A 115,343-nucleotide genomic window follows, 5' to 3' on the forward strand; every position below is an offset into this window, starting at 1 on the left:
GCCGAGCGGTACCAGGCGGCGCTCATCCACAACGGCGGCGAGGGCGACAAGGCAGCGCTCGCCGAGCTGGACATGTTCCGCAAAGACGTCGGATCGTTTGTGCGGCTCTACGACTTCATGTCGCAGATCATCGACTACGGGGATCCCGAGCTGGAGAAGAAGCAGATCTACCTGCGCGCACTCGAGGCCGTCATCCGGCCAGACAACTACACCGCGCCGATCGACCTGTCTGGTGTGGTGCTCCAACAGGTGAAGCAGATCGATCGCGGCCGGGCCGACATCGGCTTCGGTACGCGAGTGGGACTCAAAGGCATCACCGCGGCCGGGTCCGGTGAGTCGCGAGACCCGACGATGGTCGCCTTTCAGGTTGTCCTCGACCGGCTAAACGACCTGTTCGGATCGGAGGACTTCACCGAGGGGCAGAAAGTGTCGTTCATCGAATCGCTGCTGCGAACGCTGCTCGACGATGATTCCCTCATCCAACAAGCGCGGGTCAATACCCCCAAGCAGTTCACCGAGTCTCCCGACTTCGACGACGCCGTCACCGGAGCGGTCGCCGACAACCAAGGCGCACATCAGAAGATGAGTGACTACCTTTTTCACCAACTCACCGGGCCGGGCGCACCTGATATCCGACATCGTCAAGTGGTTCTATCAGGTCGTCTTGGAAGAGGCCGCACCCACATAGCGTCGAACTCAAGATGAGGAGCCTTCTGGAGACCTGGGGTCGGATCAGGGCGGGAGCGGCGTAGTTCCCGTCTCGCGATTGACATAAGGGACAGGGACCACGTCGTCGTGCCTGCAGAGTCGACAACCCGGAAAGAGCCCGCGCGACGGATCGTGGACTTAACCAGGCTATAGCGACAACTTTCGTAGTGGATGAGCTGAAACTGCATCCTGCGCCCGCCGCCAAGCTGGCCGGAACTGCGCACTCAGCTCAGCAGCTTGTCGGATACGCCCTGAGATCGTCCCCTCATGGGGTGGCCGAGGGCACTACTATGCCCTCGGCTCCCGTCCACGGGGCCGATCTCAGGGTGCATCAGCGCAGAACCAGCCGGTTTGCGGCCGCGATCAGCGCGCCGAGCGCGGACTCTTCGCCGGTGGGACCGTTGCCCATCGACCAACTACGTCGTTCATCGCGCTCACAGAGCAGGAATGTCGCGATCCCGCCCGCGTGCGGGTACTGGTGCAAGCTGATGATCTCGACGCCCGAACCCAGCCGGTAGAGCATGTCCGACAACGCGGCGATCGAGCCTGTCGCGGTCGCCGTCAGCGAGGCGATCGTGTTGCCGGAGGCGATGGTGGCCTGGCACTCGAGCAGATCGTGGCGCGTCGGCGATGCGGTCCAGGCGCCCAGCCGGATCGGGCCGGTGGCCGGAGCATAGGTCTCGGTGAAGATGGACCAACTCATGCCGGTGGCCTCGGCGCGAAGCGCGGGCGGAAGCGGGGTGCGAAAGTGCGAGGCACAGGAATCGAAACAGGTATCAGGTGAGGTCACGGTATTCATGAGAGCGGTCTTCCGATGAGATGAGGATGACCAGCAGATCGCACGACGGCCCGCAGCGGGGGGCCGGTCGGATCAGACCCCGCTACGGGTGCGTACTACGAGAATTCGCTTCATGATCGCTCCACCATAGACCTCAGGATTTCGGTGACGCAAGCAGCTTCCGCCGCAGTCGCTCTGCCGCCGCGCGTGGATTTTCGGCCGCAGTTATGGCCCTGACCACCACGATCCTGCTCGCGCCTGCCGCCACGACGTCGGGGAGCCGGGCCTCGTCGACGCCACCGATCGCGAACCACGGCCGCTCGGTGACAAGCGCCGCGGTGTCGCGGACGAGGTCGAGTCCCGGTGCGGGCCGGCCGGGTTTGGTCGGTGTCGGCCAGCACGGTCCGGTGCAGAAATAGTCGACCCCCGGCGCTGTTGCGGCGGCGGTGGCCTCGGAGGTCGCATGGGTGGAGAGTCCGACGAGGATGTCGTCACCGACGATCGTGCGGGCGAGGTCCACCGGTAGATCGTCCTGACCCAGATGCAGCACATCGGCGCCGGTGAGCGCGGCGATGTCGGCACGGTCGTTGACCGACAGCAGGGCGCCGTGCCGCGAAGCGACCTCCGCAAGCGCTCCGAGCAGGTCGATCTCCTGCGCGGCCTCGAGTGGCCCGAACTCGCGTTCGCCCGCCGAGCCCTTGTCCCGGAGCTGGATGATGTCGACGCCACCGGCGAGGGCTTGATCGGCGAACGCAATCAGATCCCCGCGTTCTCGGCGAGCGTCGGTGCAGAGGTAGAGCCGGGCTTCGGCCAAGCGGGCGCTGCGGGTGGAACGGGCGATGGGAGTCACGAGGTCAAAATGTACCGGCGTACCCTCGAAGCCAGTACACACACGGGTGCTCGAGGGAGACGTCGGGCTGAGATCGGGACGCGAACCGTCCACGAGACCGTTACACCTGATCCGGGTAATGCCGGCGAAGGAAGGAGGTGGGATGAAAACCCTCGGGATCGTCGGCGGAGCCGTCATCGGTTTGTCCTGCGCACTTTACGCTGCCGAGAATGGTTGGCAAGTAACGGTTTACGAACCCGATGAAACTTCCGCGGCGTCGCGTGTCGCGGCGGGCATGCTGGGTATCGCAGGGGAGAGTCGCACCGGAGAAGACGCCTATCTCGCGTTCGCCGAGCAGGCGATGTCCCGGTGGCCCGCATTTCTCGAGCGGTTCGGCGACGACCGCATCGTGGCCGCCTCGTCGAGCCTGATGGTCGGCGTGGACAGCGCCGATGTGGGTGAGCTCACGATGGTGGCCGACTGGCTCCGTGGCCGCGGTCATCCGGTGGAGCCATTGACCGGCAAAGACATTCGTGCGCTGGAGCCCACGGTCTCCGCCCGGATCCGTAGCGGCTTCTGTGCCTCCGGCGAGCTCGCGGTGGACAATCGACGGCTACTGCAGGTGCTCTCGGATCGGGCTTCGGCAGCAGGTGTGCGGACCGTCCGGTCACACGTTGCCGACCTCGCCGACGTTCCGGGAGACCAGGTCTTGCTGGCCGCGGGCGTGGGCTCTGCGACGTTGTGGCCGGACCTGGGTGTTTATCCGTCCAAGGGCGAGATCTTGCGGTTGGGCTGGTCGGTGGGAGCGCTGCCGCCACCCAAACATGTTGTTCGCGGGCGCATCAACGGACGAGCCGTCTACGTCGTGCCGCGCCACGATGGAGTCGTGGTGGGGGCCACGCAGTACGACGGCGGCGACGATCGGTTGCCCGGCGCGGGCGGGGTCGCGGATCTGCTGAGCGACGCCATCGAACTCATGCCGCCTCTGCGGGAGTACCGGTTGCTTTCGGCGGAGGCCGGTCTGCGCCCGGCCACACCGGACGGGATGCCGCTGATAGGTCGTCTCGATGATCGCACCGTGGTGGCCACCGGGCACGGCCGCAACGGCATCCTGATGAGCGCTGTCACCGCGGAACTGATCACAGAGGTGCTGGCGGGCAGGGCCATTGACAATTCGTCGATCGATGCAGGGAGAAGACGGTCATGAACGTGATGGTGAACGGCGAACTCACCGTGATTTCAGAGGGCGCGACGGTGCGGTCGCTGCTGGGGCAGCTCGACCTTCCCGACACCGGTATCGCGATCGCTGTCGACGAGACGGTGCGCCCGCAGTCGACGTGGGATTCGGAGCTCGGCCCGTGTGAACGCATCGAGATCCTCACGGCGGTGCAGGGTGGTTGACGCAGCGGAGCGGAGCAGAGTCGATGTGGGTGATCCGCTTGTCATCGGGGACCGAACGTTGTCGTCGCGGTTGATCACCGGCACCGGCGGAGCGGCGAATCTGGCTGTTCTGGAGGAGGCCTTGATCGCCTCGGGCACAGAACTGACGACGGTGGCGATGCGCCGCGTCGACTCGGATGGCCGCACCGGGGTCCTCGACTTGTTGCGGCGCTTGAACATCGATGTCCTGCCCAACACGGCCGGGTGCCGATCGGCGGCTGAAGCGGTTCTCACGGCGCAGCTGGCGCGCGAGGCACTCGGAACGAACTGGGTCAAGGTCGAGGTCATCGGCGACGAGAGGACCCTGTTGCCCGACGGGGTGGAATTGGTGGACGCCACCACCCGGCTGGTGGACGACGGATTCGTGGTGCTGCCCTACTCGAACGACGACCCGATCCTGGCGCGCCGGCTCGAGGACGCGGGCGCCGCGGCCGTCATGCCGCTGGGGTCGCCGATCGGCACCGGTCTGGGCATCATCAACACCCACAACATCGAGATGATCGTCGCAGGTGCCGGTGTGCCGGTGATTCTGGACGCCGGTATCGGCACTGCCAGCGACGCCGCACTCGCGATGGAACTCGGCTGTTCGGGGGTCCTGTTGGCCTCGGCGGTGACGAGGGCCGCAGATCCGCCACGGATGGCTGCGGCGATGAGGTCTGCGGTGATCGCGGGCCGTCTCGCGTACGGAGCGGGGCGGATACCCAAACGGTTCTGGGCGCAGGCGTCCTCTCCCGACCTCGAAACCTGAGTGACCCCGCGCAAGATCAACCGCAAGGATGAGGCGTGGGTGCGCTGTGCTCTGGCACACTGACCTCCATGATCAGTGTTCAGGGATTAACAAAGGTCTATGGAAAGAATCAGGTGGTCAGCAATCTGACCTTCGATGTGAAACCCGGTGTGGTCACCGGTTTCCTCGGGCCCAACGGAGCCGGGAAATCGACGACGATGCGCATGATTCTCGGACTGGACCGGCCCACCTCGGGTGTGGCGACCATCAACGGCGCCACGTACCAGAAGTTGAAGAACCCGTTGACGCAGGTCGGCGCGTTGCTCGACGCCAAGTGGGTCCACCCGAATCGCAGCGCCCGAAGTCATCTGCGCTGGATGGCCGCAGCGAACGGTATCCCGGCGCATCGCGTCGACCAGGTGCTGAGCGATGTCGGGCTCACCGAGGTGGCGGGCAAAAAGGCGGGCGGGTTCTCGCTCGGTATGTCGCAGCGGCTCGGGATCGCCGGTGCCTTGCTGGGGGATCCCGGTGTCCTGCTGTTCGACGAGCCGGTCAACGGTCTCGATCCCGAAGGCATCGTCTGGATCCGAAAGTTCATGCGCGCGTTGGCCGATCAGGGCCGGACGGTCTTGGTCTCGAGCCACCTGCTGACCGAGATGTCGCTCACCGCAGAGCATTTGATCGTCATCGGGCGTGGTCAGCTCATCGCGAACTCGTCTGTCAAGGATTTCACCAGTAACGCACAGGTCACGGTGCGAGTGCGGAGCCCACGGCTCGGTGAGCTGCAGTCCGCGCTGGCATCGGCAGGCTTGCGGTCGGTACCCCTGCCCGACGACGGCGCGGGGCCTGCGCTGAGCCTGGAGGACGTCACCACCGATCAGGTCGGTGACATCGCGGCCGCCAACGGTATCGGTCTGCACGAACTGTCAGGCAAGACCGCCTCCCTCGAAGAAGTGTTCATGTCGATGACCGCGGGTGCGGTCGAGTACCACGGCGACTCCTCGATGGCGTACAGCGCGCAGCAGCAAGCCCCATACGGGGGCCCACCCCCGCAGGGACAATACGGTGGTCCACCGCCGAGTCAGTCGCCGCAACAGCCGAACCAGTTCGGGGGAGGACAAGCCTGATGTTGACCAATACCATTGCAGCCGAACGAATCAAGCTGATCACCACCAGGTCGCCCTACTGGTGTGTCGGCATCGTCGTCCTGCTGGGGATCGGGCTCGCCCTCATCTTCGGGCTGGTGACGAAGGACGAGAGCACGAGCGGCGACACCAACGTCTCCGACTACGTGATCGGTGTCACCGGATTCGGCATCACCGTCCTGATGATCATGGCCGTGCTCGCGGTGACCAGTGAGTTCAGGTTCGGCACCATCAGAACCACCTTTCAAGCTGTGCCACAGCGTTACAACGTCCTACTCGCCAAAGCCATTGTCTACGGCGGCCTGTCAGCGGCGATCACGTTTGTGTTGACGCTGATCGCACTGCCGATGGGCAAGGCGCTGTCAGGTAGCGACGTCGACCTGCTCGGCTCCCACGCCGTGCGGCTCTACTGGGGTGTCCCGGTCTACGCCTTCTTCGCGGTGCTGATCGGGCTCGGGCTCGGCGCACTCATCAGGCAGACGGCAGGTGCGATCGTGATCCTGCTGGTGTGGAGCCTGGTGTTGGAGAACGTCCTGTCGGCCATCCCGAAGGTCAGCGATGTCGCCGGACCGCTGATGCCCTTCCTCAACGCCAATCACTTCATCGATGGCCGCGAGTACGGATTCGACTGGTGGTGGAACGAATACGGATCGCTGCTGTACTTCGTGGTGATCTCAGCGCTCATCTTCGGTGCCGCCGTCTTCGTCACCGATCGCCGCGACGCCTGATCTGTCCTACAGAAAACCACCCGTTCCGGGCTCACCCAGCAACTGCTACACCTGGGTGTTCTCGGAGCGGGTGGTCTTGTGTTCAGACCTCGAGCCGCCACAACGGGTTGACCGGGCCATGTCCTGCCCCGAGTGGGTAGGCCACAGACAATGATCTGGTGACCCAGGCCTTCGCGAACCGGACTGCATCGGGTACCGAGTAGTCGTGTGCCAACGCGCATGTGATGGCCGCGGCCAACGTGTCTCCCGCGCCGTGATCGTGCCCGGTGTCGATGCGGGGAGCGCTCAATTCGGTGAAATCGGTGCCGTCGAACAGCAGATCGGGACTACTGGTGCTATTTCGCAGATGCCCGCCCTTGACCAGGGCCCACTGCGTCCCGAGTGCGTGTAGTTCGCGGGCAGCGGCCTCCTGGGTCGCCCGGTCGATCACCTCGATCCCGGTGATCAGCCGGACCTCGTCGAGGTTCGGGGTGATGATCGTGGCGATGGGGATGAGGCGCGTCCTCAGGGAGTCCATGGCCTCGTCCGCCAGTAACTGATCGCCGTGCATCGATGCGCAGACCGGGTCGACGACCAGCGGGATCGTGCGGCCACCCCCGAGGCCGACCTCCGCTGCGGTGTCCACCACTGCATCGATGATCGCCCCGGATGCCAGCATCCCGGTCTTCGCTGCACCGATCCCGATGTCGGTGATGACGCTACGCATCTGCGCGGCCACCACCTCGGGTGGGATCGGATGGAAGCCGCTGACGCCCAGCGTGTTCTGTACGGTCACCGCCGCGACCGCGACCGTGGCGTGTACCCCGCAGAGCGCCATGGTCCGCAAGTCGGCGTTGATCCCGGCGCCGCCACCGGAGTCGGTCCCGGCGATGGTCATCACCCGCACCGGGGTCTGACCCAGGGGCACGCGTGGCAGCAACGGCACAGGCACCTCCGTGCGTCCGGCTCCGGCTTCGTCGCTCATGTCGCGGCGGCTGTATCGATTTCGGCAAGTGGCAGATACACCGTTGCTCCCTTGTCCTTGAACTCCTTCGACTTGGCCGCCATATCAGCGGCCAGCTTGCGGTCGATGTCGTCCTGGGTGACGAGGTTGTGCTCGCGTGCGTACTCACGGACATCAGCAGAGATCCGCATCGAACAGAACTTGGGTCCACACATCGAGCAGAAATGCGCCGTCTTCGCGGGCTCGGCGGGCATGGTCTCGTCGTGGTATTCCACCGCGGTGTCCGGATCGAGCGCCAGGTTGAACTGGTCGTTCCAGCGAAACTCGAAGCGCGCCCTCGACAGAGCGTCGTCGCGTTCCTGTGCCCTGGGATGCGCTTTGGCGAGATCAGCGGCATGCGCTGCGATCTTGTAGGTGATCACACCGACCTTGACGTCGTCGCGATTGGGCAGACCCAGGTGCTCCTTCGGCGTCACGTAACAGAGCATCGCGGTCCCGGCCTGGGCGATCATCGCTGCCCCGATCGCGGAGGTGATGTGGTCGTAGGCCGGCGCGATGTCGGTGGCCAGCGGCCCGAGTGTGTAGAAGGGCGCCTCTTCGCACAGCTCCTCTTCGAGCCGTACGTTCTCGACGATCTTGTGCATCGGGACGTGCCCCGGACCTTCGATCATCACCTGCACCCCAAAGGCTTTGGCCCGTTTCGTCAGCTCGCCGAGCGTGCGTAGTTCGGCGAATTGCGCTGCGTCGTTCGCGTCGGCGATGGAGCCAGGGCGCAGGCCGTCGCCGAGCGAGAAGGTGATGTCGTAGCGGGCGAAGATCTCGCACAGCTCGTCGAAGTGCGTGTAGAGAAACGACTCCTCGTGGTGTGCCAGACACCATGCTGCCATGATCGAACCGCCGCGGGAGACGATGCCGGTGACGCGGTTCGCGGCGAGCGGTACGTATCGCAGCAGCACCCCGGCATGCACGGTCATGTAGTCGACGCCCTGATCGGCCTGCTCGATCACGGTGTCGCGGTACATGTCCCAGGTGAGCTTCACCGGGTCGCCGCCGCACTTCTCGAGCGCCTGGTAGATCGGGACCGTGCCCACGGGCACCGGCGAGTTGCGCATGATCCATTCACGGGTTGCGTGGATGTCCTTGCCGGTGGACAGGTCCATGATGGTGTCGGCGCCCCATCGCGTCGCCCAGACCATCTTCTCGACCTCTTCGGCGATCGACGACGATACTGCCGAGTTGCCGATGTTGGCGTTGACCTTCACCGTGAACGCCTTGCCGATGATCATCGGCTCGGACTCCGGGTGGTGGTGGTTGACGGGGATGACCGCGCGGCCCGCCGCCACCTCCGACCGTACGAATTCGGGGGTCATCTGCTCGCGTGCGGCGATGTACCGCATCTCGTCCGTGATCAAACCTGCTTTGGCCCAGGTCAATTGAGTGCTGGCGCCGTCGATCGGGGCGAGGCGGTTCCAGTTGTCGCGGGTGCGCGGCAGGCCTGCTTCGAGGTCGAGATATGGGTCTGCGTCGGTGTACGGCCCGGACGTGTCGTAGAGGTCGAGGTGCTCACCGTTCGACAGGTGGACCCGGCGTCCCGGCACCCGCAGGTGGTCGATCTGCTGGTAGGTCTTCGAACTGCCCCGGATCGGTCCCGTGGTGATCGGGGTCGTCTCGGGTGTTGAAACGGGTCGAGCTCCGCTCCGCTTCGTCTCCGGCATTGAAACGGGTCGAGCTCCGCTCCGCTTCGTCTCCGGGGTAGTGGTGGGGACAGAATTCGATGCGTCGGCCATTGCTTCTCCCTACGCCGGCATTACCCGGTCAGGTTCATGCGGTCGACGGCCGCCTGCCGTCATCTCAGCCCTCGGTTCGCGAGAGCCCCCGTGCGTGTGTGGTTACCGAACGCAGCCTACGCCAGCGTCAGGTGAGTTGTGCCACGAGTGTGCGTTTGTCGATTTTTCCGACCGCGGTGACCGGTAGCGAACGCACCACCCGCAGCTGGTCGGGTTGCTTGAATGTCGCGAGCCCGCGGTCGGCCAGAAAGGCCCTGACCGCGGGTAGATCGGGTGCCGGGCCGTCGGTGACGATGGCCGCGCAGATCTTCTCCCCGAGGCCGGGATCGGGCAGCCCGACGACGGCGGCCTGCCGAATGTCCGGGTGGGCCAGCAGGTTTTCCTCGACATCGTCGGCGGCGACGTTCTCGCCGCCACGGACGATGGTGTCCTTGATGCGGCCGGTGACCATCAGGTGCCCGGAAGGCAACCGCCGCACCCGGTCCCCGCTGCGGTAATAACCGTCGCCGGTGAACGAGCGCGCGTTGTGCTCGTCGGCGCGGTAGTAGCCGCGAATCGTGTACGGGCCGCGGACCAGCAGCTCGCCTTCGGATCCGTCGGCCACGTCGACGCCGTTGTCGTCGACGATCCGCACATCGTCGAGATCGCTCATCGGCCTGCCCTGGGTGCGGGTGACGATCTCGTTGTCGTCGTCGGCCCGCGTGTAGCAGATGAGCCCTTCTGCCATGCCGAACACCTGCTGCACAGCGCCGCCGAACACGGCGTTGGCGGCGATCGCGTCCGGTTCGGCCAGCTTGGCCCCGCCGACCTGGAGTAGACGTAGTGACGAGATGTCCGCGGGCTCCCATTCGGTGGCAGCGGTCCAGACCTGGGCCAGCGCCGGCACGAGTGCGACGACGGTGACGTGATGCTTCTCGATGAGGTCGAACGTGTTGTCGGGAGACGGGTTGTCGGTGAAGACGGTGTGCCCACCCACCGACAGGACACCCAGCAGTCCCGGGCAGGCGAGAGGGAAGTTGTGGGCGGCGGGGAGGGCGACGAGGTAGGTGTCGCGTGAGGTCAACGCCGCGATCTCGGCGCTGCGCTGTGCGTTGAACCGGTAGTCGTTGTGGGTGCGGGCGATGAGTTTGGGTAGACCGGTGGTGCCACCGGAGACGAGAAACAGCGCGGGCGCATCGGGGTCGGGTGCGGGCACGTCCCGCAGAGACTCGGGGTCACCATCGGGCATCGGGGAGAACTCGGCGGGGTCACCCGTCACGAAGATGCTCTGCACCGCGGGCGCCCGGGTGACCAGGTCGCGCGCGAGGCCGCGGTAGTCGAAATCCTTGCTCGCGTCGTGGCAGATGTATCCGACCGCGCCGGCTGTGTGAGCGAGGTGGGCGATCTCGTTGATCCGGTGCGCCGGCAGAGTCATCACCGGGGCCATGCCGCCGCGGAGCAACCCGAACAGGTTGACCGCGAACTCCACCGAGTTCTGGTTCTGCAGGATGACGCGGTCACCTGGACGGAGTCCGGCGTCGAGGAATCCCGCGGCGCGGGCCTGCGCGGCCGCGACGAACTCTCGATACGTGAGGGTTCGGTCGGCATCGGAGACTGCATCCGCCAGTGGGCGAGCATCGGCCTGGTCCCACAGCACCCGCCACAACGGCAGGTCCAGCCACAGACCGAGGTCGCGGTAGCGGGCGGCGGCGGGACCGGGGTGATCGGCGAAACCGCTGGTGAGATCGCCGAAAGCGATGACGTCAGGCATGTGTTGATTCCTCGCTGGGGGCCTGCGGGGGTGTCCGGGACCGAGTGCGGCACCGGACCGGCGTTGCTTCATCACAATGACTTGGCGCCCCGCTTTGCTTAGGCTAACCTTCAAGCTGAACTTAGCCAAGCCTAAGTGTTGCATGGTCGCGTGATGCGGTGAGCAGAGGATGTCATGAGCAAAGCATGTGCCGCAGGAGTGCCGCGATGACGGCGATCGTCGACACAGAGAAGGGCGACCACACCCGTTCCGGCAGCGTCGGCACCGTGAACGCGGCGGAGGTCTGCGCTGCGTGGGCCGCAGCGGGCATCACGTCCGACCATGTGGTCTATGAGCGCGAGAACCGATGGGTCTTCGCCGGGGGCCACCGCGCCGAGCTCAGACTCACCACCGAGACGATCACCACCGTCGCCGGCGTTGGAGAGACCGTCGGTGAATGGACCGGGTCACCCGCGGCTGCGATCTCGAAGGCGTTGTCGGAGTTGCCGTTCCCGCATTGGCGGGTCTATGGCTGGGTGGGCTTCGATTTCTGTGCTCCGGGGCTGGGCGCCGGCCATCATCTCGCTGCGGACAGTGTCCTCGCCCACCTCATCGTGCCGGAGTTCGAGGCCTGGATCGACAGCGACGGAATACGCATCGAGGGTGCGGACGCGGCCACCGAGGCACGCCTGCGCGAGATCGCAGCGGACACCGATCGCACCGATCCTGTTGTGCCGCGCCCTCTCCCGGTCCACGACGACACCTCTGACTACCGCGCGCGGGTGGCGACCGCGGTCGCCGAGATCCACCGCGGCGTGTACGAGAAAGTGATCATCTCGCGTGCGGTAGAGGTCCCGTTCGACGTCGACGTCGCGGCCACCTACGCCGAAGGTCGCCGGAACAACAACCCGGCGAGGTCGTTCCTGTTGCGACTCGGTGGCCTCGAGGCCGCCGGGTTCAGCCCGGAGCTCGTCGGCGCCGTCGATGCTGCCGGGACCTTGGTCACCGAACCGCTGGCGGGTACCCGTGCGTTCGGCCGATCGGAGGAGATGGACCGCTCGGCACGTGCCGAGCTGATCTCCGACGCCAAAGAGATCGTCGAACACGCCGTGTCGGTGCGTACCTCGTTCGCAGAGGTCCAGTCCGTGGCCGTCCCCGGCACCACCGCGGTCACCGAATTCATGGTCGTTCGCGAACGCGGAAGCGTTCAGCACCTGGCTTCGACCGTCGAAGGCACCCTGGCTCCGCAGTTCGGACCCTGGGATGGACTCGAGGTGCTGTTCCCGGCGGTCACGGCTTCCGGTATCCCGAAAGCTGCTGCGGTCGATGCGATCTACCGCCTCGAGGCCACCCGCCGTGGGCTCTACTCGGGGGCGGTGCTGACCGCATCGTCGGAAGGCGAGCTCGAGGCCACCTTGGCCCTGCGCACCGTCTTCCGCGAGGACGGACGTTCGTGGATTCGGGCAGGGGCAGGGATCGTGGGGCAGTCGTCGCCGGACCGCGAGTTCGAAGAGACCTGCGAGAAACTCGGCAGTGTCGCGCCGTATCTCGTCGAGCTTGACAGTGACCCGAGAACTTCGAGATGAGGTGAACTGTGTCGGCAGTCGTCATTGACGAACTGGTCAAGGAATACGGGGAGATCCGTGCGCTCGACCAGGTGAGTTTTGCGGTTCCGGAAGGTGCCGTGCTCGGATTGCTGGGTCCGAACGGCAGTGGCAAGACCACCGCGCTGTCGATTCTGGCGACGCTCCAGCGACCGACGGGTGGCCGCGCGAGCGTCGGCGGATTCGACGTGGTCGGCGATCCCGCCCGGGTGCGGGAACTGATCTCGCTGACCGGGCAATACGCGTCACTGGACGAATCACTCACGGCCAGAGAGAACCTCACGATGTTCGGCCGGCTGACCGGGTTGAGCAGGCGTGGCGTCCGCGCGCGGATCGGCGAGGTGGCCCGCGACTTCGGTCTCGAGGAGTTCATCGATCGCCGGATCGGCACCCTCTCCGGAGGCATGCGGCGCCGGGTCGACATCGCCTGTGCCCTGGTGACCAGACCGCAGGTGCTGTTCCTGGACGAACCGACCACCGGGCTCGATCCCCGCAGCAGGCAGTCGGTCTGGGAGACGGTCTCCACCTTGCGTACCCAGGGCATCACGGTGCTGCTCACCACCCAGTATCTCGAGGAGGCCGACCGGCTCGCCGATCAGATCGTCATGCTCGATCACGGGCACGTCGTGGCCGAGGGCACCTCCGAAACCCTGAAAGCCCGCGCGGGCGGCGCCATCTGCGAGATCAATGTGCAGGAGCCGACCGATCTGAATCGCGCGCGAACGGCACTCGCGGGGTTCGTGCTGATCGAGAACGGCGACAGTACCGCCGCCACGCCGCACCCACGGCTGGGGGTGGCAGCACCGGATGGGATGGCCACCGTCGCCCACGTCATAGCTCGCCTCCAGGACCACTCGATCGAGGTGTTCGACATCGGCCTGCGTCGGCCCTCGCTCGACGAGGTGTTCTTCCGGCTGACCGGAATCGACCCCCAGCCCGTCGACAGCGCCACCGGCGACATCGGGTCGGCGGTGCCGTGAGCCTCGCCGCCCAGATCGACCGCGCGCAGGCGAGCGAAGAAGCGGTACGCACGAGCGTTCGCTTCGGGCCTGCGCTGCAGGTCCTTTCGGTTCGTTCGATCGGTTCGGCCTGGCGCGACGGTGATCTGATCTCCGGGGCACTCACCCCGGTCATCTTCTTCGTGTGCTTCTATGTTCCGCTGCACGGACAGTTCGATCGGGCCGGCATCGACTACGCGCAGTACCTGACGCCCGTGATCCTGCTGCAGACAGGGCTGTTCACCGCGATCATGGCTGCGCAGAACGCGGGCATCGACGCCGCAGCCGGGGTGCGCGATCGGCTCACGTCGTTGCCCATCTCTCGATCTGCACCCACCCTTGCCCGGATGTCGGTGGTGATCGTCATGTCGCTGATCTCGACGTCCGGCGGCCTCATCATCGGTTCTGTCTTCGGCTTCCGTTTCGATACGACGCCCTACGAGATCGCGGCGTTTGTGCTCCTGGTCATGGTCTTCGCCCTGGCGTTGAGCCTGCTCACCGACGCGCTCGGATCGGTGATCACCAACGCCGAGAGCGTCGGACAGGCCCTGATGATCCCGCAGCTGATCCTGGTGATGCTCTCCACCGGCATCGTGCCGGCGGCGGCCTTCCCGGAGTGGGTGCAACCGGTGGTCCGCAACTCGCCGGTCTCTCAGTTCGCCGACGCGCTGCGGGCACTGTCCACCGGATCGGACTTCGATGCCACCGCTCCGATCCTCTGGGCGATCGGCCTGCTGGTCGCCGGAGGCGCGGCCGCGGGCGTGGTCGGGCGCCGGGCGGCGGGTCGATGAGTCAGGCGCAGGCGGGCTCAGCCGCCGCCACCGCATCATCGGTCAGCCGGAGTCGTGTCGGTCTCGGCACCCAGAGCACGGTGCATGCGGTCGCGTTGCTGCGAGCCTGGTCTCGTGATCCCGCGGTCGTGGTGCAGGCCATCGTCTTCCCCGCATTCCTGCTCGTCATGTTCCAGCTCGTCCTCGGTGAGACAGTCACGGCGATGGGCGGCGGTGACAGCGTGTACGGCAACGTCGGGCTCGTCGCCCTTGTCGGCACGATGTTCGGCACCATCTCGACCGGCCTGAGTCTGACCGCCGAGCGCGAGAGCGGTCTGCTCGCGCGGCTGTGGACGTTGCCGGTGCCGCGGATCGGTTTCATCACCGGACGGCTGCTGGCGGAAACCGTCCGTACCGGGATCGGCACCATCGTGCTGTTCGTGGTGGCCATCCCCATGGGATTCCGGTTCGAACAGGGAATCGCCTACGGGGTGGAGGCCATCGGCGTCGCGATGCTGTGTTCGCTCGGCTGGGCCGTGCTGGTGATCGCACTCGCCACGATCTCCTCGGGCAAGCAGATCGTCACCCACCTCGGCGCGCTGTTCCTGTTGATGCTCTTCTTCAACAGCGGATTCGTTCCGGTCACCGAATATCCGGGTTGGCTGCAACCGATCGTCCGATACCAGCCGATGAGTCCGGCCATCGACACCATGTCCGGCCTCACCGAGGGCGGCGCCATCGCGGCGCCCCTGGCGTTGACGCTGTTGTGGGTCGCCGGTATGACCGCCGTGTTCGGGGGACTGGCAGTCAGGGGCTATCGCAGTGCCGCGGAGAACAGCTGAAATGAGGGATACCGTCGTGAGTGGACACCAGGCATCGGATGTACTGGGACTGAATCAGATTCGTGAGCAGGTCGCCGCGCAGCTCGACGTCGCGGTCGACGACGTCGAGGTGAACGCCGACCTGATCGGGCTGGGCCTGGACTCGATCCGAATGATGAAGATCGCCGGCTCCTGGCGCAAACGGGGCCATGACGTGAACTTCGCCCAGTTGGCCGCGGCTCCCACCGTCGCGGCCTGGGCCGAACTGATCGGGGTGGCAGCAGAGCCCACCGCCGCGGACATCGTTGCGCCCGTGGTCGATTCGGCACCGACCGAGGCTTTCGGGCTGGCACCGATGCAGCACGCCTACTGGATCGGGCGGTCGGACGGCCAGGATCTGGGTGGGGTCGCGGCCCATCTCTACGTGGAATTCGAGGGCTCTGGCGTCGATCCCGAGTTGCTGCGCGCAGCGGTCGGTGGTCTGACGGCGGCGCACCCGATGCTGCGTGCGCAGATCTTGCCCGATGGCACCCAGCGGATCCTGCCGGCTCCGGGACGTGAGGTGTTCTCCGTCGTCGACCTGCGCGATCTCTCCGGCGATGAGCTCGACCAGCGGCTCCGTTCGATCCGGGACACGAAATCACGTCAGGTACTGCCCATCTCGGACGGTCAGGTCGTCGACATCACGCTGTCGCTGCTGCCGCAGGACCGGACCCGGCTGCACGTGGACGTCGACATGATCGCAGGCGATGCGATGAGTTATCGCACGATGCTCGCCGACCTCGCCGCGATGTACCACGGAGCCCGGATCCCGGCGGTCGACTTCACCTACCGCGACTACCTGGCGTGGCGCAGTGCCAACCCTGACCCAGCTCGTGATCGCGACCGGGACTGGTGGGCCGAGCGCCTACCGGAACTACCTGCTGCACCGGCACTTCCGCTGGTGCCGCAGGCGCAGCGTACGGACGAAGAACACGTCGTCCGCCATCACCACTGGATCGACGCAGAGGCCAAGGCAGCGCTCGCAGCCGCCGCCCGAGAACGCGGTGTGACGATGGCGATGGCGCTTGCCTCCGTGTTCGCGGAGTCGATCGCCCGTTGGTCCAGCGCCCCGCGGTTCCTGTTGAACCTGCCACTGTTCCATCGCGAGCCGGCGCACCCCGATGTCGACCGCCTCGTCGGCGACTTCACCACGTCGGTGCTGCTCGACGTCGATGCCTCCGTCCCGACCACGATCGTCGATCGTGCGCGACAGATCCAGAAGACCATGCACGCCAACGGTTCCCATGCGTCGTACAGCGGCTTGGAGGTGCTCCGTGATCTCGGTAGGTTGCGGGGTGAACAGGTCCTCGCGCCGGTCGTCTACACCAGCGCCATCAATCTCGGGGAGCTCTTCGCCGGCGAGGTCATCTCCACCTTCGGCGAACCCGAGTGGATCGTGTCCCAGGGCCCCCAGGTGCTGCTCGACGCGCAGGTCACCGAACTGCGCGGCGGCTTGTTGCTGAACTGGGACGTCCGGGAGTCAGCCTTCTACCCCGGTGTGATCGACGCGATGTTCGCGCAATACCGAGGCGCGGTCGACCGGTTGACCATGTCGGGTGCCGCGTGGGAGGCCGACACCACCGGACACCTGCCGCTCGACCAGCGGGCGGTACGGGACAGCGTCAACGCCACCGACTTCCCGACCAGCGACGATGTTCTGCACGAAGGCTTCTTCCGGTGGGCGCAGGCAACCCCGGACGCGCCTGCGATCCGTTTCGGTGCCGACGGGCTGTTGACCTATCGCGAGGTGTGCGCACGAGCCCTGGCGGTGGCGGGGGCGTTGCACGACGCAGGGGTACGGCAGGGACAGGCCGTCGCCGTCCAGCTACCCAAAGGTCCCGACCAGATCATCGCGACCCTCGGGATCCTGGCCGCCGGCGCCACGTACGTCCCGGTCGGACACGACCAGCCTGCCGCCCGGCGCGCGCACATTCTCACCGCCGGTGACGTCGTGGCCTGGCTCGGTGTGGACGCGACGTCGGGGCAGCAACCGGAGGCGATGGTGTCGCTGTCGTATACGGATGCCGCCGATCTTCGGAATCCGCTCGCGCAGGCGGTGATCCCGGACCCGGAGGCGCCGGCCTACGTCCTGTTCACCTCCGGTTCCACCGGGGTCCCGAAAGGCGTGCAGGTACCGCATCGCGCGGTGATGAACACCATCGAGGACCTGCATCATCGTTTCGGGGTCACGGCCGCCGACAGTGCACTGCTCGTGTCGAACCTCGAGTTCGACCTGTCGATCTACGACATCTTCGGGCTGTGGGGTGTCGGAGGCGCGGTGGTCACCCTCACCGATACCGAACGTGCCAACCCGGACACCTGGGTCGACTTGATCGATCGGTACGCGATCACCCTGCTCGCCTGCGTCCCGAGCCTGCTCGACATGTTGCTCAACGCGACCCCGGCAGGCAGTACCGCCCTGACGTCGGTGCGAGCGGTGTTCCTCGGTGGGGACTGGGTGGGGGTGGACCTGCCCAGGCGTATGGCCGCCCTCTCCCCGGGCGTCCGGGTCGCCGGACTCGGTGGCACAACCGAAACCGCCATCCACGCCACGATCTGTGAAACCGTCGATCCGCCCGCCCACTGGGCGGCCGTGCCCTACGGGGTGCCGCTGCACAACATCCAGTGCAGGGTCGTCGACGCGGCGGGCAACGATTGTCCGGACTGGGTCGCCGGGGAACTGTGGATCGGTGGCGCCGGTGTCGCCCTCGGCTACCGGAACGATCCCGAACGGACGGCCGACCGGTTCGTCCGGAAATCCGGACAGAACTGGTATCGCACTGGCGATCTGGCCAGGTACTGGCCAGACGGTTGCCTCGAGTTCCTCGGCCGCGCAGACCATCAGGTCAAGATCCGCGGGTACCGCGTCGAACTCGGTGAGGTCGAGGGTGCCCTGCGGCTGTTGCCAGGGGTGCATCGCGCGGTCGCGTCGGTGATCACGTCGGCCGCACCGAAACTGGTCGCCGCGGTCTCGCCCGAGCCGGGTGTCGAACTCGATCACGACGAGATTCTCGAAGGTCTGCGGGAGTTGCTGCCCGGCTACATGATCCCCGGGCAGGTGCTGATCATCGAGGTCTTCCCGATCACGAGCAACGGCAAACTCGACCGGCGTGCGGTCCAGACACTGCTCGAGTCCGGTGAGGACGAGAACGCCTTCGAAGCGCCCCGAACGGCTCTCGAACGGGCGCTCGCGCAGATCGTCGGCGAGCTGCTGGACGTCGATGTGGTGGGACGAGCCGACGACTTCTTCTCTCTCGGCGGCGATTCGGTACTGGCGACCACCTTGATCGCCCGCATCCGGGAGTGGCTGGACGCGCCGAGGGCCGGGGTCGCCGACGTGTTCTCCGGACGGACCATCGCCGCGATCGCCGATCGCCTGATGGTGTCGGACAACTCGGGGGATCGACTCGAACGGGTCGCGGAGATGTACCTCGATGTCCTCACGCTCGATGATGATGACCTCTCGCAATTGGTTCCGGAGTAGATGATGACCGAAGACTCGACGACCCGGAACGCGGTGGAAACGCTGCTCGTTGTCGGTGCCGGCCCCAAAGCGCTGGCAGTCGCGGCGAAGGCCGCGGTGATGCGGGGCCTGGGCCTGCCGGCACCACGGGTCATCGCCGTCGATTCCCATGCGGTCGGCGGCAACTGGGAGGCGGGCGGTGGTTGGACGGATGGGCGGCACCGCCTCGGCACCAGTCCCGAGAAAGACATCGGGTTTCCCTACCGCTCCAATATCGCGCCCGGCCACAATCACGAGATCAACGCCGCCATGATGGCGTACAGCTGGTCGTCTTTCCTGGTGGACCGAGGTACCTACGCGGAGTGGATCGACCGCGGCAGACCCAACCCTCCTCACCACAACTGGGCGAAGTATCTCCAGTGGGTCGCCCAGAAGATCGACCTCGAATTGGTGGTGGGCACGGTGACGTCCGTGTCCTCGGACGGTGCGGGTTGGACCGTGCAGGTGTCATCGGCGGATGGCACGTCACGCACCCTGCAGGCCGACGGACTGATGATGTCGGGCCCCGGCCGCAGTGACCGGGCACTGGCCTCCCACCCGAAGGTCCTGAGCATCGCCGAGTTCTGGAACCTGGCCGGACGCAGAGAGATCCCGCCGTCATCGCGGGCTGCGGTCATCGGCGGCGGCGAGACGGCAGGGTCTGCACTCGACGAGCTCATCCGTCATGACGCGATGACGATCTCCGTGATCTCGCCGACGGCGACGATCTACACCCGTGGCGAGAGCTTCTTCGAGAACGCTCTGTTCAGCGATCCGTCGAAGTGGGCCGCGCTGAGCACCGTCGAACGCCGCGACGTCATCCGGCGAACGGATCGCGGGGTGTTCTCCGTCCGGGTCCAGGAGACCCTGATCGGCGACGCCCGGGTGCATCATCTGCAGGGCCGGGTTGTTCGGGTGGCTGACCAGAACGGGTCGGTCGCCCTGACCCTGCACAACGAACTGCGTGCCGCACAGGCACACACCTTCGACCTCGTGGTCGACGCGACGGGTGGTCAGCCCCTGTGGTTCATGGAACTGTTCGACTCGGCCACAACAGATCTGCTCGAATTGGCGATCGGCTGGCCGCTGGACTCCGAACGTCTCGAGCTGTCGATCGGCTACGACTTGGCGGTGACCGGTCTGGAACCCAAGCTGTATCTGCCCAACCTCGCCGGGTTCGCCCAAGGGCCCGGATTCCCGAACCTGAGCTGCCTCGGCGAACTCTCCAACCGCGTGTTGCGGTCGGACGACGCAAAAGCCAAGGACGCCAGGCGTTCACAGGCCCGATCGGGGCGCCGGTGAACGACAGTGGCCTCGTGTCAGGAACGCCTCATGGTGTGCAGCGCGATACGACGGCCGGGCCGTACGTCGAACTCCCCGAGTTCTGTGTAACCCCGCTTCTGCAGGGCCCGCCGCATCCGGGTGTTGCGGTGGTCGGGGTCGACGATGATGGTGTCGCAGCGGCCGTCGGCCGCGAAGATGGCGTCGGCGAGCTGCGCCATCCAGGCCGAGATGACGCCACGATCGAGGAATTCTGTTGGCCCGGTGGCGATGTGAAATCCCATGTCGCACGGAGCGGCGTCGTACACCCCGGCGTTCTCGTCTCGGGCGGCACGGTACAGCTCCACGTAGGCGACCTCGGTGAACCCGGTGGAACTGTCGGCAGTCAGGTCTCCTGCGGCCGCCGTCGCGTCGAACCCGTCGAGCTGCGAGACGTCGACACCGAGGATGCACGGTCGCGAGTAATCTCCCGCCAACCGGGCCGCGGAGTCGGCACGCCACTCCTCGCGCGTCCACGGCTGCTCCCACGATTCGACCAGGTGCGGCAACGACATCCACGTCGCGATGGTGTCGGGATCCGCGCTGTCCGGATCGACCAGCCGCAGGGAATACGGAGTGGTGAACGTCGGGACCACCGGGGGGCCTGCCGCCAGGACGTCGTCACCGACATCGACGATTTCACGTTTGAGGACGTGCGATGTCATGTCGGGGGTGCTCCGTTCACGTGCCAGCGGTCAATGAAGGAAAGCCTACGTCAAGGCCTCGCGGCCTCCGCACTACCGCCGAATATGAGGAGCACCACCCAATGTCACGTGATCTCGGATGGATCAGGCAATTCCACAAACCGGTCTCGGCCGACAATCCGCCGCTGCTGATCTTCCCGCATGCGGGAAGCGGCGCGTCGACCTACCGGGCGTTCTCCAAGCAGCTCAGCGCGATCTTCGACGTGGCGGTGATCCAATATCCCGGTCGCCAGGACCGCGTCCGCGAGACACCGGCGCAGACCCTGCCTGAACTAGCCCGCGGGGCGTTCGACGAGTTCGTGTCGTCCCGCTGGAACCGGCAGGTCCCGATCACGGTCTTCGGCCACAGCATGGGTGCGATCGTCGCGTTCGAGTTCGTCCGGCTCGCCGAGGCCACCGGTATCGAGGTCCGGCTGCTCGGGGTCTCGGCTGCGGTGGCGCCGTCGCAGGTCGAGAATCTTCCCCCACACCCCCGGGAAGACCAGGAGTTGCTCGCCCATCTCTCGGCGCTGAACGGCACCGGCGGTGACGTGCTGGCCAGTGCCGATCTGATGAGGATGGCGCTGCCGGTGATGAAGATGGACTACCGTGCGTTCGATGCGTACTCCTGCGCGGCCGACGTCACCGTTGCCGCCGAGATCCAGGCGCTGGGCGGGGCCGAGGATCCCTTCATCAAACCCCGCGAACTGTACGGCTGGTCCACGCACACCACGGGGGAGAGCGGGGTGAGCGTCTTCGACGGCGGCCATTTCTATCTGGACGACAACCGCGATCCGATCGCCGAACTCCTGGCGCCCCAGCCGTCGGTGTCCCAGACCTCTATGTACCGATAGGAAGCGCGACATGACCGATGACAGAAGCGATCCCATCGTCATCTCCGGGATGGCCGTTGAGGCGCCCGGTGGTATCGACGACCTCGGGTCGTTCTGGGATGCCCTGCGCGGCGGGCACGAGCTGATCGGTGCGTTTCCGCGCAACCGGGACTGGGACATCGAAGAGGTGCTGGCCCTCGATCGCATCGACGGCTGGGCGCCTGTCGCCGATGCCGGGGGATTCCTGGCCGCCGCAACCGAATTCGATCCGCTGTTCTTCGGTATCAGCCCGCGGGAGGCGGTGGCCATGGATCCGCAGCAGCGGGTGGCGCTGCGGGTCGCCTGGCGTGCCCTCGAGCACGCGGGCATCAACCCCGGTGCACTCGACGGTGAAGAGGTCGGGTGCTACATGGGGGTCTCGATCAGCGAGTACGGCCCGCGCGCCGCAGCGGTCAACGAGTTCAGCGGACACCGCATCGCCGGCACCGCGCTCGGCGCCGCGAGCGGCCGGATCTCACACAGCCTCGGCCTCATCGGCCCCTCCGTCAGCGTGGACACCGCGTGTGCGTCGTCGCTCACGGCCCTGCACCTGGCCGCGGGCGCGGTCCGCGGTGATGAATGCGATTGGGCGATGGCCGGCGGCGTCTGCGTGATGGGTTCCCCGGCAGCCTTTTACGAGTTCTCCAAGAACAACGGGCTCGCCGCCGACGGGCACTGCCGTTCCTACGCCGCGAATGCCACCGGCACGCTGTGGGGCGAAGGCGCCGGTGTCGTCATCGTCGAGCGAGAATCCCGCGCTCGGGCCATGGGGCACCGGGTGTACGGCAGGGTCGAGGCGACCCGCATCAACCACAACGGCAAAGGCATGCCCATCGTGGTGCCCAGTGCCTCCGCGCAAGAGAAGCTGATCCGAAAGACGTTGCTGGCAGCACATATCGACCCCGCCGAGGTCGGTCTGATCGAAGGACACGGGACCGGCACCCCGCTCGGTGATCCGATGGAACTGACCGCCCTGCAGAACACCTACGGCAAGTCCGGCGCGTCCGAGGTGAAGCTCGGATCGGTCAAGTCGAACGCCGGGCACGCCCAGGCGGCATCCGGCATGTTGGGCCTGATCAAGGTGCTGCTGTGCGGCGACCACGGTCAGACGGCACCGAGTCTGTTCGCCGAAGATCCCACGGACAAGGTCGACTGGGACGCTTCGGCCCTGCGTCTGGCCGATGGTCTCGATCACTGGGAACCCACCAACGGCGTTCGATACGGTGCCATCTCTTCCTTCGGGGTGTCCGGCACCAATGCCCACGCGATCATCGGAATGCCTGTGCCGGTTGACGTCGGTCCACAGAATCCGGCCCATCATGCGAACACTGCCGTGGAGGTTTCACATGCCTAGCTATCAGTTGCCCGACGGCCGCGTCCCGGTGATCGTGTCCTCTGATTCGGCGGAGCTGCTGCGGACCGAGGCCGCGGCCCTGGCCGACTACCTGCACAGGCACCCGGAGGTGACGGTCGGGGACGTGGCCTCGATGCTGATGCGCACCAGGGTTGTCCGGCGACACCGGGCGATGGTCCTGGCCACCGACACCGCGCAGCTGACCGAAGCACTCGAAGCCCTGGCCGAGGATGTGGACCACGCGGACGTGATCGTCGGACGAGGCGCAGCGACCAAGCGCACCACCGGATTCATCTTCCCGGGCCAGGGCAGCCAGCGACCGGGTATGGGCAGGCTGTTCTACGATCTCTCGCCGGTGTTCCGCGAGTCCGTGCACAACAGCAATGCGCTCTTCCTGGAGCTGTACGACATCTCTCCACTGGACTATCTGCTCGGAGAGGAATCCGACGAGCGGGAGGACATCCGGATCGTCCAGCCGGCGTTGCTGATGCAGATGGTCGCGCTCGCGGAGATGTGGCGATCAGCAGGAGTCGAACCGGCGAGCACGGTCGGGCACAGCCAGGGCGAGATCGCCGCGGCGTACATCTCCGGGGCGATGTCGTTGGCAGACGCCATCCACGTCGTGACCAGCCGGGCGAACCTGGTTGTCGAGTTCTCGCCGACCGGCTATTCGATGGCAGTCGTCGCCATCGACCGCGACGAATGCGAGGCGATGCTCGCGGCGAATTCGGGGTGGGCTGAACTCTCCGTCGTGAATTCTCCCCATATCCTGTGTATCTCGGGTGACCGCGGCACGGTCATCGAGATGGTCGAAGCCCTGACAGCGGAGGGCAAGTTCGCCAAGGAGATCCGAGTCGATTATCCCGCACACACATCGATAGTGGCGAAGTTCCGCACGAAGCTCGGCGAGACGATCGGTGACAAGCTCGAGAACCAGGTGTTCCTCGAGACGGACATCGGTTGTCTCGGTGGCACGCTCGGGAAGCAGGTCGTGACCGATTACCTGCTCTCGGACTACTGGTTCTGGAATCTGCGCAATCCGGTCCGATTCGATCTCGCGGTCGGGGCTGCCATCACCGGTGGCGCGGACACCTTCATCGAGGTCGCCGAACACCCGACCCTGATGCTGGCCATCGGCGAGAACATCAGCGTCACCGCACCTGATGCGACGATTCCGGTCATCGGCACCTCGCGCCGTAGCTCAGTCGACCTCTCCGAGTTCACGAAGAACCTCGCCACGGTCGCCGTCAATGACACCGGATACCGCTGGGAAGCACTGGCTGTCGCTGATGACGGGGCGGCGCCGCCGATGCCCCTGCGGGATTTTCCGGCGGTGCAGATGAAGGCGACGTCGCTGTGGGCCTCTCACCTCGCTCCCGGCGAGAAGCCCCGTGGTGCGGCGATGCCGTCCGCGGGTGCGCCTGAGTACCCGCGTCGGGTCGTCGAGACCTGGACGCGACTGCAGCGACGCAAGCTGGGTCCACCGCGATCGTTGCTCATCGTCGAACACGGCAGTGGAAGTGACGATTTCGCTGCGGAGCTGGTGGCCACGGCCGCCGACCACGGCGCAACCGCCACCGTGTACGAGCCGGGTGTTGTCGAGGGAACGTTCGATTCGGTGGTTGTCGTGCTACCGGCGCTGCCGAGCGTCGACCTGACGACCGCGGTGGCCGGACTGGCACAGCTCTTCGGAGACCCGCAGTGGCTGCCCGACGTCGCGAGAAGTGCTGCCGAGTGCTGGCTGGTCACGGTCAATGGCGAGTCCGTCCTGCCCGACGACGAGCTCCCGCAGCTGTTCGGCGCAGGCGCAGCGGCGGGGTTCCGCTGTCTTTCCGCCGAATTCCCGACCACGGTGTTCCGGCACCTGGATCTTCCGGCGGACGCGCCCGCGGGAACAGTTGTCGGTGCGCTGCACACGGCAGGTGAATCGGACCTCGCGCTGCGTGGGGGCAAGATCTACGCCAAACGACTGGTCTACGCGGAACCCGATGCCTCCGGCGCTGACTCACTTTCCGCGAGTGAGGATCTGAATCACGTCGTGATCGTCGGCGGCACCGGTAAACTCGGACTCGAATTCTGCGAGTATTACGCACGCGCCGGTGCCGAGCGGATCACGCTACTGAGCCGCACCGGCGCCGCCGCGGACATCGAACCGCGACTGCGGGCGATCCGGGCGCTCGGAGATGCCGAGATCGTCGTCGCCTCCTGCGACGTCGGTGAAGAGTCGTCCGTGCTCCAGTTCGCTGCCGCGCACGAGAACGTACCGGCGGGGGTGCTCGTCCATGCCGCTGTCAACTACGTCGATGCAGGACTGGACGACATCACACCGGAGATGGTCACCGAGGCCGCCTCCTCGAAGGTGCTGGGCGTGGCCAACGTGCTGCGATCGTTCCCGCTCACTCCTGACTGCCGGGTGCTGCTGTGTTCGTCGATCGCGGCGTCACTGGGCGGTCGGGGACAAATCCTGTACGCGGTCACCAATCGACTTCTCGATGTCCTGGCCCGCACGCTGCGGGTCCAGGGGATCGACGCCTACGCGCTGCAGTGGGGACTGTGGAGTGTGCAAGGACCGCTCGATCAGGCGGCCGTCGACAGGGTCGAGGGCGCGGGCGTCGTCCCGATGAGGCCGGCAGATGCGCTTGCGGTCGCCTTCGAGGGGGGGCAGCGTGACTCGATCATCGCCGCGGCGGATTGGGCGCAGTTGCATGCCCTGGTATCTGTGTTCGGGCATGGGTCGTTGATCGAGGGGCTCGTCCCGGAACCGCCGGCGGTGATAACCCCGACCCCGGTCGTCGCAACCGCTCCAAGTGCTCCGGCCACCGAATTGCCCGCACTCTCGTTCTCGGAACTCGTTGTCGCCGAACTGAACCGGGTGATGGCCATCGACGGAGGCGACATCGACCGGTCGACGCCGCTGGTGGCGCTCGGACTCGACTCGCTGCAGGCCCTCGACTTCCGGAAACGGGTCAAGGCAGAACTGAACCGGGACCTTCCGATCGAGGCGATCCTCGGTGGGGCGTCGTTGGACGATGTCGTGGCGTTGATGGACGAACAGTCCCGGAGCCGGGTCGGCTGACTGTGCGCCAGTACACCTCAGCGCTGGTAAGGACAGGCTTACCATTACGGTGCCCATCGTGGTTGAATAGGCCGATCCACAGTTGCGGACCAGACATTGAATAGAAGGCAGATGCAGTGACCGGGAAACCAAGTTCAGGTGTCAACATGCCGACGGTGTTCGTCGCCGCAGGCGTGTCGGCGATCATCTCGGCACTGATCGTCTCGATCGGGGTGGTCGGAGTCCTGTTCGCCGTCGACTCCGACAACTCCAGCGCCAACGCCGCGCAACCGACCGTCGTCAATCTCGGTTCCGCCGCCAACCCGCAGGGGACTGCGCCGGTCGCCGGCAACGCACAGGCCACCGGGCCCGCGGCCCCGGCGCCCGCGCCGACGACCCAGGCTCCCGCAGCCGCTCCGGCTCCCGCCGTGGGTGGCGGAACAACGGGAGGCGGCGGCTATGCGGCCCCGCAGCCGCAGGCCCCGGCAGCTACCCAGGCCCCGGCAGCGGAAACGGAACCACAGGTCGAGGCACCTGCCGCACTGTCGACGGACGAACTGAACAGCAAGCTCAAGACGGTCCTGAACGGGTCCAGCGCACAGAAGGCGGATGAGCTCGAAGGTGGCGCCAAGGCCGCCCCCGTCGCCGAAGGTATCGGTGGCACCCTGCGCACGTTCGAACCTGTGGGACTCAAATGGTGGATCGCCGGACCAGTGAACGTCAGCGGCAACACCCTCACCGCCAACCTCGTACTCCGGTCACCGGGATTCAACGACGCGACGATGGGTCTCACCTGGGTCTGGAAAGACGGCAAGTGGAAGCTGTCGAACACCAGCGCCTGCGAGATCGCAGCCTACGCGCAGGTCCCCTGCTCCCTGTAACTCCCGGGAGATGGTTGATCTCGTTGTGGCGGCCCGGCTCTGCCCACACCAGCTGAAAGACAAGTAGAGGCCGTCAGATGCCAGAAGATGTGATCGCGCGACGAAAAGAACTGCTACGCCGGAGGTTGCGTGAACGCGGACTGAGCGCAGAGGTGACCGCGCCGGTACCGGTCCGGGTGCCGGGCGAACGCTCGCCGCTGGCACCCGGCCAACAGCGGCTGTGGTTCGTCCAAAACCGCGACCCCGCCGACACCACACTCAATGTCTGTGTGGCATACCGACTCACGGGTGCGCTGGACCCGGACAGGCTGCGTTCGGCGGTGGGTGCGGTCGTCGACCGACACGAGATCCTGCGCACCTCCTACGGTGTCGACGACTCGGGAACTCCGTATCAGGTCGCTGCGGCGCACGTGGATGTGCCGTGGAGCGAGCACGACCTGTCTGAGCTCCCCGAGCAGGGCCGGGCCCGCCGCCTCGAGGTGCTCGCACGACGACAGTTCTCCCGCTCATTCGACCTGAGCTCCGACGCGCTCCTTCGAATCAGCCTGGTGCGCACGGATGTCGACGAGTGGGCGTTCATCTTCGTGGTGCACCACATCTGCTGGGACGACGACTCCTGGGAGGTGTTCTTCGGTGAGGTGAACGCCGCCTACAACGCCGGATCCGCACCCCAGGCCCCGACGGCACAGTTCGTGGACGTCGAGGTACTCGGGCCGCGCCCAGGCGTCGAAGACCCGACGGGCATCGAATACTGGCGCTCGAAGTTGCGGCCGCCGCCGGAGTGGCTCGAACTCCCGGCCGAGAATGCAGGTCCCGCAGCGAAGACCGCGGGACACGGCAGGCACGACATCCCGTCCGAGGTGATCGATGCCGTCACCCGCCACGCGAGGGAGCAGTCGAGCACGCCGTTCGCGGTGCTGCTGGCGGCGTTCAGCGCCTTGATCAATCGCTACACCGGTAGCGACGACTTCCTCGTCGCCGTACCCGTCGTGGATCGCCCTGCGTCGGCGCAGTCGCTGATCGGCTACTTCGGCAACAGTCTGCTGTTGCGGCCGAGTGTGGATCCCGACGGTACCTTCGCGGATCTGGTCGCCGCCACCCGTGACGAGGCGCTCGGCGGATTCGCGCACCAGCACATCGGGGTCGATCGCGTGGTCCGGGAGATCAACCCCGACCGTGTCAGCGGCAGCGATGGGCTCGAACAGATTGTGCGACTGAGCTTCTCCACCCGAAAGAGTGCGGTCGGTTTCGCGCTGGACCACGTGCGTGCCGAGCAACTGGAGCTGGTCAGTGCGGTGACCCAGCTGCCCCTGGGTCTGACCGTGGTGCTCGGCGACGACGGAGCGCATGTGGAGGCGGAATACTTCGCCGATGTACTCGATGGACGGATAGTCGACCGCATGCTCGCCGGTTACGTGGATCTGCTCCGCGGCGCCCTGGCCGAGCCGGACCGGCGGCTCGGTGAGCTGGACATTCTCGGCGACGAACGGGCCGAGGTGATCACCCGATCGCTGGGCGAGCAGGTCCCCGCGGCCGCGACGACGTTGCCCGCGATGTTCGAGGCCCGCGTCGCCGCGCATCCGGACCACCCTGCAGTCACCGACGACCACGTCGTGCTGACCTATCGGGACCTCAACTCTCGAGCAAACCTGCTGGCGCACTGGTTGATCGGTACGCACAGCATCGGTCCCGAGGACATCGTCGCCCTTGAGGTCGCGGCCTCGGTGGAGTTCGTCGTCGCGGCGACAGCGGTCTTGAAGGCAGGTGCGGCATACCTGCCGATCGATAAGTCCTACCCGGGTGACCGCATCGCCTTCATGATCGAGGACGCGGATCCGAAACTCGTACTGGGCGCAGCCGAACTCGCAGCAGCAGAGCGCGCTGCGGGCGGACTCTCGGTTGCCGATCCCGTGGACGCGGACAGGGTGACGCCCCTGTTGCCGGAGGCGCTTGCGTACGTCATCTACACGTCGGGCTCGACCGGTAAGCCGAAGGGTGTCTCGGTGCCGCACGTGGCCATCGCGGACCACCTGTCGGGTTTTCACGCTCAGTTCGGGATGACCGCGGACGACCGGCTCGTGCAGACCTCGTCGGTGAGTTTCGATGCGTCGTTGTTCGAGGTCTTCTGCACCCTGACCCTCGGCGCCACCCTTGTTGTTCCCAAACCCGATGCCCTCCAAGATATTCCGTACATGGCAGATCTGCTGGTGCGTCAGCGGGTGACGGTCATGCACATGGTCCCGTCGATGCTGAGCATGTTCCTGCTACTGCCGGGTGTGAACGAATGGACCACGCTGCGGCAGATCCCGGTCGGCGGAGAGGCGTTGCCCGGTGAGGTGGCGGACAAGTTCGGGACGGTGTTCGACGCGCAACTGCGGAACAACTACGGTCCGACCGAAGCCGTGGTGGCCGCGACGCATTACCCGGTTGATGGCCCGCAGGGTGTGCGGGTGGTCCCCATCGGGGTGCCGAACCGCAATGTGTCGGTCTACCTGTTCGATCGAACACTGCAACTCGTCCCGGCCGGAGTCGTCGGCGAGATCTACATCGGCGGGGACCAGCTTGCCCGCAGCTATCACGGCCGTCCGGCGCTGACGGCGGAACGGTTTGTCGCCGATCCGATGCGATCCGGTGGCAGGCTGTATCGCACGGGAGATCTGGCCCGGCGCAACGTAGATGGCGATATCGAGTTCGTCGGCCGAGCAGACGAGCAGGTGAAGATCCGCGGATTCCGGATCGAACTCGGTGAGGTCGAGGCCGCGCTATCGACCCACCCGGCAGTCGCCCGCGCACTCGTGATCGTGACCGAGGATCCCAATCTGGGACCCGCGCTGGCCGGCTACCTCGTCGGTGAGCGTGGCGCGATGGTGGACATCGATTCGGTGCGCGAACACGCAACCGCGGTCCTGCCGGACTACATGGTGCCCAGCGCATTCGCCGTGATCGACGAGGTTCCGCTGACCGCGCACGGCAAACTCGACAGGGACGCGCTTCCGGACCCGGCCGGCGCAGCGCCGCGAGTCTTCCGCGCGCCGGCGACGGCCACCGAGATCCGCGTGGCGGCGCTGTTCACGCAGCTGTTCGGCCGGGATTCCATCGGTGCCGACGATTCGTTCTTCGAACTCGGTGGGCACTCCCTGCTCGCCGCCCGCCTGGTGACGCAGATCCGTACCGAGTTCGGGGTGGACATCGACGTACGCGCACCCTTCGACACCCCCACGGTCGCCGGTCTGGCCTCGTGGCTCGTCGCGCAGGTGCGCGAGGAGTTCGGTATCGACCTCGATGCCGACGACGACTTCGACGACTACGAACCAATCGGTGGAGCTACGACACCGCAACGACCGCCGTTGGTGAAGCGGGATCGTCCCGAACGCGTTCCCCTGTCGTACTCGCAGCTCGCGATGTGGTTCGCGCGGCGTTTCGAGGGTGCGAGTGCTGTGGGGAACATCCCCATGGCGGTGCGGATCGACGGTCCGGTGGACGCCGCTGCGCTCACGGCCGCCATGGGCGATGTGGTGGCGCGCCACGAGGCCCTACGCACCACGTTTCCCGAACACGAGGGCATTCCGTATCAACTGATCGGTCCGATCGACTCTGTGCCGCTACCGATCACGGTGCTCGGCGGTGAGTCGATCGCCGAATCGGAGATATTGCTGACCGCGCAACTCGAGGCGATCGCGCAGTACAACTTCGCAGTCGAATCCGAGCCATTGGTGCGACCCCACCTCTTTGTGCTCGGTGACGACGCCCACGTACTGTCGATCCTGGTGCATCACATGGTCATCGACCACTGGTCGTTCGGTGTGCTGTTGGCCGACCTCGGTGCCGCCTACCGGCATCGCCTGGCGAACGAGACGGGCCCGGACTGGGCGCACCACCCGATCGAGTACGCCGACTACGCATTGTGGCAGCGTGACCTGTTCGATGGCGATGGAGCGTCGGTCGAGGTGGGTGCGGCCCAGATCGATTATTGGCGAACCACCTTGGCAGGTGCACCCGACGAGATCACCGTGGCAGCAGATCACCCACGGCCGGCGGTACTCGGTAAAACGGGTGAGGTGGTGTCGTTCTCGGTGCCGGCGGAACTGCGTACCCGCCTGCGCGAGATGGCCGACACGATCGGCGTCAGCGAGTTCATGGTGCTGCAATCGGCAGTCGCGACCCTACTGCACAAGCTCGGTGGTGGCGACGACATCGCGATCGGTACGCCCATCGCCGGCCGGACCGACGAGGTGACCACAGATCTCGTGGGACTCTTCGCGAACATGGTCGTGTTGCGCAATATCCTCGATGGTGAGCTCTCGCTCCGTGAGGTCCTGCTGCGGGGGCGTGATGTCGCACTCGGTGCCTACAGTAATCAGGACGTACCCATCGAGCGCCTGGTCGAAGCACTCAACCCGCGGCGTTCCCGTTCCCGCAATCCGCTGTTCCAGGTCATGATGCATTTCCGGGACGAATACAGCGCCCCGGACAGCCAGGCGTTCAACGCTTCCGGCGACACCACGCTCACCCTGCTGCCGGTGGAGTTCGAGACGTCGTTCCTGGATCTGAACATCATCTTCGCCTCACGTTCGGACGGTGGCCTGGGCGCACGGCTGGTCGCCGCCGGCGATCTGTACACCCGTGAAGGTGCGGAACTGATCGCTGACCGGCTCATGCGTGTGCTGGCTGCATTCGCCGACGACGTCGATCAGCAGGTGCGGCGCGTGGACGTGCAGTCGCCGGCCGAACGGGAGCGGGTGCTCGGCACCTTCAGTCGCGGCGCAGACGTGACCCCCGGCGCTCTTGCTGCGCGGTTGAGTGCTGCGGGACGGCAGAATCCTGATTCGGTTGCCGTGGTGCGTGGTTCGCAGTCCTTGACCTATGGGGAACTGCGGTCCGGCGATGCTGCCGGATTCGCCGACGTCCGAGAGGCGTTCACGCGCGCGGCCGGAGGCGACGGCCCCGACTCGGCCGGTGGGCCGGATGCAGTCGACGGGCCGGATGCAGTCGACAGGTTTGTGGGCGTGCGCCTGCTCGCGACGCCGCCGGCATCGCCGGCGGGCACCGCCGAACTGCTCGCGGGACTTGCCGGGTCGGCAACAGTGGTCCTGGCAACCGACGCGGAGCGCGATGATCCGGCTGCGCTGGCACATCTCATCGCCCGGCATTCGGTCGAGCGAGTGGTCGCGGAGCCGAAGGTGCTGGCACTCCTTGCTCATTCCGGCACCTCCGTGACGCCGTCGGTCCGCAGCTGGGTTGCGTCATCGCCGGGCGGCCCGGCTTCCCTGGCCGAGGTGCTGTCGGCATTGTCTGAGGGATCGACCAGTCATTACTACTATGCACCTGCAGATTTCGGGCTGGTTGCCGTGGTGGGGCAGTTGGGCGGAACGCGGTCGGGACGTCCGGCGCCAGGGGCGGCGGTGTTGATCCTCGATCAGTCGCTGGCGCCGGCACCGGTCGGTGTGTTCGGTGACGTGTACCTGGCGGGTACGCAGACCGCCGTCGGTGAGTGGGTGTCGAATCCTTATTCACCTGGTTCGCGGCTGTTGCGTAGCGGTGATCGAGCCAAGTGGGACCACAACGGTGGCCTGATATTCGAGATCACCGCAGCAGACGCCGCGGTCGCCGGTGTCGGAGGCGGCGGGGAAGCTCCGCAGACCGCCACGGAGAAGGCGATTTCCGACCTGTTGGGGGAACTTCTCGAGATCGACGACGTGGGCCGCGATGACAACTTCTTCGCGCTCGGCGGTGACAGCGTGATCTCGATCCAGATGGCGGGGCGTGCGGCGGCCGACGGCCTGCCACTGACCCCGCAGATGATCTTCGATCATCATTCGATCGCCGAACTCGCGGCTGCCGTCGACGATGCGCTCGCCAACCCGCCGCTCGAGGTGGAGGCCGCCGTGGAGACGGTGACCCTCACCCATGCGCCGATGAGCGCGTCAGGACTCAGCGATGACGCACTGGCCGCTCTCACGGCCAACTGGAAACCCGGATCATGACCCGAGGCGTGGTCGATCGGTCGGCGCCGCCTGCCATCGAAGATGTGCTCGCGCTCAGCCCTTTGCAGGAGGGGCTGTTCTCGTTGTCAAAGATCGCCGGCGACGATCTGGATCTCTACTCCATGCAGTTCATCGTGGAGATCGGCGGCCCGGTGGATGTGACGTTGCTACGCCGCAGCGTCGAGGCGATCTTCGAACGGCATCCGAACTTGCGGGTGTCGTTCTACGACCGCGACATCCCGACTCCCGTGCAGATCGTGCCGAGTTGGGTGGACGTCCCGTGGTCCGAGCGTGACGCCGACCCCGCCGAGTTCGATGCGATCGCCGAGTCGGAGCGGCGCAAGAACTTCGACTTGTCGTCGGGACCTGCGTTGCGGGTGGTCCTGGTCAATCTCGGTGACCAGCGCGGCAGCCGCAGCCACGAGGTGCCGGGACACGGGGGTCGCCGTAGATTGCTGATCACGGCGCACCACATCTTGATGGATGGCTGGGCCGTCGCGATCTTTTTCCAAGAGTTGCTCGCGGTGTACGAGGCGGGCGGGGAGTCGACCTCGTTGCCCGCGCCGCGGCCGTACCGCGACTACATCGGCTGGCTCGCTGCTCAGGATTCGGTGGCGGCGACCGACGCGTGGGCGACGTACCTCGCGCGGTTGAGTGCCCCTCTGATGCTCGCCGAGGGGGCGGTGACACCGGCCGATGCGGTACCGAGACGTACTCATGTACAGCTGGATTCGGCTGACACCACTCGGCTGATCACCTGGGCGCGCACCAACGGGATCACCATCAACACCGCGGTCCAGTTCGCCTGGGCGGTGGTGCTTGGCCGTCTCACAGATCGCCGCGATGTGGTCTTCGGGACCACGATCTCGGGTCGCCCGGATACGTTGCCCGGTGCCGATACGATGATCGGGTTGTTCATCAACACCGTGCCTTCGGTCGTCGATATAGACCCGGCCGGAACTGTTCTCGAACTGTGTAAAGGATTGCAACGCGAGTCGGCGACAATGCGTGAGCTCGGCTTCCTCAGCCTGTCTGCAGTGCAGCGGGCCGGCGGTCGGGGGAGTTTGTTCGACACCCTGTTCGTGTTCGAGAACGCCCCGATCGGCGCGGTGACCGAACCCATCAGCACCGGCGACGGCACCCGATTCCTGCCGGTGGCGATGGAAAGCCTCGCCCACTACCCACTCACGATTGCCGCGTACCTGCTCGGTGGCAATCTCGTGGTGATGACCGAAGCCATCGACGGCGCGTTGCCCCACCTGCCACCGGCCGAGATTGCGGAACGAATCCTGCTGGTGCTCCGGCAACTACCGGACGCAGCGAACTCAGGTCCCGAGCACCTGGAGGTCCGCCTGGCCGACGAGGTCATGGGCGACGAACCGTCGGCGTCGGCACCGGACGCCGTACCCAGCGGCACCATCGCGGACATCTTCGCCCGGCAGGTGGCCGCGACACCCGACGCGCCCGCGTTGACCAGCACACTCCGTGACTACACCTATGCAGAGCTGCACGACGACGTCATGCGTCTGGCCAATGAGATGGTCTGCCGCGGTGTCGGTCCCGAGTCGGTGGTGGCGGTGGCCCTCGACAGGTCTGCCGATTCGATCGTCACGATCTTCGCGGCGTTGTCCGCCGGTGCCCCCTACGTCCCGATCGATCTGTCGCTCCCGCCAGCCCGAATCAATTCGATTCTGCAACAATCGAATCCGAGGATCGTCGTCACCGTCACCCGACACATCGAGGTGCTCGAGGCGGCCGGCGCGGGCCACACGCAGCGCCTGGTCCTGGACGACCCGGCGACGTCTGCGGCTCTCGGTGTCCAGTCGACGTCACGTCCGGCCATCGGTGCGACGCCTGACCTGGCCGCCTATCTCATCTTCACATCGGGCTCGACCGGTGAGCCGAAGGGTGTCATCGGTACGAACGGTGCGGTCGCAAGCTATTTCGCAGACCACCGCGATCACGTGTACGCGCCGGCCACGGCCCGACTCGGTCGCAAACTACGCATCGCCCATGCCTGGTCGCTGAGTTTCGACGCGTCGTGGCAGCCGATGATCGGATTGCTCGACGGGCACAGTGTGCACCTGTTCGACGGATCGCAGATGCGTGATGCGGAGCAACTCGTGTCGGGTCTCATCGCCCACCGGATCGACATGATCGACACGTCGCCGTCGATGTTCGGCCAACTCGCTGCCGCGGGCATCCTGGGCAGGCCGGAGACGGAGCCGGAGGCGGAGCTCGACCAGGCACACGAGGCGGAATCCGACGGATCGAGTGCCCCGCAGTTGTCGGTGCTGGCGCTCGGTGGGGAAGCGATCAGTCAGGCTCTGTGGCACCAGTTACAGGCATTCGAGGATGTCGACGTCTACAACTGCTACGGCCCGACCGAGACCACCGTCGAGGCGCTGGTCGCCCCGATAGCCGGCTCAGATGTCCCGACGGTCGGTACTCCGGCCGATCGGATGACCGCCCATGTCCTGGATTCCAGGTTGCGCCCGGTACCGCGCGGCGTCGTCGGCGAGCTGTACCTTGCCGGGGCTCAGGTCACCAGAGGCTATGTGGGACAACCGGGTGTTACCGCGGGGCGCTTCGTTGCCGATCCCAACGCGCGCGGTGGCCGAATGTACCGGACGGGCGACCTGGTCCGCCGTCTCCCAGATGGAAACCTCACGTTCCTGGGACGTGCCGACAGTCAGGTGAAGATCCGCGGTTTCCGGATCGAGATCGGCGAGATCGAAACGGCGATGCGTCACTTGCCCGGTGTCGAGACCGCCGCGGTCGTGGTGTTGCGGCGTCCGACGGGTGCGACCCTGGTCGGATTCGTGGTCGGGGTGAGCGTGCCCGCTGCGCAGGCACGCTCGGCCCTCGCCGAAAGACTGCCGACCCATATGCTGCCCGCGCGTGTGCTGACCGTGCCGGCGTTGCCGATGACCTCCAACGGCAAACTGGACGAGGCGGCGCTGATGGAACTGGCGCGGGAGGCCCTGGCCGGTTCGACGGGAGCAGAAGCGCAACCGACCACGGACACAGAGCGTCTGCTGTGCACGGTGTTCGGTGAGCTGGTGGACGGTCCGGCTCCTGGCGTCGACGAAGACTTCTTCGACCTCGGTATGGACAGCATCGTGGCGATGTCCCTGGTGAATCTGTTGCGACGGCAGGACGTTCAGGTGAGTCCGCGCCTCGTGCTGGCGAATCCGTCGGTACGGACCCTGGCGGCGGCGATCGACAACGGCGTGCTCGTGGGACCTGACGACGAAGGCGAACACGGCGGTCCGGGTCAGGTCGTCGCGCTGCCGGTTGTCCGCTGGATGTATGACTTCGGCCGGTTCCGGCGGTTCACTCAGACCACCCTCATCGCCCTGCCGAAGGGATTGTCCGGCGCCGAACTCGAAGCGGCGCTGCAGGCGATCCTGGATTCTCATGACATGCTGCGATCGCAGTTGCAGCCCAACGGGACTGGGTATCAGCTGGTCACCAGGACTGTCGGGTCGGTGCGTGCCTCGGATATCCTGACCACGGTGTCGGTCGGTGATGACCTCGCGGCCGGCGTGCACCGTGCGGCGCCGACCGCCATGGACCGCATCGATCCGGTGGCCGGGACCATGGTCGCCGCGGTGCGTCTGATCCGAGATGCCGATGACGAGGGTGATGTCCTCCTACTCGCGATCCACCACCTCGCCACCGACGCGGTGTCGTGGCATGTGCTGTTCGGAGACCTGGCCGAATGCGGTCGGCAGTTGACTTCCGGGATCCTTCCCACCCTGGGGTCGGAGTTCACGTCGTACCGGCGGTTCTCGCACCTGCTGGCCGAACGTAGCGGCACAGCGGAAGTGCTCGAGCAGCGTCCCTATTGGGCCGGTCAGGTTGCCGGGCCGGATCCGACCATCGGTGCGCGAGCGGTGAATCCGGACAGTGACACCTGGACCTCGCTGCGCACCACAGCCGCGCACACGTCCGTCGACCAGACCGCGGCCGTTCTCGCGAAGCTCAGCGGAGCGATCGGTATGAGGGAGTTCTTGCTCACCGCGCTCACGCTGACGATCAACACCTGGCGCACCGTCAACGGCCAGGACAAGTCGGCCGGTGCCTTCATCGCCCTGGAAGGCCATGGGCGCGAGGACGAGACCGTCGGTGCGGGGGTCGACACGTCGCAGACCGTGGGTTGGTTCACCAGCGTGTTCCCGCTTCGCCTCGGCGCGGGCGCCGACGCAGTGGACCTCGACGCCGCAGCCGGACAGCCGGAATCCGTCCGCGCGCTGATCGATTCGGTGGCAGAGCACATCGCGGGCATCCCCAACCGGGGGCTCGACTACGGTCTGCTGCGGCACTTCGAGCGGGCACCCGAACTGGTCGCGTCCACCGACCCGCAGGTGGAGTTCAACTATCTCGGTCGGTTCGACCTCAGCACCGCTGGGGCCTCCGACACACCCGAGCCATGGTCACCCATCACCGATCTCGACCTCAACGGCCGGCTCCCGACAGCGCCAGAGCCCGACCTTCCGCTGCGTTATGCGCTGGACGTGGTCTCGGTGGTGCGCGGCACACCCCAGGGACCGCAACTGGTCACGAGCTGGCGGTGGAGTGACCAACTCATGGTCGAGGCGGACGCCGACCGGTTGGCCGACATCTGGCAGCACGCGGTGTCCGCAGTGGCCGCAGCGCTCTAGTTCTTCGCTGAAACCGGAGGAGCTGGTTCTTCCTCCGGCTTCGGCTACTTCCTCCGTCCGCAACGGGAGGACCTGCTTGAAGTCGGAGGGGATGTCACGTCCTCCGACGTCGGGATCGGTCATACTCGTCTCATGATCTACGGCGTCCTGGCCGCACTTTTCGCCTGCATCGCGTACGGCACCTCGTCGGTGTTGCAGGCCTACGGTGCCCGCAAGTCCAAAGACGACGCCCTCTCGCGCGGCGAGACCGCGGGCCTGGAAACCGCGACGGGTGGGCCGACGATGCGAGCGACGATCGCTGCGGTCCTCACCACGGCCTTCATCGCCGGAACCTGCCTCGACGTCGTCGGGTTCGCGGGCAACGCGGTGGGCTCGCGCTTGGCGCCGCTGTTCCTGTCGCAGACCATCGTCAGCGCATACCTGGTGGTCACCGCGATCCTCGGGATCTTCGTCCTCGGAATCAAGTTGCTGCCCCGCGACTGGATCGCGATCGGTGCGGTGGTCGCGGCCCTGTGCGCGATCGGGCTGTCAGCCGATCAGGACGGCCATGGACACGACGGCACCTGGTTCCACTGGGGGGTGCTCATCGCAGCGGTCGTGCTGTTCGCGATCTCGTCGGCACTCGTCCGGTGGCTCGGATCCCGCGCCGCCATCGCTGCCGGGCTGTGTGCCGGTGCGATGTTCGGCGTGGTCGCGGTGTCGGTGCGCATCCTGCACGGCATCTCCGACTTCGACATCGCCGAAATCCTCAGCGACCCGGCTGCATACGCCATCGCCCTCGCCGGGATCGGTGGGTATTACCTCAATACGGTTGCACTGCAACTCGGTTCGGTGAACTCGGCAACGGCTGCGGTGGTGGTGGGTGAGACGGTCATCCCGTCGGTCATCGGGATCATCTGGCTCGGCGACGATGCGCTACCGGGCCGGACCTGGCTGGCTGTGCTCGGTTTCGTGGTCGCGGTGGCCGGTGCGATGGTCATCGCCTGGTCGGGAGCCGCCCAGGCGGCCAACGAGGCGGAGGCCGGTGCGGATGCGAGGATATGATCTCCCGGTGAAGGTCGGTCAGCGTTTCGGGGTGCCGAGTACGAGGCTGCCCAGCGCGCATTCGGTCAGCTCGTCGACGCCGGCCAGTTCGGCGAAAGCCGCGGTGTCGCAGTAGCCCTGGGCGACGGTACCCAGCCCCATGTCGGTGGCGACCAGCGACATCGTCTGGGTGAGCACCCCGACGTGCTTGAGCATCACCGCATAGGGGATCTGCTCGTAGGTCCACATGATTCGACCGACGCGGGCTGCGAAGACGAAGAGGATCTGCGGTAGTTGACCGCCCGAGAGGGTGAGCGACGACGGGGTCAGCAACCGGTCGATCGCGGGGTTGTCGATGCCGGTGACCGGACGCAGGACGTGGTCGAACGAGTCGTAGTGGTACATGCCCGTAGGCAGTCCCTGGCATTCGCGCACAACGGGATACACCTCGAGTTCGTACAATCCCCCGCCGGATGGATACGGCCGGGACGGAAACTCCTCGGCGCCGATCACCCGCAGCTCTCGGTTGCGGTGGGTGCGATAGAGGAACTCGCCGAGCTGATCGAGGGTCGGGGTCGACTCGGTGTCGAAGTCGCGGCACGATGCGCGATCCTCGATGGCGCTGGTGAGGGCATCCCCGGTGACGCGGAGTTCGTCGAGGTCGACGTCCTTCAGTGCGACCGCCGGTCCCGGGTATTCCGGCTTGCGCGCAGGGAGTGGTGGATACGAACCCGCCGCCCACTTGGTCGGCCCGAATCGTCCCCAATCCTTGGCGCGCACACCGAAGGTGCTCTTGCGGTGAAACCACAATTCGTGGGCGCCCCAGCTACGGGTGGCGAACTCGGACTCTTCGGCGTCGTCCTGCGCGGTGAAACCCGCCCACGTCAGGTCTCGGGCGAGTTCGGCCACAACCTGGGGTGCCGGCGGATCGACCCCGGGTAGCCCGGTGAGTACCGCCAGCATGCCCGCGTCGTGGATCTCGATGTCGCACCAGGACAACGGATGTTCGGCCACGCACCGACCGTCGACTCGATGGATCACCGCGAACTTCGAGAGCTGTCCGACCACTGTGCTGTCGGGCGATACCGGAGGCCGGGGCGGGGGACTGTCGAAGGGCCGCAGCGTGTACAGATCGGTGCCGGCCCAACGCATCGTGACCGTGAGCAGACCTCGACCGACCAGGTCGTCGAGGATCCCGGTCACCGCAGGGTCAGCCCCTGCGCCCGGAAGTTCACTCAGGGCCGGCCGACCCCGGCCCAGAGCCTTGAGTGTCTGCATCTGCGCCGGTGTCAGTCCGGTCATTCGCTGCTTCGCGGGCAACAGCACCGCAACGCCTCCGGGTGCGGTCATCGCGGACGCCCCCGCACGGAAGGCGTAGGCGAGCTCGCGGCCGGTCACCGGTGCAGCCGTCACTGCGCGGCGTTCTCGAATGCGGGGGTCATCTTCTCCAGTACGAACGGAAGCGACAGCGGGGACGGCTGATTGATGGCACTGACCTCGGCGACGCTGAGCTCGGCAACGGCATTCTTCTTCACTGAGGTGAGATTCGAATAACCGGGCAAAGTCTTCATCTTCTCGTTGAGCGCCGGTGAGTTGGCGGCGAGGATCATCATGTCCGACTGCAGTTCCGGGACGTTCTCGGTGGAGATCGGGAACCGCGGTTGTCCGTCGCGTTCGAAGATCTTCTGAAGCTCTGGGGCCATGGTCATGCCCATCGAGGTGAACACCTCTGCCGCGCCGTCGGCGGGATCACCGAAGACCTGAATCTGATCGTTGGTGAGTATCCAGGCCAGTGCGAAGCTCTTGCCCTGCAATCCCGGATTGGCTTTCTTGATCCCGTCGATCTTGCTGTTGACGCCATCGATGATCTGCTGCGCCTTTTCGGGCTCCCGGAGCACGGTGCCCATGAAGACGACCATCTCTTCCCAAGGATCCACCTGCTTGCCGGTGATGGAAGGGATCGTCGGGGCCAGCTTGCTCAGCTTGGCGAATGTCTCTGTCTGGTCGCCGAAATCGGTCGAGACGATGAGGTCGGGATCCACGGCCGCGACCTGGCTGGCCACGTCGCGCGAGGGATCGATGGCCTCGGAGGATTCGAGCCGGTCTCCGACCCAGGGCGTCGGGGCCTTGGTCAGCAGTTCGACGTTGTCGAGGTACGCGACGGGGGTGACGCCGAAAGCCAGTGCCACATCGGTCCATTGGGTACCGATGGTGACGATGTTCTCGGGGACGCCGTTGATCGTGACCTGGCCCATCGGAGTGTTCACCTGGATGGGTGCCCCGTTGTCGGAGTCTTCGTCCGGTGAACTGCAGGCCGTGACAACGAGAGTCAGGGCCGCGAAGAGGGCGAGCACTACGGTCAGGCGGTTCGAACGGGCTTGCATGGAACCATCTCTCTTGATCATTTCCAGTAGGCCTGGGACTTGACCGATGTCTTGGGCAGTTTGCTCTTGAGCGACTTCGTGATGTCTCTGGTGGTGTAGAACTCGCAGGCCACCCATCCGAACGCACCCGGGGCAAGCGACAACTGCGCGGCAGTGTCGCGGAGGGCTTGTCCTTTGGTGCCGCGCTCGACCCACTCCACGGTGGTCGCGGGCGTCGTTTTGAGAGGAAGGTTCTTGTCCGACTCGTGCTGCCACTCGAGCCACACCCGGGCAGGGACATCTCCGATCGCGTCGAGCAGGGAGTTGATCGCGGGCACGGCGGCCGGATCGCCGAAGATCACGTATTCCGACGGAGTCGGGTCGGGGATCGCGAACTTCGAGCCCATGACGGTGGCGCCGATGGTCTCGCCGACCTCGGCGGCCACGGCCCAATTCGCGGCAGGCCCGTCGTGAATCGCGAACTCGATGTCGAAGGTGTCGGCGGCCTCATCGGGGTCGACCAGGGTGTATCCGCGCTGCTGTTGCTTGTCGCCGTTCGGTATCCACAACCGGATCCACTGGGTCGGGTGGCGGTCGTGGTGACCGAGCAGACCGCCGGCCTTGAAACTGATCCGGACATAACTGTCCGTGACCTGCTGCTTGCCGGTCACGGTCAGTTCGTAGTCGTCTGCGCCGAGTGCTCTGAGTACCAGCCCTTGTAATCCCCTGCTCATGACGGTGAGCTTAGCCTAAGCTCTACGTCTCGAGAATCTTCCGAGGGCGTCGAGTTAGGGTGCACTCACTCCGGGCGGCGAAGCGTGCTCTAATTGCCCGATGCAGCAGTCGGACGAAGACGACGTCACCCAGGAGATCGGGCCCTGGGAATCGGGCGAACCGCAGGAGGAGGACCCGGCGTCCGCGGGCATCAACTCCGCGACGGTGCTGGTCGCTGTGGGCGTATCGGCGATCATCGCCGCCCTCATCGTCACCATCGGGCTCGTCGTGATCCTCTGGTTGCACACCAACTGACCTCCGGACTTTGCCGGGCCCTCCTGTTGCAACCGGTGGATGTGGCAGGTCCTCCGGACTTTGTCAGGCCCTCCCGTTGCAGCCGGAGGATGTGGTCACAGTCGGAGGATGTCGCAGGTCCTCCGGACTTTGTCAGGCCCTCCTGTTGCAACCGGAGGATGTGGCCACAGTCGGAGGATGTGGCAGATCCTCCGGTTGTGGGAGGGACCGACCTTGCGCTGTCTGACGTCGCCGCTGAAGTCGGAAAAGGTCACCGATCACCACTCGTAGGAGCTCGCCGGCTTGCGTGGGCAATACCGGGGCCGTAATTTAGTTGTAGCCGCACAACTAACTACCAATGCCCGGGGGCGCATCCATGACGGCAGAAGTGACCACAGGCCGGATGAGCAGCGACCACCCCGGCTACAAGTGGGTGGCACTGACCAACACCACGCTCGGGATGCTGCTGGTGACGGTCAACAGTTCGATCGTCATCATCTCTCTGCCGGCAATCTTTCGTGGGATCGGTCTGAACCCACTCGAACCCGCCAACGTCAGCTACCTGCTCTGGTTGCTGATGGGGTTCCTGCTCGCGTCGGCGGTGCTGGTCGTCACCTTCGGCCGCCTCGGCGACATGTACGGCCGCGTCAAGATCTACAACCTCGGGTTCGTCGTCTTCAGCGTCTGTGCGGTCCTGCTGTCCATCGATCCCTTCGTCGGCGACCTCGGTGCCATCTGGCTCATCGCCTTCCGGGTGATCCAGGGCGTTGGCGGTGCCATGTTGATGGCGACCTCGGCGGCCATCGTCACCGATGCATTTCCCTCGCGGCAGCGGGGAATGGCGTTGGGAATCAACATGGTTGCTGCTGTGGCCGGATCGTTCATCGGGCTGATCGTCGGTGGGCTGCTCTCGGAATGGCACTGGCGCGCGGTGTTCTGGGTGAGCGTTCCGCTCGGCATCGCCGGAACGCTGTGGAGCATCCGGTCGCTACGTGAGGTGGGTAGCCGCAACGCGGGAAAACTGGACTGGCCGGGCACGATCCTCTTCGGAATCGGACTGACCGTGCTGCTGACCGCCATCACTTACGGCATACAGCCGTACGGAGACAAGGCAACCGGATGGACCAGTCCGTGGATACTCGGTGGTGTCGCTGCCGGAGTACTCCTGCTCGTCGCCTTCTGTGTGGTCGAGACGAGGGTCGCCGACCCGATCTTCGACGTCAAGCTGTTCAAGGTCCCAGCCTTTGGCCTCGGCAACCTCGCGGGTTTCATGAACGCGATCGGCCGCGGCGGACTGCAGTTCATGTTGATCATCTGGCTGCAGGGCATCTGGCTCCCGCTGCGCGGCTACGACTTCGAGTCGACACCTCTGTGGTCGGCGATTTTCCTACTGCCGTTGACGGTCGGCTTTCTGGTGAGCGGCCCGGTGGCCGGCTGGCTGTCCGACCGTTACGGCGCCCGGTGGTTCTCCACGGGTGGATCACTGATCGTGGCGGCGACGTTCATTGCGCTGCTGCTCATTCCGGTCGACTTCGACTACTGGCTGTTTGCACTGCTCATCTTCCTCAACGGCGTCGGGTCCGGGCTGTTCGCGTCACCGAACACCGCGGTGATCATGTCGAGTGTCCCGGCCCGGCAGCGTGGGGCCGCATCGGGAGTGCGAGCGACCTTCATGAACTCGGGCAACGCGTTGTCGATCGGTGTCTTCTTCTCGCTGATGGTGGTCGGCCTCGCCCAGCATCTGCCGTCGGCGTTGCGCGACGGGCTGATGACTCACGGCGTCTCGGCGGCAGCCGCGGGACAGACCGCAGATCTGCCACCCGTCGGGAGTCTGTTCGCGGCGTTCCTCGGATACAACCCGATCGAAGAATTGCTCGCCGACAGCGGGGAATTGTCCAGGCCTGCGGTCGACGCCGACACCCTCACCGGCCAGAGCTTCTTCCCGCACCTGATCTCCGAGCCCTTCCATGACGGCTTGGTCGTGGTGTTCGTCGCAGCGGCAGTGATGATGGTGATCGCGGCGGTGGCCTCGGCCGTGGCGCCGGTAACCTATGTGGACGACGACGTGGCGCGGACCGATGACGATGGCTCCGTCGCCGCCGCGCAACTGACGGGAGAACGGTGATGGATCTGCAGGGAGCATCGGCAGCTTCGGTGTACCGCGACCTGGCGCGGGTTGTCCGATCGCTGCGGTCGCGGACCGGTCAGAACTCCCAGCCGCTCAGCTCACTGTCGGCGCTGTGGGTTCTGATCGACACCGGCCGGCCGATCCGGTTGTCAGAACTCGCGGAGCGGGAAAACGTGACGGTGCCGACGATGTCGCGCATCGTGTCAGGACTCGAACGGGACGGACTCGTCCAGCGGACCGCGGACCCCGACGACGGCCGGGCCAGCCTCCTGGCGGTGACGGAGGCGGGTGCCGACCTGATCAAGGGCAGCAGATCCCGCCGGGTGCAAGCCCTGGAGACGGCGCTCGAGGGTCTCGACGAGGCCGAACGTGAAGTGCTGGGACGCACCCTGCGCAAGGTGGCCGACGAACTGGCCGAGCGCCCCGAGCAGAACTAGACCCAGCCGCCCAGCTCTACACCACGTCGATGATGACCGGCGCGTGATCGCTGGCGCCCTTGCCTTTTCGTTCCTGGCGGTCGATCTCGGCGCCGCTCACGCGGGTCGCGAGCGCCGGTGAGCACAGGCTGAAGTCGATGCGCATGCCTTCCTTACGAGGAAAACGCAGCTGCGTGTAGTCCCAGTAGGTGTAGACCCCGGGTCCGGGAGTGTAGGGCCGCACGACGTCGGTGAACCCCACCTCGGTCATCGCGCCGAAGGCGGCGCGCTCGGGCTCGGACGTGTGTGTCTTGTCGGCGAACAGGGCCGGATCCCACACGTCGTCGTCGGTGGGGGCGATATTCCAGTCTCCGCTGAGGACGATCTCGGCGGTGGGGTCGTCGGCGAGCCACTTGGCGGAGGTATCACGCAGTGCAGCAAGCCATTCGAGCTTGTATGTGTAGTGGGGGTCGGTGAGGGTGCGGCCGTTGGGGACGTACAGGCTCCAGACGCGCACTCCGCCACAGGTGGCACCGATCGCGCGGGCCTCGATCGCGGGGTCCACCCCGGCGTCCTTGCTGAAACCGGGCTGGTTCTCGAAGCTCGTCTCGATGTCGTCGAGGCCGACGCGGGATGCGATCGCGACGCCGTTCCACTGGCTGAAGCCGACCGTGGCGAGCTCATAGCCGGCAGCGGCGAACCCCATCTCGGGAAACTGCTCGTTCTTGCATTTGGTTTCCTGCATGGCCAGGACGTCGATGTTTGCCCGTTCGAGCCAGTCGACGACCCGTTCGCTGCGGGCGCGGATCGAGTTGACGTTCCAGGTGGCGATGCGAAGCATGGCTTCGAGTTTTTCACACTGCCTTCGCGGGCGCGGGCGGCGCCCGGCAGGGGCCCAGGGTCAGGGGCGTAAGCTGGTCAAATCGGGACCTATCAGGTTCTCAATCAAGGGATCGCCACATGGCCGACAAGTCGCCACGTCAAGGTATGACCAAGAAATCCGGTAAGTCCCTGAAAGAAAAGCGTGCAATCAAGAAGGGGAAGGCAGACGCCGCCCCGGGCGAGACCATCTTCACCGGCAACAAAAAGCGCTGACTTGCCGAAAACCGCTGAAATGCCCAACCTTTCGATCGGAATACTGGCTCACTCCGCGAAGGAGAACGAACGACGCCTACCCATCCATCCGCGGCATTTCGAAAAGATCAAGCTCGGACTGCGCTCGTCGATCCGCCTTGAGCACGGCTACGGCGAGCACTTCGGCGTCACCGATGACGATCTGCGGCCACTCGTGGCCGGCATCGGCACACGCGAGGAGCTCATCGCTGAGTGCGATGTGATCCTCCTGCCCAAGGTGCAGGCCGAAGACCTCCTCGAAATGCGTGTGGGTCAGACTGTTTGGGGTTGGCCGCACTGTGTACAGGACACCAGGCTCACCCAGGTCGCCATCGACCGGCGGCTGACCCTCATCGCCTTCGAGGCCATGAACCACTGGACCGAAGACGGCGGATTCGCGCTCCACGTGTTCCACAAGAACAACGAGCTCGCCGGATACTGTTCGGTGCTGCACGCGCTGGAGTTGGCGGGCAAGACCGGAGACTACGGTCGCCGGTTGCGGGCCACCGTCATCGGATTCGGTGCCACCGCGCGCGGCGCGGTGACCGCACTGAACGCACACGGTGTCGACGATGTGCACGTGCTGACGAACCGCGACGTGGCAGCGGTCGGTTCACCGATCCACTCGACGCAGATCGTGCAACTCGAGTACGGCGATCCCCGGGACCCGCACAGCATGTGGGCGGAGACGCCGTCGGGACGACTCCCGGTCGCCGAGTTCTTGGCGGGCAACGACATCATCGTCAACTGCGTACTGCAGAACACCGATACGCCCCTGACGTTCCTCGACGAGTCCGATCTGCCGGGGTTCCCGCCGGGAACCCTGATCATCGACGTCTCGTGCGATGAAGGTATGGGTTTCAGCTGGGCCCTGCCGACGACGTTCGACGAGCCGGCATTCACCGTGGGCAAAGGCGTGCTCTACTACGCGGTCGATCACAGTCCCTCGTACCTGTGGGACTCCGCGACGTGGGAGATCAGCGAGGCTCTGCTGCCGCATCTGAAGTCAGTTCTCGGCGGTCCGGACCACTGGGATCAGACGCCGACGATTTTGCGGGCGATCGAGATCCGGGAGGGTGTCATCCAGAATCCGAGCATCCTGTCCTTCCAGCAGAGGTCAGAGACGTTTCCGCACGCGTTTCTCGATGACCCTGTCGCCGCGGTGACCTGATCTTCTGCCCGGTTCTGCACCATCCGTCGAGATATTCGGGCGGGTGGTGCGAAATCGGCCGGATTTGCGAACAGAAAGTACGAAACACGTCGGAAAAGTCGATCTAACACGACGGTTTCAGTTGCTGGCTATCGTTGCGTATGACTGAAACAGCCGCCTCCTCCGAGTACTTGGAGAAACGACAACTCCGTAAAGGCACCGCCGGGTGGGTGCTGCTCGCCGGCCTCGGGGTGAGCTATGTGATCTCGGGCGACTACGCCGGCTGGAACGCGGGGCTGCTCGAAGGCGGCTTCGGGGGCCTGCTCATCGCCGCCGTCATCATCGCGGCGATGTATCTCGCGATGGTCCTGGGCATGGCCGAGATGTCATCGGCACTGCCGGCCGCCGGAGGCGGTTACACGTTCGCCCGACGAGCGCTGGGCCCGTGGGGTGGTTTCGCCACCGGCACAGCCATCCTCATCGAGTACGCCATCGCCCCGGCCGCCATCGCGACCTTCATCGGCGGCTACGTCGAATCGCTCGATCTGTTCGGGATATCCGACGGCTGGTGGGTGTACCTCGCGGTCTACATCATCTTCATCGGCATCCACCTCGTCGGCGCCGGTGAGGCACTGAAGGCGATGTTCGTCATCACCGCGATCGCGCTGGTCGGTCTGGTCATCTTCGGCATCGCGGCGATCAGCCACTTCGACGCCGCACTGCTCACCGACATCGCGCCCGATGCGGATGCCGCGGGCTCGTCGGACTTCCTGCCGTTCGGTTACCTCGGTGTGTGGTCGGCGATTCCGTTCGCCATCTGGTTCTTCCTGGCGATCGAAGGCGTTCCGCTGGCGGCCGAAGAAGCCGAGAATCCGGAGAAGAACGTGCCGCGCGGCATCATCGCGGCCATGGGCGTCCTGTTGCTCACCGGTGCGCTGGTGCTGTTCATGGCCACCGGCGCACTCGGCGCGCAGGGCGTCGGCGAATCGGTGAATCCGCTGGTCGACGCCATCGACGGCACCGCAGCCACCGTGGTCAACTACGTCGGTCTGGCCGGACTGATCGCGAGCTTCTTCTCCATCATGTACGCGTACTCGCGCCAGTTGTTCGCGTTGTCGCGGGCCGGCTACCTTCCGCGGGCGCTATCGGTCACCAACAGTCGCAAGGCGCCCACCTGGGCGCTGATCATCCCGGGCATCATCGGGTTCGCGCTGACCTTCACCGGCGAGGGCGCGATACTGCTGAACATGGCCGTTTTCGGCGCGGCCCTGAGTTACGTGCTCATGATGGTCAGCCACATCGTGCTGCGGGTTCGTGAGCCCGACATGCACCGGCCGTACCGCACGCCCGGTGGCATCGCGACCACCGGTTTTGCTCTGGTCATCGCAGTGGTCTCGGTGATCGCCACCTTCCTCGTCGACACAACCGCAGCGCTCTGGTGTCTGGTTGCGTTTGTCGCCTTCATGGCGTACTTCGGTCTCTACAGTCGTAAGCACCTGGTTGCGAACTCGCCCGACGAAGAGTTCGCGATGCTTGCCGCAGCCGAAAGCGATGTGGGATGAACCGACGATGAGCCGCTATCAGCACACCCTGGCCGGGACCACATACGCCTTTGACGGACTCGTCGAACTGATGGCAAAAGCGACACCGGCGCGCAGTGGTGACGAGCTGGCGGGGTGTGCCGCCGAGTCCGACACGGAACGGGCCGCGGCGCAGTGGGCGCTGGCCGATGTGCCGCTGACGGTGTTCCTGAACGAAGCGGTGGTTCCGTACGAGAGCGACGAGATCACCCGGTTGATCATGGATACCCATGATGTGCAGGCCTTTTCGCCGGTCAAGGCGATGACGGTCGGCGGATTGCGGGACTGGCTACTGGAAGTTGCGTCGGGGCCGGCCGACGCCGCAGCGGCAACGTTCACCTCCGTCTCGCGCGGGCTCACTCCCGAGATGGTGGCGGCCGTCTGCAAGCTCATGCGCAATCAGGACCTGATCGCGGTGTCGCGGGCGGTGAACGTGGTGTCGGCATTTCGGACGACGATCGGACTGCCGGGGACGCTCGCCACCCGGTTGCAACCGAACCATCCGACCGATGACCCGACCGGGATCGCAGCAGCGACGCTCGACGGACTGCTGCTCGGCTGCGGTGATGCGGTGATCGGGATCAATCCGGCGACCGACTCGCCGCATGCCACGTCGGAGTTGCTGCATCTGCTCGACGACATCCGGCAGCGGTACGAGATCCCGGTGCAGTCGTGTGTGCTCTCGCACGTGACGACGACGATCGGGCTTATCGAGGCGGGTGCCCCGGTGGACCTCGTGTTCCAGTCGATCGCCGGGACCGAAGGCGCGAACAAGGGTTTCGGCGTCGACATCGCCATCCTCCGAGAAGGTAACGAGGCGGGGAAGTCGCTGCATCGCGGCACCGTCGGTGACAATGTCATGTACCTCGAGACGGGCCAGGGTTCGGCGTTGTCCGCAGGTGCCCACTTCGGTACCGGTGGCAAGCCGGTGGACCAGCACACCCTCGAGACCCGAGCGTATGCCGTTGCGCGCGAGTTGGATCCGTTGCTGATCAACACTGTTGTCGGTTTCATCGGGCCGGAGTACCTGTTCGACGGCAAGCAGATCTTGCGTGCCGGACTCGAGGACCACTTCTGCGGCAAGCTGCTGGGTCTGCCGATGGGGGTGGACGTCTGCTACACCAACCACGCAGAGGCCGATCAGGACGACATGGACAATCTGCTGACCCTGCTCGGCGTCGCGGGGGTGCCGTTCGTGATCACCGTGCCCGGTGCCGATGATGTGATGCTCGGTTACCAGAGCCTGTCGTTCCACGACGCGCTGTATGCCCGTCGCACACTGGGTTTGAAGCCGGCGCCGGAGTTCGAGTCGTGGCTCGACCGGGTGGGGATGCTCGGTGCCGATGGCCGGGTCCTCGATCTGCAACCCGAGGCGTCGCCTCTGCGCAGTCTCACCGGGCCGGTGGCCTGATGAGTGATTTGTGGGATGCCCTGCGTCTGCGGACCGCGGCACGAATCGGTTTGGGTCGCACCGGGGATTCGCTGCCGACCACCCGGGTGCTGGAGTTCGCAGCGGCTCATGCTGCGGCGCGCGATGCGGTCCACCAGCCGCTCGATGCCGACGCGCTCGCGGTCGAGGTGGAGAAGTTGGAGCTGGGGTCGCCGATCGTCGTGACGAGCCAGGCTGCCGACCGCAGCGAGTACCTGCGCAGACCAGATCTGGGTCGGTCCCCGGCTGATCTGAGTGAGGTCGCGGAGGTGGATGCCGATGTGGGCTTCGTGCTCGCCGACGGACTTTCGCCGATCGCGTTGTCCGAACATGCGACCGGGCTGTTGTCCGCACTCAAAGAGGTTCTTGCGCAAAAATATTCGTTCGCGCCGCCGGTGATCGCGACACAGGCCCGGGTCGCCCTCGGCGATCACATCGGAGCCGCCCAGAAGGTGGGTACGTTGATCGTGATCATCGGGGAGCGCCCGGGTCTGTCGGTCGCCGACAGTGTCGGCATATACCTGACGCACCTACCACGACCGGGACGCGCTGATTCTGAACGGAACTGCATCTCCAACATCCACCCACCCGGAGGGCTGGGCTACACCGATGCTGCCCGGGTGTGCGCGGCCTTGATCGAGGGTGCTCGCCAATTGGGCCGCAGCGGAGTCGATCTCAAAGACAACAGTCGCGCCATCACTGAAGGTGCCTGACCCCGACGAGCGTGCCCTTCCAGCCGCCGATCGTGCCTTACCTGCATCGACCGTGCCGTTTCGGTGACCGGTAGGGCACGGTCAGCGTGCCGAACGGCACGGTCGGCCGGGTAGTTTGGCTGCCATGGGGATGATTCTGACGTTGACGCAACTGACCGACGCCGGCCTGCACGAGATCCACGCGCTGGGAGAAGCGGGCGACATCAGCGAGTTCGTCTGGGGATTGTCAGAGGCGGATCCCTCTGTGACGGTGGATCTCGACAAATCGTATGACGCACTCGAGGTGATGTTCGACCATGCCCGGATCATGGTGAACCCGATTTCGGGCCAAGGGACGATTCCGGGGGACTACGACTTCGGTGAGGGCATCCCGAACTACATGAGTCCCGAATACGTGGTGGCAGCACGCGACTGCCTCGTGCACATGACCTTTGATACGTTGCTCGAAGCCACCGGCACGAAGGAACTCTCGAAATTGAGAGTGCCACCGTTCCTTCACTCGTGGGACGCAGGCGGCATCGAGTACCTGAGGTCGAACTACGACATTTTGTCCGGGTTCGTGACAAATGCGGCAGAGCGCAGCTGCCATATCGTCATGCAGCTCGGCTGAGAGCTCAGAGCCCCGGGCCTTCGGCGCGCAAGGTGTCGACGTCGTCCATCGCCGATCGTAGTTTGCCCAGCCACTCCTCGGTGTGTTCTCCGACGAGTTTGACCGACCATGCGAGTGCGTCTGCCCGCGAGCGGGCGACTCCGGCGTCGACAAGGGTGTCGAGTACCTGGCGTTCGGGCTGCCGCAGCCGGGTCATGACCGGAACGGCGATGTGGGTGAACAGGATTCGTTGATCGCCCACCTTCACTCCCCAGGACACCTTGCGTGCATAGCGGGCCTGCGCCTCGTCCGCGATGGCCATCCGTTCACCGCGGGTGTCCTCGCGGAACCGTGATGCTCGACCTTCCGCAGCGGCGGTCGCGGTGCTCTCGTCGGACGGCGGGGCCGTCAGGGTGCCGATGACGGTGATCTCGTCGCGGTCGACGGTGACCTCTGCGGTGCCCTCGAACCAGTCGTCGGGCAGGCGTCCGGCGAACCAGCCCGATGCATCGGATGCGTCCGGTAGTTCTGCCTGCTGCCAGCCGCCGCGGCGTCCGCCGCCGGGTCCGCGTGATCCTTTGTGTGTGCTTTTCATCTTCACTCCTTCGTAGTGATTACATGATTACACCGTTGCATTGATTCGCCACTGTCGTTCGCTGTGGGCGGAGACCGGCGTCGCGGACAGAAGGGTCATCTAGGGTGAAATTGTGGCCACAACCTGGGACGATTCCACCGCGGGTCTCTTGCGGCTGCCCTCGGGACGGACCGTTCGCGGACGAGGATTACGTCACGGGACACCCACAGGCCCCGACCCCGACTTCGGGCTGTACTTACTCGGACACGAACCACCCGCAACCGATTGGACGAGTCGCTGGCTGAGGTGGCGCGACTTCTGGCTCCCGGCCGATCGCGGCGATGCGGTGGATGCCTTCCGGGAGGTGTGGTTGCGGGCGCAGACTCAGCGGGTGGAGGTGGCATGTGGTGGCGGCAAGGGCCGAACCGGAACCGCGCTCGCGTGCATCGCTGTGATCGACGGGGTCGCACCCGGCGACGCCGTCGCGTACGTCCGGGCTCACTATTCGCCGTCTGCGGTCGAGACGCCGTGGCAGCGCCGCTACGTCGCCCGCTTTCCGTAAAAGCACACAGTCGAGTCATATGCACACGTTGCAACGTGTGCATATGACTCAACGGTGTGCATCTGTGGGTCAGGGGTATTCGACGTACCCGTAGCTGTGGTGGAGGCCGAAACCCATGCGGCGGTACCAGTCTCGCGCGTGGGTGTTGCCGGTTTCCACCTGCAGGTAGGTGTGCGACGCGCCGATTCCGGCGCCCCAGGCTTCCAGCGCCGACGTGACCGCCCGGCCCAGTCCCCGGCCGCGATGGTCCGCCGATGTCCACAACGCTGAAAGGCCCAGCCAGACATCGTTGTCGAGTCCGGTGGTGACGGCGCCCCTGCCGATGGACAGCACGGCGCCTTCGTCGTCGCGGACGGTCGCGAAACCGAGCTTCCCGTCGTCGACGGCCCCGACCACGGCGGCCGCAACCGCGCGGTCTGCATCACCGCGCTGACCGACGTACGCGGCGACCCACTCCTTCGATGGCGTTTCGTCGATCGACACGTCGCCCCGACCGTCCGAGGCGGCCGATCCCACCGGCGCCACCAGGACGTCGACGTCGATCACATGGTCGGCGGGGGAGACGTGGGCGCCGGGGAGCAGCCGCGTGGCGGCTGCGATCCTGATCGGCAGATCCCGAGCCTGGTACCACTCGCTCAGTCGGTTCATTGTCTGCGCATCGAGTCGTGCGCCCATCTCCAACGGCACCGCGGAGTTCGCCCGGCGGGTGAAACCGCCCCCGGCCCGCGCCAGCCATCCGTCGATCCATTCCGATTCGACCCCGGGCCACCCGCGCGCCGCGGCGACCTCGAGCGATCTGATCTCCGAGTTGCGCACCGGTTTGTCCGAGAGCGCCTTCACCGCGACCACGAGGTCTGCGGGCACGACGACGCGTTCGGCGCCGCGAAGGATCACCAGGTCAGGACTGTCGCTGTCGAGCACTCCGGTGACGTCGCTGAGCGTCGCCGCGGGGTCGCCGCGCCAGTCGGCGGGTGCTCCGGGGCCTTTGCGGAAACGGACCACCACCCGGTCACCCCGTGACGGAGTCACTTCGAATGTTTCCGCACGGAGTCACTCGTCGTCCGTGACGGAGTCACTCGTCGTCCGTGACGGAGTCACTCGTCGTCCGTGACTGAGTCACTCGTCGTCATCGTCGTGACCGAAGGGGTCTTCGTCCTCACCTGGGAGCCAGCTCAGCCCGGGCACACCCCACCCGTTGCGTTTGATGGTCTTCTTCGCGGCGCGCGCGTTGCGGCCCATGAGAACGTCCACGTACAGGAACCCGTCGAGGTGACCTGTCTCGTGCTGCAGCATCCGGGCGAAGAAGTCTTTGCCCTCGATCTCGACCTTGTCGCCGTTGCGGTCGACGCCGGTGACCTTCGCCCAGTCGGCGCGGCCGGTCGGGAACTGTTCACCCGGCACCGACAGGCAGCCCTCGTCGTTGTCGTCGGGGTCGGGCATCGTCTCCGGGATCTCAGAGGTCTCCAGGACCGGGTTGATGACCTCGCCGCGACGCCGCGCTCCGCCTCGGCCGTTGCCTTCGGGGCAGTCGTAGACGAAGAATCGGCGACCGACTCCGACCTGGTTTGCCGCCAGTCCGACGCCGTTGGCGGCGTCCATGGTTTCGTACATGTCGTCGAGGAGTGCCACCACGTCGGCGGGGGGCTTGCCGGCCTCGTCCAGTGCTACGGATTCAGTGGGATTGTGCAGCACCGGATCACCGACGATGCGGATGGGAAGAATTGCCATGAGGGTCAGATTACTCGGCAAGCCATCGCGCGAATTCCTTTGGCGGCGTGGTTAGATGTACTGCGAACCACACTGTTGTAATTCACGCCGTTGATATCGACAAGCGACGTGTGGCGATGGGGTGGAGTAGGACCGATTCTCAAGGGAGCGAGATGGACGGCGCAACCGCGCGAGACCAGAAGCAATCCGGGCAGGCGGACAACGCGAACCAAGACCACGCAGAGCTCGGTCCAGGCGAGGTTGGGGCCGACGGGTTGACCCGGCGTGAGCATGACATCTTGGCCTTCGAACGGCAATGGTGGAAGTACGCCGGGGCCAAAGAAGAAGCAATCAAGGAACTGTTCGGTCTGTCTGCGACTCGGTACTACCAGGTTCTCAATGCTCTGGTCGATCGTCCTGAATCGCTCGCGGCCGATCCGATGCTCGTGAAGCGGCTCCGGCGTCTGCGAGCCAGCAGGCAGAAGGCCCGGGCTGCCCGTCGTCTCGGATTCGACGTCACCTGACTCGTCCGGGAATTGTCGTGCGGTCGTCAAGTTTCGTAAGGTGGGCGCAATGACCAACTCCGAGCCTCCACACCTGCCGTTTCGCGCCGGCGCCATGTTGCTGCTCGCCATCGCGGTGGTCTTCATCGGGCTGGGCTGGCACTCGGCGGCCACCGGTGATTCAGATCCGGAGGCGGGCCTCGAGGCGGCGCAGAGTCGCCAGCCGACGTCCTCATCCTCCGAGGCGGCGACACCGTCCAACGCGTCAACCAGTGCTTCGACCAGCGTGTCGGTGGATCCGGATCGTCCCCAGGTGTGCGTGTTCAACGCCGGGGCGATCGGCGGCCTCGGTCAGACGTACGCAAGGCAGGTCGAAGGCCTGGGGTGGGACACTGCGACCCCGGCCAACCTGCAGTCGGCCAGCATCACCGAGAACACTGTTTTCTACAGCTCGGGCCAGCAGGATGCGGCGGAGCAGCTCGCGGAAGACCTCGGGGGCGACGTCTCGGTGGACCCCCGCCCGCCCGCGTTCGACGAGTGCCCACGGGGGCTGCCTCTGATCGTGGTCACCCGCCAATGACTTCGGACTCCGGCTCGGCTATGCGGTCGGAGAACCCTCTACCTCAACCAGTTATGATTTCGCTGACCTACTACCGACGGTAGAACCGGCGACACGCCCGACCACAAGGGAGCCCAACCATGGCGCAGCGCTCGCTCAAGAACTTCACCTCCGTGCGGCGGACTGCCGCGTTGGTGACACCGGTCGCGGTGGCCGCGTTCCTGTTGGCAGGCTGCAGTCCTGATGAGAATCCGACGGACGCCAAGGGCACGCAGCCCAGCGTCGTCACCGGCGACCGGGCACCCGTCGACGTCGGCGGCGTCGGACAACCGAGCGAGGGCGGCGAGGCCACCGCGACGCTGCAGCAGCCGAACGGGCAACCGGCCGGCGAGGCGAGCTTCGAGAGCAGTGAGGGCTCGGTGATCGTGACCGTGAAGGCCGAGAACCTCGCGCCGGGCTTCCACGCGATGCACCTGCATGCGGTGGGCAAATGTGAGCCCAACTCGACGGCACCCTCGGGTGGCGCGCCGGGCGACTTCCTCTCCGCGGGCAGCCACCTGCAGGTCGACGGCAACACCAGCCACCCGGCCAGCGGCGACCTCGTGTCGATCTACATCAACGAAGAGGGCAAGGGCGAAACCGTCACCGCCACCGATGGTTTCGACATCCAGCAGATCCTCGAGACCGCGATCGTGATCCACGAGAAGCCCGACAATTTCGGTAACATCCCGATCAAGTACGCCCCGGCGCCGGACGAAGAGACGCTGATGACCGGTGACGCCGGCAAGCGGATCGCCTGCGGTGTGATCGAAGAGAGCTGAGATAAACCGCGATCGAAGAGAGCTGAAATAAATAACGTCCGGTCGATCGAGTTCAACTCCTCACCGAGGCCGACCATCGGTGTCGAGTGGGAGTTCGCGCTCGTCGACAAGGAGTCGCGCGATCTGTCGAACTCGGCTGCTCGACTCTTCGAGCGGGTCAGCGAACTCGACAACCCGAGCTCGGGCGATCGCATCCACAAGGAGTTGCTCCGGAACACGGTGGAATTGGTCACGGGCATCTGCCGCAACACCGGCGAGGCGATCGCCGACTTGTCCGAGTCGCTCGCGGTGGTTCGTGGAATCGCGGACGACATCGGCGTCGATCTCTTCGGGGCTGGTACTCATCCGTTCGCGCAGTGGTCCACTCAGCAGCTCACGCCCGGGCACCGGTACGCCGAACTGATCGAGCGGACCCAGTGGTGGGGTCGGCAGATGCTGATCTGGGGTGTGCACGTCCATGTGGGTATCAACCACCGCGACAAGGTGTTACCGATCGTGTCGTCGCTGTTGAACCAGTATCCGCACCTCCTCGCGCTGTCTGCGTCATCGCCGATGTGGTCCGGCCAGGACACCGGGTACGCGAGCAACCGCGCGATGATGTTCCAGCAGTTGCCCACTGCCGGCCTGCCCTTCCAGTTCCAGCAGTGGAATGAGTTCGAGGCTTTCGTCGGCGATCAGATGCACACGGGCATCATCGAGCACCTCAACGAGATCCGCTGGGACATCCGCCCTTCGCCGAATCTCGGCACCGTGGAGATCAGGGTGTGCGATGGGGTGTCCACGATCTCCGAACTCGCCGGACTGGTGGCGTTGATCCACTGCCTCGTCGTCGATCTGGACCGACGGCTGGATGCAGGGGAGCAACTGCCGGTGATGGCTCCCTGGCTGGTGCAGGAAAACAAGTGGCGCGCAGCGCGTTACGGACTCGACGCGATCATCATCACCGACAGCGACTGCAACGAGCGACTGGTCACCGACGATCTGACGGACATGTTGACCCGTCTCGCACCGATCGCCAAGGACCTCGACTGCGTCGACGAACTCGCGTCGGTGGCGGAGATTCCGCTACGAGGTGGGTCGTATCAGCGGCAGCGCCAGAAGTTCGCCGAGACCGGCGACATGGTCGCCGTCGTCGATTCGATCGTCACCGAGCTCGACCGCTAGAGCCGAAGTTGGTGGGTTCTGGCGACCGCCACCTGCGGAAACACTCGCCAAAAGCCACCAAGATCGGGATGGCTCAGTCGCTGAACGTGCGCCTGCGCCACCACTGATCGACCTGTCCCAGTTCGGTTTCCGGCTCTGCGGCGGTCAGCCACTCACCTTCGATCCGATACCAGTTCGCGGTTGCGCCCAGTTGGCCGAGCATCGCGCAGGTGTAGAACTCCACGCGCCGGGCCATCAGATGCTCCTCTGGGAACCGTTGTTCGCGGGCGTGTCCGCCGTAGTCGGTCGCCGGGTGGACGGCCGCGATCATCGCGGTGTTCGCGATCTGTGGGGTGATGGTCAGAAGCTCGTCGTTCATGTGCCACCAGGTGGAGTCGCGGACGTAATCGAGCACGTCCTCGTCGGTGATCGACTCCTCGTTGACGAGGACGCCGCCGCGGCGCAGAACGCTCGCGACCCCGGCCGCATCACCCGCCCTGGCTGCGATCAGCGACTGCTGCTCGAGCTTCAACGAGCCCTTCGACATGGTCTTGCTCGAGCCGAAGTCGAGGAACGCGACGCGGCCGTCGTCGGCGAGGATGACGTTGCCGGGATGGGGATCGCCGCAGAACGTGGCGTCGGTGTGGATGCTGCCGCAATAGAACCGGTAGATCACCTCGCCGACCTGGTCCCGCGTCTCGACGTCGAGTCCGGCGACCTCGGCGAGCCCGATGCCGGTGATGAGCTCCGTGGTCAGCACCCTGGTGGTGCAGAGGCTTTCGATAACGTCCGGGATCTGGATGAACGGATGCCCTGCGTACCGAATCGACAGCCGGCGTTGATTGTCGGCCTCGGCCTCGTAATCCAGTTCGGCGAGGATGTTGCCCGTGATCTCGCGGACGAACGACTGCGGATCGACCGTCGGGAGCAACTTCTTGTACAGCCGCAGGGCGATCGCCAGATTCTTGAGGTCGGCGCGGACCACCCGGTCGATACCCGGATACTGCACTTTCACCGCCACCGCGCGGCCGCCGGTCAGCGTGGCGCGGTAGACCTGTCCGATCGAGGCCGCGGCGATGGGTTCGGGATCGATGTCGGCGATCTCGGACATCTTCGGACCCAGCTCGTCTTCGAGCACGCCGAGCATCGTCGCATTGGAGACGCGAGGTGCGTTGTCGCGCAGGACGGCCAGCTTCTGGTTGAACGCGCCGCGCGCCGACCTCGGCACCATGTCGAGATCGAGGAGGGACAGGAACTGCCCCACCTTCATCGCGGCGCCCTTCATCGACCCGAGCACGGTGATCAGTTCGTCGGCGGCGGCCAGCGCGTCCTGCTCCGCGCGCAGGCGCCGCTCATCGTGGGATCCACCGAGTGTCACCGCCCGCGAACGGACCCGTCTGATCGCGGAATGCGCGGCGATCTTGCCCAGTTCTCCGCCTCGGCGGAGTTGCGAGGCGGACAACTCGTCGTCGGCACTCACCGCGGGTCGACCTTCATGGGTGGGCAGGTGACATCAGTCGGTGCGCGGCGATTCGACGTCGTCGGAATCGATGAGGTCGTCGCGGATGCGTTGCTCCTGATATGCCAGCTTGCCGACCCGGTGCGCGATGACCGGCGCCGTGAGGAGCGCGAAGATGCCCGACAGCACCAGCATGCCGAAATCGATAGTGTCCCAGAGGCGGACGCCCGCACCGACGAGGACCAGGATCAGGCCGAGGGTCTGCGGTTTGGTGGCGGCGTGCATCCGCGTCATGGTGTCGGGGAACCGCAAGATACCGATGGACGCGGTGAACGCCATGGTGGATCCGGTCAGCAAAAGTACCGCGACCACGATGTCAGCGATCATGCTCGCCCACACCTTCGTTGTCCCGGACCCGGAATCGGGCGACCGCCACGGACCCGACAAAACTCAACAGTGACAGCGCGACGATCCCGGACACCACCGTCGAGTCCTCCGAGTAGGCGGCCCAGACCGCGAGCGAACACATCGCGACAGCCACCGCGGTGTCGAGGGCGACGAGACGGTCCAACGTGTTGGGCCCGATCAGCATGCGGGCGGTGGTGAGAACCGACGCCGCCAACAGCAGACCTGCCGCGATCATCCACACGTACGTCATGAGACCGCTCCGCCGTCGGCCGGCAGACCTGTCCGGTGGGTCGAGATCACGCTCATCAGATACCTCCCCGTGGGTAGTCGCCGGCGCTGAGGTCGTCGTCGATGCCGTGATACGGGCTGGCCCGCCACTCATGGTCCCGCTCGAAGCCGCGAATGAACAGCCGCTCGATGGTTTCGATCTGCTTGTAGAAGGCCTTGACCTTCTCCGGCGAGCTCGCGTCGAACAGGTGCACGTAGAGCAATCGACGGCTGTGATCGATCTCGACGACCATGGTGCCGGGGACGAGGTTGAGGTAGTCGACCGCAAGAGTCAGGACCATGTCCGATTTGATGGCGAGCCGGGCGCGCAGCACAGCGCTCAGCGGCGGCTTGGCCGGCCGGACCGCGGCCCAGGCGACCTGCGCGCTCGAGATGAAGAATGCAGCGATGAGTCGGGCAGCCAGTTCGAGGAGCGTGAGGGGGTGGATGCGGCCCTCGACCGGCACCCGGGGCAGCGGCAACGCGATCAGCACCAGCAGTGCCACCCCGATCCCGGTGAAGACGTTCGCGAGATCGTAGGTACCCCAGAGCAGTACCCACACGAAGGTCAGCCAGGTCACGTTCCACAGCCGTACGGCAACCTCGCGCCGGTTGCCACCGAACCACCGCTTGATCTGGATCCTGGCGCGGAACCAGAAGATGGTCCGGGCGATGTACCAGGCCAGAAAGATGACCGAGAAGCGCCAGGCGTTGACGAGGGCAGCCCGGATCGGGCCCCGCGGTGGGGGAGGCTGCGGCCGGGAGTGGGTGGTGGGCTCACTGCTCATCTCACCGATCACCTCCCAGCACGGCGTTGAGGTAGATGCTGGAGTCCGTCAGGTCGGCTGCGGCCTGGTCGGTGAACTCGAAGATCGGGCCCGCCCACAGGGTCAGGATGATGCCCGCGCCGACCATCGCGATGGTCGGGATGACCATCCCGATCGGCATCCGGCCGACGTCGGCACGGTCGTCGTACGCCACATCGTCGTCGTCACCCCCGAGGAGTGCGGCCGGCCCGGCGTCGGCGAGGTCGCCTTCGGGAGCGTCGGCGCGGGGACGCCAGAACGCCTTGGTCCACACGCGGGCGACCACGTACAGGGTCAGCAGACTGGTCACGACGGACCCGGCCACCAGTGTCCAGGCCAGTACGCTGCCATCTTGGACACCGGCTTCGATGAGCGCGACCTTGCCGATGAAGCCCGAGAACGGCGGGATGCCACCGAGGTTGAGGGCCGGGATCAGGAACAGCGCGGCGAGCAGCGGACTGGCAGCCAGGCCGCCGAGCCGGCGCAGCGAGGCAGACCCCGCCTGCCGTTCGATCAGACCCACCACCAGGAACAGGGTCGTCTGCACGAGAATGTGGTGGGCCACGTAGTAGATGGCGCTCGAGAGTCCGAACTCCGTGGACAGCGCGATGCCGAAGATCATGTAACCGATGTGGCTGACCAGCGTGAACGACAGCAATCGTTTGATGTCGGACTGGGCGATGGCACCGAAGATGCCGACCAGCATGGTCAGCAGTCCGGCAACCAGCAGGACCCGATCCATCGAGCCACCGGGGAACAGCAGGGTGTGCGCCCGGATGATCGCGTAGACGCCGACCTTGGTCAGCAATCCCGCGAAGACCGCGGTGACCGGGGCAGGGGCGGTCGGATAGGAGTCGGGCAGCCACGTCGACAGGGGGAACACCGCGGCCTTGATGCCGAACGCCACCAGCAACACGGCGTACAGCGCGCCCTTTGTCCCATCGGGGACGTCTTCGAGGCGCACCGCCATCTCGGCGAGGTTCAGGGTCCCGGTGGCCGCGTACGCGAAGGCGATGCCCGCGAGGAACACCAGCGACGACACCATCGACACCATCACGTAGGAGACACCCGCGCGCACACGGTCGGCGCTGGCACCGAGGGTGAGCAGCACGAAACTCGCGGCGAGGAGCACCTCGAACGAGACGAACAGATTGAACATGTCGCCGGCGAGAAACGCGTTGCAGACGCCGGTGCACAGCAGTAGATAGGTCGGCAGGAAGATCGACACCGGCTGTTCGGTGGTGCCGTCGCGGATACCCTGGCCGACCGCGTAGAGCATGACGCAGAGCAGGACTGCCGTCGACACGACCAGCATCAGAGCCGAGAGCTGGTCGGCCACGAGGGTCACACCGAGCGGACCGACATCGCCGCCCTTGGAGTCCCAGCCTCCGATGTGCAAGGCGTACGTGCCATCGCGATTGGTGAGGTACAGCAGCAGGCAGGCCGCGACGAAGGCGACGGTGATGGCACTGATGGTGACCATGCGCTGAAAGCGGGGATAGCGCCCCATGATCAGCGTCAGGACGGTCCCGATCATCGGGACCAGCACCGGGGTGACGATGAGCGTGGGGAACCACGCGTTCGACAACGTCATCGCGTCGCACCCCCTTCGGTGTCGTCGTCGAGCCCTGGTTGCTCGTCGGTGTCGGTTTCTTCGTCGTCGCCGAGTTCGTGACGATCCTCGATGTCGTCGGGTTCGTCAGGATCGGGCAGGACGTCGGTCTCGTGGATCTGCGCCCGCCGGGCCCGGATCTCCTCTTGGGTCACGGGATTTCCGTCGTCATCGAACAGATCGCCGCGGATGGTGTCCGACCCGGTGACCGGGTCGTCGCTGCGGTCCCGGTCAGGGGCGTCGAAATTGCGTTGCCGCTTGACCTTCAGATCCTCGGGGTCGTCGTCGACCTCGTCGTCGGTGTTGATCATGAAGCTGCGGTATGCGAGCGAGAGCACGAAGGCGGCCACGCCCATGGTGATGACGATCGCGGTGAGGACCATGCCCTGCGCCAGTGGATCGGCGTCGGCGCTGCGTTCGTCGGCGGTCCGGCCGATGATGGGGGGGTTCCCCATCGCGCCCGAGACGGTGACGATGAGCAGGTTGATCGCGTTGCCCACCAACAGCAATCCGAGCAGCATCCGGATGAGGCTGCGCTCGAGGAGCAGGTAGACGCCGCAAGCGGCCATGAGGCCGACCACGATCAGCAGGCCGAGGTTGATGCTCACGACGCCGCCTCCTGCGGCTCACGGCGACGGCGGGGAGGGTCCTCGTCTAGCCGGGCGCCGAGGCTGCGCAACACGTCGAGGACGAGGCCGACGACGATCAGGTAGACGCCGAGGTCGAAGAAGATGGCAGTGACGAGCTTGACATCACCGAAGATCGGCAGGGTGAACTCGAAGGTCGCCGACGACAGTGCAGGCGCTCCGAGCAGGACCGACGCGACCGCTGTACCCACCGAGAAGCCCAGGCCCACCCCGAGAATGCGTCCTGCGTCGATCGGCAGCGCCTCACCGAGCTCGTACCGTCCGCCTGCGAGGTAGCGCAGAACCAGCGCCAGGCCCATCGTCAACCCGCCCGCGAAGCCGCCGCCGGGCGCGTTGTGACCTGCGTAGAAGAAATACAGCGACAGCACGATCATGGTCGGGAAGATGATCCGGGTGGTCGCCTCGAGCACCATCGAGCGATGTCGAGGGTCGCGGAAGTTGCTGCCGCGCAACCAGGTCGTCCGTTCGCCGAACTGTTCCTTGCCGTCGGATTCGGGCCGCGGCGTACGGGCGCGGGTGGCGTCGGCGACTCGCGGCGCCGCACCGAAGCGGCGGTGTCGGAAGACCATCGACGCCACACCGGTCGCCGCGACCAGCAGGACCGACACCTCGCCGAGGGTGTCCCAGGCACGGATGTCGACGAGCAGGACGTTGACCGCGTTGGAGCCGTCGCCGTACTTGTATGCCGCATTGGGTAGTTCGGACGCCATCGGCACGGTGGTTCGAGCCGCGGCGGCGAACAGGCCGACCAGGACCAGCAAGGCACCGAACGCGAGACCGAGCAGGGCCCGCAGCGGCTTGAACCCGGTTGCGTGCCGCGACTCGGCCTCTGCAGGCAACTTGCGCAGGACGAGCACGAAGATGACGAGGGTCAGTGTCTCCACGAGGAACTGGGTCAGGGCCAGGTCAGGCGCGCCGTGCAGGGCGAACAAAACGCCACAGCTGTAGCCCGTGACACCGACCACCAGGACGGCCGCGAGGCGATTGCGGAGCACCGCCGCCGCTATCGCGGACGCGATCATGATGCCGCCGATGACCAGCTGCACCGGTGACTCGAACCCGTTGAGTTCCAGGCGATTGCGCGCGCCGGTGAACAGCACGATCGTCGGCAGCAGCACCAAGGTCACGATGATGATGCCCTGGGTCAGCGGCAGGGAACCGCGCTGGGTGTTTCGGGTCAGGTTGATGGAGATGGTGTCGGCGCCGCGCAGGACGGCGTCGTAGATCCGGTCGGCGTTACCGAGCGCGGGCTTGACGAAGCCGAGGCGGCCCAATTCGCGGACCAGGGCGAACAACGCGGTGCCGAACACGATCGCGATGGCGCTGAGCAGTAGTGGCAGGTTGAAGCCGTGCCAGAGGGCGAGATGGACGAGTTCTTCGGAGCCGTAGCTGGTGACGGTGTCGGCGTACGGCTCGAACCGTGCACCGAGCAGACCCGACAGCGGCCCGAAGGCGACGCCCGCCACGGCGAGGAACAGGGCGGGCAGCTGAAACGCGAGGTTCGGCTTGTGCATCTTGGCGACGGCGGGGCTGGGCTCTGTCTTGCGCTTGCGACCGAACGCACCCCAGATGAATCGGAGCGAGTAGGCGACGGTGAGGATCGACCCGAGCACCAGGACGATCACCACGACCGGTCCCTGCCAGGCACTGAGCGCCCCGGTGTCCCAGATCTCGGCGAAGGCGGTCTCTTTGCCGACGAATCCGAGGGTGAGCGGTATCCCGGCCATGCTGGCGGCGGCCAGGGCGGCGATGACCGCGAGCAGCGGGGTTTCTTTACCGAGGCGGGCGAGCTTGCGCAGGTCCCGCGTGCCGGTCGAGTGGTCGATGATGCCGACCACCATGAACAGCGCTGCCTTGAAGAATGCGTGGGCCACGAGCATCGCGAGTGCGGCCATCGCCACGTCGGCGTCACCGATGCCCACCAGCACCATCAGGAACCCGAGCTGCGAGACGGTGCCGAAGGCCAGGACCAACTTGAGGTCGTACTCGCGCAGCGAACGGAATCCGCCGAGCAGCATCGTCACCATTCCCAGCCCGACGACGAGGACGTGCCACGACACCAGGTCGGAGAACGCGGGTGCGAGCCGGGCGACCAGGAAGATGCCGGCCTTCACCATCGCGGCGGCGTGCAGGTATGCGCTGACCGGGGTCGGTGCTGCCATGGCGCCGGGCAACCAGAAGTGGAACGGGAAGATCGCGGACTTGCTCAGCGCGCCGACGAGGATCAGCACGATCGCGACCGTCACCGACCATCCGACGGGTGGGTTCGCGATGATCTCCGACAGCGAGTACGACCCGGCGGCCTCGCCGAGCATGATGATGCCGACCAGCATCGCCAGGCCACCGGCAGTGGTGACGAGCAGGGCCTGGGTCGCGGCGCGGCGACTGGTCGCACGAACCGCGTAGAAGCCGACGAGAAGGAACGACAGGACTGTCGTCAATTCCCAGAAGATGTAGAGCACGAGCATGTTGTCGCTGCAGACGAGCCCGAACATGGCGCCTGCGAAGGCAACCATCTCCCCGCCGAAGCCGGCCACCCGTCGTCGCGTCTCGCTGAAGTACTCGGCGCAGTAGCAGAGGACGAGCGCGCCCACCCCGAGGACGAGGACGGACATGATCGCGGCAAGGGTGTCGAACCGCAGATCGATGTTCATCTGGAGTTCGGGGACCCAGGTGATGGACTCGGTGCGGATCCCGTCTGCCTCGTCGGGCCAGTTGGCGAAGACCCAGACGAGTCCTCCGAACGGTGCCAGGGCGAGCACATAGAAACCCCGCCGGCCCAGCCACGTGATGATCCCAGGCGCCAGCGCAGCCGTGATGGCCAAGGCGGCCAGTACTGCGATCAAGGGGCACTCCGTCGATCAGGTGGGCGGGGTGTCGGGCGCGGAGAGAGGTGGCGGCGAACTACGCACCGACCAATGGCCGCGAGAAGTCGCACTGAGTGGTTTCGCCTCACTCTCCAGGTCTTCAGTCTACCGTTAGCGCTGCTAGGTGACGTATTCGGGTGAGGACGGCCCGGCTGACGCAACTCGCCGGTGCCCGTCCGATTCCCGCGAGCGGGGCCCTTCGCGGCAGGTCACATGAAGAACCGGCAGGTGTTCCACGCGAGCTCCGAGGTCACCACTTAGGCTGTCCTCATGAATCGGGTGCGGGTCTTGGTGATCCTGTTTTTCGCGGGTGCGATGTTGTTGGTGGGTGCGTGTGGCGGCGACGACGCGAAGTCGCCTACCGAGAGCCCCGGATCGGTGGCGCTGCCCGATGATTTTCCCGAGCAGGTACCGCTGATCGAGGGCTCGGTACTCGCCGCCGGGGGAACCGCGAAGGAAGGCTGGAACCTCACGGTGGCCGGTGCTGCGGATGCCGGTAACCCGTTCGACAACGCATCCACCCAACTCACCGACGGAGGCTTCACCGAGGAGTTCGCGCGAGAAGAGGGCGGACAGACGGTGAAGGGGTACTCCGCCGACAAGGACGGGAAAACCTACACCGTGGTGATCGGCACCACCGCCGGGTCGGCGGTCGGACCGAACTCCATCACCTACCTGGTATCCGTGCGCTGATCTGATCGGATCAGCCGCCGCGCTTGTCCGCGTACTGACGCAGGTTCTCCACCTGCTCCGGATCCAGGGACGGGCGGACCTTGTCCCGGGCGACGGCCACGTCGTCGGCCGTGACGGTGGCGGCATCGATGTTGCGGCGCATGGCCGCCAGCGCGGCTTCCCGCAGGAGCGCGGCGCAATCGGCGGCGGAGTAGCCGTCGAGGGTCTGTGCGAGCTCGTCGAGACTGATCTCTTCGGCCAGCGGTACCGACTTGCTCGACGTCCGCAGGATGTCGCCTCTGGCCGCTGCGTCGGGCGGCGGGACGAACACGAGGCGTTCGAGCCTGCCCGGGCGCAGCAGCGCGGGGTCGATGAGGTCGGGCCGGTTGGTTGCCCCGAGCACCACCACATCGCGCAGCGGCTCGACCCCGTCGAGCTCGGTGAGCAGGGCGGCGACCACGCGGTCTCCGACGCCGGAGTCCGACGACTGGCCGCGACGCGGTGCCAGCGCGTCGATCTCGTCGAGGAAGATCAGGGACGGCGCCGACTCGCGGGCGCGATCGAACAGGTCGCGTACCGCCTTCTCCGACGACCCGACCCATTTGTCCATCAGCTCGGCGCCCTTGACGCTGTGCACGCTGAGCTGTCCGGACGCCGCCAGGGCGCGGACCACGAACGTCTTGCCGCAGCCCGGCGGGCCATACAGCAACACCCCTCGCGGCGGGTCGACACCGAGGCGGGTGAAGGTGTCGGGATGACGCAGTGGCCACAGGACGGCCTCGGTGAGTGCCTGTTTGGTCTCCACCATGTCGCCGACATCCTCGAGGGTCAGACTGCCCACCGCCACTTCTGGTGAGGCTGAACGGGAGACCGGCCGGATCACCTCGAGCGCCCCGGTCAGGTCGGACCCGATGAGCCTGGGTGGTTCGCCGTCCCTGGCGCTGCGGGCTGCTGCTCTCAATGCCGCTTCGCGGGTCAGGGCCGCGAGGTCGGCAGCCACGAAACCCGGCGTCCGCGAAGCGATCTCGCCGAGGTCGATCGTGTCGGTCGGGACCTTGTCGAGCAATGCCGACAGCAGGCCTCGGCGTATCTTGTTGTCGGGCAGCCCGATCGAGAGTTCGCGATCGCAGAGGTCTGGATCGCGTAGTCGCCGATCGAGGTTCTCCGGGGCGGAGCTGGTGCAGATCAGTGCCACCCGGGGTGCGGTGATCGCCACCCGCAGGGCGTCGAGGATGAGCGCCGAGACGGGATCGGCCTCGGCGGGCAGGAGCGCTTCCACGTCGCTGATCAGCAACACGGCGCCGTTCTCGGTCGGACGCGAGACCAATTGCTGTACCGCGGCTTTCACGGCACCGAGTCGACCCGATGCCTCGACCGCCCCGGTGACCGGACCGTCGAGGTAGATCAGTTCACGACCTGCGCACACCGCCCTGGCGACGGTGGCCTTCCCGACGCCGGGCGGGCCGGTGAGTACGACACCCAGGCGGGCCTGAGCGCCGAGGGTGGTGAGCAGTTCCGGGTTGTCCAGGGCGAGCCCGAGCCATTCGGTGAGTTTGTCGACCTGCGCGTCGACGCCGACGAGTTCATCGACCGTTCGGGGTGGCGGAGGTGGTACTGCTGAAACGGGGGCGGCGGGGGAGGCAGGTGCGGAGGCGGCCGGGTTCGTCGTCGACGGCACCGGCAGCGTGCCGTTCTTGTCGGCCCAGAGCACCGCGGTGTTGGGTTGCACACTCACCGGACCTGCGGGTTCCGCGCTGACCACCGTCAGCAATTCGTTGGTCCAGGTGATGCCGACCGAGCGGGCCAGGGTGCGCGTCGCGTCCGACGTCGCGAAGTCGGGGCCGAGGTCACGGGGTAACAGTGAGACCACATCCGCGACGGAGACCACCTTGCCGAGCAGCGCGCGGCGCAGGGTCGGTTCGTCGACGGATTCGGAGGTCAGTGATGACCCGCGGACGATGATGCGGGTGGCTCCGTGCACGATGGCGGGCGAAAGGACCACGGGAGCATCGGCTTTGAGCCCGGCATTCGACAGCGTCAGCTCGTCGAGCAGAGCGATGCCTGTCGGAGCCGAGTCGCCGTTGGCCGCGATGACCGCGGCCGTGGTGCGGGATCCGATGACGGCGACGCCGTCCCACTCGCGCAACGCCAGCGCCGCCAGGACCTCCGGATGCACCCGGACGATTCCGCGGCGGGCCTCGGCCGCGGAGAGGTTGAGTCGGGCGGTCAGCGTCAGTTGCGGCGATGCGGCGGTCACCTCAGCAAAACTACCCGGCAATCGGAGAGAACCCCTGCACCTGGGAGCACTACCGGGGCGGCCCGCCCGGACGCCGCAACCCCAGACGCGCAGCCGACTTGGTCGGCCGGCCGCGACGGACCTGGCGGATCGCCCGGCGCTCTGCACGCCGCTCCCTCGGATGGAAACCCCAGGTTTCGGGCCGGCTCGCCACCCAGCGCTTGGTGCGCCAGGCGAACGGGATGTGGGCCAGATAGATCCCGATGGCCACGACCATGAGCAGGTACGGATAGGTGAGCAGCGCAGCGGCGAACAGTGCGACCCCGATGAGTACGAGCACGAGCGCGTTCGGCGGCACCGCGTAGGACTTCAACGAGGCCGTGGGCAGGCGGCTCACGGCGAGCAGCGCCACGAACGTCATCCACCCACCGACGAAGGCGTCGGAGGTCCACCAGCCGGTTCCGAACTGCTGGTCGAGGGCGATCGGCAGGATCGCGATGAGGGCGGCCGCAGGTGCGGGCACCCCGACGAAGAAATCCTTGGTGTACTGGGGCGAATCGTCGTCGTCGATCAGGGTGTTGAACCGCGCCAGTCGCAAAACGATTGCACAGCAATAGATCAGCGACAGCAACCAGCCGACGTCGTTGCCCTGCAGCATCAGCACATACAGCGTCAGCGCCGGTGCGACGCCGAAGTTGATCGCATCGGCGAGTGAGTCGAGTTCGGCACCGATCTTGGTGGTGGCGCCGAGGAGCCGGGCCACCCGGCCGTCGATGCCGTCGAGCAGGGCTGCGGCCGCGATCATCGCGACGCACAGATGCACCCGGCCGTCGAGGGCGAATTTGGCCGCCGACAGGCCCGCGCAGATGGCGAGCACGGTCAACGCCGACGGGACGAGCAGTTTGCCGGTGTTCAGGGTGCCGGCGCGGCTGGGTCTCGACCGGCGCGGTAGCGCCTGCGGTACCCGGTGGGCGGTGCGGCGAGCAGGTTCTCTCCGGACGGGCTCTTTCATTTCAGATGAGCCAGCACTGTTTCCGCCCCGACGGCCCGCTGACCGACGGCGACAAGGGGGGTGGTGCCCTCGGGAAAGTAGACGTCGACGCGGGAGCCGAACCGGATCAGACCGTAGGTGTCGCCGAGGGTGACGGCATCACTCGGGCGGACGTCGCAGACGATCCGGCGGGCGATCAGGCCCGCGATCTGGACGACCGCGATCTCGGCGCCGTCATCGGCCCGGATCAGCATCGAATTGCGCTCATTGGCCTCGCTCGCCTCGGGCAGGTCGGCGCTCACGAAGGTGCCCGGCCGGTACTCGACGGCCTCGACGGTCCCTGCGACGGGAATGCGCTGGACGTGGACGTCGAAGATCGACAGGAAGATCGACACGCGTGGTCGGGGTGTGGCGGGCAAACCCAGCTCGGCGGGTGGCGCGGCATGATCGACCAGGGCGACCTGACCGTCGGCCGGGGCCACCACCACACCCGGGACGTTGGGTGGCACGCGATGGGGGTGCCGGAAAAATGCTGCGGTCGCCAGTGCCGCGACGGTCGCTGGGGTGCGGATCCACCCGTGCTTGCGGCCCAGGACGGCCACGGCCGCCGGTGCGGCGACAAAGGGGATTCCGCCGCGGTGTAGCGGCGGCACGGTTTCGCGGACCAGGTCGGCAAAGTGTGCCAGGCGGGTCGTCGGCTCGGATTCGGTCGGCTTGGGGCGTCTGGCCATGGGTCCCATTGTCGCAGGCGGCATGCTCGCGTCGACCGTTGCGATCATGTCTTGTCCGAATTCAGCCCCGTGAGCTGCCACGAAGGGCAGATTTCCCTCGGTCGATGCTCTCGGGGATGAACGTGGCGGGTGTCCGTGTAGATCTCGAGCCGGCTCAGTCCTCGAGCAGTAGGACCTCGATGGTGCTCCCGGCCTCGACGCGCTCGACGTCGGCCGCGATGTCGAGCAGTGCATTGGCGGACGCCATGAAGGCCAGGTGATGCGATCCGGGCGGGCCGATGGGTTTGACGATCGCCCCGGCGCCGACGATCTCGAGTTCCCCGCGCCGGAACTGCCGTTTGCCCGCAGGGGAGGTGAAGGACTCGGTGACCTGGGCGTGCGCCGTCCGGCGCCCCGGGGGCAGGCCCATCGCGGCACGCAGTGGGGGTCGGACGAAGACCTCGAATGACACTTGGGCACTGACCGGATTGCCGGGCAACGTGACGATGGGGACCGCGGTGCCCGCCGCGCTGGTGTAGTGCCCGCAACCCTGCGGCATACCCGGTTGCATCGCGACCTTCGTGAACTCGACGCCGTGGCCGGTGAGCGCGTCCTTGACGACCTCGTAGGCGCCGGCGCTGACGCCACCGGAGGTGATGATGAGGTCGGCGCCCTGCTCGCGGTCGACGTACTCGTCGAGCCTGGCGCGGAACTCGTCGACGCTGTCGGGAACGAAGTGCACCTGCTCGGCGAAGGCTCCCGCTTCGGTGGCTGCAGCGGTCAGCATCGCCCCATTGGACTCGTAGATCTGCCCGTGGTCGAGCGGCGTACCGGCGGGGACGAGCTCGCTGCCGGTCGAGAGCACCAGGACCCGCAGCGGTGCGAAGACCCGGATATGCGAGAGTCCCAGCGCTGCCAGCAGTCCCAACTGTGGCGCGTGCAGCACCCGGCTGGCGGTCAGTGCGAGGCGGCCGGGTGCGATGTCGGAGCCCGCGGTCCGGATCGCCGCCCCGGCGTCGACAGCGGCGTAGATCCGGACCTCGTCGACCCCACCGTCGGTCCTCTCGACCTGGATCACCGCGTCGGCGCCGGCGGGTAGAGGTGCGCCGGTCATGATCCGGTGCGCCGTACCAGCGGAGAGGGTGAGGCGATCGGTGCGACCGGCCGGGATGTCCTGCGCCACCGGCAGGATCACCGGATCACCGTCGGTCGCCGCGGCGATGTCTGCGGCCCGCACGGCGTACCCGTCCATCGCGGAGTTGTCGAAACCCGGCAGGGACAGCGTCGCGGTGATGTCCTCTGCGAGCACCCGCCCCAGGGCCTCGCTCGCGGGCAGTGTCACGGTTCGGGGCGCTGCGAACAGCGCGTTCACGTGCTCCTGGTGTTCGGGAACGCTGCGCATCAGGCCTTCACTTGGTAGGTCGAGAGGAACAACGCCAGGGACAGCGCGGTCTTGGAGATCTCGCCGGGATCCACACTCTCGTTGGGTGCGTGGATCCGGCAATTCGGTTCTTCGACGCCGAGCAGCGCGATCTCGGCGCGAGGGCAGATCTCGGACAGGACGGTGCACAGTGGGATCGAGCCACCCTGTCCCGAGAACAGCACCTGCGAACCGTAGGCCTTACTCATCGCGGTGGTCAGGGCGGTGTACCCCGGACCGTCGGTGGTTGCCGAGAACGGTGCGCCGGTTGCCAGCACCTCGACGTCGACCCGTGCGTGCCACGGGATGTGCCGGTGTAGGTGGGCTTCGAGCGCGGCAGCACCGGCCTTCGGATCCGTCCCGGGTGGCACCCGCAGGTTCAGCAGGGCCGCAGCGCGCGGATTGATGGCGGCAGGGGCGTCGGAGGTCGGTGGCGCATCGAGACCGATCACCGTCACCGCAGGCCGGGCCCACACCATCTCCGCAGGTGAACCCGAGCCCAGCAGATCCACGCCGTCGAGAGTCGTCGAGTCCGAGCGGAACTCACGTGGGTCGTAGGACGCTCCGGGCCAGGCCTGGTCGCTCGGCAGGCCGTCGATGGTGGTGTTGCCGTCGGCGTCACGCAAGGTGGCCAGACCCGCGATGAGCGCGGCGAGCGCGTCTGGCGCGGCACCGCCGAACTGGCCCGAATGCACTTCAGAGCCAAGGGTTTGCACAGACACCCGCACCGCGGCCATCCCACGCAGACTGGTGGTGAGGGTGGGGACACCGGGGGCGACGTTGCCGGTGTCGCAGATGAGGATCATGTCCGCGTCGAACAGTTCGGGACGCGAACGGGCCAACCGGTCGAGACCTTGTCCGCCTGCCTCTTCCGATCCCTCGATCACCACCCTGATACCGACGGGCGGCAGCGGGGACAGGGAACGCAGCGCGGTCAGCAGCGCCACGACGTTTCCTTTGCAGTCCGCAGCGCCGCGGCCGTACCACCGCCCGTCCCGTTCGGTGAGGGCGAACGGCGAGGTCTCCCAGAGCTCATCCGGGCCGGCCGGTTGCACGTCGTGATGTGAGTACAACAGCACGGTGGGCGAGCCGGGCGGACCAGGTTGGTATCCGAGGATGGTCTGGCTGCCGTCGGAGGTGTCCATCACGAGGGAGTCGATCCCGGCATCGGAGAAAGCGCCGCGAACCCAGGCCGCGCTGGCCCGGCAATCGTCCCGCTTGTCGGGGTCGTCGTGCACCGAGGACAGGGCCACCAGATCCGCGAGATCTGAATGTGCGCGGGACATCAAACCGTTCACGCGCTTGGACAGGGTCGAGAGCTGGTCGGCCATGGCCCCAGCATGCCGCAGTGACTCGGAGACGACCAGCCTTCGGCAAGGTGTTTCGGGCCCTGCGTCGATGTTCGGGCCTGTGAGACCGGCGGTCCGTCGTGCGACGGTCCCGCGGCAGGACTAGGTTTCTGAGGTATGGCTGAAGGGTTGTTACTCGACATCGACGGGGTGATCGTCACCTCGTGGAAGCCGCTGCCCGGTGCGGTCGAGGCCCTCGAAGTCATCGCCGACTCCGGGATCCCACGAATGTTCCTCACGAACACGACGTCGCGGTCGCGCGGCCAGATCGCCGACACCCTCACCGATGTGGGCTTCACGGTGCGCGCGGATGAAATCCTCACCGCTGCCGTCTTGACCGCCGAGTATCTGCGATCGCATCACGCGGGCAAACGGGTCGTCGTCCTCAACGAAGGCCCGGTGACCGAGGACATGGACGGCGTGGATCTGGTCGACGACGATCCGGAGGTCCTCGTCTTCGGAGGTGCGGGGCCCTCGTTCAGCCACGACGTGCTCTCGCGTGCTCTCGCGTGGATGCTCGACGGCGTCCCGGCCATCTCGATGCATCGCTCGTTGACCTGGGCCACCGCGGGCGGGCCGAAGATCGACACCGGGGTCTACCTGGAGGGACTGCAGAAGGCGACGGGCAAGAAGATCCGGGCGATCGGGAAACCGTCGCCGCTGGGTTTCCGGTCGGCGGTCGAGATGCTCGGTGTCGGGGATCCGTCCGGGGTGGTCATGGTCGGCGACGACATATACAGCGATGTGCTCGGAGCCCAGAAAACCGCGATGACGGGCGTCCTGGTGCGGACCGGCAAGTTCGTCCCTGATCAGCTCGACGCACTGCACAAGGACGAGTTCGGGCAGGTCCCCGATCACGTCATCGACTCGATCGCGGACCTACCCGACCTGCTCAAGAAGCTCTGACAGCACAAACCCACCCGAAGTGGTCAAACCCACGGGTCTCGGACTCGTGGGTTTGACCGGAACGGGTGGGTTTGTGCGGGGCGCGGTCTAGTGGACCGCCGCCTTGATCTTGCCCAGCGTCTGATTCATCCCGTCGATGAGTTCGGCGTCGAACGGCTTCTCGCCGCCCATCGCGACGTTGATCAGCACCTGCGACACCTTCTTGGTGTTGTTGGGCGCCTCGCGGCGTTCGGTCAGCTTCACGCCGTCGTCGGTCGGCGTGATGGTGAAGCTCCAGATGCTGCCGTTCTCGGTGATCCGGTAGGCGATCTCTTTGTTCGGCTCGAACCGCACCACCTTGGCGGTGGTGGGCCAGACCAGCAGGCCGCGCTTGTTCACGTTGATGGTCTTGGTCCCCAGAGTCACCGGACCGCCGCCGCGGACGACCACCTTGCGGCACTGCGGGCTCCATTCACCCATCCGCTTGAGGTCGGAGACCAGCTCCCAGACCTTCTCCGGCGATGCCTTGATCTCGGTGGACGCTTCTAGCAGTGGTGCAGCCATGGGTCTCCTGTCTGATGGTTACTCGTCAACGAAATTTGTCACTATCCGATCAGAATCTTGTCATAGTCGCCGACCTGGTCCGACAGGGTGCGCAGATGGTCAGCTGCGCCGCCGAGCGTGTGTTCGAGCGCGAGCAGGCGGCTCACGTAATGGCCCACGGGGTACTCAGCGGTGATGCCGATGCCGCCGTGCATCTGGATGGCTTCTTGGCCGACCTTGCGGGCCGAGCGGCAGACCTGCAGCTTCGCTCGCGAGGCGATCACCGGATCGACCTCACCCTCGGCGAGGGTCACGGTCGCGTACAGGCTCAGGCTGCGGGCGAGCTCGACAAGGACGTACATGTCGGCGGCGCGATGGGTGAGCGCCTGGAACTTCGCCAGCGGCACACCGAACTGCTTGCGCTGCTTCAGGTAGTCGGTGGTGAGCCGCAGGGTCTGCTCCATCGCGCCGACCGCCTCGGCGCAGAGAGCCACCTGAGCGACGACCTCGGCCTTGACCAAAGCGGCGGCTGTGTCGCCCGAATCGAGCAGGGTCGCGGGTGCGTCCTGCAAGTCGATCTCGGCGCCGCGACGGGAATCATGCGTCCGGAAGTCGGTGCGCGTGAGGCCCTGTGCATCGGCGTCGACCAGGAAGAGCCGGATCTCGTCATCGAGGCGGGCACTCACTACGAGCACATCGGCGCAATCGCCGTGCAGGACCGGGTTCTTGCGGCCGGTGAGGGTATGACCGTCGCCCGATGCGGTGGCGGTGGTCTTGACCGCCGTGTGGGGCCAGCGATCGCCGGGTTCGGTGTGCGCGAAAGCACCCAGCAGATCACCGGAGGCCAGTTGCGGCAGATACTTCGACTTCTGGTCGGCGCTGCCGACATCCGCGATGAGACCGCCCGGGATCAGGACGGCGTCGAGGAGCGGCTCGGGTGCGAGAGCGCGGCCGAACTCGCCGAGCACTGCCGAGATCTCCTCGGGGCCCGCGCCCATCCCGCCGTCCTCCTCGCTGAACGACAGGCCGAGAATTCCGATCTCGCCCAACGACTTCCAGACGTCCCGACTCCAACCGAGGTCGGTGTCGGTCACGTCGCGGAGCTTCTCGAGGTCGTAGAACTTGGTCAGGACGTCGCGCGTGGTGTCGCGAAGGAGGGTCTGTTCTTCGTTGTATTCGAAATCCATGGTGAAAGGCAGTCCTTCTGGTGTGCGGGCGAGGGGGCTACAGGCCGAGGATGGAAGACGCGATGATGGTGCGCTGGACCTCGGACGAACCGCTGTAGATCGACACCTTGCGGAAGTTCAGGTAGGTCGGCACCGTCTCCTGAGCCCAACCGGGCGAGGCGATGTCGGCGGCGTTGACCGCGAGGGAATCGACACCTGCGAGGTCGGCGAGCAGCTCGGTCGAGGCTTGCTGCAATTCGCTTCCGCGCAATTTGAGGACCGACGAGACCGGGTCCGGCTTGCCGTCGGCGGATGCCGCGACCACTCGGAGCTGGGTCAATTCCAGTGCCAGCAACTCGTTTTCGAGTTCGGCCAAGCGCGCGGCGAACAGCGGATCCTGCAGGAGGGTGCCGTCGCCGACGGGGGTCTTCGCGGCGATCTCTTTCGCCAGGGTCAAGCGGTTCTTGGTGATACCGACCCGGGTGACGCCCGCTCGCTCGTTGCCGAGGAGGAACTTGGCGTAACCCCAGCCGGCGTTCTCTTCACCGACGAGGTTTTCGACCGGGACGCGGACGTTCTCGAAGAAGACCTCGTTGACCTCGAAGCCGCCGTCGATCAGCTGGATGGGACGGACGGTGACGCCCTCGGACTTCATGTCGATCAGCAGGAAGCTGATGCCGGCCTGCCGCTTCGGGGCGTCGGGGTTGGTGCGCACCAGGGCAAAGATCCAGTCGGCGTACTGCGCCATCGTGGTCCAGGTCTTCTGGCCGTTGACGACGTAGTGGTCGCCGTCGCGCACCGCTTTGGTCTTCAGCGACGCCAGGTCGGATCCGGCCTCGGGCTCCGAGAACCCCTGGCACCACCAGATGTCGAGGTTGGCCGTGGGTGGGAGGAACCGCTCTTTGAGCTCCTGCGAGCCGAAGTTGGCGATGACCGGACCGACCATGTCAGCGTTGAACGCCAGTGGCTCGAGGACAGACGCGAGGTTCATCTCGTTCTGCCAGATGTGCTTCTGCACCGGGGTCCACTCTTTGCCGCCCCACTCGGCGGGCCACTTCGGGACGGCCAGGCCGTGCTCGTTGAGCTTGCGCTGGACGGCGATCATGTCGTCCGGCCAGATCGAGGTGCCGGCTGCGGCGCGCTCGCGGATTTCCTTGGGGATTTCGGTGGTGAAGAAGGTGCGCATTTCCTCGCGGAAGGCAACATCTTCGTCGCTGAGTTTGAGATGCATGGTTCCTTGATACTCCCGTTCGTGTACCCGCGCATGACACTGATCACATAGAGCGATGTGCTCATCGAAACAAAGTTTTACTCCTCGGTCAAACTTTGGTTACCCGCGGGGTGGATGTCATAAACTGCGCGGATGGCAGGAGTCCGGCACGCCTCGGTGGGGAAATCCCCGCGTCGTAGCAACGGCAATCGTCCGAGCGACGACGCATTGCTCGACGCGGCCAGAGATGTCTTCGACGTCACCGGCTATCACGCGACGTCCATGGAGGCGATTGCGCAGCACGCGAACTCGACGAAACCGACGCTCTACGCACATTTCGGGAGCAAGGAACAGCTGTACCGCGCGGCCTTGGAGCGGGAGGCCTCTCAGATGCGGGGATGGCTCTTCGAGGCATACGAGTCGGTGGCCGGCCTGACGATGGAGGAGCAGGTCAGGGCCGATATGTTGGCGTTCTTCCGCTACGCCACCACGCACCCGACGGGCTTCGGATTGCTCTTCGGCGACACCGGGTCGGGGCCGGCCGCCGAGGTTCGCGACGACCTGGTGCATGCCATCACCGATCAGATCGCGGTGCGGATCAGGGCGTACTACATCCAGCGTCGCCTTCCGCCACCGGCGCAGAGCGCGGAACTGCTGGCGTCGATGCTCGTGGGCATCGCCATCCATGGGGGTCGGCAGGCGTTGCTGCTCTCGCTGCCACCCGCCGACGTCGGGGCGTTCGCGACGGCGCTCGCCCACGCGGGGTTGCAGCATCTCGCCCCGGCGCACATGGAAGCCATCGACGAGCTCGGCTGACGCGGGTCGCGCGCCCGATCTGCTCCACTTTCGGGGATCTGCTCCGCTTCCAGTGCGCTGGAAGCGGAGCGCATTCCCAGAACCGGAGCAGATGTTGCTGGGTGGGTGTGTTCACCGGCAACGTCTCCGCGACCACTAGCGTGTTCACCGTGAGTGTCGACAACCATCGTCCGCGGTCGGCGTCTCGTCGCGCCGATGAGTCGGCCGGCGACGTCGACACTCGAAGCCTGCCGATCTATGAGGCCGGCGCGATCGATGTGCCATTCGTCATCGCGGGGATGTACGAGAACGTCTCACGCGACACCCTGTGGGAGGAACACTCACACCCGACTCACGAATTGTTGTGGAGTGAGCGCGGCGCGTCGTCGGCGAACATCGGACCGCGAATCTGGACGATCACGCCGGCGATTGCTCTGTGGATACCTGCGGGGGTCCGGCATTCGGGCTGGACGCCTGCCGGAACCCTGCTGCGCGCTGCACAATTCAGTATCCGCTCGGTGCCATCCATTTCGCCGGGGCCGGCGGCTGTGGAGGCTTCGCCGTTGCTGCGATTGCTGCTCGACCGACTCACGGTCGACGACATCGACGCCGGTTCGCGCGCGATGACCGAGACGATGGTGCTCGACATCCTGGCCCCCGCTCCGAACGAACTCCTGCTGCGGGTTCCAGAGTCGGCACTGCTGGCGCCGATCGTTGCTGCGGTCGGTACCGACCCGTCCGACGGGACACAGTTGGCCGAGTGGGCCAAGCGCCTCGGCGTGAGCGCCCGCACGATCACGCGCGCCTTCTTTGCCGAGACGGGAGTCGGGTTCTCCCGGTGGATTGCCACCGCACGCGTGCAGCACGCGATCACGCTGCTGGCCGAGGGGGAAGATATCGAGGACATCGCGTTCACGGTCGGGTTTCGTTCCTCCAGTGCGTTTGGAACGGCCTTTCGGCGGGTCACCGGGATGAGTCCGGGGCGGTTTCGAGAGCAGTGAGCGAGGGCGCTGACGCGTCGCGCTTGTCCGTTTCGCTAAGAACGGTGTCGTAAATGCTCGATTGCAAACTCTTTAAGGAGTACCTAGCCTTCTGTTAGGTAATCCTTACCGACATTGTCGTGGCCGGCCGGACGATCGTCCGCACCCCTGCGCACGTCTTCACCTCGAGTTTGTTGATCGAAAGGGATCCATGTCTCGCGCACCGAAGCTGGTGGCATTGGCAGCAGCCGCACTTCTCACCGTCGGAATCTCCGCGTGCTCGTCGTCGAACGACGACAACGGCGGTGGCGGTGATTTCGAACCGATCACCATCGAGCACGCGCTCGGCACGACGGTCATCGACGAGAAGCCCGAGCGGATCGCGACTGTGAACTGGGCCAACCAAGAGGTGCCGCTGGCACTTGGAGTGGTGCCGGTGGGAATGGCCGCCGCGAACTTCGGTGATGACAACGACGACGGCATCCTGCCATGGGTCGACGAGCGTCTGCAGGAACTCGGCGGAGAGCCGCCCGTACTGTTCGACGAGACCGACGGCGTGGACTTCGAGGCCGTCGCCAACACCAACCCGGATGTGATCCTGGCCGCGTACTCCGGTCTGACGCAAGAGGATTACGACACCCTCAGCGAGATCGCACCCGTCGTGGCCTTCCCCGAGACCGCGTGGGGCACGCCGTGGCGCGAGATGATCCAGCTGAACAGCCAGGCCATGGGAATGGCTGCCGAGGGTGAAGAGCTGATCGCCTCGCTCGAGACCGAGATCGACGCAGCTGTTGCCGAGTTCCCTTCGCTGCAGGGCAAGTCGGCGATGTTCCTGACCCACGTCGACCCCTCTGACCTGAGCGAGGTCAGCTTCTACACCACGCACGACACGCGGCCGATGTTCTTCGAAGACCTGACCCTGACGACTCCGGCCAGCATCGCGGCGGCCTCGGCCGAGACCGACAAGTTCTCGCTGACCCGCAGCGCCGAGCAGGTCGACGGCATCAGCGATGTCGACATCATCGTCACGTACGGCTCGGAAGAACTCATCGCCGCTCTGAAGGCCGATCCGCTGCTGTCGCAGATCCCGGCGGTTGCCAACAATGCGATCGTGAGCCTGCCGAGCACCCCGCTGGGCACCGCCGCCAACCCCACCCCGCTGTCGATCTCCTTCGTGCTGAACGACTACCTGACGATGCTCGCGCAGGCCGCTGACAACGCGCAGTGACCAGTAGTGACCCCGGTTCCAGCACCAAGTCCCCGGCCCTCCCGGGCGTTGCCGCCGTGCGACGCCCGCGGAGGGTCCGGGCGCTCGGTCTCGTCGCCGTCACCGCAGGACTACTGGTCCTCGGGATCATCTCGGTAAAGATCGGATCCAGGGACGTCGACTGGTCCGATGTGTTAACCGTGCTCGGCGGGAACAGTTCCGGACTCGATCAGGCCGCCGTCGAAAAGCGGATACCCAGAACGCTTCTGGCGATGCTCGCCGGCGCCGCGCTCGGTGTCTCCGGGGCCGTGATGCAAGGCGTGACCAGAAATCCGTTGGCAGACCCGGGCATTCTGGGCGTCAACATGGGAGCGGCCCTTGCCGTGGTCATCGGTATCGCGTATTTCGGGCTCGACACCGCATCGGGCTTCATCTGGGTCGCCATCGTCGGGGCCGCCATCGCGGCGGTCTTCGTCTACTGCGTCGGATCCCTCGGCCGTGGTGGAGCGACCCCACTCAAACTCGCCCTCGCCGGCGCCGCGACATCGGCGGCTCTGGTGTCCTTCGTCACCGCAGTTGTTCTGGGACGCAATGACATCGCCGACACCGCACAATCGTGGCGCATCGGTGGGGTCGGCGGTGCGACGTATTCCAGCATCGAGCAGGTGCTGCCCTTTCTGATTGTCGGGTTCGTGATCTCGCTGTTGTCCGCGCGTGGCCTGAACTCGCTGGCTCTCGGCGACGATCTCGCTGCGGGTCTGGGCGAGCGGGTTGCCCTGGTCCGTGGAGCGTCCGCGTTCGGTGCGGTCATCCTCTGCGGCGCCGCGACCGCTGTGTGCGGCCCCATCGCCTTCGTCGGTTTGGTGGTCCCGCATGCCTGCCGACTGATCGTCGGTGTGGATCACCGCTGGCTGCTGCCGTTCTCGGCGATCACCGGCGCCGCGTTGCTGACCGCCGCCGATGTGCTCGGCCGCATCATCGCACGTCCTGCCGAGATCGACGTCGGCATCCTCACCGCGCTGATCGGAGCCCCGTTCTTCATCTACATCGTCCGGCGGCAGAAGGTGAGTGCGCTGTGACGGCCGGAGTGGACAAACCGGCGCGTGTCCTGACCGCCGACGACATCGCGTCGCGGCGTCGCGGCCGCGGTGTGCGGCGACGTGTGGTCATCGCAGTGCTCGCTGCGCTAGTCGTTGCGGCCTTTGCGATCTCGCTGATGTTCGGCCAGACGTTCTATCCGCCGGGCGATGTCCTGCGGGTGATCGTCGGGGAGCAGGTGCAGGGCGCGACCTTCACTGTCGGCCGGCTGCGCCTGCCTCGTGCCGTGCTGGCCGTGATCACCGGGGTGTGCTTCGGCCTCGCAGGAGTGACCTTCCAGACGATGCTACGCAATCCGCTGGCCAGCCCCGACATCATCGGGATCAGTGCCGGCGCCAGTGCCGCAGCGACATTCGCGATCGTGACGTTGTCCCTCGGTGCCACGCAGGTCTCGATCTTCGCGATCGTCTCGGGGCTGGCGATCGCTCTGCTCATCTATGTGCTCTCGTTCAAGAACGGCGTCGGTGGTACCCGGCTGATCCTGATCGGCATCGGAATCGCGGCCATGCTCCACAGCGTCACCGATTATCTCCTCGACCAGGCGTCCCAGTGGGATCAGCAAGCCGCGATGCGCTGGCTCACCGGAAGTCTCAACGGTGCCTCGTGGACGCAGGTCATCCCCGTCCTGGTGGCGCTGGTGGTGTTCACGCCTGTTTTGCTCGGCCAGTCACGCAATCTCGACATCTCCAGGCTTGGTGATGACACCGCATCCGCACTCGGTGTCCGGGTCAACCGGTTGCGGCTCATCGTCATCGTCGCCGCGGTCGGGGTGTTGGCCTTCGCCACCGCGGCCGCCGGACCGATCGCCTTCGTCGCGTTCCTGTCCGGACCCATCGCCGCGCGTCTGGTCGGACCGAACGGCTCGCTCGTGATCCCGTCGGCACTGGTCGGCGCGCTACTTGTGCTGGTGGCCGACTTCGCCGGACAATTCGCCTTCGACACTCGTTTCCCTGTCGGGGTGGTCACCGGAGTACTCGGTGCCCCCTATCTCATCTATCTGATCGTTCGTACCAACCGTGCCGGAGGCTCGCTGTGACCACCGACCATCGTCTCATCGTCGAGGACCTGACCCTCGGATACGGCGATCACACCGTCATCGAGAAGCTGGACCTGCTTGTCCCGCCCGGCAAGGTCACTGCGATCGTCGGCGCCAACGCCTGCGGCAAATCGACTCTGCTGCGGTCGATGTCCCGGCTGCTCGCTCCACGCGTCGGCCGGGTGTTGCTCGACGGGAAAGAGGTGCACCGCACCCCGGCCAAACAGCTGGCCCGCACCCTGGGGTTGCTGCCGCAATCACCGATCTCTCCGGAGGGCATCACGGTGGCCGACCTGGTGGGTCGGGGCCGGCATCCGCACCAGGGGATCTTCGCCCGCTGGAGCCGCGAAGACGACGAGGCCGTCGCCGACGCGCTGACCGTCACCGAAACGGCTGCGCTGGCCGATCGACCCGTCGACGAATTGTCCGGAGGGCAGCGCCAACGGGTCTGGATCGCAATGGCTCTGGCCCAGCAAACTGATCTTCTGCTCCTGGACGAGCCGACCACGTTCCTGGACGTCAGTCACCAGATCGAGGTCCTCGATCTCCTCACCGACCTGAACAGAAATCGCGGAACCACGATCGTGATGGTGCTCCACGACCTGAACATGGCGGCGCGCTACTCGGATCACCTCGTCGCGCTGTCGGCCGGAAAGCTGCACGCCGCAGGTGATCCCGCTGATGTGCTCACCGAAGACAACGTTCGTGCGGTCTTCGGTCTCGACAGCCAGGTGATCCCGGATCCGACGTCTGGTAAGCCCCTGATGCTCCCGCTCGGCCGCCATCACGTCCTCACAGAGCGCTAGCCGCTGCCACAAAAGCACACGTTCGAGTCAGACGCACACGTTTGAACGTGTGCAAATGACCGAACGATGTGCTTCTGCGGGGCGGGAACTGTTGTAGTCCACTATGTTCCGAAGTAGGGGCCGAGTTCGTCGTTGTACCGCCGATCGACGTAGCCGTTGAAGTCAGGTTTGCGCTGGGTCTGTTTGGACTTGTAGAAAAGGTCGACGAGCGTCTGCTCGGACTCGACCACCTCGTCGGTGAGGGGGATGGCTGGACGTAGGCTCCGTTCCTGTGCGACTGCCGCGACCTGCGGTGGAATATCCACGGAGGCAGCGTATTTGTCGGCCCACTCCTGTGGATTCGCCTGAGCCCACTTGGCGGCCCTGGCGATGCGCTCGGTGAGATCGCGGATGGCCGTGTTGCGTTTCGGGTCGCCGAGCGCCGTGGTCGAGGCGACTCCGAATCCGTAACTGTCGTCTGCGGTCGCCAGCGTCTTGGCGCCCGTCTGATCCTGTGCCAATGCGGTGAACGGGTCCCAGATTGCCCAGGCGTCGACGGCGCCCTGCTGGAATGCGCCCAGCGAATCGGCGGGCTGCAGGAACACCGGTTCGACATCGGAGATCGTCAGGCCGACCTTCTGGAGTTGCTCCAACACATTTGCGTGCGCGGAGCTGCCCTTGGCGATGGCGATCTTCTTGCCTTTGAGGTCTTCGACCGAACCGATCGGCGAATCCTTCGGGATCAGGATCTGGTCTCCACGACCGGAGCCCACATAGCCGGAGACGACCTTGATCTTGGCGTTGTTGGCCGCGCCGAACACCGGCGGGGTGTTGCCGGTGACCGCGAAGTCGATCTTGCCCGCGGTGGCCGCCTCGATCTGCGGCGGTCCTGAGGTGAAGAGCGAGAACTCGACCTCGTACGGCAGGTTCTCCAATTCGCCTGCCGCAGTCAGAAGAGCTTCCGTATTGCCCTTCTGGTCACCGACATTCAGAGTCAGGCCGGACAATTCGGCAACGGGCACCGACTCATCGGTGACCGAGATGGCACTGTTGTCGTCGCGGGTGACACAGCCCGTGGCGGCCACCGCGACAGCGAGTGCGATCGCCGCAGTTCGCAGGAGCCCGCTTCCGCGCACTACTGATCGACCCCCAGGATGGACAACAACTCGTGTGCCTTGCCGGCCAGTTCGGCGTCGCCCGCGGCGCGGGGGCGCTCGATGTCCACGATCACCTCGTGGCTGATCGAACCGCCTTCGAGAACCACGACCCGGTCGGCGATGGCCACCGCCTCTTGGACGTCGTGCGTGACCAGCAGTATTCCGAAACGATGTGCATCCCAGAGCTTCAAGAGCAACTCGTGCATCGAGCGGCGGGTGAGGGCGTCGAGGGCACCGAAGGGCTCGTCGAGCAGGAGTAGGTCGGGCTCGGCCACCAGCGCGCGAGCGAGTGAGACGCGTTGCGCCTGGCCTCCGGAGAGTGTCAGCGGCCACGCGCCGGACTTGTCGGAGAGTCCGACTTCCTCGAGCGTCTCGGAAACGCGTTGTCTGGTGGTCTCTTTGTCGACCTTGGCGCGCGTGAGGCCATAGCCGACATTCTGTGCGACGGTGCGCCACGGAAAAAGGCGCGGCTCCTGAAAGGCAACGGCGGGCGCACCAGACACGCGATGCTCGCCCTGATGATCGTCGGCGAGGCCCGCCAGTACGCGCAGCGTGGTCGATTTCCCGCAGCCGGAACGGCCGATCAGCGCGACGATCTCGCCGGCCGCCACGGTCAGGTTTAGATCGTCGAGGACCTGGTTGTCGCCGTAACGCAGAGACACCGAACGTAGTTCGGCGGCCGCTGCGACGGCAGTCCCCGCCTCATGGGTGCGTGGGTCGGTGAGCAGGGTCATCGGGCTTCCTCACTTGTCGGTCGGTAACGCAGGGCGTGTTGCTCGAGCTTTCGGACGAGGGCATCGGTGATGAACCCGAGCAGTGCGTAGATGACTAGGCCGAAGACGATGATGTCGATGCGCAGGAAGTCACGCGCGTTGTTGATCATGAAACCGATCCCCGAGTTCGACGCGATCTGTTCGGCGACGATCAGTGTCAGCCAGGCGATCGCGAGCGACTGGCGCAGCCCGACCAGGACCTGCGGTGCGGTGCTCGGCAGGATGATGTCGCGGAACCGCTGCCAGGTCCCGAACCCCAGGACCCGTGCGGTCTCGAGCAGCTTGGTGTCGATCTGCCTGATGGCCGACACGGTATTGAGGTAGAGCGGGAACATCACCCCGAGCGCGACCATCAGGATCTTGGGGGTCTCACCGATCCCGAACCACAGGATGAACAGCGGGATGAGACCCAGGTGGGGCAGCGCCCGCACCATCTGCAGCGATGGGTCCAGTACTGCGTCACCCAACTTGGAGAGTCCGACCAGCACGCCGAGCGCGATTCCGGTGATCCCGCCCAGCAACAGTCCTTGGACCACCCTGATGCCCGACGCTGCCAGTGCGTCGCCGAACTCGCCGCTGCGAATGGTCTCGAGTCCGCCGTCGAGCACCAATGACGGTGCGGGTAGGACGTCCTGGGGTATCAGTCGCAGAGCCCCGGCCAGCTGCCAGAGCAGCAGGATCGCCACCGGGGACAGCCAGCGGACGGTCGTCCAGAACCGGTCCGACCTGCCTCTTCTGCGCTTTGAATCGGTGGCGTCCGAACTGGAGAGCGCGGCGGCCGAGGTCGTGTTGCTCGTCGTTTCAGGAGTCATCGTCCCGACCGTAAGGGGATTGGGCGAGGTGGGTGAACCTTTGAAATCGCGTTGCGTCGAATCGAGGATCCGGGTGAAAAATTACCGCCGCGTTACTGCTGTGAGGTTCTCGAATCGCAGATTTGGTCCCGGGATAACCACTGGGAAACGCATCGAATCTGTACTGGGACATGCAGCCGGATCCGGCTTCTCGCCTCCGCGGCAATGACGTCGCAGCGGTTCAATCTTCGCCCCTCACCAGGAGTCCTGATGTCTGAGATCGACCAAACCATTGCCGAGAATATCAAGAAGTCCCTCGCCGAGATACCGCACCCGTCGCTGCCCAAGGGCAGCAACATCTACGGCAGCACCAAACTGTTCCCCGACTACAAGGCCGAGGACGGCGAAACATACTTCACCCTGGTCCACGGCATCGCCCACGAGTCGTCGGTGAGCTTCGTGGCCGTCCTGCAGGCCACCCGCGCCCTGCGCAAGGGTTTCGAGTCGGCCATCTACTTCTACGGACCGGGCGCGATCAACTGCCTGGCCACCCGCGGATTCCCGACCACCGGTGACTCGGGCTTCCCGGGCGAGCAGAACATCAACGACTCGCTCGCGACGTTCATCGGCGAAGGCGGCACCGTGTACTGCTGCCGATTCGGACTCGCCCTGCACGGCGGCCGCGAAGAAGACCTGATCGAAGGCGTCATCCCCGCTCATCCGCTCGATGTGCAGGACGCGCTCATCCACTACGCCCGCAAGGGCGCCATCATCAATTCGACCTACATGGTCTAGAAGGAACTCCCTATGTCCGTATCGGCACGCGTAGATCTCGCGCTGCTCGGTGTTCGTGGCTCGTTGCCCGTGCGCCGGTCGGCGGGCGCCGGTCCCAGCGACGACGGCCACCTGCTCATCGATGGCCTCAGCGCTGCGGTCCCACGCAATCCCCTGAGTCCTTATGTCCTCGATGGTGATCAGGTGCTGCTCGATGGTGCCGAAACCGGATTGCAGGTGTCCGCGATCGAGCGGCCCGCTTTCTACGATCTGCGCACCGACGAGGGCATCGAGTACGAAAAGATCGCCAAGTTGCACGGTAAAGACGTGCTGGCCACCACCGTGATGCAGACCTGTATCCGCTATGACCCGTCACAGCGGTGCCGGTTCTGCACCATCGAGGAGTCCCTGCGTTCGGGGGCGACCGTCGCGGTGAAGAAGCCCGCCGAGCTCGCGGAGGTCGCCGAGGCGGCCGTCCGACTCGACGGCATCAAGCAGATGGTGATGACCACCGGTACCTCGGCGGCCAAAGATCGCGGCGCCAAGCATCTGGCCCGCTGTGTCAGGGCGGTCAAGGCGGCGGTGCCGGATCTCCCGATCCAGGTGCAGTGTGAACCTCCCGGCGACCTCGCGACCCTGACGGAGCTCCGGGAGGCGGGTGCGGAATCCATCGGCATCCACGTCGAATCGCTTGACGACGCGGTTCGTGCGGAATGGATGCCGGGCAAGGCGACCGTGACGCTGGATGAGTACCGCGCGGCCTGGACCGAAGCGGTTCGGGTGTTCGGACGCAACCAGGTCTCCACGTACCTCCTCATCGGACTCGGCGAAGATCCGGACGAATTGGTGGCCGGCGCTCGCGAACTCATCGACATGGGTGTGTATCCCTTTGTGGTGCCGTTCCGGCCGCATCCGGGTTCGCTCGCCGTGGACGTCGACCATGCCTGCGCCCCACGCGGCGACGTCGTGGAAGACGTCACGCGTCGGGTCGGCAAGGAACTCATCGTGGCCGGGATGGTCGGATCCGATCAGAAGGCGGGCTGCGCGGCGTGCGGCGCCTGCAGCGTGCTGCAGAACGTAGGAGGCTGACATGCAGGTGGCAGCGCGAGATCTCGCGATACTGACCGGCCCACGTCCGGTGGCGACGCCGTCCGTCGGCTTCCTGATCCAACCCGCGGAGAGCAAAAGGCATCTCGACGACTACAACGCGTTGCGGCACGACGCATTTGTGGTCGAGCAGGGGTTGTTCGCCGGCACCGATCACGATGACATCGACGACGACCCGCGCACCGTCGTGCTGTGTGCGATCGGCGACGACGGCACGTTCCTCGGTGGAGTACGGCTGGCGCCGGCGACCTCGGAAGACATCGGGTGGTGGACCGGTAGCCGCTTGGTGGTCGCACCCACCGACCAGGCCCGGGGTGTGGGGCCGGCGCTGGTGCGCGCTGCCTGTGCCCACGCAGAGAACGCCGGAGTCCTGCGGTTCGACGCCGCCGTGCAGCAGCGATATCGGTCGATGTTCTCTCGGCTCGGCTGGGACCACATCGGTGATGTCGATGTTGCCGGCGTGCCACATGCCGCGATGCGATGGCCGATCAACAAGATCGAACGCCTGGTCGCGAGCACCAAGGCCATGCTCGCCGACGTCTTGGCGCCGCTGGGGCAGCAGGCCACGGGGCTGGGGCCCAGTGGTTTTCGCGGCGACGACGGTACCCCGGTGCCCGGAACCGACATGATCGCCGCGTGCGACGCCATCATCCCCTCGATGGTCGAGCGTGACCCAGAATGGGCCGGCTGGTGTGCGGTGCTCGTGAATCTCAACGATCTTTCGGCGATGGGCGCCACCCCGGTGGGTCTGCTCGACGCCGTCGGTGCGCCCACCCGGTCCCAATTGACCCGCATCATCCGTGGGATGGCGAAAGCTGCCGCGGCCTGGAGTGTCCCGGTCCTCGGAGGACACACCCAAGCCGGTGTCCCGTCATCGCTCTCGGTCACTGCGCTCGGACGCACGTCGGCTCCGGTGCCCGCCGGTGGTGGAAAGGTGGGGCATTCGCTGCGGCTGACCGCGGACCTCGGTGGTGAATGGCGACGCGGATACGCTGGGCACCAGTGGGATTCGACGTCGCATCGCAGCGCCGAGGACCTCGCGCAGATGGCGAGTTTCGTCCAGCGAGCCGCACCGGCCGCCGCGAAGGACGTGAGCATGGCGGGCCTTGTCGGCACCACCGGGATGCTCGCGGAAGCCAGTGGTACCGGAGCGGTGCTCGACGTCACCGCCATCCCACGACCGTCCGGTGTGGCCGTGGGTGAATGGATCACAGCATTCCCGGGATTCGCGATGATCACCACTGACGCACCCGGACATACGGTTCCAGATGCGGGCCCCGCACAGAGCGCGGTCTGCGGACAGCTGACCGAGGCCCCCGGTGTCGGCTTGCGCTGGCCCGACGGGCAGGTCACACAAGCGGTGCGCAGTACTGTCACAGGATTGGGGACAGCATGACGACCACGATCTCGGTCGCGGCGGCAGAGTTCGGCCGCGACATGGACGAGAGTTACCGCACGATCGGTGCGCTGATCTCCGATGCCCAAGAGAAGGGCAGTGACCTGCTGGTCCTACCGGAGGCATGTCTCGGCGGGTATCTGCCCTCACTGGGCGGCAGCGACGAAAGTCCAGAGGCGCGCCGACGTCGGCTGGAGAATCTGCCACCCGCACTCGAACTCGACGGTCCCGAACTGGCCAAGGTCGCAGAGATGGCGGGCGACATGACCGTCACCCTGGGGTTCTGCGAGGCCGACGGCGACACCCGGTACAACGCGGCGGTCACCCTGACCGGCGACGGTATCCTCGGTGCGTATCGCAAGGTCCATCAGCCGCTCGGCGAGAATCTCTGTTACGCAGCAGGTTCGGGATACTCGACGTTCGACACACCGGTCGGGCGGATGGGCATGCAGATCTGCTACGACAAGGCATTTCCGGAGGCCGCCCGGGAGCTGGCATTGGGCGGTGCGGAGATCATCGCCTCGATCTCGGCGTGGCCGACCTCGCGCACCAACACCACACCCGATATGGAGGACGATCGCTGGAAACAGCGGTTCGACATCTACGATCGTGCGCGTGCGCTGGAGAATCAGCTGATCTGGGTGTCGTCGAATCAGGCCGGGACATTCGGTTCTCTTCGATTCGTCTGCAGCGCGAAGATCGTCGGTCCAGGCGGAGAGGTTGTGGCAGACACGGGAATCGAGCCCGGCCTCGCGACCGCAACCATCGACGTCGCCGAAGCGCTGGGCAGCGCGCCGGGGCGGCGGGATGTACAACCTGCGCGATCGGCGGCCATCGGCCTACGGCAGCGTCACCGCACCCAGTACTTTCGAGGAGCTCACCTATGCCTGAAATGACTTTCACCGTGCAGTGGCCCGACGGCGCACGGCAGCAGTGTTATTCGCCGTCGCTGGTGATGCATGAGCATCTGGAGGTCGGTGCGGAGTATCCGGTGACAGAGTTCGTGTCCCGGACCAGTACGGCGCTGAGAATAGCCAGCGATCGGGTGCGGGAGAAGTTCGGGTTCGCGTGTACTTCGGCAGCGGCTCAGTTGGCGGAGATCGAGGGTGTGGCGCGGCGGACTCCCGAGGGAACGGTGCAGGTGCTGGCCATGACCGGTGCGGAGTTGATCGCTCCCTCGGACACCGAGATCGCGCGCGGTCGATAAAGCCACCGCCGCGACACTAGTCTGATCACTTATGGCACCCATACGAGTTGCCGCACTGGCAGCCCATTTCGGCAGGGATGTCGAACGCGCGGTCAACAAGATCGTCGGCATCATCGAATCCTCGGCTCGCGACGGCATCGACCTGCTGGTGCTTCCCGATGCATCGCTGGGCGGCTACATCGGGGATCTGCGCGCCCCCGACATCGAACACCTGCCGCCCGCCGTCGAGACCGACGGGCCGGAGCTGGCGCGGATCGTCGCCGCGGCCGGGCCCATGACGGTCTGCGTCGGATACACCGAGGCCGCTGCGGGTGAGCGTTACAACACCGCGGTCTGCCTGACCGGCGACGGGATTCTCGGAACCCACCGAAAGGTTCATCAGCCGGCGGGAGAATCGCTCGCGTACGCCGCGGGCGATGATTTCTCGGCGTTCGACACCCCGGTCGGCCGGATGGGCATGCTGATCGACTACGACAAGACATTTCCGGAGTCTGCGCGGACCCTGGCGCTCGACGGGGCGCGGATCATCGCCGCGTTGTCGGCGTGGCCCGCCAGCGTCACCGACCGGGCGTCACGTCTACCCAACGACCGCCAGTCGCGATTGTTCGATCTCTACGACGCGGCGCGGGCCGCGGAGAACCAGGTGGTCCTCGTCTCGTCGAACCAGACCGGGGTCATGGACAAGCTGCGATTCCTCGGCCAGGCCAAGGTGGTCGGACCCGGTGGCGAGGTGCTCGCCAAGACCTGGGCGAAGGGCGGTATGGCGGTGTGCGACATCGACATCGACGCAGAGATCGATCGCGCTCGCCGAGTTCTCCATCATCTGGATGAACGTCGGGTCGACACGTACCGGCAGGAACGGCCATGAGGGTGTCGCTGCTGACCTACTCGACGAAGCCACGCGGTGGGGTGGTGCACACACTCAATCTCGCCGAGGCGCTCGCCCAACTGGGCGCTGATGTCACGGTGTGGTCGCTGGCGCGCGGTGGAGATCCGGGGTTCTTCCGTGAGGTCGATCCAGCCGTCACCGTGCGACTTGCACGCTTCGATGATTTCGACGGCGACACCGTGACCGATCGGATCGTACGGTCCATTGAGGTGCTCGGCAACGAATTCGACCGTGGTGCAGCCGATATCGTCCATGCGCAGGATTGCATCAGTGCGAACGCGGTCGGTCGCTGTATCCGTACCATTCATCACCTCGATCAGTTCACGACGCCGATTCTCGCGTCCTGTCACGAGAAGGCGATCACCCTGCCCTATGCCCGGATCTGCGTCTCGTCGGCCGTTGCTGACGAGGTTCACCTCGGGTGGGGATTCGAGCCGACCGTCATACCGAACGGGGTGCAGGCAGACAGGTTCGCCGGTGCAGCCACCGCTGCGCCGGATGCGGTTGCCGCACGTGCACTGTGGGAACACAGGCTCGGCAGATACGTGCTCGCTGTCGGAGGCATCGAGCCGCGCAAAGGCAGCATCGACCTGCTCGAGGCCTATGCGCTGATGCGCCGGGACGATCCTGAGCTCGCCCTCGTCTTCGCCGGCGGCGACACCCTGTTCGACTACCGCGGTTATCGAGCCGACTTCGATCGGCGCGCGGTCGAACTGGGGATCGAGCCGATCGTGCTCGGGCAGGTGGACGACAACCAGCTGCCCGCCCTGGTGGCCCAGGCCGCAGTCTTCGCTTTCCCGTCCACGAAAGAGGGTTTCGGCCTCGCCGCCATGGAGGCCCTTGCCGCGGGTGTCCCCGTCGTCGCCCGCGATCTGCCCGTGTTGCACGAGGTGTTCGGCGGCTCCGTCCGTTATGCCCGGACCCCGGCCGATCTCGCCACCGAGATGAACGCCGCGATGGTCACCGATTCGGTGCGGGTGGCACTCGGTCGAGAAGTCGCCGACAGTTTGACCTGGGAAGCGGCGGCGAGAGCGCACCTGGACTTCTATCGCGAAGTCGGTGCCTGAGCGGCGTCCGGACTGGGTCAGTGGAAAGAGAACCGGCGACGGCGCCTTGCCCTGGTAGGTGCAGTTGCGGTCATCTCCCGGATGTAATCGACCATGTCGATCAGCGCGCGACGATCCTCGTCGTCATCGCCGCTTTCTCGGTCGCCGACAACGATGGACATCGGAGTCCCCGTCCGGATGTCCAGCTCGTCCCAGCACAGCGACAACAGGTGCGCGTACAACCGCCGGTGATCGACGACCAGGACGATCTTGGTGTTGTATTCGGCTGTCTTCCAGGAGATCTGCTCGGCGGTGTCCTGCGTGAGGGCGCCGGCAGCCGAAAAATCCTGTAGGTACATCCGGTCACCTCCAGTGGTTCACCTCTGGTCGCCATCGTAACCCGCGCGGCGCGGGTCACAGCCGTTTGGAGAAGAACACCCGGTCGAAGCCGTCGACTGTCGACCGATGCGTTTCGACGAACCCGCGCCGCGGATAGAAGTCCAGGTTCTCGGTCATCGCCGCGTTGGTGTAGAGCCGCACTTCGGCCACCCCGAGTGCCCGGCCGTGTTCGGCGGCGAAGTCGAGTAGGAGCGCCCCGATTCCGAGTCCACGGGCGAGCGCGGGCACCGCGAGGTTGTCGAGCAACAGGTGGTCAGCCTTCGGGGTCAGCACGATCGTGCCGACCAACTGGTCCTCGTCCTCGGCGACCCACACCGTGCCGGAGTCGATGAGGACCGCATAGTCGGTGTGCATCGGCGCGGGCTCGGTGCCGATCCGGTCGATGTAGGGCGTGAAAGCGTCGTTGATCAGGATGGAAACCGCGTGTGCGTCATCAGGACGTGCGGATCGGATGCTCACCATCGGTCCAGTGTGCCCAATAAACAGTTGCCCCCGCGCCGGAGAGGGGGCACAATCGCTGCTGCCAGTGTTCCCTGCAGTGAGGCTTCACGTGAACTCCTCCGGCGTCTTCGCGTCCTGACGCGCCTGACACCACCGCGCACGCCGCGGGATGAGTTGTTGGCGCATTCCATCACTGCATCCTGGGAGTCACATGCGTCCGCATTCTGAATCATCCATCCTGCTGCGCGACCTCGGCTTCGATTGGCCCGACGGGACCACCGCGCTGCACGGCATCACAGCGACCATCGGGACCGGTCGCACCGGTCTGATCGGCGCCAACGGCACGGGGAAGTCCACCTTGCTCCGATTGCTGGCGGGGGAGCTCGCTCCAAGTGCGGGATCGGTGGTCACGCTCGGTGACGTGGCCTATCTGCCCCAGGCCCTGTCGCTACAGGTGGAGTGGACTGTCGCCGATCTGCTCGGTGTCCGAGCGCAGGTCGAGGCGCTGGCCGCGATCGAATCCGGGTCGACCGATGCCGTGCACTACGACGTCATCGGGGATCACTGGGATGTCAACGCCCGGGCGGCGCAGCTGCTCGCCGAGGCGGGTCTGGCGGGAATCACGCTGGACCGCAACGTCGGTACGCTGTCCGGCGGTGAGGCGATGCTCGTGGCGATCTCCGGTCTACGGCTGGCAGGCGCTGCGATCTCGCTGCTCGACGAGCCGACCAACAACCTCGATCGCGGCGCGCGCGAGCGGCTCTACACCATGCTCGACCACTGGCCCGGCACTCTCGTGGTGGTATCCCACGACACCGCGCTGCTCGAACTGATGGACACGACAGCAGAACTGAGAGAGGGCGAGCTGGTGGTGTTCGGCGGCCCGCTGACTGCCTACCACGACCACGTCGAACAGCTGCAGCGCGCAGCTCAGCGAGATCTGCGTGCTGCCGAGCAGGTGTTGAAAACCGAACGGCGCCAGCGGATCGAGGCCGAGACGAGGATCGCTCGGAGTGCGAAGTCCGGGAAGGCGAAAGCAGAGAATCTACCCAAGATCCTGGTCGGCAAGAGGAAGAACAACGCCGAGGCATCGGCCGGTCGAACGCGCACAGAGGCTGACGCCAAGATCCGCGATGCGCGCAGAGCGGTGGAGGACGCCGGCGAACTGATCCGGGAGGACAAACAGATCAGGATCAGCCTCCCCGATCCCGATGTGCCGAACAGCAGACGGCTGGCCGAGATACATTGTGGCGACGACGTCGTGGTGCTCCAAGGGCCGGAAAGAGTAGCGCTCACTGGCCCGAACGGCAGCGGGAAGACAACCTTGCTGACGACGCTATGGCGCTCGGAGCCACCGGCGGATGGACCGTATGCCATCGCGCACACGGACCGAATCGGTTATCTGGCACAGCGTTTGGATGGGCTCGACGACGACGTGAGTGCGCTCGAGAACATCCGGACGGCTCTCCCGGCCACCGACCCGCACGAGATCCGCGCCAGATTGGCGCAATTCCTCTTGCGCGGCGCGGCCGTCGACAAGCAGGTCGGCGTCCTCTCCGGAGGTGAGCGTTTCCGGGTGGCGCTCGCCAAGCTGTTGCTGGCCGCGCCACCTGCGCAACTACTCGTCCTCGATGAACCGACGAACAATCTGGACATGGCGAGTGTCGATCAGCTGATCGAGGCGCTGGCCGGGTACAGGGGAGGGCTGTTGGTGGTCAGTCATGACGAACAGTTCCTGCGCAGACTCGGCGTCACCAGGGAGCTGCATCTAGCGGACGGGCAGCTCACGGTCACCGAGGAGCCTCATCGGGTTTGACCGGGATTCGCCGCTCGGGTTTCTCGGGTGGCAGGTCTTCTGGGTCCGGCGATTTCCGCAGTACGACGTACACGATCAGTCCGGCAATCAGGGCCCAGAACGCCGATCCGATCCCGGCCACGGTCACCCCCGCAGCTGCGACCACGAAGGTGAGAACCGCCGCGGTGCGGGTGTTCTCGTCCCGCAGGCTCGCCGCGAGTGACCCGGCGAGTGTGTCGAGCAGCGCGAGCCCGGCGACGGTCTCGACCAGGCCGGCAGGGGCGACGGTGATCAGCGCGACCACAGTAGCCGAACTGAAGGCGAGTACCAGGTAGGCGGGACTCACCGTGGCCGCTGCGATCCAGCGGCGGCGGGGGTTCGGCTCGGCGGCCGGCGCGGCGGCCAGGGCGGCGCTGATGGCGCTGAGATTGACCGCGTGTCCGCCGGCGGGGGCGACCAGTGCCGTCAGGGCTCCGGTGACCAGCATCGATGGCCGCCAGGGGATTCGGTACCCGAAACTGGACATCACTGCCGTTCCCGGCAAGTTCTGCGACGCCATCGTGACGATGTAGAGGGGCAGCGCGATTCCCACGCAGGCCTGCCACGACCACTGGGGGACAACAAGATCCAACCGTGGGATGAGAGAGTCGCCGCTTATGGTCTTGTCCGAGGTCAGGATGACCACAGCGATCACCACGGCTGCGGTTGCGAATGCGGCGGGCACCGCCCAGCGTTTCGCGTAGCGGCTCAGGACAAGCCAGACCAGCACCACCGGGGCGATCGCCAGCGGTTCGTCCGCGAACGCGTGAACGGGCTCCAGACACAGCGGTAGCACGATGCCCGCCAGCATGGCCTGTGCGATCGGGGTCGGAATCGCCTGCACCAGAGCGCCCAGACGGGGCCACAGCCCGGTGGCCAGCACCATCACGCCGACAAGAACGAACGCTCCTACCGCGGCGGGGAAACCCCCATCGGGGCTCGCCGTGCCGGCCAGGAGCGCCGCTCCGGGAGTGGACCAGGCCAGGGTGATCGGCATCCGGTAGCGGAGGGCGAGAAAGGCTATCCCGATCGTCATCGCGAGACAGAGGGCGAAGAGTCCTGAGGCGGCCTCGTCGGCCGACGCGCCGACTGCCCGCAGTCCGGTGAGAACTACCGCGAACGAGCTCGTGAAGCCGACGAGCGCGGCCACGACGCCGGCGGTGATCGGCTGCGAGAGCGGCGCGCGCGGGAACGTCGGATCGGGGGTCACCCGGCCATCGTAAGGTACGATTGGATCTTGGATCCAATAAACTAATGATCCTACAGAGGAAGTAATGCCACCGAAGCGTTCGACGCACGTCCTGGACACCCTGGGGCTGCGGCCCACGGCGGTCCATCATGCGCGCACGGTCATCGAAGACACCCTGGCCGAAGCGATCCTGGGCGGAGATCTGGCGAGCGGGACCCCACTGCGCCAAGCCGAACTCGCGGCGGTGTTCGGGGTGAGCCGGATGCCGGTCCGCGAGGCGCTTCTCGCGCTGTCGGCGCGTGGACTCGTCGACAACGTGCCGCACAAGGGCGCTGTCGTGATCTCTGTCGACGCCGCCGACGTCGTCAATACCTACCGGATCAGGGCGATGCTCGAACCCGAGGCACTCGGCGGCTCGATACCGCTGCTCGATTCGGCTGATCTCGACCGTGCGCGCGAATGCCTGCTCGGGATGGACGGCGAAGCCCCTTTGGCGGACCTGGGCCGGCTGAACTCCGAGTTCCACCTCTCGCTGTATCGGCGCAATCCGAATGCCAAGTTGCTGAGACTGATCGCAGCGGAACTCGACGACGAAGAGCGTTACCTGAGGTTCCATCTCGCAGAATTGGGTACCGGTCAGTTGGCGCAGGACGAGCACCGGCAGATTCTGGAGCACGCGGTGGCACGTGAAGTCCAGCAGGCGGTGGCGGTGTTGCGGCAACACATCTCGACCGCCGCCGACACGATCGAGACGTACTTTCGGCAGCGATCACCGAACTGAGAACGCGAGGAGCACCCAAGACGTCATGCCAGAAGGTGACACAGTTTTCCAGGCGGCCGCCAGACTGCATCGTGCCCTTGCCGGAAAGGCATTGACGCGTTGCGATGTTCGGGTCCCGCGATATGCGACAGTCGACCTGAGCGGGAAGCAGGTCGATGAGGTGATCGCCCGTGGCAAGCACCTGCTGATCCGCGTCGGCGACGTCTCGGTGCATTCCCATCTGAAGATGGAAGGTCGCTGGGACATCTACAAGAAGGGCGAGAAGTGGCGTCGCCCAGGGTTCAAGGCCCGAATCATCCTCGAGACGGCCACCGTCCAAGCGGTAGGGTTCGAGCTCGGCAAGTTGGAGATCCTGCGCCGGACCGAGGAGGACAAAGCGGTCGGGCACCTCGGGCCGGACCTGCTCGGACCGGATTGGGACGCAGACGTCGCCATCGCCAATCTCGGCGCGGACCCGGCCCGTCCGATCGGTCTCGCGCTGCTCGACCAACGCAATCTCGCCGGGATCGGCAACGTCTTTCGGGTCGAGATGTGTTTTCTGCGCCGCACCCATCCTGCAGTGCCCGTCGCCGATGCTGGCGATCTGAGCGAATGGGTCGCGCTGGCCAAGCAGGTTCTCGAATACAACCGCACGAGGTCGATGCGGGTCACCAACGTCGACCGGCCCGGTGAACGAACCTGGGTCTACGGCCGGGCGGCGCGGCCGTGCCGTAGGTGCGGAACCACCATCAAGAAGGCGGATTTCGGCACCATCACCGACATGGATCGTGTCATCTACTGGTGCCCGCTGTGTCAGCCGCCGCCGTGACCAGCTCGGCATCGTCCGCAGCGGCATCAGGTGGCGACGGTCGATCGGTGCGGACCCGCCAGATCGCTGCACCCGCGGCAAGGATCACGAGGGCCAACACGAAGACGCTGTAGCCGATGGCGGTGGGACGAAGGCCGACGTGGATTGTCCGCTGCGAACTCCCGTGTCGGGGTCTGTCCATCGCTGCTGACTTTGATGATGTTGACGGCGACGATCGTGGCCGTGCCCGGCACCCAGGTCTTGCCGAACATGGCGGCTCATTCCTTGTCGTAAACCCCGCTCACAGGGCACTTCTGCCATAACCTTAGATGCTCACGGAGCGCGAGCGCGCTGCATCGGATAGTCCGTCGACAGGGGCCGGCTGTGGGATTTGTGATCGGATTTGCTCCGTGGATCGTCTTCTGGGTTCTGGTCGGTAACGCCGGCTTCGTCACTGCGGTCCTGGTGTCGTTCGGACTGACCATCGCCGGGCAGGTGTTCCAGCGCCTACGGGGTGAACCGTTTCGCACTCTCGAGGTCGGCACGGTCGCGGTCTTCGCGGTGCTGACCACTGCGGCACTGACGCTCGACGAGAACGTTCTCGAGCGCTGGCTGCAACCGCTGAGCAACCTGGGGCTGTTCCTCATCGCACTGGTCGGGGTTCTCATCGGCAGGCCGTTCGTGCGCGAGTACGCAGAAGAATCCGTGGACGCGCAGACAGCGGCGAGTGGCGGGTTCACCTACATCACGACCGCGATGACCTGGATGTGGGTGGCAGCCTTCGGCGCGATGACCGTGTTGTCGATGATCCCGCCGATCGTCGACGGGGACGCCACGATCAAGGACGACGGCGACGCGTTGTCGATCATCTGTTACTGGGTCGCACCGTTCACGTTGCTGGGCCTGGCCGGGTTGGTCTCGTCGGTCTTCCCCAACTGGTTCGACGCCAGGTCGAAGGAGGTCTCCGCCCGAGAGGCGGTCGACGTCCCGGTGGCCGCCGCGCAGCCCGCGCCGCAACCCGACGTCGCGACCAGTCGGCTCACGATCACAGCCCCGGCGGAGTCCAGGCACGACGAAGGATTCGGCTTGCAGATCTCCGGTGCCGATCCGGGTGCGGCGGTCATGGTGACCGCAGGCGGTGTCGACCTCTTCGGTACGCACTGGTCGAGTCGCGGAGAATTCGCCGCGTCGGCCGACGGCGTCGTCGATGTCGGTCTGCAGGCGCCCGACCGAGGCGACTGGACTGCCGCGGACCCGGACGCACCACTGTGGGCGATGAGTCCGGATTCGACGGGCGACCGGGTTCCCGAACTGTTCGTGCCGCCGGTCGGTCCGTGGCAGGTGGTGCTCGAGGCCACCTCCGCCGACGGGCTGGTCCGGCGAACCGTGCTGCGATCACCGCAGGCGCCAGGAGTGGCGATCTCCGACCTCGACATCGGCGGGCGGCCCGCGTTGCTGGCGCTACCCGCAGGCGACCCTCCGGCGGCCGGGTGGCCGGCCGTCGCGTGCTTCGGTGGGTCCGAAGGCGGCGTCGACTCCCAGCGCGTCACCATCGCGACCCTGGCGTCCAACGGAGTCGCGGCGTTGGCCTACTCCTGGGTCGATGAGGAATCGCCAGACAATCCTGAGCCGAAGCTGGTCGACATCCCACTCGAGCGGTTCGGCGCGGCCATCGACGCGCTGGCCCGGACTCCCGGGGTCGACGCGGGGCGACTCACCGCGATGGGGATCTCTCGCGGTGCCGAAGGCCTCACAGCGGCGGCCACCGTCTCGCGACTCCCCGTCGGCGGCCTCGTACTCGTGAGTCCGAGTTCGGTCTCGTGGCAGGCAATCGGGCCCGACGGTGAACTCCCCGACACCGCGTCGTGGACCTTCGGCGGCGAGCCGCTGAGCTGGACGCCGCTACCGACCGGGTCGCTGATGCCGCAGCTGATCAGAAACGCCTGGCGCGTGCACCGCGACATCGCGCACCGCACGCCCAGCCTGCTGCGACTGCACGCCGCGTACACCGCGGGACTCGACGCGGCCGGTCCCGCGGCCGCCCGGCTCCCATCCGAACTCATCGACGTCCCCATCCTCTGCATCGCCGGATCCGACGATCAACTCTGGCCCTCGTCGCGGATGGCGACCGAACTGCTCGCAGCACGTTCCGATCCGGCGGACGAACTCCTGAAGCTCGAGAACGCCGGACACCTCATCCGGCTCGCCACCCTGCCCGCGACCGCCCAGTGGACCGGCGGGATCGCGTTCGGCGGCACCCCCTCGGGGCAGGGGCATGCCCAGCGGGCCGCGACGGCGGCCGTCCTACGCTTCGCTGCGCGGGTTCCTGTCTGATCAGGCGTTCATGGTCGACCTCTGCCCTCCGGCGTCGTCGCCACCTTGCACTCGGCACCTGTGAGTGCTAAAACGGTGGCTGGCACTCGACAACCGTGAGTGCCAGGTCGGAACGGTGAGATCGGTCCTAATGACACGACCGATCGTCCGTCGCGGGCACCGGAACCGACCAACGAACTTCAGTGTCACCCCCTATCGGAGGATCACTTCGTAATGGCCAAGATCATCGCATTTGACGAAGAGGCCCGTCGCGGCCTCGAGCGGGGCCTCAACGCCCTCGCCGACACCGTAAAGGTGACGTTGGGACCCAAGGGTCGCAACGTCGTGCTCGAAAAGAAGTGGGGCGCCCCCACCATCACGAATGACGGCGTCTCCATCGCCAAGGAGATCGAGCTCGAGGATCCCTACGAGAAGATCGGCGCTGAGCTGGTCAAAGAGGTCGCCAAGAAGACCGACGACGTCGCGGGCGACGGCACCACCACCGCCACCGTTCTCGCTCAGGCACTCGTTCGTGAAGGTCTTCGCAACGTCGCAGCCGGCGCGAACCCGCTGGGCCTCAAGCGCGGCATCGAGAAGGCCGTCGAGGCCGTCACCGAGTCGCTGCTGAAGTCCGCCAAGGAGATCGACACCAAGGAGCAGATCGCTGCTACCGCTGGTATCTCCGCGGGCGACCCGGCCATCGGCGAGCTCATCGCCGAGGCCATGGACAAGGTCGGCAAAGAAGGCGTCATCACCGTCGAAGAGGCACAGACCTTCGGCCTGAGCCTCGAGCTCACCGAGGGCATGCGTTTCGACAAGGGCTACATCTCCGGCTACTTCGTCACCGACGCAGATCGCCAGGAAGCCGTCCTCGAGGATCCGTACATCCTGCTGGTCTCCGGCAAGGTGTCGACCGTCAAGGACCTGCTGCCGCTGCTGGAGAAGGTCATCCAGGCCGGCAAGCCGCTGCTGATCATCGCCGAGGACGTCGAAGGCGAAGCCCTCTCGACCCTGGTCGTCAACAAGATCCGTGGCACCTTCAAGTCCGTCGCCGTCAAGGCTCCGGGCTTCGGTGACCGCCGCAAGGCCATGCTGGCCGACATCGCCATCCTCTCCGGTGGCGAGGTCATCAGCGAAGAGGTCGGACTGTCCCTCGAGGGCGCCGGCATCGAGCTGCTCGGCACCGCCCGCAAGGTCGTTGTCACCAAGGACGAGACCACCATCGTCGAGGGCGCGGGAGATTCCGACGCCATCGCCGGTCGGGTGGCCCAGATCCGCGCCGAGATCGAGAACAGCGACTCCGATTACGACCGCGAGAAGCTGCAGGAACGCCTGGCCAAGCTGGCCGGTGGCGTTGCTGTCATCAAGGCCGGCGCTGCCACCGAGGTCGAGCTCAAGGAGCGCAAGCACCGCATCGAAGATGCCGTGCGTAACGCCAAGGCTGCTGTCGAAGAGGGCATCGTCGCCGGTGGCGGCGTGGCTCTGCTGCAGTCCGAGTCGGCCATCGATTCGCTGACCCTGGAAGGCGATGAGGCCACTGGCGCCAACATCGTCCGCGTCGCCCTGGAGGCTCCCGCCAAGCAGATCGCCTTCAACGCCGGCCTCGAGCCCGGTGTTGTCGCCGACAAGGTCCGCAACAGCCCGCTGGGAACCGGCCTCAACGCCGCAACCGGTGTGTACGAGGACCTGCTGGCCCGTGGCATCAACGACCCGGTGAAGGTCACCCGCTCGGCGCTGCAGAACGCAGCCTCGATCGCGGCCCTGTTCCTCACCACCGAGGCCGTTGTCGCCGACAAGCCCGAGAAGAACGCTGCACCGGCCATGCCGGGTGGCGACGAGATGGGCGGCATGGGCTTCTAGTCCACGCTTCCTGGCTCCACCTTTTCAACTGAGCCCGGTCACCTTTCGGTGGCCGGGCTCAGTGCTGTCCTGCGCGCGCATGTGTGCGTCTTTTACCCCCCCGCAAGGTGAGTAGTTTCCCGCTCCCGCACGGTGGTGGCGCGGCCATAGTGTCCTGGCATGACCTTCACCCAGCAGCCTGTGAGGCCGCCCCGCACCACCAATCAGGTAGTCGACATCGTCATGACCGTGGTGATGCTCGTCGTCCAGGGGCTCGCGTTTCTGATCAGCGTCTACATCAGTTTCTTTTTCGGGATGGCCACCGACTCGTGCTCCGGAGAGTGCAACACCGCCCCGCTCGACGCCGCGTTCGTGGTCACCGATGGCGGTGGGCTGGCGACCCTGGCCCTGGCGATCATCGTCTCGATCGTCCTGCTGGTGCGCCGACGCCTGGCCTTCTGGGTACCGCTGGTCGGAATCGCGATCCAGATCGCGCTGGTAATCGTCGGCGCCCACCTCGCGAGCAGCGTGGTCTGACCGATGATGTGCCCTTTTGGAGAACAAACCCCCAGGTGAACTCCGCCAAAACAACCCATCATCGGAATGGTCGGGGATCCCTGAGCGTTGACCGATTCATGAGTGCTCCCATCACCGTCGACATCTGGTCTGACATCGCCTGCCCGTGGTGCTACATCGGTAAACGAAAGTTCGAGGCGGGACTCGCCGAGTTCGAAGGTCGCGACGACGTCGAAGTCACCTATCACAGCTACGAACTGGCACCCGATACGCCAGTGGACTATGCCGGAACGTCGGTCGATTTCCTGGTCAAGCACAAGGGGATGCCCGCCGCCCAGGTCGAGCAGATGCTGGGTCAGGTCACCGGTATCGCGGCGGAGGTGGGCCTCGACTACGACTTCGATTCGGTGCTCCAGACGAAGACCCTCAAAGCCCACCAGGTGCTTCATTACGCGAAGCAGCAGGGCAAGCAACTCGACTACGTGGAGCGCTTGTTCAAGGCCTACTTCGAGCAAGGCAAGCACGTCGGGCGAGACGAAGAACTCGCGGACCTCGCCGCCGAGGTCGGCCTTGATCGCGACGCGGTCCTGGCTGCGCTGGACTCGGGGGAGTTCGCCGACGCAGTCGACGCTGACATCGAACAGGCCCGGGCGTACGGGATCAGCGGCGTCCCGTTCTTCGTCATCAACGGCAAGTACGGCGTCTCGGGTGCCCAGGCGCCGGAAGCGTTCACAGGTGTGCTGGAGAAGGTTCGCGCCGAGGAGACAAGCGATGTCTGAGCCGGTCACACCCTTTCAAATGGTCGGCGATGCGGACGCCGGCATCTGCGTCGACGGAGTGTGCGCGCTCCCGACGCCGCCCGACCCCGATCATGGGCCCTTGTTGCGAACAAACCCGCAGGTCGGCTCCGCCAAAACAGCACATCATCGGGGTGCGGGGGACTAGCGCGGCGGTGTCCAGCCGTACGCGGCGGTCAGGGTTGCCCTGCCGACGGCGTGGCATTCCAGCGCCGCGGTGAGTTCCGCCGGGCCGGCGTGTGCCGACAGGGGCAACCGTCCGACGTTCACCGCATGGACCGCGAAGATGAACCGGCCGGGCAATCCGAGGACCGCTGGAGCCGGGCCCACATAACGCTCCATGCCCAGATGGTTACGCAATTGTCGTGCCACACTGGGCAGTCGTTCGCCCAGTCCGTTGCCGGCATCGACCACCAGCGACGTCACACCGCCGCTGATGTCGGCCACGGCCCAGTGACACCGGCCGTCGAGATCGGTCACGGTGACCGCGTACGACAGCGTTCCGAGCGGTGCACCGGTCCATTCCAGCGACGGCGAGACATCAAGCCCGCCAGCGCCGAGAATGCCGCTCCGCTGCGCCGTGCGGAGCCGGCCGCCGTCGACAACCTCGTTCGAACGCAACCGAAGTCGCGGCTGCGTTCGAACGGAGGTCGCCGGAGCGAGGAAATCGGTGGTCATGGCCGTGTCAGTAGATGTTCGACGGACGGACCATGCCTTCGGCGAGGTCACCGAACCCCGGAGCCATGATGGCACCGGGATTGACGAGAACCTCTTCGACGACCAGGGTTTCGGTGGTCAGCAACAGCGCTGCGATTGACGCCGCACTCTGCAGGGCAGACCGGGTCACCTTCAGCGGATCGATGATCCCGTCGGTGAACATGTCGCCGTAGGTGTCGGTCACGGCGTTGAACCCGTGACCCTCCGGCAGTGTCGACACCCGCCGGACCGCTTCGTCGCCGTCGTAACCGGCATTGATCGCGATCCACCGTAGCGGTTCTTCCACTGCGCGACGGACGATCTCGCGACCTTCCGCCGCATCTCCGGTGAGCTCCAACAGATCCAGCGTCGGCTGCGCCTGGATGAGTGCGGTGCCGCCTCCGGCGACGATGCCCTCTTCCATGGCTGCCCGGGTCGCCGACAGTGAATCCTCGACGCGATGCTGCTTCTCCTTGAGCTCGACGCCCGTTGCGGCACCGACGTGGATCATCGCGACCCGGCCCGACAGCCGCGCGATTCGCAACTGCAGATTGTCCTGATCGTGCTCGTTCTCGGTGCGGGCGTGCTCCTGCTCGAGCTGATGGATCCGCGCCTTCACTTCCTCCACGTTGCCGCCACCGTCGACCATGGTGGTCGAGTTCTCGGTCACGGTGATCTTCTTGGCCGTGCCGAGGTGCTCGAGGCGAACATCGGCCAACGCCAGCCCGGAATCCGAACTGACCACGCGGCCGCCGAGAATGGCTGCAAAATCTTCCAATTCGGCGACGCGGCGATGCCCGAAGCCCGGTGCGCGGACGACCACTGACCGGAAGGTGTCGTGCATGTTGTTCGTCACGAGCATGCTCAGCGCCGGGCCGTCCATGTTCTCGCACAGGATCAACAGCGGTCGCTTGCTGCGCTGCACCTGCTCCAGGACAGGCATCAGGGTCTGGACGGTAGTGATCTTCTGATTGGTGAGCAGGACGTAGGCGTCTTCGAGTTGCGACTCCATGCGGTCCTTGTCCGTGACGAAGTACGGCGAGATGTAGCCGTGGTCGAACTCGACACCGTCGACGTACGACAGGCCCAACCCGAACTGTGGCCACTCCTCGACACTGACGACGCCGGTCACGCCGACGTGGGTCATGGCGGCCGCGATGATGTCACCGATGTCGGTGTCGTTGTTGGCCGAGAGCATGGCCACGTGACGCAGCTGCTCCTCTCCGGTGACCTCGCGGGAACGTTGCTGTAGCAGCGTCACCACAGCGTCCACCGCTTTCTCGATACCGCGCTTGAGCTGCATCGGATTGGCGCCGTTCTCCACAGCACGGAGCCCTTCGCGAACCATGGCCTGGGCCAACACCGTTGCGGTGGTCGTGCCGTCGCCGGCGACCCCGTTCGTCTTCGTCGCGACTTCCTTGACCAGCTGTGCACCCATGTTGGCGTACGGGTCGCGAAGCTGGATCTCCTTGGCGATGGTGACACCATCATTGGTGATGGTCGGTGCCCCCGTGAGTTTCTCGAGTACCGCATTACGTCCCTTGGGCCCGAGGGTCACTTTCACCGCATCGGCGAGAGCGTTGACCCCCTCTTCCAATCGAGCCCGGGCGTCAGAACCGAACCGCAAATCCTTTGCCATTGTGCACGCACCTTCTTGTGTAGATGAACTGGTAGAGCTGGGATGAAACGGGTTCTACGGAACCAAGATCGCCCTTCCTCGGACATTGCCCGCATCGAGATCGCTCAGGGCCGTGGCGAACTCGACCAGCGGATAGGTACTGGTGTGCAGGGACACCTTCCCTTGGGCCGCGAGCACCATGAGCTCGACCAGGTCGTTGTAGGAACCGACCAGGTTGCCGATGAAGTTGATCTCGGTCGAGATCACGTCGATGGTCGGGATCGAGAGCGTGCCGCCGTAGCCGATCACGTAGTAATTGCCTGCGCGGCGAAGCATCCCGACGCCGTCTTCGATGGCGCCACCTTCACCGACGAAGTCGATGACGGCTTCGGCGCCGTTGCCGTCGGTGAGGTCGAGGACCTGCTGTACCTGGGTGCCGTCGGCCACCACGGTGTGGTGAGCGCCCAACTCCGAGGCCAACTTCAGGGCCGGCTCGGATCGGTCGACAACGATCATCCGGGCGGCCGACAGAGCCGCGAGCACCTGGACGCCGATGTGACCGAGCCCGCCGGCACCGATGACCACCGCAGTGTCGCCGGGACACAGGAATCGGGCCGCCTTGGCCACCGCGTGATAGGCGGTCAGGCCGGCGTCGGCCAGTGCCGCGACATCGGCCGGCTTGAGTGACGAGTCGAGCTTGACCACGGCACGGGCGTTGGTCTTCAGGTACTCGGCGTAACCACCGTTGCTGTCGATGCCAGGAAAAGCCGATGCAACACAATGCACATCGTCTCCGGCTCGGCAGTACCGGCACAGTCCGCAGGTGGCCAGGGGATGCAGGATCACCGAATCGCCGGGTTTGACGGACGTGACCGCACTCCCCACTTCCTCGACCCATCCCGCGTTCTCATGCCCGATCGTGTAGGGCAGGGTCACACCGGACTTCTGCTCCCACTGACCTTCGATGATGTGCAGATCGGTGCGGCAGACGCCGGCACCACCGATCTTGACCACGACATCCAGCGCGCCGTCGGCGTGGGGGTCGGGGACCTCCACGAGTTCGGGTTTGGTGTCGTAGGCGGACAGTTGCACCGCTCTCATGACTCTCTCCCATTCATGACTTACTCCTCAGGGTCGGCATTCCCAGGTCGGCGGATTCGAGATCGCCGATGCCACTCCGTGTTCCGGGTGTCTTCTCATCGCCGTACCGGGTTTCCAGCAGGCCGCGGCAGAAGATGCCGTTACCTTCGATGCTGACCCGGACGGACTTCGCGAACCGCAATCGCTTCGGCAGCCTTTCGGCGCTCATCGCCTCGCCGTCGTGCTCGACCATGACCAGACTCATCTCGGTCAACGGCAGCCCGACATCACTCCGCCGCCGCATCAGAGAGTCGGTTTCCAGCCCGGCGGGCAGGTCACCGATCCGCAGTGACGTGTACGCGTCGAACTCGACGCCGTCCGCGGCGAGGCGCTTCGTCATCCGGTCCAGCGAGGCCAGATAGGCCTTGCGCTGGAACGTCTGTCGCAATTCCTCCAGTTCACCGATTGCTTCGGTGGGGAACGAGCCGACGAACCCGGCTCGCGCGGCGACACCGCTGTTGATCTCGTCGGAGGCGAAGTGATCGTCCAACCGCACCGAAGTTCGCGACACCTCGGGCAGCGCGGCCACCGCATCGTAGGCGTCGGCAACCATGAGATAGGCGAAGTTGGGGGCACAGAAGTACGTGGGCAGCCGCAGCCGCACCGCGACTTCCGGCCCGTCGTCACCACGGTCGATCTCCACCGTGGTGACGAACTTCAGATCGGTGATCGGCTCGTCGAGCTCCGGGTCCTGCACGGTACCGAGTGCTTCCCAGACCTTCTCGGCAACAGCCTGATCCCGAGCGACCACCTCGCCGGGCCAGGTCACTGCAGTCATACCGTGACCGCCTCCGGTGACGACGAGGACGGCTTCGCCGGGGAACTACCGACCGGCTTCTCGGCCGGTGCGGCCTCGTCGGACTGGATCTGGGCTTCGGCGGGGACGTCGAAGTCGTACAGCTTCGCCGCGTTGAGCCCCAGGATCTTCTTCTTGATCTGGGTGTTGAGCTCGCCGTACTCGGACTGCATGTCTTCGGGGATCTGGAAGTCGACGAACTTCTCGATGAGCCAGGCCGGCTTCCAGATGGCGTAATCGCTCGCAAACGTCAGGCGATCCTCGCCGACCCAGTACAGCAACTCGCCGATGATCTGGGCGAAGTACCGCGGGCGGGTGTGGATGAACGGCATCGCGACCGCCAGGCCGCCGTATACGTTCGGCTCCTGGGTGGCGATCCAGCAGAAGTCCTCGAGCCGGGGCAAGCCGACGTGTTCGACGATGAAGTTGAGGTCCGGGAAGGCCGTGGCCACATCATCGACATCGGCGACGTCGAACGCGTCCCGGTTGAGCGGGTAGATGGTCGGACCCTTGTGGATGTGAATGTTCTTGATACCGAGTTCCTGGGTCTTCTCCAGGTAGCGGTAGGACCAGTCGTCGGTCAGCTTGTAACCCTTCGAATCGCCCTTCCACTCGGCGGTGTAGAGCTTGACGCCCTTGAGGTTCCAGCGCGACGCCAGCTTTTCCAGGTCTTCGAGGCCGGCCTCGCCGTTACGCGGGTCCCAGGCGCCGTTGGTGATCAGTTTCTCCGGGTGTTTCTCGGCCAGGGCGCCGTTGCGCTCGGTGGTGTTGAAGCCCTCGATGTAGAAGTCGTTGAGGTAGGTGGGCTGGAAGATGCCCTTGTCGACGTAGCCGACCTCGAACAGGTCGTGCATCAGGTCTTCTTCGGTGTAGCTACCGAACTTCTCGAGTGTCCACTTCTCGGACTCGGGGGAGAGGTTGGCGTGGTAGTCGTAGAAACACCCCGTGAACCCCTTGCCGTAGCGGTTCTTCTGATTGCGCGGACCGCCATTCCAGAAGTGGATATGGCTGTCGACGATGTAGTAGCTCTCGCCGTCCTTGTTGTACATCGATTACTCCAATACTGGTGAGGGTGCCGAAACGAAATATGTGTGCCGGCAAGGGGTTGTGGGGGAGGGGGTGCACGCGAGCAGGCATGGGTTCTGCTGATCAGAACCCATGCCCGCTCGGATCATTCGACGACTTTGAGATCGAAATCGATGAATTCGGCTGCATCTTCCGGATTGGCGAAAAGCATGGTCCGGTCATCGAAGTGGACCATCCGCCCGTAATGGGTGGACATGATCTCCTCGAAGTTCGACTGGTCGAAGTCGGCGCCGAGGGCGTCGGTGATCTCGTCGAAGTCGAAGGTGAGGACGTTCTTTCCGTCCACCCGGATCATCGAGGGGAACTCGGCGATCTCGACACCTTCTTTGCGGCCCATGATCTCGGCGACCACGTAGCCGTTCTGGTTGTTCATCAGGGTGACACCGCACATGTTGGACGATCCGATGTCGGCGCCAAATGTCATCTCGCTGCTCATGCGTCCAGCTCCTTCGAAACGGGGATCTTCAGATCTTCGAGCACGGTCCGCAGACCGGACTTGGCTGTGTTGAACGAATCCTGGAACGGCACATGCCGTTCCTGCGGCTGCGACCAGATCGGTTGCAGGTCCCGGGCTGCGGCCAGGCTCAGCGGGATCCACTTGTCGGACCACTGGCCGAGCAGTTCACGATTGGCCTCGCCGTGTTCCTCGTCGTTGACCAGCAGACGCAGGAGTGTTCGTGTGTAGCCGAGGTCGCGGTTGTAGTCGTGCTCACCGGATCCGACGAGCGACGGCGTCACGTAGTCGCCGTTGCGAGCCGCGATCTGCATCACGAGCAGTGAGCGGAACAGAACCCCGACGAGCTGTTCGAAGATGATGTTCGTCGCGAACACCGCCTCGGCCCAGTCGCCCTCCGCGGTCAGCAGTTCGACGTTCTCGCGAACGCCCTGCCAGACCGGGTCGTTGTGCCAGACGTCGCGGTGCACGGCGCCGTCGAAACCCTCGATGGTGTCGGTCAGGTCCAGGTTGTAGAGGGCCAGGTCCTGGGCGAATCGCATCTTGTGAGCGCTGTTCACGCAGATCGCGTTGTTCAGCATGTTCGTCGGTGCCGAACGCTGTGCGGCGGTGAACACGTGCAGGCCCAAGCCGTTCTCGGCGTGCATCCAGGCACCGAGGTTGCGCTGGATGAAGGTCGCCCAGCTCGGGGTCCACGAGGCGTACGCGTCGGAGAGCTTGGCGTTGGCCAGGTTCTGCTGTACCTGCCGAACTACGTTGGCGTTGTTGCGGTAGATCGTCTGTTCCCACTCCTCATTGGGATCGCGGAATTGATGCCAGTCAGTCGATTTGAGTGCCGTCCAGTCCTTGGGGTAGCCGCCCGGGCCGTTGGCGAAGCCGTAGATCCAGCCCTGCGAGAGGTGGCGCTCCGGGTCCGGTTGGACGTCGAAGGTCACATCCTCATAGGTCGTGGCCCGCATCTTCGCGGGCTTGAAGTAGTTGTAGCTGCGGCTCTTCGAGCTGGGAAAGTCGAGAGCTCCCGCCTCGGCGTCGGTGAACTTGGGCTTGGGGAAACTGCGTACCGGTTGCCCGGTCGATTCTCCGGTATCGGGCTTGGGGGCTGCTGGGGCGCTCATCGGTGAACTCACTTTCTGTTGGAAGACAGACGGCTGAAAAGCAGTCGGCCGGCTACTGACCGTCTTGCGGAACTGTGGTGGTGAACTTGTCGAAGTGGACCTGGTCGATCGGGACGCCGGCGCCGTCGAGCAATTCCATGGCGGCATCGACCATCGGGGGAGGGCCGCAGAGATAGAACTCGGCTGCCTCCATGTCGGCTTCCCGGCGTTCGACGACCTCGGTGACGAAACCGAAATCCCCTGCCACGCCCATGCTTTCCCAGTCCGCCGTGGTCTCCTCGGACAGGCACGGGACGAAACTGAAGTCGGGCAGCTGATTGCCGATCTCTTTGATCTCGTGGAGGTAGAAGAGGTCCTTGGCGGTTCGCGCACCGTAGTAGAAGTGCACCGGCCTGACCTTGGCGTTGCCGGCTGCCTCGAGTTCGGACAGATGGCGCAGCAGCGACAGGATCGGGGACATCCCGGCGCCACCACCGATGCAGATGATGGGTCGCTCTGACGACTCCTTGATCGTGAAAGAGCCATAGGGGCCGTTGAGTTCGAGTTCGTGCCCGACCTCGATGCTCGTCTCCAGCAGACCGGAGAAATGCCCGCCCGGATACTTCTTGATGATGAACTCCAGCCGCCCGGCCATCGTCGGGGTGGTGGCCATGGAGAACGATCGGTGATCTTCGGTGCCAGGGATCATCAGGTCTGCGTACTGGCCGGGCTTGAACATGAACGTCGCCGGCTCGAGCAACTCGAGCTTGACCGAGACGATGTCATGGGTCAGGTCGTCCATCGCCACGATCTTGGCCCGAAGATGCTGAAGAGGAACAGCATTGCGGAGCTCGTCCTCGTCGAAGTTGATGAGTTCGATCTCGCAGTCGGAGTAGGCGTGCGCCTTGCAGAGCAGGACGTATCCTTCGTCGCTCTCGTAGTCGGCGAGCGCGAAGGTGGAGTACCGGTCCATCTGGACGTCGCCGTCTAGTAGGAATGACTTGCACGCCGAGCACTGGCCTTCACGACAGCCGTGCATCAGTGAAACACCCTGGCGGAATGCGGCATCGAGAATCGTTTCGTCCTCATCGACCTCGATCTCGAGATCGACGGGTTCAAATCGAACGTTGTGGGTATCACCCATGGGTGGGATTCCTTGCGCTGGGATGGGATGACATGCAGGGATGGAACCCCGGGGGCAGCGTGGCGCGTGCGACCACACTGCCCCCGAGTCCTGGATAGGCGCCCGAACCGGAGGGGGCAGACCCTCCGGCTGAGGGGATCAGACGCCTACGGTTTGTTTCGCCGGACGGCCGCCGGGGCCACCCGCCTTGTACTCGGCGATGTGGGCTTCACGCTCGGCGTCGGACATCTCGTTCAGGGCCACATTGGGGCTGCCGAACTGGATACCGCGGACGTCGTCGAGTGTCCACAACTTCTTGGGATCGTCGAGGTGCAGATGCGGCTGCGGGATAAGGGTTTTCCCGTCGTCGCGGACGTAGCCGAGATCCTTGATGATGTCGGCGAGGTCGCGGCCGTGATGCAGGGTTTCCCACTCGCGGTCACCGGTGAGCCGGCCCATGTTGGGGGTCGGGCGTCCCTCGTACTCGGGACGGAACGCCTTGATGTCGGTCCAGGCGCAGGTCTCCGAGCAGTAGGTCCGCCACTGTCCGTCGACCTTCTCGGTGACCATGTCCTCACGGATGAGGGCTGGCACCATGCAGGTCCAGCAACGATGCGGGTACTGGTAGTTGGCCTCGGACTCGAAGGCGATGGGCTTGTTCTTGCCCGGGTACGCCATCCGGTTGTAGTTCTCCCACCACTTGCCGTACTTGTCGTACCAGCCCGGGTACTTGTACTCGAACCATTCGAAGTCCTCGTCGGTCATGGCATCGATGCGCCAGTAGTTGACCGGCCAGCCGGTGGCGAAGAACTGGGCGACCTCGTGCACGTAGCCCTTGTTGACGATCCGGTTCCAGGACTCCTCGACGAGATCGTGCGGGATCTTCAGGCCGTACTTCTCGAGAGGGATGAGGTAGGAGCGGTAGTAGTCGTCGTAGATCCACCGGCGCCACATCTCGGCATAGGAGTCGCGGTCCTTGCGGCGGTCCTTGGTGCCGTACTCGATGAAGGTGCCGATCGCGGCGTCGACCACGCAGTGGTTGTTCCACCACGCGTACCGCAGGTCGCGCTCGAGCAGTACCCGGTTGTCCTCGTCGGCCAAGGCCATCAGCAGGATCGAGTAACCGTTCGAGATGTGCCGCGACTCGTCGGACTGGACCGAGTGGAACACCGTCGGCAGCAGGTAATCGCCGTTGGCGGCCGCCTCCGAAGGCATCGCTACGAACAGTGTGTTGGTGAACGCGGTCTCGGCGACCACCGTCAGGTAGATGTTGGCTGCGGTGATCGCGTCACCGGTGATGAAACCTTCGCCGAACTGACGACCGATGGTGCCGGCGTAGTTGTTGGCGAACGCTTTCTCACTCATGTCGAACCCGGCGGGGTCGATGTAGTGGTTCATGTAGAGACGCTTGAGATTCATCTGAATCGTCGAGTGCCGGACCTCGTCGATCATCTGCACGGCCAGCCCGTTGTGGATCTCGGGGTTGGGAACCGCGTCGATGGCCATCGGCATCGCCCTGGCCGCGGAGATCTCCGGGAACGGGATGATCGAGAGGAACAGCTTCTGCCATTCCATCCAGCGCTGCTCCACCTGGCGGAACATGTTGCCGCGGATGGCACCGTCCATAGCGCCGAAGACGCGGTTGTCCTTTTCCTCCTCCATCGGGAAGTACGAACGAAGGATCTGCTTGAGCGGATCCTTCTTGGGAGCTTTGTCGAAGGTGTAGTCGGTGCCGAACCTGGTGGCCGGCGTCGCAAAGGTCGGCTCCCAGGACAGTTCAGTGATCTTCTTGTGTGCCTTGCTCAGACTCTGTCTGCTCAACGCAATCCTCCTCGTTCAAGCACGCTGACGATTCCCCTTCTCGGCCAGAGAAGTGCGGTCGGTTGACCGTGGGCGGGGGAAAGTGCGTTCTCGAACAGCCACGAAGATGTGGGGCTCGTAGGTCCGGGGCTGTGGATGAAATGCGAACTTTCCCTGTGACCGATGACACACTCGTTAGGATGGTGCGACCGTCTCAATGTGAGACTCGTCTCATTTAGAGACGCTCCTACGATGGCGGTAGGCCGGAAGCTGCCATTCGGCCACGGAGGTGAGCGTCGGAAACATGTCTGACTTGTCGAACAAGGGTGTCTCTGCCGGTGATCGGCAGATGGCCCGCGAAGAATTTCTCAGCGCGCCGGGATCGGATGCCCTTCCGGTTCGGCCTGCCGTCCTCCACTCCTGGCGTCGCTCCCAGGCCCTGCACATCCACGTCGACCGCGTTGAGCTGCCGTTTGTACGGGAACCGGACCTCGACACCCCGCTGATGAACGCCGCACAGCCGGTCTTGCGATCCATCGCGGAGGACATGTCGTCGCAGCCGGTCAGCGTCATCCTGACCTCGGCCGAGGGACTGATCCTCGAGCGGTTCTCGTCTGACGCGGGGATCAACCGCGCCCTCGACGACGTGAAGTTGGCCCGCGGTTACAGCTACGCGGAGCAGTTCGTCGGCACCAACGGCATCGGCACCGCCATCGAGACGAGGCAGCCGACCTACATCCTCGGCAGCGAGCACTACGTCGGCGAGCTCGGCAAGCTGGCATGCGCGGGTGTGCCCATCCACCACCCGGGGTCGGGGACGCTGCTGGGCGTGCTCGACATGACGTGCCGCGCCGAACACGCCAATCCGTTGCTGCTGTCCCTCGCCAAGTCCGCGAGCCGGCAGATCGAGAGTCAGCTCCTCAGCCAGGCCAACGAGCGTGAGACGGCACTGTTGACGACCTATCTCGCCACCGCCCGTCGCTACAGCCGCGGCGTGCTGGCCGTCGCCGGGGAGATGGTGTTGATGAACGCGCACCTGCGGCGGACCCTCGATGCGAGAGATCAGATCGCGTTGCTCGAGCACGCTCTCGACATGCAGTCGATTTCACACACCCGGACCCTCGTCGCCCAGTTGCCCAGTGGTCGTAGCGCGCGGGTCAGTGTCGCCGATCGCAATGAGATCCGTTCGGGGGCAGTGAACATCGTGTTCCACGTGGCTGTGGAGGACTTTCCCGACGCGTCGGGTCCGCTCACTCCGGCACGGGTGGAGGGCGATCCCCTGCCGGCGGGTCTGGTGGGCAACAGTGCATCGCTGCGTCGCAGCTACAACCAGGTCCGACGATGTTACGCCGACCGTCACTGGGTGCTCATGGAGGGCGAATCAGGTAGTGGCCGTTCGACATTGGTGAAGTCGGCGGCGCGCAAGCTCGCACCCGCGACACACCTCCTGGTGCTCACCCCGCGTGACTTCGGCGATCCGGAGCGCTTCCTCGATCTGCTGTCCCAGGAACTCGACTCGAGCGATGCGTTCAACGTCCTGCTCTCCGACATCGACCGGCTCCCCGAGCAGCTGGTCGATCCGGTCGCATTGTTGTTGCAATCGGTGGAAGGAACCGGGTGGGTCGCAGCGACGACCAATGCCCAGACCCAGCGGCCGGAGGTCGACGCCACGTTGTTGCCGTTCTTCTCACACACCGTGACCGTCCAGGCGCTGCGACACCGCACCGAAGATCTGCACGAGTTGATCCCGCACCTGATCGATCAGATCCACCCGGGGTCGACGGCCCAGTTGACCCCGGCTGCCGTGCGCGCACTGAGCAAGCATCCCTGGGCCGGCAACGTGACCCAGTTGCGTCGGATCCTGGTGGAGACGCTCAACACCCGCCGCGGAGGTGTGATCGACGTCGATCACCTGCCCGCGGAATGCCGCACCTCGGTCCGCCGGACGCTGTCGCAGATAGAATCCCTGGAGCGCGACGCCATCGTCCGCAGCCTGCTCGACAACAACGGCAACAAGGCCGATGCTGCTGCGGCCCTGGGGTTCTCCCGTGCCACGATCTACCGGAAGATCAAGGAGTTCGGCATCCACTGAGGCGCCGACCCGACCCACGACGAATCGGCAACAGCCTCTCGACGGTCAGTTCGGCACGGTCGACGGGGTTCTGACGACGGTGAAGGTGATGTTGGTCCGTAGGACGAAGCCGAGGTGTTTGTAGAGCTCGATGGCGTTCGTGTTGTCAGCCGCGGCGTGCAGGAATGGCGTCTCGCCGCGGGCGTAGATCCCGTCGGCCACCGCGAGGACGAGCCGCGTCGCGAGACCTTCACCACGGAACTGTGCGTCGGTGCACACGGCGCTGATCTCGGTCCAGCCCGGGGGATGCAGTCGTTCCCCCGCCATCGCGATCAGCTCGCCTTCCCGGCGTATCCCGAGATACGTTCCCAGACGGTATGTTTCGGGTAAGAACGGGCCGGGCTGCGTGCGGGCGATCAGCGCGAGCATGTCCTCGACGTCATCGGCGCCGAGGCGAACGGCTTCAGGATCCGGACGGGGCTTCAGCGCGGTGGTGGCGATCATCTGAACACCGGGGCCGCTGACGACCACCGACCAGCCCTCGGGGAGGCTCGCGACCTCACGGGGGACCGCGACTTCCTGGCCCGGCCCCACGAGCTGGGCGAGCTCGGTCCAGGTGCGCGGATCGTCGATGTCGCCGATCCCGACGAACGGCGCGATGGTCGGCAGGTAGCGACGTGCGCGGCCGGTGCCCTCGGTCAGTGGAGCATGCACCCCGTTCATGCTCTCCCAGATGGCGTTTTCGAGTACGGCGGTGTCTGGGGATGTCGGGGCAGCGGTCATCGGTCGGCCCATTCCTTTGCGATCAGTTCGTAGGAGCGCACGCGCGCTGCGTGGTCATGGGTGATGGTCGTGATCGAGATCTCCGCCGCACCGGTGGCATCACGCAGTTGCTCGAGTTTGTCTGCGACCGTGGCCGGTGAACCGACGAACTGGGTGAGCACGCGATCGCGGACCAGTTCGCGGTCCTCGTCCGTCCATTCCAGTGCTGCAGCTTCGGCGGGAGTCGGGAACGGGATGGCGCCCTCACCGCGCCTAATGCTTCGCACCCAGGGTGCGTATCCGCTGGCGAGTTCGGTTGCCTCCTCGTCGGTTTCGGCGACGACCGCGTCGACCGACACCGCGACGTACGGCTCGGGTACCTCCGTCGAGGGCTTGAAGGCAGCGCGGTACGCGTCGACGGCGTCGATGACGGTGCTGGGACTGTGGTGATAGCTGGCCACGAACCGCAGGCCCTTCGAGCCGGCCACCGTGGCGCTGGAACCGCCTGAAGCGCCGAGGATCCACACCTGGACGTCCGCCCCTTCGCCGGGCGCCGCGTGGGCGGGCAGTCCTTCGGGGCTCACATAGCTCCCGTCGAGCAGAGCGAGGACTGTGGAGATCTGGTCGTCGTAACCCGGTGCGTATGCGCCGGGTTGTTGCAGGAGATTCAGCAGATGCGCAACGGCGTTACTCGAGAACGCGGACGAGATGTCGAACTGTTTGGGAAGCAGCAGACCATTCGGGGTGTAGCTGTCCTCGTCATGGGCCGA

General features: G+C 65.7%; 100 protein-coding genes, 2 pseudogenes and 2 riboswitches (2 of these 104 running past the window's edge). Of the genes and pseudogenes, 56 read left to right on the forward strand and 46 right to left on the reverse strand.

The genetic code is table 11. The features are described 5' to 3' along the window. Positions 1-688: pseudogene (locus BFL43_RS22770) on the forward strand (type I restriction endonuclease); it begins 2,423 nt to the left of the window's first position. A gap of 351 nt (positions 689-1,039) precedes the next feature. Here the strand turns inward: BFL43_RS22770 and BFL43_RS22775 are convergent. Together BFL43_RS22775 and thiE are read right to left on the reverse strand one after the other, a co-directional pair. After that, positions 1,040-1,411 carry a hypothetical protein gene (locus BFL43_RS22775; protein ID WP_084895250.1) on the reverse strand — a complete coding sequence of 124 codons (372 nt, stop codon included), beginning with the start codon at positions 1,409-1,411 and terminating at the stop codon, positions 1,040-1,042. 229 nt (positions 1,412-1,640) lie between these two features. Further along, positions 1,641-2,327, reverse strand: a complete 687-nt coding sequence (thiE, locus tag BFL43_RS22780) for a thiamine phosphate synthase (RefSeq protein ID WP_084895252.1) — start codon at positions 2,325-2,327, stop codon at positions 1,641-1,643. 41 nt (positions 2,328-2,368) lie between these two features. Beyond that, positions 2,369-2,488, forward strand: a riboswitch (TPP riboswitch). Here thiE and thiO point away from each other — a divergent pair. From thiO to BFL43_RS22805, 5 genes are all read left to right on the forward strand, one after another. Continuing rightward, the gene (gene thiO, locus BFL43_RS22785) at positions 2,479-3,522 is read left to right on the forward strand and encodes a glycine oxidase ThiO (RefSeq protein WP_084895038.1); all 1,044 of its coding nucleotides are present in this window, start codon (positions 2,479-2,481) and stop codon (positions 3,520-3,522) included. It overlaps the preceding riboswitch by 10 nt. Next, positions 3,519-3,716, forward strand: a complete 198-nt coding sequence (gene thiS, locus BFL43_RS22790) for a sulfur carrier protein ThiS (RefSeq protein WP_084895040.1) — start codon at positions 3,519-3,521, stop codon at positions 3,714-3,716. Before thiO ends, thiS begins: the two co-directional genes overlap by 4 nt. A gap of 25 nt (positions 3,717-3,741) precedes the next feature. Next, positions 3,742-4,503, forward strand: coding sequence for a thiazole synthase (locus tag BFL43_RS22795; RefSeq protein ID WP_084895042.1), 762 nt, complete (start codon positions 3,742-3,744; stop codon positions 4,501-4,503). 68 nt (positions 4,504-4,571) lie between these two features. Next, positions 4,572-5,609 carry an ABC transporter ATP-binding protein gene (locus BFL43_RS22800; RefSeq protein ID WP_084895254.1) on the forward strand — a complete coding sequence of 346 codons (1,038 nt, stop codon included), beginning with the start codon at positions 4,572-4,574 and terminating at the stop codon, positions 5,607-5,609. Then, on the forward strand, positions 5,609-6,355 hold the full coding sequence (locus BFL43_RS22805; RefSeq protein WP_084895044.1) for an ABC transporter permease: 747 nt from the start codon (positions 5,609-5,611) through the stop codon (positions 6,353-6,355). Before BFL43_RS22800 ends, BFL43_RS22805 begins: the two co-directional genes overlap by 1 nt. A gap of 82 nt (positions 6,356-6,437) precedes the next feature. Here BFL43_RS22805 and thiD read toward each other — a convergent pair whose 3' ends face one another. The 3 genes from thiD to BFL43_RS22820 all read right to left on the reverse strand — a co-directional run bounded on the left by thiD (position 6,438) and on the right by BFL43_RS22820 (position 10,835). Next, positions 6,438-7,280 carry a bifunctional hydroxymethylpyrimidine kinase/phosphomethylpyrimidine kinase gene (thiD, locus tag BFL43_RS22810; RefSeq protein ID WP_084895256.1) on the reverse strand — a complete coding sequence of 281 codons (843 nt, stop codon included), beginning with the start codon at positions 7,278-7,280 and terminating at the stop codon, positions 6,438-6,440. Positions 7,281-7,315: 35 nt separating this feature from the next. Further along, positions 7,316-9,013 carry a phosphomethylpyrimidine synthase ThiC gene (thiC, locus tag BFL43_RS22815; protein ID WP_084895046.1) on the reverse strand — a complete coding sequence of 566 codons (1,698 nt, stop codon included), beginning with the start codon at positions 9,011-9,013 and terminating at the stop codon, positions 7,316-7,318. A gap of 77 nt (positions 9,014-9,090) precedes the next feature. Next, positions 9,091-9,178: riboswitch (TPP riboswitch) on the reverse strand. A gap of 34 nt (positions 9,179-9,212) precedes the next feature. Next, positions 9,213-10,835 carry an AMP-binding protein gene (locus BFL43_RS22820; protein ID WP_084895048.1) on the reverse strand — a complete coding sequence of 541 codons (1,623 nt, stop codon included), beginning with the start codon at positions 10,833-10,835 and terminating at the stop codon, positions 9,213-9,215. A gap of 206 nt (positions 10,836-11,041) precedes the next feature. Between BFL43_RS22820 and BFL43_RS22825 the strand changes: the two genes are divergently transcribed. Genes BFL43_RS22825 through BFL43_RS22850 form a run of 6 tightly spaced genes read left to right on the forward strand, consistent with a single transcriptional unit; the run spans position 11,042 to position 19,853 of the window. Further along, a complete protein-coding gene (locus BFL43_RS22825; protein WP_084895050.1) occupies positions 11,042-12,400 on the forward strand; it encodes a salicylate synthase in 1,359 nt (452 codons plus the stop codon). 8 nt (positions 12,401-12,408) lie between these two features. Beyond that, positions 12,409-13,398: an ATP-binding cassette domain-containing protein gene (locus BFL43_RS22830; RefSeq protein WP_084895051.1), complete on the forward strand. Its 990-nt coding sequence runs from the start codon at positions 12,409-12,411 to the stop codon at positions 13,396-13,398. After that, positions 13,395-14,207, forward strand: a complete 813-nt coding sequence (locus BFL43_RS22835) for an ABC transporter permease (protein ID WP_084895053.1) — start codon at positions 13,395-13,397, stop codon at positions 14,205-14,207. Before BFL43_RS22830 ends, BFL43_RS22835 begins: the two co-directional genes overlap by 4 nt. Further along, positions 14,204-15,028 carry an ABC transporter permease gene (locus BFL43_RS22840; protein WP_084895055.1) on the forward strand — a complete coding sequence of 275 codons (825 nt, stop codon included), beginning with the start codon at positions 14,204-14,206 and terminating at the stop codon, positions 15,026-15,028. The genes BFL43_RS22835 and BFL43_RS22840 overlap by 4 nt, the downstream gene beginning before the upstream one ends. 16 nt (positions 15,029-15,044) lie before the next feature. After that, positions 15,045-18,533 (forward strand): amino acid adenylation domain-containing protein, encoded by a 3,489-nt coding sequence (locus BFL43_RS22845; protein WP_240498431.1) that lies wholly within the window; start codon positions 15,045-15,047, stop codon positions 18,531-18,533. A gap of 3 nt (positions 18,534-18,536) precedes the next feature. Then, entirely contained in the window at positions 18,537-19,853 is a 1,317-nt protein-coding gene (locus tag BFL43_RS22850; RefSeq protein ID WP_084895258.1) for a SidA/IucD/PvdA family monooxygenase, read from the forward strand. A gap of 17 nt (positions 19,854-19,870) precedes the next feature. Here the strand turns inward: BFL43_RS22850 and BFL43_RS22855 are convergent, their stop codons facing one another. Then, positions 19,871-20,536 (reverse strand): GNAT family N-acetyltransferase, encoded by a 666-nt coding sequence (locus BFL43_RS22855; protein WP_084895059.1) that lies wholly within the window; start codon positions 20,534-20,536, stop codon positions 19,871-19,873. Between the two features lie 101 nt (positions 20,537-20,637). Here BFL43_RS22855 and BFL43_RS22860 point away from each other — a divergent pair, with 101 nt between their 5' ends. From BFL43_RS22860 to BFL43_RS22890, 7 genes are all read left to right on the forward strand, one after another. Further along, entirely contained in the window at positions 20,638-21,408 is a 771-nt protein-coding gene (locus tag BFL43_RS22860; protein WP_084895061.1) for an alpha/beta fold hydrolase, read from the forward strand. 10 nt (positions 21,409-21,418) lie between these two features. Next, positions 21,419-22,780, forward strand: coding sequence for a polyketide synthase (locus BFL43_RS22865; protein ID WP_084895063.1), 1,362 nt, complete (start codon positions 21,419-21,421; stop codon positions 22,778-22,780). After that, positions 22,773-25,856, forward strand: a complete 3,084-nt coding sequence (gene nbtC, locus BFL43_RS22870; RefSeq protein WP_084895065.1) for a nocobactin polyketide synthase NbtC — start codon at positions 22,773-22,775, stop codon at positions 25,854-25,856. The genes BFL43_RS22865 and nbtC overlap by 8 nt, the downstream gene beginning before the upstream one ends. A 146-nt stretch (positions 25,857-26,002) precedes the next feature. Further along, positions 26,003-26,716 carry a hypothetical protein gene (locus BFL43_RS22875; RefSeq protein WP_206186734.1) on the forward strand — a complete coding sequence of 238 codons (714 nt, stop codon included), beginning with the start codon at positions 26,003-26,005 and terminating at the stop codon, positions 26,714-26,716. A 77-nt stretch (positions 26,717-26,793) separates the two neighbouring features. Further along, positions 26,794-32,700: a non-ribosomal peptide synthetase gene (locus tag BFL43_RS22880; protein WP_084895067.1), complete on the forward strand. Its 5,907-nt coding sequence runs from the start codon at positions 26,794-26,796 to the stop codon at positions 32,698-32,700. Continuing rightward, entirely contained in the window at positions 32,697-37,367 is a 4,671-nt protein-coding gene (locus tag BFL43_RS22885) for a non-ribosomal peptide synthetase (RefSeq protein ID WP_084895069.1), read from the forward strand. The genes BFL43_RS22880 and BFL43_RS22885 overlap by 4 nt, the downstream gene beginning before the upstream one ends. A gap of 132 nt (positions 37,368-37,499) precedes the next feature. Further along, positions 37,500-38,411, forward strand: a complete 912-nt coding sequence (locus tag BFL43_RS22890; RefSeq protein WP_084895071.1) for a hypothetical protein — start codon at positions 37,500-37,502, stop codon at positions 38,409-38,411. An 18-nt stretch (positions 38,412-38,429) separates the two neighbouring features. On the opposite strand, the gene BFL43_RS22895 is transcribed toward BFL43_RS22890, so the two are convergent. The 3 genes from BFL43_RS22895 to BFL43_RS22905 are packed head-to-tail and all read right to left on the reverse strand — an operon-like array spanning position 38,430 to position 41,487. Further along, positions 38,430-39,803, reverse strand: coding sequence for a SagB family peptide dehydrogenase (locus tag BFL43_RS22895; RefSeq protein ID WP_240498432.1), 1,374 nt, complete (start codon positions 39,801-39,803; stop codon positions 38,430-38,432). Then, entirely contained in the window at positions 39,800-40,774 is a 975-nt protein-coding gene (locus tag BFL43_RS22900) for an ABC transporter substrate-binding protein (RefSeq protein ID WP_084895261.1), read from the reverse strand. Before BFL43_RS22900 ends, BFL43_RS22895 begins: the two co-directional genes overlap by 4 nt. A gap of 17 nt (positions 40,775-40,791) precedes the next feature. Beyond that, a complete protein-coding gene (locus BFL43_RS22905) occupies positions 40,792-41,487 on the reverse strand; it encodes a siderophore-interacting protein (protein ID WP_084895073.1) in 696 nt (231 codons plus the stop codon). A 100-nt stretch (positions 41,488-41,587) separates the two neighbouring features. On the opposite strand from BFL43_RS22905, the gene BFL43_RS22910 reads away from it, so the two are divergent. From BFL43_RS22910 to BFL43_RS22920, 3 genes are all read left to right on the forward strand, one after another. Beyond that, positions 41,588-41,782, forward strand: a complete 195-nt coding sequence (locus BFL43_RS22910; RefSeq protein WP_084895075.1) for a hypothetical protein — start codon at positions 41,588-41,590, stop codon at positions 41,780-41,782. Positions 41,783-42,137: 355 nt separating this feature from the next. Then, positions 42,138-43,886, forward strand: coding sequence for an MFS transporter (locus BFL43_RS22915; protein WP_084895077.1), 1,749 nt, complete (start codon positions 42,138-42,140; stop codon positions 43,884-43,886). Then, positions 43,886-44,326, forward strand: a complete 441-nt coding sequence (locus tag BFL43_RS22920) for a MarR family transcriptional regulator (protein WP_084895079.1) — start codon at positions 43,886-43,888, stop codon at positions 44,324-44,326. The genes BFL43_RS22915 and BFL43_RS22920 overlap by 1 nt, the downstream gene beginning before the upstream one ends. A 16-nt stretch (positions 44,327-44,342) precedes the next feature. On the opposite strand, the gene BFL43_RS22925 is transcribed toward BFL43_RS22920, so the two are convergent. Continuing rightward, complete coding sequence (locus BFL43_RS22925; protein ID WP_084895081.1) at positions 44,343-45,146, reverse strand: exodeoxyribonuclease III; 804 nt, start codon at positions 45,144-45,146, stop codon at positions 44,343-44,345. Positions 45,147-45,265: 119 nt separating this feature from the next. On the opposite strand from BFL43_RS22925, the gene BFL43_RS29795 reads away from it, so the two are divergent. From BFL43_RS29795 to BFL43_RS22950, 6 genes are all read left to right on the forward strand, one after another. Then, the gene (locus BFL43_RS29795; protein ID WP_272874215.1) at positions 45,266-45,400 is read left to right on the forward strand and encodes a hypothetical protein; all 135 of its coding nucleotides are present in this window, start codon (positions 45,266-45,268) and stop codon (positions 45,398-45,400) included. A 19-nt stretch (positions 45,401-45,419) separates the two neighbouring features. Continuing rightward, positions 45,420-46,589: a N(5)-(carboxyethyl)ornithine synthase gene (locus BFL43_RS22930; RefSeq protein WP_143695478.1), complete on the forward strand. Its 1,170-nt coding sequence runs from the start codon at positions 45,420-45,422 to the stop codon at positions 46,587-46,589. Positions 46,590-46,729: 140 nt separating this feature from the next. Further along, positions 46,730-48,130 (forward strand): ethanolamine permease, encoded by a 1,401-nt coding sequence (gene eat, locus BFL43_RS22935; protein WP_084895085.1) that lies wholly within the window; start codon positions 46,730-46,732, stop codon positions 48,128-48,130. A gap of 7 nt (positions 48,131-48,137) precedes the next feature. After that, complete coding sequence (locus BFL43_RS22940; protein ID WP_084895263.1) at positions 48,138-49,559, forward strand: ethanolamine ammonia-lyase subunit EutB; 1,422 nt, start codon at positions 48,138-48,140, stop codon at positions 49,557-49,559. After that, entirely contained in the window at positions 49,559-50,290 is a 732-nt protein-coding gene (gene eutC / locus BFL43_RS22945; RefSeq protein WP_084895087.1) for an ethanolamine ammonia-lyase subunit EutC, read from the forward strand. Before BFL43_RS22940 ends, eutC begins: the two co-directional genes overlap by 1 nt. 124 nt (positions 50,291-50,414) lie before the next feature. Further along, on the forward strand, positions 50,415-50,900 hold the full coding sequence (locus BFL43_RS22950) for a DUF1877 family protein (RefSeq protein ID WP_084895089.1): 486 nt from the start codon (positions 50,415-50,417) through the stop codon (positions 50,898-50,900). A gap of 4 nt (positions 50,901-50,904) precedes the next feature. On the opposite strand, the gene BFL43_RS22955 is transcribed toward BFL43_RS22950, so the two are convergent. Beyond that, the gene (locus tag BFL43_RS22955) at positions 50,905-51,474 is read right to left on the reverse strand and encodes a hypothetical protein (protein WP_084895265.1); all 570 of its coding nucleotides are present in this window, start codon (positions 51,472-51,474) and stop codon (positions 50,905-50,907) included. 112 nt (positions 51,475-51,586) lie between these two features. On the opposite strand from BFL43_RS22955, the gene BFL43_RS22960 reads away from it, so the two are divergent. Then, entirely contained in the window at positions 51,587-52,015 is a 429-nt protein-coding gene (locus tag BFL43_RS22960) for a protein phosphatase (RefSeq protein WP_084895091.1), read from the forward strand. Between the two features lie 69 nt (positions 52,016-52,084). Here the strand turns inward: BFL43_RS22960 and BFL43_RS22965 are convergent, their stop codons facing one another. Both BFL43_RS22965 and BFL43_RS22970 read right to left on the reverse strand, forming a co-directional pair. Next, on the reverse strand, positions 52,085-53,044 hold the full coding sequence (locus BFL43_RS22965; RefSeq protein ID WP_084895093.1) for a GNAT family N-acetyltransferase: 960 nt from the start codon (positions 53,042-53,044) through the stop codon (positions 52,085-52,087). Between the two features lie 87 nt (positions 53,045-53,131). Next, positions 53,132-53,743, reverse strand: a complete 612-nt coding sequence (locus tag BFL43_RS22970; protein WP_084895095.1) for a peptide deformylase — start codon at positions 53,741-53,743, stop codon at positions 53,132-53,134. Between the two features lie 152 nt (positions 53,744-53,895). On the opposite strand from BFL43_RS22970, the gene BFL43_RS22975 reads away from it, so the two are divergent. The 4 genes from BFL43_RS22975 (at position 53,896) to BFL43_RS22990 (ending at position 56,769) form a co-directional block, all read left to right on the forward strand. After that, entirely contained in the window at positions 53,896-54,246 is a 351-nt protein-coding gene (locus BFL43_RS22975; RefSeq protein ID WP_084895097.1) for a DUF3263 domain-containing protein, read from the forward strand. A gap of 49 nt (positions 54,247-54,295) precedes the next feature. After that, positions 54,296-54,805 (forward strand): LytR C-terminal domain-containing protein, encoded by a 510-nt coding sequence (locus BFL43_RS22980; protein WP_240498433.1) that lies wholly within the window; start codon positions 54,296-54,298, stop codon positions 54,803-54,805. Between the two features lie 119 nt (positions 54,806-54,924). Continuing rightward, the gene (locus BFL43_RS22985; protein WP_084895099.1) at positions 54,925-55,605 is read left to right on the forward strand and encodes a superoxide dismutase family protein; all 681 of its coding nucleotides are present in this window, start codon (positions 54,925-54,927) and stop codon (positions 55,603-55,605) included. A 27-nt stretch (positions 55,606-55,632) separates the two neighbouring features. Next, positions 55,633-56,769 carry a glutamate--cysteine ligase gene (locus BFL43_RS22990; protein WP_084895101.1) on the forward strand — a complete coding sequence of 379 codons (1,137 nt, stop codon included), beginning with the start codon at positions 55,633-55,635 and terminating at the stop codon, positions 56,767-56,769. A 73-nt stretch (positions 56,770-56,842) separates the two neighbouring features. Here the strand turns inward: BFL43_RS22990 and BFL43_RS22995 are convergent, their stop codons facing one another. Genes BFL43_RS22995 through BFL43_RS23025 form a run of 7 tightly spaced genes read right to left on the reverse strand, consistent with a single transcriptional unit; the run spans position 56,843 to position 64,793 of the window. Then, positions 56,843-58,228, reverse strand: a complete 1,386-nt coding sequence (locus BFL43_RS22995) for an AarF/ABC1/UbiB kinase family protein (protein ID WP_084895103.1) — start codon at positions 58,226-58,228, stop codon at positions 56,843-56,845. Positions 58,229-58,261: 33 nt separating this feature from the next. Continuing rightward, positions 58,262-58,594 carry a monovalent cation/H(+) antiporter subunit G gene (gene mnhG / locus BFL43_RS23000; protein WP_084895105.1) on the reverse strand — a complete coding sequence of 111 codons (333 nt, stop codon included), beginning with the start codon at positions 58,592-58,594 and terminating at the stop codon, positions 58,262-58,264. Next, positions 58,584-58,865: a monovalent cation/H+ antiporter complex subunit F gene (locus tag BFL43_RS23005; RefSeq protein WP_084895107.1), complete on the reverse strand. Its 282-nt coding sequence runs from the start codon at positions 58,863-58,865 to the stop codon at positions 58,584-58,586. The genes mnhG and BFL43_RS23005 overlap by 11 nt, the downstream gene beginning before the upstream one ends. A 55-nt stretch (positions 58,866-58,920) precedes the next feature. After that, positions 58,921-59,670, reverse strand: a complete 750-nt coding sequence (locus BFL43_RS23010; RefSeq protein ID WP_084895269.1) for a Na+/H+ antiporter subunit E — start codon at positions 59,668-59,670, stop codon at positions 58,921-58,923. A gap of 1 nt (position 59,671) precedes the next feature. Continuing rightward, on the reverse strand, positions 59,672-61,282 hold the full coding sequence (locus tag BFL43_RS23015; RefSeq protein WP_084895108.1) for a Na+/H+ antiporter subunit D: 1,611 nt from the start codon (positions 61,280-61,282) through the stop codon (positions 59,672-59,674). Further along, complete coding sequence (locus BFL43_RS23020; RefSeq protein ID WP_084895110.1) at positions 61,279-61,908, reverse strand: Na(+)/H(+) antiporter subunit C; 630 nt, start codon at positions 61,906-61,908, stop codon at positions 61,279-61,281. Before BFL43_RS23020 ends, BFL43_RS23015 begins: the two co-directional genes overlap by 4 nt. Then, positions 61,905-64,793: a Na+/H+ antiporter subunit A gene (locus tag BFL43_RS23025; RefSeq protein ID WP_084895112.1), complete on the reverse strand. Its 2,889-nt coding sequence runs from the start codon at positions 64,791-64,793 to the stop codon at positions 61,905-61,907. The genes BFL43_RS23020 and BFL43_RS23025 overlap by 4 nt, the downstream gene beginning before the upstream one ends. Before the next feature lie 291 nt (positions 64,794-65,084). Between BFL43_RS23025 and BFL43_RS23030 the strand changes: the two genes are divergently transcribed. Next, positions 65,085-65,507 (forward strand): hypothetical protein, encoded by a 423-nt coding sequence (locus BFL43_RS23030; RefSeq protein ID WP_084895114.1) that lies wholly within the window; start codon positions 65,085-65,087, stop codon positions 65,505-65,507. A 10-nt stretch (positions 65,508-65,517) separates the two neighbouring features. On the opposite strand, the gene BFL43_RS23035 is transcribed toward BFL43_RS23030, so the two are convergent. The 5 genes from BFL43_RS23035 to BFL43_RS23055 form a co-directional block, all read right to left on the reverse strand. Continuing rightward, positions 65,518-67,743 carry an AAA family ATPase gene (locus BFL43_RS23035; RefSeq protein WP_206186735.1) on the reverse strand — a complete coding sequence of 742 codons (2,226 nt, stop codon included), beginning with the start codon at positions 67,741-67,743 and terminating at the stop codon, positions 65,518-65,520. Between the two features lie 49 nt (positions 67,744-67,792). Continuing rightward, positions 67,793-68,734, reverse strand: a complete 942-nt coding sequence (locus BFL43_RS23040) for a phosphatidylcholine/phosphatidylserine synthase (RefSeq protein ID WP_084895118.1) — start codon at positions 68,732-68,734, stop codon at positions 67,793-67,795. Further along, positions 68,731-69,444 carry a phosphatidylserine decarboxylase gene (locus BFL43_RS23045; RefSeq protein WP_084895271.1) on the reverse strand — a complete coding sequence of 238 codons (714 nt, stop codon included), beginning with the start codon at positions 69,442-69,444 and terminating at the stop codon, positions 68,731-68,733. Before BFL43_RS23045 ends, BFL43_RS23040 begins: the two co-directional genes overlap by 4 nt. Positions 69,445-69,598: 154 nt before the next feature. Continuing rightward, positions 69,599-70,825 carry a gephyrin-like molybdotransferase Glp gene (gene glp, locus BFL43_RS23050; protein WP_084895120.1) on the reverse strand — a complete coding sequence of 409 codons (1,227 nt, stop codon included), beginning with the start codon at positions 70,823-70,825 and terminating at the stop codon, positions 69,599-69,601. Continuing rightward, complete coding sequence (locus tag BFL43_RS23055; RefSeq protein WP_084895123.1) at positions 70,825-72,174, reverse strand: dipeptidase; 1,350 nt, start codon at positions 72,172-72,174, stop codon at positions 70,825-70,827. The genes glp and BFL43_RS23055 overlap by 1 nt, the downstream gene beginning before the upstream one ends. Positions 72,175-72,309: 135 nt before the next feature. On the opposite strand from BFL43_RS23055, the gene BFL43_RS23060 reads away from it, so the two are divergent. Continuing rightward, a complete protein-coding gene (locus BFL43_RS23060; protein ID WP_084895125.1) occupies positions 72,310-73,098 on the forward strand; it encodes an HAD-IIA family hydrolase in 789 nt (262 codons plus the stop codon). Positions 73,099-73,185: 87 nt separating this feature from the next. Here BFL43_RS23060 and BFL43_RS23065 read toward each other — a convergent pair whose 3' ends face one another. The 3 genes from BFL43_RS23065 to BFL43_RS23075 are packed head-to-tail and all read right to left on the reverse strand — an operon-like array spanning position 73,186 to position 76,017. Continuing rightward, on the reverse strand, positions 73,186-73,641 hold the full coding sequence (locus BFL43_RS23065) for an SRPBCC family protein (protein WP_084895127.1): 456 nt from the start codon (positions 73,639-73,641) through the stop codon (positions 73,186-73,188). 41 nt (positions 73,642-73,682) lie between these two features. Next, positions 73,683-74,807, reverse strand: a complete 1,125-nt coding sequence (locus BFL43_RS23070) for an acyl-CoA dehydrogenase family protein (RefSeq protein WP_084895129.1) — start codon at positions 74,805-74,807, stop codon at positions 73,683-73,685. Between the two features lie 37 nt (positions 74,808-74,844). Beyond that, positions 74,845-76,017, reverse strand: coding sequence for an acyl-CoA dehydrogenase family protein (locus tag BFL43_RS23075; RefSeq protein WP_084895131.1), 1,173 nt, complete (start codon positions 76,015-76,017; stop codon positions 74,845-74,847). Between the two features lie 132 nt (positions 76,018-76,149). On the opposite strand from BFL43_RS23075, the gene BFL43_RS23080 reads away from it, so the two are divergent. The 6 genes from BFL43_RS23080 (at position 76,150) to BFL43_RS23105 (ending at position 81,918) form a co-directional block, all read left to right on the forward strand. Further along, positions 76,150-76,812: a TetR/AcrR family transcriptional regulator gene (locus BFL43_RS23080; RefSeq protein ID WP_084895133.1), complete on the forward strand. Its 663-nt coding sequence runs from the start codon at positions 76,150-76,152 to the stop codon at positions 76,810-76,812. A gap of 149 nt (positions 76,813-76,961) precedes the next feature. Further along, positions 76,962-77,792 (forward strand): AraC family transcriptional regulator, encoded by an 831-nt coding sequence (locus BFL43_RS28710; protein ID WP_240498434.1) that lies wholly within the window; start codon positions 76,962-76,964, stop codon positions 77,790-77,792. Between the two features lie 190 nt (positions 77,793-77,982). Next, on the forward strand, positions 77,983-78,999 hold the full coding sequence (locus BFL43_RS23090) for an iron-siderophore ABC transporter substrate-binding protein (RefSeq protein WP_084895135.1): 1,017 nt from the start codon (positions 77,983-77,985) through the stop codon (positions 78,997-78,999). Positions 79,000-79,055: 56 nt separating this feature from the next. After that, on the forward strand, positions 79,056-80,057 hold the full coding sequence (locus BFL43_RS23095; protein ID WP_143695498.1) for an iron ABC transporter permease: 1,002 nt from the start codon (positions 79,056-79,058) through the stop codon (positions 80,055-80,057). Between the two features lie 29 nt (positions 80,058-80,086). Further along, positions 80,087-81,112: an iron chelate uptake ABC transporter family permease subunit gene (locus tag BFL43_RS23100; protein WP_240498438.1), complete on the forward strand. Its 1,026-nt coding sequence runs from the start codon at positions 80,087-80,089 to the stop codon at positions 81,110-81,112. Next, a complete protein-coding gene (locus BFL43_RS23105) occupies positions 81,109-81,918 on the forward strand; it encodes an ABC transporter ATP-binding protein (protein WP_084895139.1) in 810 nt (269 codons plus the stop codon). The genes BFL43_RS23100 and BFL43_RS23105 overlap by 4 nt, the downstream gene beginning before the upstream one ends. Before the next feature lie 101 nt (positions 81,919-82,019). On the opposite strand, the gene BFL43_RS23110 is transcribed toward BFL43_RS23105, so the two are convergent. From BFL43_RS23110 to BFL43_RS23120, 3 genes are read right to left on the reverse strand one after another with little or no spacing between them, the layout of a single operon-like run. Next, positions 82,020-83,033: an ABC transporter substrate-binding protein gene (locus BFL43_RS23110; protein ID WP_084895141.1), complete on the reverse strand. Its 1,014-nt coding sequence runs from the start codon at positions 83,031-83,033 to the stop codon at positions 82,020-82,022. Continuing rightward, positions 83,033-83,788, reverse strand: a complete 756-nt coding sequence (locus BFL43_RS23115; protein ID WP_084895144.1) for an ABC transporter ATP-binding protein — start codon at positions 83,786-83,788, stop codon at positions 83,033-83,035. The genes BFL43_RS23110 and BFL43_RS23115 overlap by 1 nt, the downstream gene beginning before the upstream one ends. After that, a complete protein-coding gene (locus tag BFL43_RS23120) occupies positions 83,785-84,639 on the reverse strand; it encodes an ABC transporter permease (protein ID WP_084895146.1) in 855 nt (284 codons plus the stop codon). Before BFL43_RS23120 ends, BFL43_RS23115 begins: the two co-directional genes overlap by 4 nt. A gap of 249 nt (positions 84,640-84,888) precedes the next feature. Between BFL43_RS23120 and BFL43_RS23125 the strand changes: the two genes are divergently transcribed. From BFL43_RS23125 to BFL43_RS23155, 7 genes and pseudogenes are all read left to right on the forward strand, one after another. Next, positions 84,889-85,413 carry an MSMEG_0572/Sll0783 family nitrogen starvation response protein gene (locus BFL43_RS23125; protein ID WP_084895148.1) on the forward strand — a complete coding sequence of 175 codons (525 nt, stop codon included), beginning with the start codon at positions 84,889-84,891 and terminating at the stop codon, positions 85,411-85,413. Between the two features lie 12 nt (positions 85,414-85,425). Further along, the gene (locus BFL43_RS23130) at positions 85,426-86,481 is read left to right on the forward strand and encodes an MSMEG_0568 family radical SAM protein (protein ID WP_084895150.1); all 1,056 of its coding nucleotides are present in this window, start codon (positions 85,426-85,428) and stop codon (positions 86,479-86,481) included. Between the two features lies 1 nt (position 86,482). Beyond that, positions 86,483-87,895 carry an MSMEG_0567/sll0787 family protein gene (locus BFL43_RS23135; RefSeq protein ID WP_084895152.1) on the forward strand — a complete coding sequence of 471 codons (1,413 nt, stop codon included), beginning with the start codon at positions 86,483-86,485 and terminating at the stop codon, positions 87,893-87,895. Then, a pseudogene (locus tag BFL43_RS23140) lies at positions 87,892-88,786 on the forward strand (carbon-nitrogen hydrolase family protein). Before BFL43_RS23135 ends, BFL43_RS23140 begins: the two are co-directional and overlap by 4 nt. Beyond that, the gene (locus tag BFL43_RS23145; protein WP_084895154.1) at positions 88,779-89,102 is read left to right on the forward strand and encodes an MSMEG_0570 family nitrogen starvation response protein; all 324 of its coding nucleotides are present in this window, start codon (positions 88,779-88,781) and stop codon (positions 89,100-89,102) included. The pseudogene BFL43_RS23140 and the gene BFL43_RS23145 overlap by 8 nt, the downstream one beginning before the upstream one ends. A gap of 31 nt (positions 89,103-89,133) precedes the next feature. After that, complete coding sequence (locus BFL43_RS23150) at positions 89,134-89,970, forward strand: carbon-nitrogen hydrolase family protein (RefSeq protein ID WP_084895156.1); 837 nt, start codon at positions 89,134-89,136, stop codon at positions 89,968-89,970. Next, the gene (locus BFL43_RS23155) at positions 89,967-91,058 is read left to right on the forward strand and encodes an MSMEG_0565 family glycosyltransferase (RefSeq protein WP_084895159.1); all 1,092 of its coding nucleotides are present in this window, start codon (positions 89,967-89,969) and stop codon (positions 91,056-91,058) included. Before BFL43_RS23150 ends, BFL43_RS23155 begins: the two co-directional genes overlap by 4 nt. A gap of 17 nt (positions 91,059-91,075) precedes the next feature. On the opposite strand, the gene BFL43_RS23160 is transcribed toward BFL43_RS23155, so the two are convergent. Together BFL43_RS23160 and BFL43_RS23165 are read right to left on the reverse strand one after the other, a co-directional pair. Continuing rightward, entirely contained in the window at positions 91,076-91,396 is a 321-nt protein-coding gene (locus tag BFL43_RS23160; RefSeq protein WP_084895161.1) for a hypothetical protein, read from the reverse strand. A gap of 55 nt (positions 91,397-91,451) precedes the next feature. Next, on the reverse strand, positions 91,452-91,898 hold the full coding sequence (locus BFL43_RS23165) for a GNAT family N-acetyltransferase (RefSeq protein ID WP_084895163.1): 447 nt from the start codon (positions 91,896-91,898) through the stop codon (positions 91,452-91,454). A 190-nt stretch (positions 91,899-92,088) separates the two neighbouring features. On the opposite strand from BFL43_RS23165, the gene BFL43_RS23170 reads away from it, so the two are divergent. After that, positions 92,089-93,693 carry an ATP-binding cassette domain-containing protein gene (locus tag BFL43_RS23170; RefSeq protein ID WP_084895165.1) on the forward strand — a complete coding sequence of 535 codons (1,605 nt, stop codon included), beginning with the start codon at positions 92,089-92,091 and terminating at the stop codon, positions 93,691-93,693. Here the strand turns inward: BFL43_RS23170 and BFL43_RS23175 are convergent. Continuing rightward, on the reverse strand, positions 93,668-94,921 hold the full coding sequence (locus BFL43_RS23175) for a benzoate/H(+) symporter BenE family transporter (protein ID WP_084895167.1): 1,254 nt from the start codon (positions 94,919-94,921) through the stop codon (positions 93,668-93,670). The two genes, BFL43_RS23170 and BFL43_RS23175, sit on opposite strands and share 26 nt — an antisense overlap. 64 nt (positions 94,922-94,985) lie before the next feature. On the opposite strand from BFL43_RS23175, the gene BFL43_RS23180 reads away from it, so the two are divergent. Continuing rightward, positions 94,986-95,681, forward strand: a complete 696-nt coding sequence (locus BFL43_RS23180) for a GntR family transcriptional regulator (RefSeq protein ID WP_084895169.1) — start codon at positions 94,986-94,988, stop codon at positions 95,679-95,681. A 25-nt stretch (positions 95,682-95,706) separates the two neighbouring features. Then, entirely contained in the window at positions 95,707-96,489 is a 783-nt protein-coding gene (locus BFL43_RS23185) for a DNA-formamidopyrimidine glycosylase family protein (protein ID WP_084895171.1), read from the forward strand. Here the strand turns inward: BFL43_RS23185 and BFL43_RS23190 are convergent. Beyond that, positions 96,452-96,670, reverse strand: coding sequence for a hypothetical protein (locus BFL43_RS23190; RefSeq protein WP_084895173.1), 219 nt, complete (start codon positions 96,668-96,670; stop codon positions 96,452-96,454). The two genes, BFL43_RS23185 and BFL43_RS23190, sit on opposite strands and share 38 nt — an antisense overlap. Before the next feature lie 182 nt (positions 96,671-96,852). Here BFL43_RS23190 and BFL43_RS23195 point away from each other — a divergent pair, with 182 nt between their 5' ends. The 4 genes from BFL43_RS23195 to BFL43_RS23210 all read left to right on the forward strand — a co-directional run bounded on the left by BFL43_RS23195 (position 96,853) and on the right by BFL43_RS23210 (position 101,915). Continuing rightward, positions 96,853-98,802 (forward strand): acyl-CoA thioesterase/bile acid-CoA:amino acid N-acyltransferase family protein, encoded by a 1,950-nt coding sequence (locus BFL43_RS23195; RefSeq protein WP_084895175.1) that lies wholly within the window; start codon positions 96,853-96,855, stop codon positions 98,800-98,802. Positions 98,803-99,015: 213 nt separating this feature from the next. Then, the gene (gene groL, locus BFL43_RS23200) at positions 99,016-100,641 is read left to right on the forward strand and encodes a chaperonin GroEL (RefSeq protein ID WP_084835243.1); all 1,626 of its coding nucleotides are present in this window, start codon (positions 99,016-99,018) and stop codon (positions 100,639-100,641) included. A 159-nt stretch (positions 100,642-100,800) separates the two neighbouring features. After that, entirely contained in the window at positions 100,801-101,157 is a 357-nt protein-coding gene (locus BFL43_RS23205) for a hypothetical protein (RefSeq protein ID WP_084895177.1), read from the forward strand. Between the two features lie 98 nt (positions 101,158-101,255). Then, entirely contained in the window at positions 101,256-101,915 is a 660-nt protein-coding gene (locus BFL43_RS23210; protein WP_084895179.1) for a DsbA family oxidoreductase, read from the forward strand. A 162-nt stretch (positions 101,916-102,077) separates the two neighbouring features. Here the strand turns inward: BFL43_RS23210 and BFL43_RS23215 are convergent, their stop codons facing one another. From BFL43_RS23215 to BFL43_RS23255, 9 genes are all read right to left on the reverse strand, one after another. Further along, positions 102,078-102,611 (reverse strand): YbhB/YbcL family Raf kinase inhibitor-like protein, encoded by a 534-nt coding sequence (locus tag BFL43_RS23215; protein WP_084895181.1) that lies wholly within the window; start codon positions 102,609-102,611, stop codon positions 102,078-102,080. Positions 102,612-102,618: 7 nt separating this feature from the next. Beyond that, a complete protein-coding gene (groL, locus tag BFL43_RS23220) occupies positions 102,619-104,268 on the reverse strand; it encodes a chaperonin GroEL (RefSeq protein WP_084895183.1) in 1,650 nt (549 codons plus the stop codon). A 54-nt stretch (positions 104,269-104,322) separates the two neighbouring features. Then, positions 104,323-105,348: an NAD(P)-dependent alcohol dehydrogenase gene (locus tag BFL43_RS23225; RefSeq protein ID WP_084895184.1), complete on the reverse strand. Its 1,026-nt coding sequence runs from the start codon at positions 105,346-105,348 to the stop codon at positions 104,323-104,325. Positions 105,349-105,361: 13 nt separating this feature from the next. Next, positions 105,362-106,165: an iron-sulfur cluster assembly protein gene (locus BFL43_RS23230; RefSeq protein ID WP_084895186.1), complete on the reverse strand. Its 804-nt coding sequence runs from the start codon at positions 106,163-106,165 to the stop codon at positions 105,362-105,364. Next, positions 106,162-107,232, reverse strand: coding sequence for an amidohydrolase family protein (locus BFL43_RS23235; RefSeq protein WP_084895188.1), 1,071 nt, complete (start codon positions 107,230-107,232; stop codon positions 106,162-106,164). The genes BFL43_RS23230 and BFL43_RS23235 overlap by 4 nt, the downstream gene beginning before the upstream one ends. 122 nt (positions 107,233-107,354) lie before the next feature. After that, positions 107,355-107,705 (reverse strand): propane 2-monooxygenase effector subunit MimD, encoded by a 351-nt coding sequence (locus tag BFL43_RS23240; protein ID WP_084895190.1) that lies wholly within the window; start codon positions 107,703-107,705, stop codon positions 107,355-107,357. Beyond that, positions 107,702-108,838, reverse strand: a complete 1,137-nt coding sequence (locus tag BFL43_RS23245) for an aromatic/alkene monooxygenase hydroxylase subunit beta (protein ID WP_084895192.1) — start codon at positions 108,836-108,838, stop codon at positions 107,702-107,704. Before BFL43_RS23245 ends, BFL43_RS23240 begins: the two co-directional genes overlap by 4 nt. A gap of 52 nt (positions 108,839-108,890) precedes the next feature. Beyond that, on the reverse strand, positions 108,891-109,961 hold the full coding sequence (locus tag BFL43_RS23250; protein WP_084895194.1) for a 2Fe-2S iron-sulfur cluster-binding protein: 1,071 nt from the start codon (positions 109,959-109,961) through the stop codon (positions 108,891-108,893). A gap of 138 nt (positions 109,962-110,099) precedes the next feature. Then, positions 110,100-111,761: a methane monooxygenase gene (locus tag BFL43_RS23255; RefSeq protein ID WP_084895196.1), complete on the reverse strand. Its 1,662-nt coding sequence runs from the start codon at positions 111,759-111,761 to the stop codon at positions 110,100-110,102. 283 nt (positions 111,762-112,044) lie between these two features. On the opposite strand from BFL43_RS23255, the gene BFL43_RS23260 reads away from it, so the two are divergent. Then, entirely contained in the window at positions 112,045-113,832 is a 1,788-nt protein-coding gene (locus BFL43_RS23260; protein ID WP_084895277.1) for a GAF domain-containing protein, read from the forward strand. A 45-nt stretch (positions 113,833-113,877) separates the two neighbouring features. On the opposite strand, the gene BFL43_RS23265 is transcribed toward BFL43_RS23260, so the two are convergent. Together BFL43_RS23265 and BFL43_RS23270 are read right to left on the reverse strand one after the other, a co-directional pair. Beyond that, positions 113,878-114,594 carry a GNAT family N-acetyltransferase gene (locus BFL43_RS23265; RefSeq protein ID WP_240498435.1) on the reverse strand — a complete coding sequence of 239 codons (717 nt, stop codon included), beginning with the start codon at positions 114,592-114,594 and terminating at the stop codon, positions 113,878-113,880. Next, positions 114,591-115,343: the 3' portion of an LLM class flavin-dependent oxidoreductase gene (locus BFL43_RS23270; RefSeq protein ID WP_084895200.1), read on the reverse strand. 420 nt of this gene lie beyond the right edge of the window; 753 of the gene's 1,173 nt are visible here — the last part of the coding sequence; its start codon lies beyond the right edge, outside the window — the gene reads right to left on this strand; its stop codon occupies positions 114,591-114,593. The genes BFL43_RS23265 and BFL43_RS23270 overlap by 4 nt, the downstream gene beginning before the upstream one ends.

The organism is Williamsia sp. 1135 (genome assembly GCF_002095395.1).
GTDB lineage: Bacteria > Actinomycetota > Actinomycetes > Mycobacteriales > Mycobacteriaceae > Williamsia.

Excerpts from the sequence above, each read along its gene's own strand:
- BFL43_RS22775 (WP_084895250.1), bottom strand. The coding sequence starts at position 1,411 with ATGAGTTGGTCCATCTTCACCGAGACCTATGCTCCGGCCACCGGCCCG.
- thiO (WP_084895038.1), top strand. The coding sequence starts at position 2,479 with ATGAAAACCCTCGGGATCGTCGGCGGAGCCGTCATCGGTTTGTCCTGC.
- thiS (WP_084895040.1), top strand. The coding sequence starts at position 3,519 with ATGAACGTGATGGTGAACGGCGAACTCACCGTGATTTCAGAGGGCGCG.
- BFL43_RS22800 (WP_084895254.1), top strand. The coding sequence starts at position 4,572 with ATGATCAGTGTTCAGGGATTAACAAAGGTCTATGGAAAGAATCAGGTG.
- BFL43_RS22805 (WP_084895044.1), top strand. The coding sequence starts at position 5,609 with ATGTTGACCAATACCATTGCAGCCGAACGAATCAAGCTGATCACCACC.
- thiC (WP_084895046.1), bottom strand. The coding sequence starts at position 9,013 with ATGCCGGAGACGAAGCGGAGCGGAGCTCGACCCGTTTCAACACCCGAG.
- BFL43_RS22820 (WP_084895048.1), bottom strand. The coding sequence starts at position 10,835 with ATGCCTGACGTCATCGCTTTCGGCGATCTCACCAGCGGTTTCGCCGAT.
- BFL43_RS22825 (WP_084895050.1), top strand. The coding sequence starts at position 11,042 with ATGACGGCGATCGTCGACACAGAGAAGGGCGACCACACCCGTTCCGGC.
- BFL43_RS22840 (WP_084895055.1), top strand. The coding sequence starts at position 14,204 with ATGAGTCAGGCGCAGGCGGGCTCAGCCGCCGCCACCGCATCATCGGTC.
- BFL43_RS22850 (WP_084895258.1), top strand. The coding sequence starts at position 18,537 with ATGACCGAAGACTCGACGACCCGGAACGCGGTGGAAACGCTGCTCGTT.
- BFL43_RS22855 (WP_084895059.1), bottom strand. The coding sequence starts at position 20,536 with ATGACATCGCACGTCCTCAAACGTGAAATCGTCGATGTCGGTGACGAC.
- BFL43_RS22860 (WP_084895061.1), top strand. The coding sequence starts at position 20,638 with ATGTCACGTGATCTCGGATGGATCAGGCAATTCCACAAACCGGTCTCG.
- BFL43_RS22865 (WP_084895063.1), top strand. The coding sequence starts at position 21,419 with ATGACCGATGACAGAAGCGATCCCATCGTCATCTCCGGGATGGCCGTT.
- nbtC (WP_084895065.1), top strand. The coding sequence starts at position 22,773 with ATGCCTAGCTATCAGTTGCCCGACGGCCGCGTCCCGGTGATCGTGTCC.
- BFL43_RS22875 (WP_206186734.1), top strand. The coding sequence starts at position 26,003 with ATGCCGACGGTGTTCGTCGCCGCAGGCGTGTCGGCGATCATCTCGGCA.
- BFL43_RS22880 (WP_084895067.1), top strand. The coding sequence starts at position 26,794 with ATGCCAGAAGATGTGATCGCGCGACGAAAAGAACTGCTACGCCGGAGG.
- BFL43_RS22885 (WP_084895069.1), top strand. The coding sequence starts at position 32,697 with ATGACCCGAGGCGTGGTCGATCGGTCGGCGCCGCCTGCCATCGAAGAT.
- BFL43_RS22890 (WP_084895071.1), top strand. The coding sequence starts at position 37,500 with ATGATCTACGGCGTCCTGGCCGCACTTTTCGCCTGCATCGCGTACGGC.
- BFL43_RS22900 (WP_084895261.1), bottom strand. The coding sequence starts at position 40,774 with ATGCAAGCCCGTTCGAACCGCCTGACCGTAGTGCTCGCCCTCTTCGCG.
- BFL43_RS22905 (WP_084895073.1), bottom strand. The coding sequence starts at position 41,487 with ATGAGCAGGGGATTACAAGGGCTGGTACTCAGAGCACTCGGCGCAGAC.
- BFL43_RS22910 (WP_084895075.1), top strand. The coding sequence starts at position 41,588 with ATGCAGCAGTCGGACGAAGACGACGTCACCCAGGAGATCGGGCCCTGG.
- BFL43_RS22915 (WP_084895077.1), top strand. The coding sequence starts at position 42,138 with ATGACGGCAGAAGTGACCACAGGCCGGATGAGCAGCGACCACCCCGGC.
- BFL43_RS22920 (WP_084895079.1), top strand. The coding sequence starts at position 43,886 with ATGGATCTGCAGGGAGCATCGGCAGCTTCGGTGTACCGCGACCTGGCG.
- BFL43_RS22925 (WP_084895081.1), bottom strand. The coding sequence starts at position 45,146 with ATGCTTCGCATCGCCACCTGGAACGTCAACTCGATCCGCGCCCGCAGC.
- BFL43_RS29795 (WP_272874215.1), top strand. The coding sequence starts at position 45,266 with ATGGCCGACAAGTCGCCACGTCAAGGTATGACCAAGAAATCCGGTAAG.
- BFL43_RS22930 (WP_143695478.1), top strand. The coding sequence starts at position 45,420 with ATGCCCAACCTTTCGATCGGAATACTGGCTCACTCCGCGAAGGAGAAC.
- eat (WP_084895085.1), top strand. The coding sequence starts at position 46,730 with ATGACTGAAACAGCCGCCTCCTCCGAGTACTTGGAGAAACGACAACTC.
- BFL43_RS22940 (WP_084895263.1), top strand. The coding sequence starts at position 48,138 with ATGAGCCGCTATCAGCACACCCTGGCCGGGACCACATACGCCTTTGAC.
- eutC (WP_084895087.1), top strand. The coding sequence starts at position 49,559 with ATGAGTGATTTGTGGGATGCCCTGCGTCTGCGGACCGCGGCACGAATC.
- BFL43_RS22950 (WP_084895089.1), top strand. The coding sequence starts at position 50,415 with ATGGGGATGATTCTGACGTTGACGCAACTGACCGACGCCGGCCTGCAC.
- BFL43_RS22955 (WP_084895265.1), bottom strand. The coding sequence starts at position 51,474 with ATGAAAAGCACACACAAAGGATCACGCGGACCCGGCGGCGGACGCCGC.
- BFL43_RS22970 (WP_084895095.1), bottom strand. The coding sequence starts at position 53,743 with ATGGCAATTCTTCCCATCCGCATCGTCGGTGATCCGGTGCTGCACAAT.
- BFL43_RS22975 (WP_084895097.1), top strand. The coding sequence starts at position 53,896 with ATGGACGGCGCAACCGCGCGAGACCAGAAGCAATCCGGGCAGGCGGAC.
- BFL43_RS22980 (WP_240498433.1), top strand. The coding sequence starts at position 54,296 with ATGACCAACTCCGAGCCTCCACACCTGCCGTTTCGCGCCGGCGCCATG.
- BFL43_RS22985 (WP_084895099.1), top strand. The coding sequence starts at position 54,925 with ATGGCGCAGCGCTCGCTCAAGAACTTCACCTCCGTGCGGCGGACTGCC.
- mnhG (WP_084895105.1), bottom strand. The coding sequence starts at position 58,594 with ATGATCGCTGACATCGTGGTCGCGGTACTTTTGCTGACCGGATCCACC.
- BFL43_RS23005 (WP_084895107.1), bottom strand. The coding sequence starts at position 58,865 with ATGACGTACGTGTGGATGATCGCGGCAGGTCTGCTGTTGGCGGCGTCG.
- BFL43_RS23010 (WP_084895269.1), bottom strand. The coding sequence starts at position 59,670 with ATGAGCAGTGAGCCCACCACCCACTCCCGGCCGCAGCCTCCCCCACCG.
- BFL43_RS23015 (WP_084895108.1), bottom strand. The coding sequence starts at position 61,282 with ATGACGTTGTCGAACGCGTGGTTCCCCACGCTCATCGTCACCCCGGTG.
- BFL43_RS23030 (WP_084895114.1), top strand. The coding sequence starts at position 65,085 with ATGAATCGGGTGCGGGTCTTGGTGATCCTGTTTTTCGCGGGTGCGATG.
- BFL43_RS23040 (WP_084895118.1), bottom strand. The coding sequence starts at position 68,734 with ATGAAAGAGCCCGTCCGGAGAGAACCTGCTCGCCGCACCGCCCACCGG.
- BFL43_RS23045 (WP_084895271.1), bottom strand. The coding sequence starts at position 69,444 with ATGGCCAGACGCCCCAAGCCGACCGAATCCGAGCCGACGACCCGCCTG.
- glp (WP_084895120.1), bottom strand. The coding sequence starts at position 70,825 with ATGCGCAGCGTTCCCGAACACCAGGAGCACGTGAACGCGCTGTTCGCA.
- BFL43_RS23055 (WP_084895123.1), bottom strand. The coding sequence starts at position 72,174 with ATGGCCGACCAGCTCTCGACCCTGTCCAAGCGCGTGAACGGTTTGATG.
- BFL43_RS23060 (WP_084895125.1), top strand. The coding sequence starts at position 72,310 with ATGGCTGAAGGGTTGTTACTCGACATCGACGGGGTGATCGTCACCTCG.
- BFL43_RS23065 (WP_084895127.1), bottom strand. The coding sequence starts at position 73,641 with ATGGCTGCACCACTGCTAGAAGCGTCCACCGAGATCAAGGCATCGCCG.
- BFL43_RS23070 (WP_084895129.1), bottom strand. The coding sequence starts at position 74,807 with ATGGATTTCGAATACAACGAAGAACAGACCCTCCTTCGCGACACCACG.
- BFL43_RS23075 (WP_084895131.1), bottom strand. The coding sequence starts at position 76,017 with ATGCATCTCAAACTCAGCGACGAAGATGTTGCCTTCCGCGAGGAAATG.
- BFL43_RS23080 (WP_084895133.1), top strand. The coding sequence starts at position 76,150 with ATGGCAGGAGTCCGGCACGCCTCGGTGGGGAAATCCCCGCGTCGTAGC.
- BFL43_RS23090 (WP_084895135.1), top strand. The coding sequence starts at position 77,983 with ATGTCTCGCGCACCGAAGCTGGTGGCATTGGCAGCAGCCGCACTTCTC.
- BFL43_RS23115 (WP_084895144.1), bottom strand. The coding sequence starts at position 83,788 with ATGACCCTGCTCACCGACCCACGCACCCATGAGGCGGGGACTGCCGTC.
- BFL43_RS23120 (WP_084895146.1), bottom strand. The coding sequence starts at position 84,639 with ATGACTCCTGAAACGACGAGCAACACGACCTCGGCCGCCGCGCTCTCC.
- BFL43_RS23125 (WP_084895148.1), top strand. The coding sequence starts at position 84,889 with ATGTCTGAGATCGACCAAACCATTGCCGAGAATATCAAGAAGTCCCTC.
- BFL43_RS23130 (WP_084895150.1), top strand. The coding sequence starts at position 85,426 with ATGTCCGTATCGGCACGCGTAGATCTCGCGCTGCTCGGTGTTCGTGGC.
- BFL43_RS23135 (WP_084895152.1), top strand. The coding sequence starts at position 86,483 with ATGCAGGTGGCAGCGCGAGATCTCGCGATACTGACCGGCCCACGTCCG.
- BFL43_RS23145 (WP_084895154.1), top strand. The coding sequence starts at position 88,779 with ATGCCTGAAATGACTTTCACCGTGCAGTGGCCCGACGGCGCACGGCAG.
- BFL43_RS23150 (WP_084895156.1), top strand. The coding sequence starts at position 89,134 with ATGGCACCCATACGAGTTGCCGCACTGGCAGCCCATTTCGGCAGGGAT.
- BFL43_RS23155 (WP_084895159.1), top strand. The coding sequence starts at position 89,967 with ATGAGGGTGTCGCTGCTGACCTACTCGACGAAGCCACGCGGTGGGGTG.
- BFL43_RS23160 (WP_084895161.1), bottom strand. The coding sequence starts at position 91,396 with ATGTACCTACAGGATTTTTCGGCTGCCGGCGCCCTCACGCAGGACACC.
- BFL43_RS23165 (WP_084895163.1), bottom strand. The coding sequence starts at position 91,898 with ATGGTGAGCATCCGATCCGCACGTCCTGATGACGCACACGCGGTTTCC.
- BFL43_RS23170 (WP_084895165.1), top strand. The coding sequence starts at position 92,089 with ATGCGTCCGCATTCTGAATCATCCATCCTGCTGCGCGACCTCGGCTTC.
- BFL43_RS23180 (WP_084895169.1), top strand. The coding sequence starts at position 94,986 with ATGCCACCGAAGCGTTCGACGCACGTCCTGGACACCCTGGGGCTGCGG.
- BFL43_RS23185 (WP_084895171.1), top strand. The coding sequence starts at position 95,707 with ATGCCAGAAGGTGACACAGTTTTCCAGGCGGCCGCCAGACTGCATCGT.
- BFL43_RS23190 (WP_084895173.1), bottom strand. The coding sequence starts at position 96,670 with ATGGACAGACCCCGACACGGGAGTTCGCAGCGGACAATCCACGTCGGC.
- groL (WP_084835243.1), top strand. The coding sequence starts at position 99,016 with ATGGCCAAGATCATCGCATTTGACGAAGAGGCCCGTCGCGGCCTCGAG.
- BFL43_RS23205 (WP_084895177.1), top strand. The coding sequence starts at position 100,801 with ATGACCTTCACCCAGCAGCCTGTGAGGCCGCCCCGCACCACCAATCAG.
- BFL43_RS23210 (WP_084895179.1), top strand. The coding sequence starts at position 101,256 with ATGAGTGCTCCCATCACCGTCGACATCTGGTCTGACATCGCCTGCCCG.
- BFL43_RS23215 (WP_084895181.1), bottom strand. The coding sequence starts at position 102,611 with ATGACCACCGATTTCCTCGCTCCGGCGACCTCCGTTCGAACGCAGCCG.
- groL (WP_084895183.1), bottom strand. The coding sequence starts at position 104,268 with ATGGCAAAGGATTTGCGGTTCGGTTCTGACGCCCGGGCTCGATTGGAA.
- BFL43_RS23225 (WP_084895184.1), bottom strand. The coding sequence starts at position 105,348 with ATGAGAGCGGTGCAACTGTCCGCCTACGACACCAAACCCGAACTCGTG.
- BFL43_RS23230 (WP_084895186.1), bottom strand. The coding sequence starts at position 106,165 with ATGACTGCAGTGACCTGGCCCGGCGAGGTGGTCGCTCGGGATCAGGCT.
- BFL43_RS23235 (WP_084895188.1), bottom strand. The coding sequence starts at position 107,232 with ATGTACAACAAGGACGGCGAGAGCTACTACATCGTCGACAGCCATATC.
- BFL43_RS23240 (WP_084895190.1), bottom strand. The coding sequence starts at position 107,705 with ATGAGCAGCGAGATGACATTTGGCGCCGACATCGGATCGTCCAACATG.
- BFL43_RS23245 (WP_084895192.1), bottom strand. The coding sequence starts at position 108,838 with ATGAGCGCCCCAGCAGCCCCCAAGCCCGATACCGGAGAATCGACCGGG.
- BFL43_RS23250 (WP_084895194.1), bottom strand. The coding sequence starts at position 109,961 with ATGGGTGATACCCACAACGTTCGATTTGAACCCGTCGATCTCGAGATC.
- BFL43_RS23260 (WP_084895277.1), top strand. The coding sequence starts at position 112,045 with ATGTCTGACTTGTCGAACAAGGGTGTCTCTGCCGGTGATCGGCAGATG.
- BFL43_RS23265 (WP_240498435.1), bottom strand. The coding sequence starts at position 114,594 with ATGACCGCTGCCCCGACATCCCCAGACACCGCCGTACTCGAAAACGCC.